This window comes from Streptomyces sp. NPDC087420 (genome assembly GCF_044744165.1).
Classification (GTDB): domain Bacteria; phylum Actinomycetota; class Actinomycetes; order Streptomycetales; family Streptomycetaceae; genus Streptomyces.
The window spans coordinates 1-112,416 of sequence record NZ_JBIUXU010000003.1 but is presented as its reverse complement, the minus strand read 5'-3'; the positions used below and the strand labels follow the sequence as shown (position 1 = coordinate 112,416).

Annotated in this window: 102 protein-coding genes, 2 tRNA genes, 1 other RNA gene and 1 riboswitch (1 of these 106 only partly in view); of the genes, 34 read left to right on the top strand and 71 right to left on the bottom strand. The window is 71.2% G+C overall.

Annotation, left to right across the window (positions count from 1 at the left end; all coding sequences use genetic code 11):
- Positions 1-427, top strand: partial view of a heme-degrading domain-containing protein gene (locus ACIO1C_RS06565; RefSeq protein ID WP_401859302.1) — the 3' portion only. It extends 86 nt beyond the left edge of the window; the window shows 427 of its 513 coding nt (coding positions 87-513); its start codon lies beyond the left edge, outside the window; its stop codon occupies positions 425-427.
- A gap of 146 nt (positions 428-573) precedes the next feature.
- Here the strand turns inward: ACIO1C_RS06565 and ACIO1C_RS06560 are convergent, their stop codons facing one another.
- From ACIO1C_RS06560 to ACIO1C_RS06545, 4 genes are all read right to left on the bottom strand, one after another.
- Entirely contained in the window at positions 574-1,434 is an 861-nt protein-coding gene (locus ACIO1C_RS06560) for a fumarylacetoacetate hydrolase family protein (protein ID WP_401859300.1), read from the bottom strand.
- A gap of 260 nt (positions 1,435-1,694) precedes the next feature.
- Entirely contained in the window at positions 1,695-2,459 is a 765-nt protein-coding gene (locus tag ACIO1C_RS06555) for a YidC/Oxa1 family membrane protein insertase (RefSeq protein ID WP_401859298.1), read from the bottom strand.
- Between the two features lie 154 nt (positions 2,460-2,613).
- The gene (locus tag ACIO1C_RS06550) at positions 2,614-2,925 is read right to left on the bottom strand and encodes a DUF6412 domain-containing protein (RefSeq protein ID WP_401859296.1); all 312 of its coding nucleotides are present in this window, start codon (positions 2,923-2,925) and stop codon (positions 2,614-2,616) included.
- 179 nt (positions 2,926-3,104) lie between these two features.
- A complete protein-coding gene (locus ACIO1C_RS06545) occupies positions 3,105-3,632 on the bottom strand; it encodes a winged helix-turn-helix transcriptional regulator (RefSeq protein WP_401859294.1) in 528 nt (175 codons plus the stop codon).
- Positions 3,633-3,775: 143 nt separating this feature from the next.
- Here ACIO1C_RS06545 and ACIO1C_RS06540 point away from each other — a divergent pair, with 143 nt between their 5' ends.
- The 3 genes from ACIO1C_RS06540 to ACIO1C_RS06530 all read left to right on the top strand — a co-directional run bounded on the left by ACIO1C_RS06540 (position 3,776) and on the right by ACIO1C_RS06530 (position 6,924).
- A complete protein-coding gene (locus ACIO1C_RS06540; RefSeq protein WP_401859292.1) occupies positions 3,776-5,242 on the top strand; it encodes an MFS transporter in 1,467 nt (488 codons plus the stop codon).
- 139 nt (positions 5,243-5,381) lie between these two features.
- Entirely contained in the window at positions 5,382-6,389 is a 1,008-nt protein-coding gene (locus ACIO1C_RS06535) for an SEC-C metal-binding domain-containing protein (RefSeq protein ID WP_401859290.1), read from the top strand.
- An 82-nt stretch (positions 6,390-6,471) separates the two neighbouring features.
- Positions 6,472-6,924: a very short patch repair endonuclease gene (locus tag ACIO1C_RS06530; RefSeq protein ID WP_401859288.1), complete on the top strand. Its 453-nt coding sequence runs from the start codon at positions 6,472-6,474 to the stop codon at positions 6,922-6,924.
- Positions 6,925-7,287: 363 nt separating this feature from the next.
- Here ACIO1C_RS06530 and ACIO1C_RS06525 read toward each other — a convergent pair whose 3' ends face one another.
- Both ACIO1C_RS06525 and ACIO1C_RS06520 read right to left on the bottom strand, forming a co-directional pair.
- Positions 7,288-8,403 (bottom strand): MrcB family domain-containing protein, encoded by a 1,116-nt coding sequence (locus ACIO1C_RS06525; protein ID WP_401859286.1) that lies wholly within the window; start codon positions 8,401-8,403, stop codon positions 7,288-7,290.
- Between the two features lie 97 nt (positions 8,404-8,500).
- A complete protein-coding gene (locus ACIO1C_RS06520; RefSeq protein WP_401859284.1) occupies positions 8,501-9,190 on the bottom strand; it encodes an ATP-binding protein in 690 nt (229 codons plus the stop codon).
- A gap of 205 nt (positions 9,191-9,395) precedes the next feature.
- Between ACIO1C_RS06520 and ACIO1C_RS06515 the strand changes: the two genes are divergently transcribed.
- Positions 9,396-10,241: a helix-turn-helix domain-containing protein gene (locus ACIO1C_RS06515; RefSeq protein ID WP_401859282.1), complete on the top strand. Its 846-nt coding sequence runs from the start codon at positions 9,396-9,398 to the stop codon at positions 10,239-10,241.
- Positions 10,241-10,444, top strand: a complete 204-nt coding sequence (locus ACIO1C_RS06510) for a DUF397 domain-containing protein (protein ID WP_401859280.1) — start codon at positions 10,241-10,243, stop codon at positions 10,442-10,444. Before ACIO1C_RS06515 ends, ACIO1C_RS06510 begins: the two co-directional genes overlap by 1 nt.
- Positions 10,445-10,499: 55 nt before the next feature.
- Here the strand turns inward: ACIO1C_RS06510 and ACIO1C_RS06505 are convergent, their stop codons facing one another.
- Positions 10,500-11,483 (bottom strand): hypothetical protein, encoded by a 984-nt coding sequence (locus ACIO1C_RS06505; protein ID WP_401859278.1) that lies wholly within the window; start codon positions 11,481-11,483, stop codon positions 10,500-10,502.
- A gap of 205 nt (positions 11,484-11,688) precedes the next feature.
- Between ACIO1C_RS06505 and ACIO1C_RS06500 the strand changes: the two genes are divergently transcribed.
- The gene (locus ACIO1C_RS06500) at positions 11,689-11,994 is read left to right on the top strand and encodes a hypothetical protein (RefSeq protein ID WP_401859276.1); all 306 of its coding nucleotides are present in this window, start codon (positions 11,689-11,691) and stop codon (positions 11,992-11,994) included.
- A 102-nt stretch (positions 11,995-12,096) separates the two neighbouring features.
- A complete protein-coding gene (locus ACIO1C_RS06495; protein ID WP_401859274.1) occupies positions 12,097-14,592 on the top strand; it encodes a SpoIIE family protein phosphatase in 2,496 nt (831 codons plus the stop codon).
- Positions 14,593-14,699: 107 nt separating this feature from the next.
- Here ACIO1C_RS06495 and ACIO1C_RS06490 read toward each other — a convergent pair whose 3' ends face one another.
- Entirely contained in the window at positions 14,700-16,106 is a 1,407-nt protein-coding gene (locus ACIO1C_RS06490; RefSeq protein ID WP_401859272.1) for a DUF445 domain-containing protein, read from the bottom strand.
- A 165-nt stretch (positions 16,107-16,271) separates the two neighbouring features.
- Between ACIO1C_RS06490 and ACIO1C_RS06485 the strand changes: the two genes are divergently transcribed.
- Positions 16,272-17,654: an SGNH/GDSL hydrolase family protein gene (locus tag ACIO1C_RS06485; RefSeq protein ID WP_401859270.1), complete on the top strand. Its 1,383-nt coding sequence runs from the start codon at positions 16,272-16,274 to the stop codon at positions 17,652-17,654.
- Between the two features lie 34 nt (positions 17,655-17,688).
- Here the strand turns inward: ACIO1C_RS06485 and ACIO1C_RS06480 are convergent, their stop codons facing one another.
- The 4 genes from ACIO1C_RS06480 to ACIO1C_RS06465 are packed head-to-tail and all read right to left on the bottom strand — an operon-like array spanning position 17,689 to position 21,242.
- A complete protein-coding gene (locus ACIO1C_RS06480; RefSeq protein ID WP_401859268.1) occupies positions 17,689-18,393 on the bottom strand; it encodes a DUF1707 domain-containing protein in 705 nt (234 codons plus the stop codon).
- A gap of 9 nt (positions 18,394-18,402) precedes the next feature.
- Positions 18,403-19,494 (bottom strand): ATP-binding cassette domain-containing protein, encoded by a 1,092-nt coding sequence (locus tag ACIO1C_RS06475; protein WP_401859266.1) that lies wholly within the window; start codon positions 19,492-19,494, stop codon positions 18,403-18,405.
- Positions 19,495-19,546: 52 nt separating this feature from the next.
- Positions 19,547-20,413 (bottom strand): ABC transporter permease, encoded by an 867-nt coding sequence (locus ACIO1C_RS06470; RefSeq protein ID WP_401859939.1) that lies wholly within the window; start codon positions 20,411-20,413, stop codon positions 19,547-19,549.
- Between the two features lie 28 nt (positions 20,414-20,441).
- On the bottom strand, positions 20,442-21,242 hold the full coding sequence (locus ACIO1C_RS06465; protein ID WP_401859264.1) for an ABC transporter permease: 801 nt from the start codon (positions 21,240-21,242) through the stop codon (positions 20,442-20,444).
- Positions 21,243-21,496: 254 nt separating this feature from the next.
- Here ACIO1C_RS06465 and ACIO1C_RS06460 point away from each other — a divergent pair, with 254 nt between their 5' ends.
- Entirely contained in the window at positions 21,497-23,947 is a 2,451-nt protein-coding gene (locus ACIO1C_RS06460) for a transglycosylase domain-containing protein (protein ID WP_401859262.1), read from the top strand.
- Positions 23,948-23,984: 37 nt separating this feature from the next.
- Here the strand turns inward: ACIO1C_RS06460 and ACIO1C_RS06455 are convergent, their stop codons facing one another.
- Entirely contained in the window at positions 23,985-24,287 is a 303-nt protein-coding gene (locus tag ACIO1C_RS06455; protein ID WP_161309485.1) for a co-chaperone GroES, read from the bottom strand.
- 112 nt (positions 24,288-24,399) lie between these two features.
- On the bottom strand, positions 24,400-24,720 hold the full coding sequence (locus ACIO1C_RS06450) for a DUF3618 domain-containing protein (protein ID WP_401859260.1): 321 nt from the start codon (positions 24,718-24,720) through the stop codon (positions 24,400-24,402).
- Between the two features lie 227 nt (positions 24,721-24,947).
- Here ACIO1C_RS06450 and bcp point away from each other — a divergent pair, with 227 nt between their 5' ends.
- Entirely contained in the window at positions 24,948-25,415 is a 468-nt protein-coding gene (gene bcp, locus ACIO1C_RS06445; RefSeq protein WP_401859258.1) for a thioredoxin-dependent thiol peroxidase, read from the top strand.
- Between the two features lie 62 nt (positions 25,416-25,477).
- Here bcp and ACIO1C_RS06440 read toward each other — a convergent pair whose 3' ends face one another.
- Positions 25,478-26,671 (bottom strand): FAD-dependent monooxygenase, encoded by a 1,194-nt coding sequence (locus ACIO1C_RS06440; protein ID WP_401859256.1) that lies wholly within the window; start codon positions 26,669-26,671, stop codon positions 25,478-25,480.
- A gap of 197 nt (positions 26,672-26,868) precedes the next feature.
- Between ACIO1C_RS06440 and ACIO1C_RS06435 the strand changes: the two genes are divergently transcribed.
- The 4 genes from ACIO1C_RS06435 (at position 26,869) to ACIO1C_RS06420 (ending at position 29,444) form a co-directional block, all read left to right on the top strand.
- Positions 26,869-27,876 (top strand): GntR family transcriptional regulator, encoded by a 1,008-nt coding sequence (locus ACIO1C_RS06435; RefSeq protein ID WP_401859254.1) that lies wholly within the window; start codon positions 26,869-26,871, stop codon positions 27,874-27,876.
- A gap of 115 nt (positions 27,877-27,991) precedes the next feature.
- Entirely contained in the window at positions 27,992-28,645 is a 654-nt protein-coding gene (locus ACIO1C_RS06430; RefSeq protein ID WP_401859252.1) for an HNH endonuclease signature motif containing protein, read from the top strand.
- Entirely contained in the window at positions 28,642-29,307 is a 666-nt protein-coding gene (locus ACIO1C_RS06425; protein WP_401859250.1) for an HNH endonuclease, read from the top strand. Before ACIO1C_RS06430 ends, ACIO1C_RS06425 begins: the two co-directional genes overlap by 4 nt.
- A gap of 53 nt (positions 29,308-29,360) precedes the next feature.
- A tRNA-Leu gene (locus ACIO1C_RS06420) sits at positions 29,361-29,444 on the top strand.
- Between the two features lie 59 nt (positions 29,445-29,503).
- On the opposite strand, the gene rdgB is transcribed toward ACIO1C_RS06420, so the two are convergent.
- The 4 genes from rdgB to ACIO1C_RS06400 all read right to left on the bottom strand — a co-directional run bounded on the left by rdgB (position 29,504) and on the right by ACIO1C_RS06400 (position 31,700).
- Positions 29,504-30,106: an RdgB/HAM1 family non-canonical purine NTP pyrophosphatase gene (gene rdgB, locus ACIO1C_RS06415; protein ID WP_401859248.1), complete on the bottom strand. Its 603-nt coding sequence runs from the start codon at positions 30,104-30,106 to the stop codon at positions 29,504-29,506.
- Between the two features lie 30 nt (positions 30,107-30,136).
- Positions 30,137-30,523: a hypothetical protein gene (locus ACIO1C_RS06410; protein WP_401859246.1), complete on the bottom strand. Its 387-nt coding sequence runs from the start codon at positions 30,521-30,523 to the stop codon at positions 30,137-30,139.
- A 125-nt stretch (positions 30,524-30,648) separates the two neighbouring features.
- Positions 30,649-31,386: a ribonuclease PH gene (gene rph, locus ACIO1C_RS06405; RefSeq protein ID WP_401859245.1), complete on the bottom strand. Its 738-nt coding sequence runs from the start codon at positions 31,384-31,386 to the stop codon at positions 30,649-30,651.
- An 80-nt stretch (positions 31,387-31,466) separates the two neighbouring features.
- Positions 31,467-31,700, bottom strand: a complete 234-nt coding sequence (locus ACIO1C_RS06400) for a glucose PTS transporter subunit EIIB (RefSeq protein WP_401859243.1) — start codon at positions 31,698-31,700, stop codon at positions 31,467-31,469.
- A 321-nt stretch (positions 31,701-32,021) separates the two neighbouring features.
- Here ACIO1C_RS06400 and ACIO1C_RS06395 point away from each other — a divergent pair, with 321 nt between their 5' ends.
- Positions 32,022-33,284, top strand: a complete 1,263-nt coding sequence (locus ACIO1C_RS06395) for a PTS transporter subunit EIIC (protein WP_401859241.1) — start codon at positions 32,022-32,024, stop codon at positions 33,282-33,284.
- Between the two features lie 88 nt (positions 33,285-33,372).
- On the opposite strand, the gene ACIO1C_RS06390 is transcribed toward ACIO1C_RS06395, so the two are convergent.
- The gene (locus ACIO1C_RS06390) at positions 33,373-34,125 is read right to left on the bottom strand and encodes an MBL fold metallo-hydrolase (RefSeq protein WP_401859239.1); all 753 of its coding nucleotides are present in this window, start codon (positions 34,123-34,125) and stop codon (positions 33,373-33,375) included.
- A 177-nt stretch (positions 34,126-34,302) separates the two neighbouring features.
- On the opposite strand from ACIO1C_RS06390, the gene ACIO1C_RS06385 reads away from it, so the two are divergent.
- A complete protein-coding gene (locus ACIO1C_RS06385; RefSeq protein WP_401859237.1) occupies positions 34,303-34,755 on the top strand; it encodes a type II toxin-antitoxin system PemK/MazF family toxin in 453 nt (150 codons plus the stop codon).
- Between the two features lie 150 nt (positions 34,756-34,905).
- Here ACIO1C_RS06385 and ACIO1C_RS06380 read toward each other — a convergent pair whose 3' ends face one another.
- The 10 genes from ACIO1C_RS06380 to clpS form a co-directional block, all read right to left on the bottom strand.
- A complete protein-coding gene (locus ACIO1C_RS06380) occupies positions 34,906-35,856 on the bottom strand; it encodes a PLP-dependent cysteine synthase family protein (RefSeq protein ID WP_401859235.1) in 951 nt (316 codons plus the stop codon).
- Positions 35,856-36,158 (bottom strand): MoaD/ThiS family protein, encoded by a 303-nt coding sequence (locus tag ACIO1C_RS06375; RefSeq protein ID WP_401859233.1) that lies wholly within the window; start codon positions 36,156-36,158, stop codon positions 35,856-35,858. Before ACIO1C_RS06375 ends, ACIO1C_RS06380 begins: the two co-directional genes overlap by 1 nt.
- Before the next feature lie 164 nt (positions 36,159-36,322).
- Complete coding sequence (locus ACIO1C_RS06370; protein ID WP_401859231.1) at positions 36,323-36,448, bottom strand: putative leader peptide; 126 nt, start codon at positions 36,446-36,448, stop codon at positions 36,323-36,325.
- Positions 36,449-36,517: 69 nt separating this feature from the next.
- Positions 36,518-37,294, bottom strand: a complete 777-nt coding sequence (locus ACIO1C_RS06365) for an ABC transporter ATP-binding protein (RefSeq protein ID WP_401859229.1) — start codon at positions 37,292-37,294, stop codon at positions 36,518-36,520.
- Between the two features lie 49 nt (positions 37,295-37,343).
- Entirely contained in the window at positions 37,344-38,384 is a 1,041-nt protein-coding gene (locus tag ACIO1C_RS06360) for a FecCD family ABC transporter permease (protein WP_401859227.1), read from the bottom strand.
- A 6-nt stretch (positions 38,385-38,390) separates the two neighbouring features.
- Entirely contained in the window at positions 38,391-39,401 is a 1,011-nt protein-coding gene (locus ACIO1C_RS06355) for an ABC transporter substrate-binding protein (RefSeq protein WP_401859225.1), read from the bottom strand.
- A 60-nt stretch (positions 39,402-39,461) separates the two neighbouring features.
- Positions 39,462-39,535, bottom strand: a riboswitch (cobalamin riboswitch).
- 33 nt (positions 39,536-39,568) lie between these two features.
- On the bottom strand, positions 39,569-40,003 hold the full coding sequence (locus tag ACIO1C_RS06350; RefSeq protein ID WP_401859223.1) for a Mov34/MPN/PAD-1 family protein: 435 nt from the start codon (positions 40,001-40,003) through the stop codon (positions 39,569-39,571).
- Between the two features lie 106 nt (positions 40,004-40,109).
- Complete coding sequence (locus ACIO1C_RS06345; RefSeq protein WP_401859221.1) at positions 40,110-41,579, bottom strand: amino acid permease; 1,470 nt, start codon at positions 41,577-41,579, stop codon at positions 40,110-40,112.
- A 332-nt stretch (positions 41,580-41,911) separates the two neighbouring features.
- The gene (locus ACIO1C_RS06340) at positions 41,912-42,490 is read right to left on the bottom strand and encodes a DUF2017 domain-containing protein (RefSeq protein ID WP_401859219.1); all 579 of its coding nucleotides are present in this window, start codon (positions 42,488-42,490) and stop codon (positions 41,912-41,914) included.
- Positions 42,490-42,795 (bottom strand): ATP-dependent Clp protease adapter ClpS, encoded by a 306-nt coding sequence (clpS, locus tag ACIO1C_RS06335; RefSeq protein ID WP_401859217.1) that lies wholly within the window; start codon positions 42,793-42,795, stop codon positions 42,490-42,492. Before clpS ends, ACIO1C_RS06340 begins: the two co-directional genes overlap by 1 nt.
- A gap of 155 nt (positions 42,796-42,950) precedes the next feature.
- Between clpS and ACIO1C_RS06330 the strand changes: the two genes are divergently transcribed.
- Positions 42,951-44,279 carry a nicotinate phosphoribosyltransferase gene (locus ACIO1C_RS06330; protein WP_401859215.1) on the top strand — a complete coding sequence of 443 codons (1,329 nt, stop codon included), beginning with the start codon at positions 42,951-42,953 and terminating at the stop codon, positions 44,277-44,279.
- Between the two features lie 89 nt (positions 44,280-44,368).
- On the top strand, positions 44,369-44,965 hold the full coding sequence (locus ACIO1C_RS06325) for a nicotinamidase (protein ID WP_401859213.1): 597 nt from the start codon (positions 44,369-44,371) through the stop codon (positions 44,963-44,965).
- Between the two features lie 127 nt (positions 44,966-45,092).
- Here the strand turns inward: ACIO1C_RS06325 and ACIO1C_RS06320 are convergent, their stop codons facing one another.
- Complete coding sequence (locus ACIO1C_RS06320) at positions 45,093-45,413, bottom strand: hypothetical protein (RefSeq protein WP_327236435.1); 321 nt, start codon at positions 45,411-45,413, stop codon at positions 45,093-45,095.
- 145 nt (positions 45,414-45,558) lie between these two features.
- Positions 45,559-47,970, bottom strand: coding sequence for an immune inhibitor A domain-containing protein (locus ACIO1C_RS06315; RefSeq protein ID WP_401859211.1), 2,412 nt, complete (start codon positions 47,968-47,970; stop codon positions 45,559-45,561).
- Between the two features lie 527 nt (positions 47,971-48,497).
- On the opposite strand from ACIO1C_RS06315, the gene ACIO1C_RS06310 reads away from it, so the two are divergent.
- Positions 48,498-48,827, top strand: a complete 330-nt coding sequence (locus tag ACIO1C_RS06310; RefSeq protein WP_401859209.1) for a hypothetical protein — start codon at positions 48,498-48,500, stop codon at positions 48,825-48,827.
- Here the strand turns inward: ACIO1C_RS06310 and ACIO1C_RS06305 are convergent.
- Both ACIO1C_RS06305 and ACIO1C_RS06300 read right to left on the bottom strand, forming a co-directional pair.
- A complete protein-coding gene (locus tag ACIO1C_RS06305) occupies positions 48,813-49,700 on the bottom strand; it encodes an RDD family protein (RefSeq protein WP_401859207.1) in 888 nt (295 codons plus the stop codon). The genes ACIO1C_RS06310 and ACIO1C_RS06305 overlap by 15 nt on opposite strands.
- 150 nt (positions 49,701-49,850) lie before the next feature.
- Positions 49,851-51,374, bottom strand: a complete 1,524-nt coding sequence (locus ACIO1C_RS06300; RefSeq protein WP_401859205.1) for an RDD family protein — start codon at positions 51,372-51,374, stop codon at positions 49,851-49,853.
- 298 nt (positions 51,375-51,672) lie between these two features.
- Here ACIO1C_RS06300 and ACIO1C_RS06295 point away from each other — a divergent pair, with 298 nt between their 5' ends.
- Positions 51,673-52,176, top strand: a complete 504-nt coding sequence (locus ACIO1C_RS06295; RefSeq protein WP_401859203.1) for an SsgA family sporulation/cell division regulator — start codon at positions 51,673-51,675, stop codon at positions 52,174-52,176.
- 67 nt (positions 52,177-52,243) lie between these two features.
- Here the strand turns inward: ACIO1C_RS06295 and ACIO1C_RS06290 are convergent, their stop codons facing one another.
- Positions 52,244-53,611, bottom strand: a complete 1,368-nt coding sequence (locus ACIO1C_RS06290; protein WP_401859201.1) for an FAD-binding oxidoreductase — start codon at positions 53,609-53,611, stop codon at positions 52,244-52,246.
- A 97-nt stretch (positions 53,612-53,708) separates the two neighbouring features.
- Here ACIO1C_RS06290 and ACIO1C_RS06285 point away from each other — a divergent pair, with 97 nt between their 5' ends.
- Positions 53,709-55,214: a tetratricopeptide repeat protein gene (locus ACIO1C_RS06285; RefSeq protein ID WP_401859199.1), complete on the top strand. Its 1,506-nt coding sequence runs from the start codon at positions 53,709-53,711 to the stop codon at positions 55,212-55,214.
- 136 nt (positions 55,215-55,350) lie between these two features.
- Here ACIO1C_RS06285 and hppD read toward each other — a convergent pair whose 3' ends face one another.
- A complete protein-coding gene (gene hppD / locus ACIO1C_RS06280; protein WP_401859937.1) occupies positions 55,351-56,490 on the bottom strand; it encodes a 4-hydroxyphenylpyruvate dioxygenase in 1,140 nt (379 codons plus the stop codon).
- 158 nt (positions 56,491-56,648) lie between these two features.
- Here hppD and ACIO1C_RS06275 point away from each other — a divergent pair, with 158 nt between their 5' ends.
- The 4 genes from ACIO1C_RS06275 (at position 56,649) to ACIO1C_RS06260 (ending at position 59,543) form a co-directional block, all read left to right on the top strand.
- On the top strand, positions 56,649-57,128 hold the full coding sequence (locus tag ACIO1C_RS06275; protein ID WP_401859936.1) for an Lrp/AsnC family transcriptional regulator: 480 nt from the start codon (positions 56,649-56,651) through the stop codon (positions 57,126-57,128).
- 84 nt (positions 57,129-57,212) lie between these two features.
- Entirely contained in the window at positions 57,213-57,809 is a 597-nt protein-coding gene (locus ACIO1C_RS06270) for an ArsR/SmtB family transcription factor (RefSeq protein WP_401859197.1), read from the top strand.
- A gap of 76 nt (positions 57,810-57,885) precedes the next feature.
- Positions 57,886-58,125 (top strand): hypothetical protein, encoded by a 240-nt coding sequence (locus tag ACIO1C_RS06265; RefSeq protein WP_401859195.1) that lies wholly within the window; start codon positions 57,886-57,888, stop codon positions 58,123-58,125.
- Positions 58,126-58,157: 32 nt separating this feature from the next.
- Complete coding sequence (locus ACIO1C_RS06260; protein ID WP_401859934.1) at positions 58,158-59,543, top strand: MFS transporter; 1,386 nt, start codon at positions 58,158-58,160, stop codon at positions 59,541-59,543.
- Here the strand turns inward: ACIO1C_RS06260 and ACIO1C_RS06255 are convergent.
- The 4 genes from ACIO1C_RS06255 to ACIO1C_RS06240 all read right to left on the bottom strand — a co-directional run bounded on the left by ACIO1C_RS06255 (position 59,482) and on the right by ACIO1C_RS06240 (position 64,843).
- Positions 59,482-60,270 (bottom strand): S16 family serine protease, encoded by a 789-nt coding sequence (locus tag ACIO1C_RS06255; RefSeq protein ID WP_401859193.1) that lies wholly within the window; start codon positions 60,268-60,270, stop codon positions 59,482-59,484. The genes ACIO1C_RS06260 and ACIO1C_RS06255 overlap by 62 nt on opposite strands.
- A 112-nt stretch (positions 60,271-60,382) precedes the next feature.
- The gene (locus ACIO1C_RS06250) at positions 60,383-61,024 is read right to left on the bottom strand and encodes a helix-turn-helix domain-containing protein (RefSeq protein ID WP_161307415.1); all 642 of its coding nucleotides are present in this window, start codon (positions 61,022-61,024) and stop codon (positions 60,383-60,385) included.
- 355 nt (positions 61,025-61,379) lie between these two features.
- Positions 61,380-63,167, bottom strand: a complete 1,788-nt coding sequence (locus ACIO1C_RS06245; RefSeq protein WP_401859932.1) for a DEAD/DEAH box helicase — start codon at positions 63,165-63,167, stop codon at positions 61,380-61,382.
- A gap of 218 nt (positions 63,168-63,385) precedes the next feature.
- A complete protein-coding gene (locus ACIO1C_RS06240) occupies positions 63,386-64,843 on the bottom strand; it encodes an MFS transporter (RefSeq protein WP_401859191.1) in 1,458 nt (485 codons plus the stop codon).
- A 194-nt stretch (positions 64,844-65,037) separates the two neighbouring features.
- On the opposite strand from ACIO1C_RS06240, the gene ACIO1C_RS06235 reads away from it, so the two are divergent.
- Positions 65,038-65,109 (top strand) — tRNA-Cys (locus tag ACIO1C_RS06235).
- A gap of 76 nt (positions 65,110-65,185) precedes the next feature.
- Here ACIO1C_RS06235 and ACIO1C_RS06230 read toward each other — a convergent pair.
- The 10 genes from ACIO1C_RS06230 to ACIO1C_RS06185 all read right to left on the bottom strand — a co-directional run bounded on the left by ACIO1C_RS06230 (position 65,186) and on the right by ACIO1C_RS06185 (position 77,567).
- A complete protein-coding gene (locus ACIO1C_RS06230) occupies positions 65,186-66,349 on the bottom strand; it encodes a glycoside hydrolase family 3 N-terminal domain-containing protein (protein WP_401859189.1) in 1,164 nt (387 codons plus the stop codon).
- 109 nt (positions 66,350-66,458) lie between these two features.
- Entirely contained in the window at positions 66,459-68,768 is a 2,310-nt protein-coding gene (locus ACIO1C_RS06225; protein WP_401859187.1) for a xanthine dehydrogenase family protein molybdopterin-binding subunit, read from the bottom strand.
- Positions 68,765-70,219, bottom strand: coding sequence for a (2Fe-2S)-binding protein (locus tag ACIO1C_RS06220; RefSeq protein WP_401859185.1), 1,455 nt, complete (start codon positions 70,217-70,219; stop codon positions 68,765-68,767). The genes ACIO1C_RS06225 and ACIO1C_RS06220 overlap by 4 nt, the downstream gene beginning before the upstream one ends.
- Positions 70,216-71,112 (bottom strand): FAD binding domain-containing protein, encoded by an 897-nt coding sequence (locus ACIO1C_RS06215; RefSeq protein WP_401859183.1) that lies wholly within the window; start codon positions 71,110-71,112, stop codon positions 70,216-70,218. Before ACIO1C_RS06215 ends, ACIO1C_RS06220 begins: the two co-directional genes overlap by 4 nt.
- 332 nt (positions 71,113-71,444) lie before the next feature.
- On the bottom strand, positions 71,445-73,076 hold the full coding sequence (locus ACIO1C_RS06210; protein ID WP_401859181.1) for a beta-N-acetylhexosaminidase: 1,632 nt from the start codon (positions 73,074-73,076) through the stop codon (positions 71,445-71,447).
- Positions 73,077-73,179: 103 nt separating this feature from the next.
- Complete coding sequence (locus tag ACIO1C_RS06205) at positions 73,180-74,019, bottom strand: carbohydrate ABC transporter permease (protein WP_327236411.1); 840 nt, start codon at positions 74,017-74,019, stop codon at positions 73,180-73,182.
- A complete protein-coding gene (locus ACIO1C_RS06200) occupies positions 74,016-75,011 on the bottom strand; it encodes a carbohydrate ABC transporter permease (protein WP_401859179.1) in 996 nt (331 codons plus the stop codon). Before ACIO1C_RS06200 ends, ACIO1C_RS06205 begins: the two co-directional genes overlap by 4 nt.
- A 5-nt stretch (positions 75,012-75,016) precedes the next feature.
- Entirely contained in the window at positions 75,017-76,318 is a 1,302-nt protein-coding gene (locus tag ACIO1C_RS06195) for an extracellular solute-binding protein (protein WP_401859177.1), read from the bottom strand.
- A gap of 266 nt (positions 76,319-76,584) precedes the next feature.
- Entirely contained in the window at positions 76,585-76,884 is a 300-nt protein-coding gene (locus ACIO1C_RS06190; RefSeq protein ID WP_161307385.1) for a DUF3039 domain-containing protein, read from the bottom strand.
- 122 nt (positions 76,885-77,006) lie between these two features.
- Positions 77,007-77,567: a YqgE/AlgH family protein gene (locus tag ACIO1C_RS06185; protein ID WP_401859175.1), complete on the bottom strand. Its 561-nt coding sequence runs from the start codon at positions 77,565-77,567 to the stop codon at positions 77,007-77,009.
- 262 nt (positions 77,568-77,829) lie between these two features.
- Here ACIO1C_RS06185 and murA point away from each other — a divergent pair, with 262 nt between their 5' ends.
- Positions 77,830-79,170, top strand: coding sequence for a UDP-N-acetylglucosamine 1-carboxyvinyltransferase (murA, locus tag ACIO1C_RS06180; protein WP_327236408.1), 1,341 nt, complete (start codon positions 77,830-77,832; stop codon positions 79,168-79,170).
- 246 nt (positions 79,171-79,416) lie between these two features.
- Here murA and ACIO1C_RS06175 read toward each other — a convergent pair whose 3' ends face one another.
- The 8 genes from ACIO1C_RS06175 to ACIO1C_RS06140 form a co-directional block, all read right to left on the bottom strand.
- The gene (locus ACIO1C_RS06175) at positions 79,417-79,698 is read right to left on the bottom strand and encodes an HU family DNA-binding protein (protein ID WP_003954777.1); all 282 of its coding nucleotides are present in this window, start codon (positions 79,696-79,698) and stop codon (positions 79,417-79,419) included.
- A 429-nt stretch (positions 79,699-80,127) separates the two neighbouring features.
- Entirely contained in the window at positions 80,128-81,570 is a 1,443-nt protein-coding gene (locus ACIO1C_RS06170; RefSeq protein WP_401859173.1) for an NAD-dependent malic enzyme, read from the bottom strand.
- Between the two features lie 497 nt (positions 81,571-82,067).
- Positions 82,068-84,650 (bottom strand): HelD family protein, encoded by a 2,583-nt coding sequence (locus tag ACIO1C_RS06165; RefSeq protein WP_401859171.1) that lies wholly within the window; start codon positions 84,648-84,650, stop codon positions 82,068-82,070.
- 62 nt (positions 84,651-84,712) lie between these two features.
- Complete coding sequence (locus tag ACIO1C_RS06160; protein ID WP_401859169.1) at positions 84,713-85,666, bottom strand: zf-HC2 domain-containing protein; 954 nt, start codon at positions 85,664-85,666, stop codon at positions 84,713-84,715.
- Positions 85,663-86,280 (bottom strand): sigma-70 family RNA polymerase sigma factor, encoded by a 618-nt coding sequence (locus ACIO1C_RS06155; protein WP_161307379.1) that lies wholly within the window; start codon positions 86,278-86,280, stop codon positions 85,663-85,665. Before ACIO1C_RS06155 ends, ACIO1C_RS06160 begins: the two co-directional genes overlap by 4 nt.
- A gap of 148 nt (positions 86,281-86,428) precedes the next feature.
- Entirely contained in the window at positions 86,429-87,028 is a 600-nt protein-coding gene (locus ACIO1C_RS06150) for a CGNR zinc finger domain-containing protein (protein ID WP_401859167.1), read from the bottom strand.
- A 110-nt stretch (positions 87,029-87,138) separates the two neighbouring features.
- Complete coding sequence (locus ACIO1C_RS06145; RefSeq protein WP_401859165.1) at positions 87,139-88,278, bottom strand: uroporphyrinogen-III synthase; 1,140 nt, start codon at positions 88,276-88,278, stop codon at positions 87,139-87,141.
- A gap of 209 nt (positions 88,279-88,487) precedes the next feature.
- The gene (locus ACIO1C_RS06140; protein ID WP_401859163.1) at positions 88,488-89,060 is read right to left on the bottom strand and encodes a TetR/AcrR family transcriptional regulator; all 573 of its coding nucleotides are present in this window, start codon (positions 89,058-89,060) and stop codon (positions 88,488-88,490) included.
- Between the two features lie 240 nt (positions 89,061-89,300).
- Here ACIO1C_RS06140 and ACIO1C_RS06135 point away from each other — a divergent pair, with 240 nt between their 5' ends.
- Entirely contained in the window at positions 89,301-90,839 is a 1,539-nt protein-coding gene (locus tag ACIO1C_RS06135) for an MFS transporter (RefSeq protein ID WP_401859161.1), read from the top strand.
- Between the two features lie 32 nt (positions 90,840-90,871).
- On the opposite strand, the gene ACIO1C_RS06130 is transcribed toward ACIO1C_RS06135, so the two are convergent.
- From ACIO1C_RS06130 to ACIO1C_RS06110, 5 genes are all read right to left on the bottom strand, one after another.
- Entirely contained in the window at positions 90,872-91,051 is a 180-nt protein-coding gene (locus tag ACIO1C_RS06130) for a hypothetical protein (RefSeq protein ID WP_401859160.1), read from the bottom strand.
- Positions 91,052-91,225: 174 nt separating this feature from the next.
- Positions 91,226-92,464, bottom strand: a complete 1,239-nt coding sequence (locus ACIO1C_RS06125) for an acyltransferase (protein ID WP_401859158.1) — start codon at positions 92,462-92,464, stop codon at positions 91,226-91,228.
- Positions 92,461-94,587: a glycosyltransferase gene (locus tag ACIO1C_RS06120; RefSeq protein WP_401859930.1), complete on the bottom strand. Its 2,127-nt coding sequence runs from the start codon at positions 94,585-94,587 to the stop codon at positions 92,461-92,463. Before ACIO1C_RS06120 ends, ACIO1C_RS06125 begins: the two co-directional genes overlap by 4 nt.
- Positions 94,588-94,773: 186 nt before the next feature.
- Entirely contained in the window at positions 94,774-95,475 is a 702-nt protein-coding gene (locus ACIO1C_RS06115) for a hypothetical protein (protein WP_401859156.1), read from the bottom strand.
- Between the two features lie 271 nt (positions 95,476-95,746).
- Entirely contained in the window at positions 95,747-96,694 is a 948-nt protein-coding gene (locus ACIO1C_RS06110) for a LysR family transcriptional regulator (RefSeq protein ID WP_401859154.1), read from the bottom strand.
- A gap of 84 nt (positions 96,695-96,778) precedes the next feature.
- Between ACIO1C_RS06110 and ACIO1C_RS06105 the strand changes: the two genes are divergently transcribed.
- The gene (locus ACIO1C_RS06105; RefSeq protein ID WP_401859152.1) at positions 96,779-98,074 is read left to right on the top strand and encodes an MFS transporter; all 1,296 of its coding nucleotides are present in this window, start codon (positions 96,779-96,781) and stop codon (positions 98,072-98,074) included.
- Between the two features lie 46 nt (positions 98,075-98,120).
- On the opposite strand, the gene ssrA is transcribed toward ACIO1C_RS06105, so the two are convergent.
- From ssrA to ftsE, 5 genes are all read right to left on the bottom strand, one after another.
- Positions 98,121-98,507, bottom strand: a transfer-messenger RNA (tmRNA) gene (ssrA, locus tag ACIO1C_RS06100).
- Between the two features lie 123 nt (positions 98,508-98,630).
- Entirely contained in the window at positions 98,631-99,110 is a 480-nt protein-coding gene (gene smpB, locus ACIO1C_RS06095) for an SsrA-binding protein SmpB (RefSeq protein ID WP_161307876.1), read from the bottom strand.
- Between the two features lie 35 nt (positions 99,111-99,145).
- Positions 99,146-100,315, bottom strand: coding sequence for a S41 family peptidase (locus ACIO1C_RS06090; RefSeq protein WP_401859150.1), 1,170 nt, complete (start codon positions 100,313-100,315; stop codon positions 99,146-99,148).
- A 67-nt stretch (positions 100,316-100,382) separates the two neighbouring features.
- Positions 100,383-101,303, bottom strand: coding sequence for a permease-like cell division protein FtsX (gene ftsX / locus ACIO1C_RS06085; RefSeq protein ID WP_401859148.1), 921 nt, complete (start codon positions 101,301-101,303; stop codon positions 100,383-100,385).
- Positions 101,304-101,375: 72 nt separating this feature from the next.
- The gene (gene ftsE, locus ACIO1C_RS06080; protein WP_161311574.1) at positions 101,376-102,065 is read right to left on the bottom strand and encodes a cell division ATP-binding protein FtsE; all 690 of its coding nucleotides are present in this window, start codon (positions 102,063-102,065) and stop codon (positions 101,376-101,378) included.
- A gap of 271 nt (positions 102,066-102,336) precedes the next feature.
- Between ftsE and ACIO1C_RS06075 the strand changes: the two genes are divergently transcribed.
- Both ACIO1C_RS06075 and ACIO1C_RS06070 read left to right on the top strand, forming a co-directional pair.
- Complete coding sequence (locus ACIO1C_RS06075) at positions 102,337-102,531, top strand: hypothetical protein (protein WP_401859146.1); 195 nt, start codon at positions 102,337-102,339, stop codon at positions 102,529-102,531.
- Between the two features lie 71 nt (positions 102,532-102,602).
- Complete coding sequence (locus ACIO1C_RS06070; protein ID WP_401859144.1) at positions 102,603-103,709, top strand: hypothetical protein; 1,107 nt, start codon at positions 102,603-102,605, stop codon at positions 103,707-103,709.
- Between the two features lie 57 nt (positions 103,710-103,766).
- Here the strand turns inward: ACIO1C_RS06070 and prfB are convergent, their stop codons facing one another.
- The 3 genes from prfB to ACIO1C_RS06055 form a co-directional block, all read right to left on the bottom strand.
- Positions 103,767-104,873 (bottom strand): peptide chain release factor 2, encoded by a 1,107-nt coding sequence (gene prfB / locus ACIO1C_RS06065; protein WP_327236393.1) that lies wholly within the window; start codon positions 104,871-104,873, stop codon positions 103,767-103,769.
- 138 nt (positions 104,874-105,011) lie between these two features.
- Positions 105,012-106,244 (bottom strand): serine/threonine-protein kinase, encoded by a 1,233-nt coding sequence (locus ACIO1C_RS06060; protein WP_401859142.1) that lies wholly within the window; start codon positions 106,242-106,244, stop codon positions 105,012-105,014.
- A 148-nt stretch (positions 106,245-106,392) separates the two neighbouring features.
- Positions 106,393-108,126: a serine/threonine-protein kinase gene (locus ACIO1C_RS06055; RefSeq protein ID WP_401859140.1), complete on the bottom strand. Its 1,734-nt coding sequence runs from the start codon at positions 108,124-108,126 to the stop codon at positions 106,393-106,395.
- A 503-nt stretch (positions 108,127-108,629) separates the two neighbouring features.
- Between ACIO1C_RS06055 and ACIO1C_RS06050 the strand changes: the two genes are divergently transcribed.
- Together ACIO1C_RS06050 and ACIO1C_RS06045 are read left to right on the top strand one after the other, a co-directional pair.
- Complete coding sequence (locus ACIO1C_RS06050) at positions 108,630-112,223, top strand: FtsK/SpoIIIE domain-containing protein (RefSeq protein ID WP_401859138.1); 3,594 nt, start codon at positions 108,630-108,632, stop codon at positions 112,221-112,223.
- Positions 112,224-112,259: 36 nt separating this feature from the next.
- Positions 112,260-112,416 (top strand): transposase (locus tag ACIO1C_RS06045; protein ID WP_401859928.1); only part of this gene is annotated, 157 nt, incomplete at its 3' end.

Here is a 112,416-nt window from a genome sequence, read left to right as displayed (position 1 = left end):
GACCCTCCGTCACTTCACCTACGACGACGCGTGGGTGCTCGGCACACTCCTCGTGGAGCTGGCCAGGGAGCGGCGGGCGCCGGTGGCGATCGACATCCGCCGGGGGCCTCAACAGCTGTTCCACTACGCGCTGCCCGGCTCGACGGCGGACAATGACGCCTGGATCGACCGTAAGAGGCGGGTGGCCGAACGGTACGGCGCCAGCTCGTTCCTCGTCGGCACGCGCTTCCGCGAGAAGGGCACGACGTTCGAGGAGTCGTCCCGCCTGGACCCGGACAGGTACGCGGCACACGGCGGCGCGGTCCCGATCGCGGTCGAGGGCGCGGGGGTCATCGGCACGGTCACGGTCTCCGGGCTGCCGCAGGCGGAGGACCACGCGATGGTGGTGGAGGCGCTGGAGAAGCTGGGCGCGCTGTCGGCGGAGTGACGAGGCTGTAGGGCGTGCGGGGCGCGTGCGCGTGCGGGGTTCGGATGCGAGGCCCAGACCCGTACCCCGTGCCCCGTACCCCGTACCGCACCCGCACCCGCGCACCCGCGCAGCCGCACTCGTCACCACCGAGCGAACCACAGGCGCTACGCGCCCTTGAGCTCCTGCCGCTGGCGGCCCAGCCCCGCGATCTCCAGCTCCACCACGTCGCCGGGCCGCAGGTACGGCTTGGGCTCGGGCTGCCCCAGCGCCACACCCGCCGGAGTCCCGGTGTTGATGACGTCTCCCGGGTAGAGCGTCATGAACTGGCTGACGTACCGCACCACTTCCCCGACCCCGAAGATCTGTTCGGCCGTCGTCCCGTCCTGCTTGACCTCACCGTTCACGCTGAGCTTCATCGCGAGGGTCTGCGGGTCCGGCACCTCGTCCGCCGTGACCAGCCAGGGGCCGAGCGGATTGAACGTCTCGCAGTTCTTGCCCTTGTCCCACTGGCCCCCGCGCTCCAGCTGGAACTCGCGCTCGGAGACGTCGTGCGAGACGGCGTAGCCGCCGACGTGCGCCAGCCCCTCCTCCACGGAGTCCAGGTAGCGCGCGGTGCGGCCGATCACCACCGCCAGCTCGACCTCCCAGTCGGTCTTCACACTGCGGCGGGGGACAAGAACCGTGTCATCAGGTCCGACCACTGTGTCCGGAGCCTTGAAGAAGATGATCGGCTCGGAGGGGATCTCCGCCCCGGTCTCGCGGGCGTGGTCGTGGTAGTTCAGGCCGATGCAGACGATCTTGCCGATGCGCGCGACCGGCGCCCCGATGCGCAGACCGCTCGGGTCGAGGACGGGCAGGTCGCCGGAGGCGGCGGCAGCGCGTACCCGCTCCAGGGCGGAGTCATCGGCGAGGAGTGCCCCGTCGATGTCCGTGACCAGGCCGGAGAGGTCCCGGAGGGTCGTACCGTCCTGGTCGAGCAGCGCCGGGCGCTCCGCCCCCGCCGTACCGACTCGCAACAACTTCATTGGTGTTTCTCCCTCTGGTCGAGCTGGTCGAGCTGGGCGGGCGCCGTCGAGCGCGGTCGAGCGCGGCCGGGCCGGGGGTGTCCGGGGGTTCGCCCGTCCCGGGGACACAGCCGCAGGCGGGCCGTTCGATCCTCCAAGACATCCGATCACTGTGCAAGCCCCGGTTCACCACCTGGACCGCTGGTTCCCCACCTGGACCCGCCCGAGCCCCCTCCCGGCGCCCCACCCGCTCACGCCGCCCGCCGCTCAGGCCACCCCCCTCACACCGGGCTGGCCAGCGCCCCCGCCAGCGGCATGTCCCGGTAGAGGAAGTACCGTTCCGCCGCTGTCCATGTGGTGCTCGTCACCACGTACAGCGCGGCCGCCAGCGGCACCACGGCGACCGTGAAGAGCGTCGCGAAGGACATCAGCGGCATGAACCTCATCATCGCGCCGAGTCCGGCGACCTGCTGGCCGTCCGGCCCCGCGGGCATCGCGGGCGCGGCCGCCATCTGCCGCTTCATCCGGCGGAAGTTGAAGGTCGCGACGCCGGCGACGATCGCGAAGAGGACCACGTACACCGCACCCGCCGCACCGAACATCCCCCCGTGCGCGAGCGCGTCGGCCCAGCGGTCGCCGAGAGGGGCGGCGAAGAGGGAGTGGCCGAGGAGTTCGTTCGCCCCGCCGCCGATCCGGCGGCTGGAGAACAGGTGGTACATCAGGAAGAACGCCGGCATCTGCAACAGGCTCGGCAGGCATCCCGACAGCGGCGAGACCTTCTCCGCCGCGTGCAGTTCCATGAGCGCCGTCTTCATGCGCTCGGGGTTCTTGGCGTGCTTCTTGCGCAGTTCGGCGATCTGCGGGGCCAGCCTGGTACGGGCCTTCTGGCCGCGCGCGGACGCCCGGGAGAGGGGGTGGATCGCGAGCCGTACCAACGCGGTGAAGAGGATGATCGCCGCCGCGGCCGCGCCGTGGTGGAAGACCGGCTGGAGCAGGTCGGAGAAGTTGCCGACCAGATCGGCGAAGACAGACATGAAGACAGACATGGTGAGCCCTCCGTGGGGTCTCGTCGTGCCGGACGAATGGGAATTCGTGAATTCGGCAGGACGACCCGCGCGGGGACACCGGGGGTGGGGAGGGAGCCGGGGGGGGGAGGGAAGAGCGGTGAAGCGGGGAAACGGTGGTGAACCCGGTGAACCTCTACGCGGCCGTCGGCAGAGGACGGCCGGGCGCTCGGGCCCGGGTGCGGCCGGAGGCGTCGGGATCCCGTTGCGGCAGGAAGGCGGTGCGCTGCTCGCGGTCACGGATGGCGGTCCGTACCCGCTGACGCGGTACGGCGGGCACGGAGCGCGCGCTGATGTGCGCGCACACGGCGAGGGCGGAACCGGCCGCGGCGGTGGCGGCGAGCGCGACGGCGGCGGAGAGGCTGCCGGCGTCCAGCAGCATGACCTCGGTGAGGAGGAAGAGCAGCAGGCCGGCGGGGCGCAGCTGGCGCAGCACGGTACGGATCATCGCCTGCCCCCTCTCCTCGTCCCGACCTCTTCGTCCCGACCGGGAGGGTCAGGCGCACTCCAACCGTTATACAGGATCGGTCATCCGCGATCGGTCCGTACGGGATCGGTTGTACGGCACCGGCTGTACGCGATCGGTTGTACGGGATCGGCTATGCGCGATCGGTCGTACGGCAGCGGCTACGCGCGATCGGTGGTGAGCGGCCGGAGGAGCCGGCGGGGGTGCAGCAGCGCCCGGCACACCGGATCTTCCGGATTCCGGTCGAGTCCAGGGCCCGGGAGCATCTCGACGTCCTGCGGCGGTACGGGCACGGCGCAGGCGGAGCACTCACCGTACGCGCCCAGTTCGGTGCCGCACACGGCGTGGGTGAAGATCCGCAGTTGCTCGGAGCCATCGACCTCACGGCCCCAGACGCTGAGCGAGCGCACGATCGGCCAGAGGCCGAGACCGCGTGCGGTCAGGACGTACTCGTCGCGGGGCGGGGCATCCTGGTAGCGGCGCTTCTCCAGGACGCCGGCCCGCTCCAGGCTCTGGAGGCGGGAGGCGAGGACGGCGCGCGGCAGGCCGAGGTGGCTGAGGAAGTCGTTGTAGCGACGGACTCCGTAGAAGGCGTCGCGGACGACCAGGAGGGTCCAGCGTTCGCCGATGATCTCCAGCGCGCGGGCCATCGAGCACTGCTGGGCCGTGTAGTCCTTCCCGAGAGCCATGCCGTCACCTTACCAACCCTAGGTTCAATGAATGAACTGACCATGCTACGCTCGGCGCCGACCGTTCAGGTTCAATGAACGAACCTACTCGGCCACGGGATGACCCGGAACGGAACAACGGACCGCAGGGGACGAGAGACGCCATGGCTGGAACGAAAACAGACACAAGCGGGCAGGGGTCCGTCCCGGGAGCCCTCCCCAGGCCCCTACCCGCGGCCCTCCCCACGGTCCCGCCCCCGCCCCCGCCCGCGCCCACAGGCGCAACCGCGCGCCTCCCCGCCGCGACCCTCGCGGTCACCAGCCTCGCCACGATGGTCGCGCTGATGAACTACACGACCCCGATGCTCAGCCTCCCCACCCTGACCGCGGAGTTCGGCACCCCGCTCTCCGCCCAGGCGTGGCTCCTCAACGGCACCCCGCTCGGTCTCGCCGCCCTGCTCCTCGTCGCGGGAAGCCTCGCCGACGACTACGGCCGGCGGCGGCTCTTCCTCATCGGCACGTTCGCGCTGGGCGTCAGTACGGCACTCGGCGCGCTCGCGGGCGACAGCCTCTTCTTCACCCTGGCCCGGGTCGCGCAGGGCGCGGCGAGCGCGGCCATCATCGCGAGCAGTCTCGGCCTGCTGGTCCACGCCTTCCCCGCCGGGCACGCGCGGATCAGGGCGACGGGGGTGTGGGGCGCGTTCGTCAGCGGCGGGATCGCCCTCGGCCCGCTGCTGACCGGCGCCCTGAACAGCACCAGTTGGCGGCTGCCGTACGTGATCCTCGGCGCCGCCGCACTCGTCACGGCCGCTTTCGCCACCCGCGTACTCACCGAGTCACGCGCCCCGCACCGCACCCGGCCCGATCTGACGGGCGCGCTGACCCTCGCGCTGGCGCTCACGGCGCTCATCAGCGCGCTCACGCTGGGCCGGGACGGCTGGCTGCGCGCGCCGGTCCTGCTCCTGCTGGCCGCGGCCGTCGTACTCACCGCTGTCTTCGCCGTGGTGGAGAGGCGTACGGCGGCTCCCCTCATCGACCTGGGCCTGCTGCGCCGCCCGCTCTTCCAGGCGGCGTCGGTGGGCGGGCTGTTCACGGGGCTCGCGGTGATCGGGATGATGAGCTATCTGCCGTCCCTGCTCCAGGGGGCGATACGGCTGTCGGCGCTCGGCGCGGCCTGGCTGTTCGTGCTGTGGGCGGGCACCGCGTTTGTGGTGGCGCTCCAGGCCAGGCGCCTGAGCGGGAGGGTGGCGGCCCGCCACCAGCTGGTGTTCGGCTTCGTCCTGCACGCGCTGGGGGCGCCGGCGATCCTGGTGGCGCTGGACGCCGGGTCGCTGGTGGGCCTGCTGCCGGGGCTGTTCGTCGCGGGGGTGGGCAGCGGCCTGCTGAACGCGGCCCTGCCCCGCCTCTCCGTCGAGTCCGTACCGCCGGAACGCGCGGCGATGGGCTCGGGCGCCAACAACACGGCCCGCTACATCGGTTCGGCGGCGGGCGTGGCCCTGATGATCGCGGTGGCGACGTCGGGCGACAGCCGGGAGGCGGGAGCGAACGCGGCGATCCTGGTGGCGACGGCGCTCTCGCTGGTGGCGGCGGCACTGGTCCTCGCACTGAAGGACCGCACACGGCGGTCCTGACACAACGCCCCACCCCCACACCCCACCGGCCCCTTCCCCACTCCCGCCCACTCCCCCCACTTCCCCACTCCCCCCCCACCACCACCCTCTCCTCCCACCGGCCTCCGTCTCCACCCCCTACGGCAGTACGGTGTGGACCATGCGCCCCGACATGCCTGCTGACCACACCACGGAAGCCGAGCGCCTGCTCCGCACGGCGGCCCAGTACCCGGAGGACCACGAGCCCCTGCTCCTCCAGGCCGCGGCCCATCTGGAACTCGCCGGCGCCCGCGACCGCGCCACCGGGCTCTACGACACCCTCCTCGCGGCCTCCCCCGACCACCCCCACCTGGTGAAGGCCCTCAAGGCGGCCAACCTCTGGGAGTACGGCCACGAGGCCGAGGCCCACGCGATCATCGCCGGCCTCCGCGCCGCGGCCCCGCTGGACCCGGCCCCCTGGGAGATCGTGGCGGAGACCCTGGAGGCCCACGACGAACTCGAAGCGGCCCTCGACTCCTTCACCACGGCCCTCGAACTGCTCCTCACCCCCGGCGAGGACGTCCCGTACCGCACCCAGTCCCTCCTGACCGGCCGCCACCGCGTCCGCCGCCTGCTGGCCCTGGACCACGACGCCTGGGACACCCTCGCCGACAGCCTCCACCGCGCGACGGTCCCCCTGGACGAACTCCACGACCCGAAGCGCCTCTGGTCCCTGGGCTCGGACAACCCGGCCGAACTCCAGGCCGAGATCACCCGCCTCCGCGCCGAACTGGGCTCGTACCGCACGGCCCTGTCCCGCCCGTTCCCGGTGGCGGTACTCCACTGGCCCACCCGGGAACTGCACGAACTCCTCGCGGCGTACCCGGCCCTCACCAAGGAATACCCCACCGAGGAAGCCCACCTGGCGGCCCTGGAGTCCTCTCTCCGCGACCTGGCCGCGACGGGCACCCCGAACCTGGGCATCGTCACAGGCACGGTCCCCTCGTACGAAGCCTTCGCAGCCTCAGAGGCCACGCCCCCCAAAGACCCCAACCTCCTCCCCCAATACGCCACCACCCTCGCCGCCCGAGGCCGAGCCACCCCCTGGCCCCCCGCAAGAAACGCCCCCTGCTGGTGCAACTCAGGCACCCCCTACAAGGACTGCCACGGCACTCCGCTGTCTTCCTGATCACTCCGCCGGATCGATCGCTCGGACAGAACCCGACCACCATCAACCGTGAACCGCCCGGAGATCAGGGCGTGCAGGAGCCATGAGCCCAGCAAAGCCGTCGTCGGCCGCCGTGTCGTCGCGTATGAGTCGCCAGGCGCGACGGGACACCGAGCCCGAGGTGGCCGTCAGAAAGTTGCTGCACGCCTCGGGCTACCGCTACCGGCTCAATGTCCGGGTGCCGGACATGCCGCGGCGAACCGTGGACATCACCTTTTCCAAGGCCAAGGTCGCGGTTTTCCTGGACGGGTGCTTCTGGCACGGCTGTCCGAAGCACGCGACGCAGCCGAAGGCGAACGCGGAGTGGTGGCGGGAGAAGCTCGACCGGAACATGGCTCGCGACCTGGAGACCACCGAGCACATGACAGCTCTCGGTTGGACCGTCCTCCGGTTCTGGGAGCACGAGGCAGCCGCAGCGGTCGCCGCCCGGGTCGCGGCCACCGTGAGCCGGACCGGAACCGACGCCACACATCGACACGAGGGGAAAGACCAGTGAGACGTCTACAGTCCGTGGATGTGTGCTCAGGCGCCGGCGGCTTGACTCTGGGGCTGGAACAGGCCGGATTCGATCCCGTGTCGGTGCTGATCACAAGCCGGTCGCATGCAGAACCTCGCATGGGTCAGAGCCATACCCGCGGCGGATGCCCTGATACTGGCCCACCACGTGCGCGACAATCCCGTTAGACGACTCCGGAGTAGGAACCCGACCGGCGATAGAAGGTACGGACCGAGGGTTGATTGGCGCGACCGCCCCCGAGTCCACACTCCCGCTTGGCTGAACGCCACTGGCAGTCCCAACCTCCGACCAGAGCCGCCACCGATCTCTCCTCGGACATCGAAACCGCTATGTCACGGCCCGCTAACCGACCATGCCCCATCTAGCCGCTCGGGCAGAACCGTTCCAGCCGTCACCTGACTGCCAAATCGACGAGATTCCCTGTCTTTCCAAGTAGCCGGCGTACGCTCCGATATCTTCGGTGAAGAGACCTATGAGGTGCGGCTCACGGCGATTTCGTTCGTGATAGAGGAAGTGGCTGTACTCATGGAGCTGCCCCACCGCCTGACGTACCGCTTCGGTCGGGTTACCGCCCCGGACCACCTTCGCTTCCACGAGCCATTCGTCGTCCGTCGGCTGGGCTGCGCCATCCCGGTGTAGCACCAGGTCTTTCGGATGTGTCAACTTGGTGGTCGGTATGTATCCGCGCGACGCAACATGGTGACCAAAGCGCTCGATCAGCGCTTCATGATGCCGCTTCTTCACTTGTTGTCGGGCTGTGATATTCGCGATGTAGTCAGAGCTGTCCTTGGGCTGGAAGCCGGCGAGCGGATCGTCCTCTCCGAGGAAGTGACGATCAGGGACATAACCCACATCGAGCGGGCTATCACCATCCTGCAACCACCACAACTGATCAGCGGAATCCGCCCTTGTCAGCTGCTCCACCGCATAACGCAGATCATGCTGCAAGGATGCCTCTTCTGGCAGCGCGGCCAGCGCATACGAGCGGGCGATGACGCTCGCGGCTTCATACGCCTTCGGTCTGTCAGCGTGGTGTCGCAACTCCGGCTCATCAATCCAGCCTGCTCGCCGCGGAGCGGCGAGTGCTCGACGAAGCCGAGCCGCCTGCCGCCTTAGATGCTCCTGACGGGCCTGGCCCCTGCCGAGGCGGCCTTCAAGATGCGTGATCCCTTGCTGCAAGGTCAGCGACACAGTACGAAGATCCGCACTGAAAATATAGGCCAAATACAGACCCCTACCCGGATCTCTATTGATATGCCGATCAAACACGCCAATCCAGGGCGTAGCGGCGGCAGTTGCTTGCCCTCCGTATCCCTTGGCGAAGTGCGTGGAAGGGAGCCCTAGGTCTGACCGCCCGGCGACTGCTCGCAGCACCTGCTGCCCCGCGACCTCGGCCTTCGTCCCAGCCCGGGCGTCGTACGTGTCAGCGATCTCAAGAAGCAACCCCTGTATCCCCATGCCCTCAAATCTAGAACAAGAAGGCTGTTTTTCGGACGCGGTTGATCGTCAAGAGTGTGCGTGTCGACACCAGGCATCTTCATCGCTACCGAGGGACTTACGCCCCCTCCGCCCCAACAGAACTACGCGAACAGGTCATTCGGCACAGAGTGTTCTCGAAGCGGGTCTGCGCGCGGTCAAGGACCTCGTCCGGGTCAGAGCCATGGGAGCGGAGCCAGTGGAGGAGGTCGGTGATCAGTTCGATGACAGTCTCCTCGGCTACCGACACGCTCAGCGGGCCCGAACGGCTCGGCCGTCCGATGTCTCCGAAAGAGAAGAGAGCCAGCAGCGCTTCCGCCTTGGCGACCCTCGGGCCCTCCGCGTGGTCCGTCGGTGACCGAAGGCTGGTTGGCAGCTCGCACCACGTGACTTTCGTGTCCCCTCGCAGGATGACACCCCATCGATCAGTGACGGCGTTCACGAGAGCCATGCCCCTGCCACCCTCGGCGTCCCCTGATGCCTCGATAAGAGTGGGGAGCGCTCGCGAGTCTGGGTCCGTTACCTCCAGGCGCAGATGTACGCCGTTCATCGATACGGACAGGGTGGTGGGAGTCCCAGGGCCGACGTGGGTGATGACGTTGGTGACCAGTTCCGTCACACACAGATTGGCCGGCCCCGCGAGTTCGGGCAGACCCCAACGACGCAAGTGCAACTCCACCACTCTTCGCAGGGCGGCGAGTTCCTCAGCCTCGGCAAGAAAAGGGAGATCCCAGCTCTTCCTGGCGATGCTGAACTGACATTCACTCACACCCGTCACCCCTCGGATCTAGACTCAGCGATTACCTTGCGTGCCGCCTCTCCACCCAGAGTGACACTGGAACTCTCATTTTGTAACTCTCACAACACTCGGGCGGAAGCACGTAGGGCCGTCGCACGCCCCCGGCGTGAGCTGTCTTGCCTCCGCCACGCCGGAGCGTGCACGCTCAGTGAGATCAACGTGAAGGGCCACATACATGGCAGTCGGACCAACGACCCGTCGGCGACAACTCGGTGCGGACCTACGCCGGTTACGGGAACGTGCGGGGCTCACATTGGAGGAGGCTGGGTGTCTCGTCGGTATCTCCAAGGCGACCTTGAGCAGGTATGAGACCAAGGATGGAACAGTCAAGTGGCCTGCGGTCGACGCGCTGTGTCGTGCCTACGAAGCGCCCGAACAGGAACGTCACACGCTCGTCGAACTGGCCAAGGGAGCGAAGATTCGAGGGTGGTGGCGGTCACTGGCCGACCCAATCCCTGAGTCGATGAATCTCATGCTGACCCTTGAGGACGAAGTGGTTCGGGAGGACCACTACGCCTGCATGTACGTGCCAGGACTTCTACAGACCCGCAGGTACGCGGAGGCGGTGCATCGTGCCTCGGAGATGCGCTGCACCGAACAAGAGATCACCCACATGGTCGACATCCGGATGAAGCGGCAGGAGTTGTTGGAGCGGGATGAACCACCGCACATCTGGGCGGTGATCGATGAGGCGGTCGTACGGCGCATGGTCGGTGGACGTGACGTCATGCGCGATCAGTTGTGCCGGCTGCTCACACGCGCGGGTGAGCCTCATGTCACCGTGCAGATCCTGCCGTTCAGCGCCGGCGCCCACGCGGCTGCCGTCGGCAGCTTTGTCGTCCTCGGCGGAGCGACACCCGAACTGGACGTCGTATATGTGGACATCCTCGGAGGAGGGCTGTTCATGGAGAAGCAACAGGAGCTTGCTCGCTATAAGTTGGCGTTCGAATATCTGCGCGCGCAGGCGCTGGACATCGAGGCGTCCGTCGCGCTCCTGGACCAAGTCTGCGAGGGGTTGTGATGAATCGCGAGAGCGCTGTTGGCTGGTTCAAGTCCTCCTACAGCGGTGGGAGCGGCACCGAGTGCGTCGAAGTCGCCGGAATAGCCGGCGGAATCGTCGTACGGGACTCCAAGGAGCCTGGGCGAGGGACGCTGGCATTCGGATCGGGTGCTTGGAGTGGGTTTGTGGTGGCTCTGCGGGAACGGCGTGTCTCCGTGGCTTGAGCTTCGGGAATGGGCCGCGAGGCTTGAGAGCTGCGCCTCACTGTCGGAGGCGGGTTCAGAGGTAGGGCCTGATGATCACCTCTGGGAGGGTGGGGCGGGACTTGGCTTGGTGGAGTTTGGTGGTGATGGCTGCTACCAGTTCTTGGGGGTGGTCGCGGATCAGGGCGGGGACCGCGCTGATCACGTCTACTCCGTGGGACTCCAGACGGAGGCGTCTGCGGAGGGTGGTGCGGTATTCCGTGATGCCCAGGTGGTATTCCTCCGAGTCGACCTCCAGGGCCACGCCCGCGTGGGGCCAGTAGGCGTCCGGGCGGGCCAGGAAGGTGCCCTTCGGGGTGAGGAGGGTGGGGTTCCAGAGGGGGTCGGGGAGGTTGGCTTGGCGGAGGGTGTCTCTGGCCTGGGCCTCGGCGATGGAGCGGGTGCCCGCGCGGAGGTCGTCCAGGACCGTGCGGGCCGCCGGGTTGCGCAGGGCGCGGGACGCGTGGAGTTCGGCGCGGAGGTCTTCCGGGTGGCAGCTGGTCTTCTGGACCGTTGCCGTGAGGATCGCCCGGACGCGGTCCGGGGAGCGTTCGTGGGCCGCGAAGTCGGAGGCGGCGCGCACCGGGCGTACGCAGGGGATGCCGTCCACCAGTAGGGTCGGTGGCCAGCGGCTCGTGCGGTGGAGATGTACGTACGACCTGTCCCGCAGGCCCCGCGTCGCCGATACCAGGACCGCCGCCCTGTGCGTGGTTGTCCCGGGCACTCCGTAGAGGGCCAGCGCCGACTCGCCCGTCAGCACCGCCGTGGCGCCTGAGAGGGCGGTCAGGTCCGTCGTGCCGTACAGCACCGCCGCGAGCAGGCGCTGGTGGGCGTCCGGCGCTCCTGTCTGGAGGAGGACCACGCCCGGCAGCAGGCGCTGCCAGGGACCGTTCGGTGCGCAGCGGTGGGCGGTGGTGCTCGGTGCCAGGCCGATCGCGCGGAGCTGGCGTGAGGTCGCCAGGCGCTGCTGGGTGCGGGCGAGGCGGGCGATGGCCGGGTCCGCGGCGGTCGTTCGGAGCATGCGGGTTCTCTGCCCGGGTGGGGGCGGGGGGCGAACGTCGGGGGGTGGGTTGTGACCATCTGTTGTGTGGTGGGTTGCGTTCAGTTCAGGGGGTGCGTTGAGCGGGGGCGTTCAGGGGGGCGTTCAGGGGGTGCGTCCGGAAGGGGGACCCTTCGCGCGACGTACTCTCTTCGCGTTGGTGACAGCATCGGCAGAGGTGGTTGTGATGGCTCAGGTTCCCGCAGCGGTCGTGGCGGCCGGAGGGCTCGTCGGCGGATACGCGGTCGCCCGGTGGACCAAGAAGCGGCCCCTCGGCGGGGTCGCGCTGGCCGCCGCCGGCGCCGTGGCCGCCCGGCAGTGGCACCAGGCCGGCGGGGCGAAGGCCTCGGTCGGGCTGAGCGCCGCCTACCTCGCCGCGTTCGGCGCCTCGCACCCCCTGGCCAAGAAGGTCGGCGCCTGGCCCGCCGTTTTCGCCGTGGCCGGTACGGTCGCCGCCGCCTCCTGGGCCGTCACCCGGCGTACGGACGGCTGAGCGGGGTCACCTCGGCGCCCGAGCGGGGCCGTCCCGCCCCCGCCGCCCCCAAGGAAGGTGCGAAACCGGCATAAACCTCCCGATCCAGGCATGATGTGGGCCATGAGGAGACAGGTGCCGGGGAAGGACCTGCGATGGGGTCTGACCCGGCTCACCGTCGTGGCGAGCGGCCTGCTCGCGCTGCTGATCGGGTTGATCTTCGGTTTCATGCTGTGGGCGATCAACGGCATGCGCGATTCGGCGGACGCGCGAAAAGAGACCCGCATGGGCGTGGTCGAAACGGAGCGCTTCGAACAGCTGCTCGCCAATCTGGAGACGGGGCAGCGGGGTTTTGTCATCACCAAGCAGGACGTGTTCCTGCAACCGTGGCGGGCCGCCCTCAGAGACTTTCCCACGCAGTCGCGGGAATTCCAGGCACACGCCACGTCCCCCGCGCAGAAACGGCTCGCGGAGAAGATCACGCGGGGCATCGATTCGTACATCCGCACCTACTCGATTCCGCTGGTCAGCGCCGCTCAGCGGGGTGATCCCGCCGCGTCGAGCCTGCTGACGACGGCGAAGGGGAGGCTGCTCGCCGACACGCTACGGGACGATTTCACCCTCTACATGACCACGGAACGCGAGCTGCTCGACGAACGGACGGACACCGCCACCGCCAACGCCGACCGGGCCGTGGTCGCCGCGTCCGCCGGGCTCGGGGCGTCGATCCTGCTCATCGTCGGCTTCGCCGTCTACCAGTCCCGCGCGATCGTCCGCCCGGCGCGCAGGGCGGCGGCCGTGGCGAAACAGATCGCGGACGGCGACCTCGGCGTGCGCATGGAGACGGCGGGTCCCGCCGAGATCGGCGCGCTGGGCGCGTCCTTCAACACCATGGCCGAATCGCTCCAGGAGAGCCGCGGACGGACCGAGGCGGCGCGCCGCCGCCTGCGCCTGCTCTACAACACCAGCGTGTCGGTCGGCACCACACTCGACGTGGAACAGACGGCGCGGGAACTGGTCCAGGTGGTCGTGCCACAGTTCGCCGACTTCGCCACCGTCGACCTCCTGACCCCCGTACACGGCGAGGCAGGCGAGGCATCGCAGGCCGGCGCCGGTGAGCTGCAGAGAATGGCCGTCGGCGGCATCCGTGAGGACCACCCGTTCCGCCCCGTCGGGACACGGCGCACCCCGCCGGCCACCACCCTGTACGCACGCAGCCTCAGGACCCGGCTCGGCCACATCGAGGCCGACCTGCGGACCTCGACCTCATGGCGGGCCGGGGATCCGGAGTACGCCGAGCGCATCCTCGACGAGGGCGTCCACTCGCTCATCACCGCCCCGATGCTCTCCCGGGGCGACACGATGGGGGTGCTCAGCTTCTGGCGGTCGCGGCAGGACGAGCCGTTCGACGAGGAGGACGTCTCCCTCGCCGAGGAACTGGCGGCGAAGGGCGCCGTGGCGATCGACAACGCCCGCCGGTACACCCGCGAGCGCTCCACCGCGCTCACCCTCCAGCGCAGTCTCCTCCCCCAGCGGCTGCCCGAGCAGGCCGCGGTGGAGGTGGCCTCCCGCTACCTGCCCACCGGCGAGCTGGGCGGGGTCGGCGGCGACTGGTTCGACGTGATCCCGCTGTCGGGCACGCGGGTCGCCCTCGTCGTCGGCGACGTCGTCGGCCACGGCCTGCACGCCGCCGCGGCCATGGGGCGGCTGCGCACCGCCGTCCGTACGCTGGCCGACGTCGACCTGCCGCCCGACGAACTCCTCACCCACCTCGACGACCTGGTGATCCGTCTCGCCGACGGCGAGCAGTACAGCGCGGAGCTGCACGACCCGGCGGCCGTGGCCGACCTGGGAGCCACCTGCCTGTACGCGGTGTACGACCCCGTCTCCCGCCGCTGCACCCTGGCCACCGCCGGCCACCCGCTCCCCGTCGTCATCACCCCCGACGGGGCGGTGGCACCGGTCACCGGCCACATCGGTCCTCCGCTCGGGATCGGCGGCCTGCCCTTCGAGACCACCGAACTGGAGCTGGAACCCTCCAGCGTGCTCGCCCTCTACACCGACGGCCTGATCGAGTCCCGCGAACACGACATCGACCGGGGCATCGCCGAGCTGTGCCGGGCGCTGGCGCGCCCCGCCGCGACGCTGGAGGAAGCGTGCGACATCGTGACCGGCGCGCTGCTTCCCGAGCGCCCGGCCGACGACGTGGCCCTGCTGCTGGCCCGTACCCGCGCCCTGTCGCCCGATCAGGTCGCCACCTGGGACATCCCCGCCGATCCGGCCGAGGTCGAACGGGCCCGAAGGCTGGTCGTCGAACAGCTCGACGCGTGGGGGCTCGCGGAGGCCGCCTTCATCACGGAGCTGGTGGCCAGCGAACTCGTCACGAACGCCGTCCGCCACGGCGCGCCCCCCATCCGGCTCCGGATCATCCGCGACCGCACCCTGATCTGTGAGGTCTCCGACGGCAGCAGCACCGCGCCCCACCTGCGCCGCGCCAGGGAGACGGACGAGGGCGGGCGGGGGCTGCTGCTCGTGGCCGGCCTCACCCAGAGCTGGGGCACGCGCCAGACGACCACCGGCAAGACGATCTGGTGCGAGCAGCCGCTGCCCGACTACTGACGGTACGAACCGGTCGCGGCCCGGCCGCGGCCCGGTCGTTCGTACGGTACGAGCCCGCCGCCGCCCGGACGCCCGTACCGTACGAGCCCGCCCCGCCACCAGAAACCTCACGCCCCCAGCGCGTGCGACACCGTATAGATCACCAGACCCGCCAGCGCCCCCACCACCGTCCCGTTGATCCGGATGAACTGAAGGTCACGCCCGATGTTCGCCTCGATCTTGCGGGACGTGTCGTTCGCGTCCCAGCTCTTCACCGTGTCCGAGATCAGCGAGGTGATCTCCCCCCGGTACGTCGACACGACATACCCCGCCGCGTCCTCGACCCAGCCCTCCACCTTCCGCTGGAGCCGCCCGTCCGTCGCCAGCCGCGCGCCCAGGGACAGCAGCGAGGCCCGCGCCCGCAGGCGCAGTTCACTGTGGTCGTCGCTCGCCGCCGAGATGATCATTCCGCGTACGGAGGACCACGCCGACGCGATGATGTCCTGCACCTCGGGCCGCGCCAGCAGCTCCGACTTCAGGCGTTCGACCCGCGCCCGCGTGTCCGTGTCCGACTGGAGGTCCGCCGCGAAGTCCCGCAGGAAGCGGTCGATCGCGCCCCGCGCCGGGTGCCCCGGCATGTCCCGCATCTCCGTGACGAAGCGCAGCAGTTCCCGGTACACGCGGTCGCCGATCTTGCGGTCCACGAACCGCGGCGTCCAGCCCGGCGCCCCGCCCTGCACCGCGTCCATGACCGAGTCGCCGTGCTCCACCAGCCAGTCGTGCGCGCGCGTGCAGATCAGGTCCACGGCCCGGTGGTGCGCCCCGTCCGAGACGATCCGGTCGAGCATCTTGCCGAGCCCGGGGGCGATCTCCGCCGCGTCCGCGCGCCGCGTGATCGCCTCGCCCACCACCGCCTGCACGTCCGAGTCCCGCAGCACGGTCAGCGCGCCCCGCAGCGCCGTGGACAGCTCGGCCGTCACCCGGTCCGCGTGGGCCGGTTCCGCCAGCCAGGAACCGAGCCGGCCGCCGATGCCGAGCGCCCGCAGCCGGGCCCGTACGACATCCGCGGACAGGAAGTTCTCCCCGACGAACGCGCCGAGGGACGTGCCCAGCTGGTCCTTCTTGTTCGGGATGATCGCGGTGTGCGGGATGGGCAGGCCCAGCGGACGCCGGAACAGCGCCGTCACCGCGAACCAGTCCGCCAGCGCGCCCACCATCCCCGCCTCCGCCGCCGCCGCGACATAGCCGGGCCACCCGTCCACGCCCGAGTTCTTCGCCCAGGTGGCGAGGACGTAGATCACGGCGACGAGCAGCAGCAGCCCGCTGGCGGTGGTCTTCATCCGGCGCACGCCCCGGCGCTTCTCCTCGTCCGCGGCCGTGTACGAGAAGGCGGGCAGCCCGCCGACGGGCAGCCCCCCGGAGCGGCCGGGAGGACGGCCGGCACCCGTGCCGGGAGAACCTCCGGCGTCCGAGTCGGGAGAACCGCCGGCGTCCGTGTCCGGTCCGGCCGCTCTTCCCTTGTTGGTACGTTCCATCCGCTCCACCCGTCCGCGTACGTAGCGTGCCCAGCTCGTGCACAATTCCACCCGTACGCATTGTCCCTACCTGTCGTACTCCCAGGGCGCACATCGAGTTCCCGGAGACGCGCCCCGTACGCACGGGATCCCTGGGGCCACCGATCACGAGGAGAGAGCGGGGCCATGACACGACCTCGTGGATTCGCCCTGCTCGGGGCGCTCATAGGGCTGGTGGCGCTGGTGTGCGCCGCCATCGTCTCGGGCTTCGGGTTCGGATACGGGTACGGCTCCGGCGGCGACCGCCCCGGCGTCTCCCGGGGCCGTACGTCCCCCGGCATCGCGGCGCCCGCCTCCGCCGGTGCCTGGACGGGCACCTGGGCCGCGGCACCGGGCGGACCCGAGCCGGGCGCGCCGCACGGCTACCCCGGGCGTTCCCTCCGCAACGTCGTGCACACCAGCATCGGCGGTACGAGCGTCCGGATCACCCTCTCCAACCTGTACGGCTCCAGGGACCTGCGCATCGGTCACGCGTCCGTCGCCCTGCGGGGGCCGGGCGGCGGGACCGGAGGAAGCGGCGCGACAGGTGGAACCGGCGCGGTCAACGCGACCGACACGACCGCCGGTGAGAACGGGGCGTCGGCCCTCGCCGGGACCATGCGGCGGGTGACGTTCGGTCAGGCCCCCGCCGTGACCGTCCCGCCCGGCGGCCAGGTCGTCAGCGACCCCGTGCCCCTGCGCCTGCCGTCCGGCGGCGATCTGCTGGTGACGGTCTACACCCCGGCCGCCGGAGGGCCGGTGACGTACCACCGCAACGCCCTCCAGACCTCGTACCTCGCACGCGGCGACCGCACGGAGGACGTCGGCGGACGCGCGTACGGCCTGCCGGCCACCAGCTGGCGCTACCTGACGGCCGTCGACGTCCTCGCCGCCGACGCGCAGGGCGCTGTGGTCACCTTCGGTGACTCCATCACCGACGGCGTGGGCTCCCGCCCCGACACGAACCGGCGCTGGCCCGACCACCTGGCCGCCCGCCTGCGCGACCGGCACATCGGAGTCCTCAACGAAGGCATCGGCGGCAACCGCCTCCTGGGAAGCGGCGTGGAACGCGGAAAGGGCGCGAGCGGTCTCGTACGGTTCCGCCGCGACGTCCTCGACCGGGCGGGCGTCCGCGCCGTGGTCGTCGACCTCGGCATCAACGACATCCTGGCCGGCCGGGAACGGGACCCCGCCAGGATCATCGGCGCTCTGGAGGACCTCACCGCGCAGGCGCACGCACGCGGTCTGCGGGTGATCGGCTCGACCCTCACACCGTTCGGCGGGTACGGCGGTCACACCGCCGCGGGGGAGGCCGTGCGCGGGCACGTGAACGAGGCGATCCGGGCGGGCGGGGTCTTCGACGACGTCGTCGACTTCGACCGGGCGCTGCGCGACCCGTACGCGCCGGACCGGCTGTACTCGGCGTACGACTCAGGCGACCACCTGCACCCGAGCGACGAGGGGTACCGGGTGATGGGCCGGGCACTGGATCTGGGCGTCCTGGAGGCGCGGAGCCCCGCGCAGTTGTAGGCACCGGCGCGTCCGGAAGGCGCGCGCAGGCGTTTCAGAGCTGCTTGCGCTCCGCCTTCTTCTCCAGCTTGAGCCTCTTGCGCTCCTCTTTGAGACGGAGCTTGTCCGCCTCCCTCAGCTTGCGCTTCACGCCGACCCCGCCCATCAGCGCGAATCCGGTGACCACCACCCGCGGCGCCCCCGGATCCACCTCGCCCCCGCCCGCCTGGTCGAACCCGCCCATGAAGCCGAAGCCGTTGACCTGGACGTGCATCCCCGGCGGTACGACCACGTCGATCCCGCCCATGATCGCCACGCAGCGGATCACCACGTCCCGGTCCGCGAACCGCGCCTCGCGCAGGTCGATCTCGCCGCCCGCCTGGATCACGACGCCCGTGAACGTACGGCCGACCGTCCACGTCCCTTTGCGGCTGAAGCCGCTCCAGAACGCGAACCCGCCGGTGGACGTCGGCTCGCCGCTGCCGACCCGGTCCGCCCATCCGGCGTCGCCGCCGGATCCCACGGCGGACCCAGCGGTGGACCTGGCACCGGATACCAGATCGGTCGTCGTCCCCGGAGCGGGAAGGTCCCGGACCAGTGGCGCCAACTCGCCATGCGTACGGGCCTGGAGCGCGGCTCCGAGGCGTTCCTCGAACTCGTCCATGTCGAGGCGGCCCTCGGCCACAGCCTCACGCAAACGCTCGGCGACCCGCTCCCGCTCGGCGTCGGAAGCACGCGTCTCTGGCTGCTCGCTCGTCATGGAACCAGCCTAGTGCGGCGGCCTCGAACGGTCAGTGCCCAAACGGTCGCCAGTACGAACCGGTGCGGCCCCGGAAGCGGAGCCCCCCGCGTCCCCCGACCCCGCATCCCCCAACCCCGCATCCTCCCGCCCCTCGTCCGGCCTCTCCGCGTACATCTTCGCGATCACCGTCTCGATGTCCGGCTCCCGCACCGACAGGTCCACCAGCGGATACTCCGCCGCGATCCGCGCCACCAGCGGCGCCGCCGACGCCGCCGCCGGGAACGCCAGCCACTGGCGCGGCCCCTCCACCTTCACCACCCGCGCCCCCACCACCTCCACCGGCGGGAGTTCACGCTCCAGATCGACCACCAGCGTCCGCTCGCTCTCGCCCACCTCGTGCAGCCCCGCCAGCGCCCCGTCGTACAGCAGCCTGCCGTGGTCGATCACCATCACCCGCTTGCAGAGCTGCTCGATGTCGGTCAGGTCGTGGGTCGTGAGCAGCACCGTCGTCCCGTGCTCCGCGTTCAACTGCCGCAGGAAATCCCGGACCTTCGCCTTGGAGACCACGTCGAGACCGATCGTCGGCTCGTCCAGGTAGAGCACCTCGGGGTCGTGCAGCAGGGCCGCCGCGATGTCGCCGCGCATCCGCTGACCGAGGGACAGTTGCCGTACGGGTACGTTCAACAGCGCGCCGAGGTCCAGGATTTCGACGCAGCGCGCCAGATTCTCCTTGTACCGCGCGTCCGGGACGCGGTACATGCGGTGCATCAGGCGGTACGAGTCGATCAGCGGCAGGTCCCACCACAGCGTCGTGCGCTGGCCGAAGACCACGCCGATGCGCTGCGCCAGGCGCGTACGCTCCCGCGACGGGTCGATGCCCGCGACCCGCAGCCGGCCGCCGCTCGGCGTCAGGATGCCGGTGAGCATCTTGATGGTGGTGGACTTGCCGGCGCCGTTCGGGCCGATGTAGCCGACCATCTCGCCGCGCGGCACCCGGAAGCTGATCCCGTCCACCGCCCGGACCCGCTGCTTCTCCCTGCGGAAGCGGCCCGCCTTGCGCCGGACGTCGAAGACCTTCTCGATCCCGTCCAGCACGATGAAATCCGTGTCGTCGTCCACCGGTCCAGTCCCTTCCCCATGCTTTTCGGTTCACCAACTGCCCGTACTTTCGCTAACTGCCCGTACTGCGGTACGACCGCAGCCCCACCCGCCACGCCGCCCCCGCCGCCGCGCAGCACACCACCGCCACCACCGGAGGCAGGAACACCAACGCCTCCGGCAGCCCCAACGGGTCCTCGCGGCCCAGCACGTACAGCGCCGGAATCCAGTTGACGAAGGCCAGCGGCACCACGAAGGTCACCCCGCGCACCAGGTCCTTCGCGAACAGCGACGGCGGGTACTGGAGGAGAGTCGTCCCGCCGTACGTGAACGCGTTCTGCACCTCGGCGGCGTCCTGCGCCCAGAACTGGAACGCGCCCCCCGCCACGAACACCGCCGCGAAGATCGCCGTCCCGCTCACGAGCATCACCGGGACCATCAGCACGCGCACGACCGTCCAGTCGATGTCCAGCGCCACCAGCGCGTAGCCCAGCACCAGCGCGCCCTGGAGGACCCGCCCCAGCCGGCGCAGCGCGAACCGGTCCGCCGCCACCTGCGCGAGTATCGGGACCGGCCGCACCAACAGGGAGTCGAGCGTGCCGTCGCGCACCCGGCGGCCCAGCCGGTCCATCGAGCCGATGAGGAGATCGGCGAGCCCGAAGGCCGTACAGGACGTGCCGTACAGGAAGGCGACCTCGGGCAGCGCGTAGCCGCCCAGCGAGTCCACGTGGGAGAACATCAGCAGGATCCCCACGAAGTCCAGGGCCGTCGCGGCGAAGTTACCGAGCGCGGTCATGACGAAGGACGCGCGGTACGCCATCGTGGACCGTACCCACATCGCCACGATCAGCCCGTACGCCCGCAGACCACTGCCCAGCCGGACCTGCCACGACTCCCGGGGAATCCACCGGTCCTCAGAGGCCGACCGCTCCTCAGCGATCCGCGGTTCGCCGGAAACGCGCAGCTCCTCAGCCACCCTGCACCACCACCCTCCGCGTCGCCGCGCCCTGGAGCGCCCGCCCCAGCGCCAGCAGCGCCACCGCCCACCCCGCCTGGAACCCGTACGCCCGCACCAGCCCCCACCCCGTGTGCTTGCCGAGGAGGACGTCCGCCGGGATCTGGAGCATCGACGACCAGGGCAGCGCCCGCGCCACCTCGCCGAGCGCCCCCGGGAAGAGGGTCAGCGGCAGCAGTTGCCCGGAGAAGAACATCCCCACCAGCATCGCCATCTGCCCCACCCCCGCGCCGTCCATCAGCCAGAACGCGCTGAGCGCCACCAGATAGCGGACCGCGAAGCTGACCACGACCGCGAGCAGCACGGAGAGCAGGAAGGCCGACCAGACCACCGGATTCGACGGCAGCGCCAGATCGAAGGCCAGGGCGCCGAGCACCATCGGTACGATCCCCCGGCCCAGCAGATGGAAGGCCGCCCGCCCCAGGTCACCCGCCAGCCACCACAGCTGGAGGTCGGCGGGCCGGTACAGGTCGACGGCGATGTCGCCGGTACGGATCCGTTCGATCAGCTCGTCCTGGAAGCTGCCGCCCAGCATGGCGCAGGCCATCAGGAGCGCCTGGCCGAGCCACACATAGGTGACCGCCTGCGACTGGTCGTACCCGCCGAGCCCCGGACGCTCGTCCCAGAGCGCGATGTACGTGTACGCCAGGATGAAGCCGAACGCGGTGTTGGCGAAGATCCCCGCGAGCGTGGCGATCCGGTACGTCGCATAGCGCCGGAACCCACCCGCGGCCACCACGGCGTAGAGCCGCACGACAGCCCCCTCCCCAAAACGCCCGACCCTAGCCCCCGGCCCCGCACGGCGCGACCGATATTCGGCCCGGCCACCCGCCGCCCGTACGGCCCCCGAAGTGGCAATCCACACAAACCACCCCGATCCGTTTCCCGGCCCAGGCGTGTTTCATGGATGAGCGCAGCGTTTCTTGGGGCTCCGCGACGAATGGCCTGATACGACACCGTTATGCCGGAGAGCGAACCGCCGGCGCCCGCCGAGGAGTCTTCATCCACATGAGCGACGAGCCACAGCAGCAGAGCTGGGCCCCACGGGACCCCACGGCCACGCCCCCGGCCGGCCCGGGGCAGAAGGGGCCGGGGAAGAAGGGCAAGAAGGCCGGGCGACCCAAGCGCACCGGCTGGCGCCGCCTCTTCCCCACCTGGCGCATGCTGCTCGGTACGTTCCTCTTCCTCGCGCTGCTCGTCGTCGGCGGCTTCCTCGCGGGCTACCACTACGTCCACATCCCCGCCGCCAACGCCGCCGCGACCGCCCAGTCCAACGTCTACCTGTACGCGGACGGCACCCCGCTCGCGCGGGACGGTGACGTCAACCGCGAGAACGTACAGCTGGCGCAGGTGCCGAAGACCGTACAGCGGGCCGTGCTCGCCGCCGAGGACCGCGGCTTCTACAACGAACCCGCCGTCGACCCGCAGGGCATGGTCCGCGCCGCGTGGAACACCGCGACCGGCAAGGGCACCCAGGGCGGCTCCACCATCACCCAGCAGTACGTCAAGAACTACTACCTCGGCCAGGAACAGACCGTCACCCGCAAGGCCAAGGAGTTCTTCATCGCGATCAAGCTCAACCGCGAGGAGAGCAAGGAACAGATCCTGGAGGGGTACCTCAACACCAGCTACTTCGGGCGCAACGCCTACGGCATCCAGGCCGCCGCCCAGGCGTACTACGGCAAGGACATCGAGGACGTCACCACCGCCGAGGGCGCCTACCTGGCGTCGCTGCTCAACGCCCCCAGCGAGTTCGACGTCGTCGCCCACCCGGAGAACAAGCCGGCCGCCCTCGCCCGCTGGAACTACGTCCTCGACGGCATGGTCAAGGAGGGGTGGCTGAGCCCCGCCGACCGCGCCGCGACGAAGTTCCCCACGCCAGGACCGATCAAGAACACCGCCGCCGGCCTCTCGGGACAGCGCGGCTACATCGTCCAGGCCGTCAAGGACTACCTCACCACGAACCACATCATCGACGAGAAGACCCTCGCCACCGGCGGCTACCGGATCACGACCACCCTCCAGCGCGGCAAGCAGGACGCGTTCACCCAGGCGGTCAAGGACCAGGTCACCTCCAAGCTCGACCCCGACCGGGCGGCCGACAAGAACGTGCGCGTCGGCGGCGCCTCCGTCGACCCGGCCACCGGCAAGGTCGTCGCGATGTACGGCGGGATCGACTACACCAAGCAGTACGTCAACAACGCGACCCGCCGCGACTACCAGGTCGGCTCCACCTTCAAGCCCTTCGTCTTCGCCTCCGCCGTCCAGAACGGCTCCGAGACCCAGGACGGCGAGGCCATCACGCCCAACACCGTCTACGACGGCGACAACAAGCGGATGGTCGAGGGCCCCGACGGGCCCACCGGCTACGCCCCCGCGAACGAGGACGACGTCGACTACGGCCCCATCACCGTCAGGACCGCCACCGACAAGTCCGTCAACGCGGTCTACGCGCAGATGGCGCAGGACGTCGGCCCGGCCACGGTCAAGAAGACCGCCGTCTCCCTCGGCCTCCCCGCCACCACCCCCGACCTGACCGCCTCCCCCTCCATCGCCCTCGGCCCGGCCACCGCGAGCGTCCTCGACATGGCGGAGGCGTACGCGACCCTCGCCAACCACGGCCAGCACGGCACGTACACGCTGGTCGACAAGGTCAGCAAGAACGGGGCCGACGTCCGGCTGCCCGACCGGAACCCGGAGCGGGCGATCAGCCGCGAGGCCGCCGACACCACGACGTCCATGCTGCGCAGCGTCGTGGACAGCGGCACCGGCACCGCCGCCCAGGCCGCGGGCCGCCCCGCCGCGGGCAAGACGGGCACGGCGGAGAACGACAAGGCCGCCTGGTTCGCCGGCTACACCCCGAACCTCGCCACCGTCGTCTCGGTCATGGGCGCGGACCCCGCGACGGCGAAGCAGAAGCCGCTGTACGGAGCGCTCGGCCTGGCGCGCGTCAACGGCGGCGGCCCGCCCGCGCAGATCTGGGGCCAGTACACCGCCGCGGCCCTCAAGGGCACCCCCGCCAAGGCCTTCGACCTGCGGTTGGAGGACGGCGCGCAGAACGCCTCACCCGACCCGCGGACCTCGGACGAGCCGACCGATCCGGAGGAGTCGCAGTCCCCCGACACGCAGGGCGGCACGGACGGCCCGTCCCAGGACCAGAGCCCGCCGCCGGGCCGGGACCAGGGCCAGACCGGCACCCCCAGCGACGGCGGCCCCACCGAGGGACCGACCGACGGCACGGCGGCCGGGGGCACGGACGGCGGCACCGACACCGGCGGTACGGGAACGGGCGGCGACGGGACCGCGGGCCAGGACACCGGCGGCGGTACGGCCGACGGAGGGACGGGCGGCGACACCGGGGGCGGCACGAGCGGCACGACCACGGGCGAAGGGGACGGGGGGACGGGCGGGACAGGCGGGACGGGGGACGTACCGTCGTTCCCGGGGGTGGGGCGGTAGGGACCGGCCCCCGCCGCGCGACCGGGCACGCCCTCGGCTACAGATACAGCCCGGTCGAGTCCTCGGAGCCCTCGAAACGGTCCGCCGCGACCGCGTGCAGGTCGCGCTCCCGCATCAGGACGTACGCCACCCCGCGCACCTCGACCTCGCCGCGGTCCTCGGGGTCGTACAGCACCCGGTCCCCCGGCTTCACCGTCCGTACGCTCTGCCCCACCGCGACCACCTCGGCCCAGGCCAGCCGCCGGCCGACCGCGGCCGTCGCGGGAATCAGGATGCCGCCGGAGGAACGCCGCTCGCCCTCCGCGATGTCCGTGCTCACCAGGACCCGGTCGTGGAGCATGCGGATGGGCAGCTTGTCGTCGGTGTTCTCACTCACGCCCCAGAACCTACCCGCCCGCGCGGGGCGCCCCCGCCACAGGGGCGCGACGGCCGCCGCGCCCCTCCTGGTCAGGTCACCCCCGGCGGCGGCGCGCCGACATCGCGTACAGCCCCACGACCCCCACCGCGAGCAGCGCCACCGGCACCACCCGCTCCAGCCGGGGAGCGCCGTCCATGCCGACGAACTGCGCCCGCAGACCCGCGACCGCCCTGTTCACGGCGACGAACGCCCGTCCGGCCGTCTGGTCCACACTGGAGGCCACCTTGGCCTTCGCGTCGCCGACGATCGTCTTCGGGTGCACCCGCACCCCGATCTCGTCGAGCGTCTCGGCGAGCATCCCGCGCCGGCGGACGATGTCCGCCTCGATCTGCGCCGGGGTCCTGGAATCCGACACCGCGCTGCCTCCGTCGTCGTGTCCGGTAATCCTTCGTCAGTACTTCTGTCCGTACCGCTCGACAGTCTGTCAGTTCAACGCCCCGCGCACCCGGCGGCACCCCCTATCGGGCCCGGCCGCATTACCCTCGGCAACGTACCTCCGTACGCCTGAGACCTCCGTGCGCCTGACCGCGTGTACCCCGAGATCCGGCGATACCCCCACCTCCACCGAGGAGAACCAGAACCATGAGCGAGCGACTTCAGCCCGGCGACACCGCCCCCGCCTTCACCCTGCCCGACGCGGACGGCAACGACGTCTCCCTCGGTGACCACAAGGGCCGCAAGGTCATCGTCTACTTCTACCCGGCCGCCATGACCCCCGGCTGCACCAAGCAGGCGTGCGACTTCACCGACAACCTCGACCTGCTGGCCGGCGCCGGTTACGACGTCATCGGCGTGTCGCCGGACAAGCCGGAGAAGCTGGCGAAGTTCCGGGACAAGGAGAACCTCCGGGTGACGCTGGTCGGCGACCCCGAGAAGGCCGTCCTGGGGTCGTACGGCGCCTTCGGCGAGAAGACGATGTACGGCAAGACCGTGACCGGCGTGATCCGGTCGACGATCATCGTGGACGAGGACGGCAAGGTGGAGCAGGCGCTGTACAACGTCCGGGCCACGGGCCATGTGGCCAAGATCATCAAGGACCTGGGCCTCTAGGGCGTGTCCGCGAAGAAGGGCGTCGCGGGCCAGACGCCACTTCGCGGACACGACCTAGCCGCTCAGCCCCTGAACGACTCTGTGACCGGGATCCCTCCTCCGGGGGATCCCGGTTCGCGTGCGCACTGGAGCGAGATCGCGTTCTTGGCGCGGGTGACCGACTCCTCGGAGGCCGGGCCGCCGGGGTTCTCCGTGGCCAGGGCCTGGTTGAGCGTGACGAAGGGCCGCATGCGGTCCTCGTACCGGGAGAAGGCGCCCTCGTGGCCGCCGTCCCCTTCCCCCGCCCGGCCCAGCTCGTCGGCCAGCACATGGGCGCCGACCAGGGCCAGGCTGGTGCCCTGGCCGGACAACGGGGACGCGCAGTACCCGGCGTCGCCCAGCAGCACCACCCTCCCGCGCGACCAGCGCTCCATCCGGATCTGGGCCATCGCGTCGCAGTAGAAGTCGGGCGCGGTGGCGGCGGCCTCAGCGAGTCCCTCCGCCGCCTCCCAGCGCATACCCGCGAGCCGGTCGACGACGATCTTCCGGAACAGCTCGGGGTCCCGGCCGTCGCGGCCGTCCCGGCCGCCGCCGAGCGGCTCCGACCGGAAGCCGAAGGCGATCCGCAGCTCGGCGTTGTCGCGGACGGGCATGATGCCGAAGCCGTTGTCCCCGTCCTGGAGCCACACCTGCCACTGGTCGAGGCCGAGGAAGTTGTCGGCACCGAAGACGGAGAGGTACGTGCCGAGGTGGTGCGCGTACCGCTCCTCCGGCCCGAAGGCCAGCCGCCGTACGGTCGAATGCAGCCCGTCCGCCCCCACGACCAGGTCGAAGACATGGGAGGGCGCGTGCGCGAAGTCGGCGCGTATGCCGTCCGGTTGCTCGGTGAGCGCGGTGACGGTGTCGCCGAAGAGGTACGTGCCGCCGTCGCCGGTGTGTTCGTGGAGCAGTGACACCAGGTCCTCCAGGAGGAGTTCGATGTCGTCGCTGTCCAGCCGGCCGCTGCTGTAGGCGACTTCGGTGGAGCGGTGGACCTCGTTGCCGTCGGCGTCGAGGACGGACATGCCCCGGATACGGGTACGGAGTTCCCGCGCCCGGCCGAGCAGCCCCATCCGCCCGACGACGTCGAGGGCGGCGCCGCGGATGTCGACCGCCTGACCACCGCGACGGGGCGCGGAGGCGCGCTCGACGACGGTGGGGGCGAAGCCGCGGCGGTGGAGGTGGTGGGCGAGGGCGGAGCCGGCGATGCCTGCGCCGGAAATGAGCACGGTCTTCATGCGGGAGCCCCTTTCGTACGGTGTATGCGTCTGAATGTACGGCGTACGAACAGGGCTGCCAACTGGTAGTTTGTCGTTGCTGTACTAGGTCAGAGGGCGGGAGCGGCCGTCTGGCGCGGCATCAGTCCCGCCCACCTCTGCACTAGTACAGGCGCGAAGATGTGCGAAAAAATGTCCGATGCGAGGGGACGAGGACGATGCCCAGGACCACACCACCCGAGCAGCCGCCGCCTCCGCCTCCGCCGTACCTGCGGATCGTGGCGGACATCCGGCGGCGCGTCGCGGACGGCGAACTCGCCCCCGGCGACCGGGTGCCGTCGACCCGGCAGATCGCACGGGAGTGGGGCGTGGCGGCGGCCACCGCGACGAAGGCGCTGGCGAGGCTGGGGAGGGAGGGGCTGGTGGAGGCGCGCCCGAGGGTGGGGACGGTGGTGGCGGGGCCGGCGAAGGAGCCACGCGGGGAACGCCCCCTGACGGCTCACCCCCACGGCCCCCTGCCGCCCCCCGCACTCCTCACCCGGGAGCGGATCGTCGAGGCGGCCGTGGAGATCGCCGACGCGGAGGGGCTGGCGGCGCTCTCCATGCGCGGGGTCGCGGCGCGGCTGGGGGTGGCCGCGATGTCCCCGTACCGGTACGTCGACAGCAAGGAGGACCTGGTCCTGCTGATGGCGGACGCGGCGTTCGGCGAGGCGGAGTATCCGGACGCGGCCACGCTCCCGGACGACTGGCGGACGCGGGTGGAACTGGGCACGCGCACGTTGTGGCGGCTGTACCGCAAGCACCCGTGGCTGGCCCAACTCCACCCGCTGTCGCGCCCCTTGATGCTGCCGAACCTGATGGTCCACGCCGAGTGGATGCTGAGCGCGCTGGAGGGCCACGGGCTGGATCCGGTGACGCTGTTCGACCTGCACGTACTGCTGTACAGCTACGTCCAGGGCCTCGCGGTCAACCTGGAACGCGAGGCGCAGGCGGCGGCGTCGACGGGTCTGACGGAGGACGAGTGGCTGGACGGCCAGGCGGCGGCGATGCGGCGGATCCTCACCTCCCCGCGATACCCGGCGGTGACCCGGGTGATCACAGGCCTGGGCGACGGCTACGACCTGGACCTGGACACCCTGCTGGAGTTCGGCCTGCGGCCGCTGCTGGACGGGATCGCGGTGATCGTGGAGGGCGGCCCGGGGACGACCCCGGACGCCGGTACCTGAGAACACCCCCAAAAGAGGCAACCTCCGTTCCGTTTATCGGACGTAACCAACCGATATCCGGTTCGTTGTCCCGTACGGAGAACGAACACAGACCCGGACCGGAGGGACGAAACCCATGCCAGCGAGCCCATACACACGAGAACGCCTCGCGGAGGCGGCGAGCTCGTCGAGGACGATGTCGGAGGCGCTGACGAAGTTGGGCGTCGACCAGAAGCCCGCAAAACGGCGGTACATAGCCGAGCGGATGAAAGAACTGGGTGTCGAGACCTCGCACTTCGAGCGCGAAGGGCTCCGGTGGTCCCGCGCGACACTCGAATCGGCCGTCGCGGCGTCGACAAGCATGTGCGAGGTGCTCCGACGCCTCGGGGTCGAGGTGGTCGGCGGGCAGCACACGCACATCAGCCGCCGAGTGAAGACTCTCGGCATCGACACGTCCCACTTCACGCCGCAGGCACGCACCGCGCGGATGCGCATGAACCGGAACCGCCGGTCGGCCGAGGAGATCCTGGTCGTCACGGACGAGGCCCACGCCCGCCGTACGCCCAGCTCGCGGCTCAAGCGGGCGATGGTCGACCTGGGCCGGGAGGATGGCTGCGCGCTCTGCGGCTGCGGAGCCGTCTGGCGCGGACGCCCCCTCCCCCTTGAGGTCGACCACATCAATGGTGACTGGCGCGACAACCGCATCGAGAATCTGCGGATCCTGTGCCCCAACTGCCACTCGACGACGGACACCTACCGTCGGAGCAAGCAGCGGGCGGCGAACCGATGAGCCACGTCCAGCGCTATACACAGCACAGGCTGGCCGAGGCGGCCGAACGATGCCACGACATGGACGAGGTGATCGCCTTACTGGGGACACGCCCCTACGAGCACCTGCGGCGGTACCTGACCCGGCGCTTCGCCCACTTCGGGATCGACATCTCGCATTTCCGTCCCGCCGGTGCTCGCAGGCGGAAGCCGCACCCCTCGGGCGAGGCCCTGCGGGAAGCCGTCGCCCCGTCCCTCTCCATCGCCGAGGCCCTGCGGCGCCTGGGCCTGCCGGACAGCGGCAGGCAACGAGCGTTGCTGAGGCAATGGACGAGCGACGAAGGCATCTCGACGTCCCACTTCCTGGGCCAGGCGCATCAACGCGGAAAGCCGGGCAGAACACAGGCCAGACCCCCCGAAGACGTACTCGTCAAACACAGCGGCCGGCAGCGGGCCCGTGCCGTCCAACTCCGCCGGGCTCTGTACGCGGTGGGCGTTCCCCCGCTGTGCGCCGAATGCGGGACGGGGCCGGCCTGGCGGGGCAAGCCGATGACACTGGAGGTCGACCACATTAACGGTGACTGGAGCGACAACCGCCGGGACAACCTCCGACTGCTGTGTCCCAACTGTCACGCCGTCACCCCCACGTGGTGTCGGGGAGGCACTCGGAGCCGTACGCCCTAGAGGACCGCTTGGATCCAGCTCAGCCGCCTGCCCGGTACGATGGCAGGCGGCTAGCGGCGGTGGCGCAACGGCGACGCGGCAGACTTAGGATCTGTGGCCTGTGAAAGGGCTTGAGGGTTCGAATCCCTTCCGCCGCACAGCAAACGGCCTGCGAATCGAAGGATCGATGCGCAGGCCGTTTTTTGCCGCTCCGGCCTCAGCCCAGCAGTTCCCGCACCACCGGCACCAGCGCCCGGAACGCCTTCCCCCGGTGGCTGATCGCGTTCTTCTCCCGCGGAGACAGCTCCGCGCACGTCCTCGTTTCGCCCTCCGGCTGGAGGATCGGGTCGTAGCCGAAGCCGTTCGTGCCCGACGGGGTGGTGCGGAGGGTGCCCAGGAGGCGGCCCTCGACCACGCGTTCCGTGCCGTCGGGGAGTGCCAGGGCCGCCGCGCACGCGAAGTGGGCCGCGCGGTGCGGGGGCGCGATGTCGGCGAGCTGGGCCAGGAGCAGGGTGAGGTTCGCGGTGTCGTCGCCGTGGGTGCCCGACCAGCGGGCCGAGAAGATGCCGGGCGCGCCGCCCAGGACGTCCACGCACAGGCCGGAGTCGTCGGCGACCGCCGGGAGGCCGGTGGCGTCGGCCAGGGCGTGGGCCTTGAGCAGGGCGTTCTCGGCGAAGGTGACGCCGGTTTCCTTGACGTCCGGGATGTCGGGGTAGGCGTCCGCGCCGACGAGGTCGTGGGGCAGGCCCGCGTCGGCGAGGATGGCCTTGAGTTCGGTGAGTTTCCCGGCGTTGCGGGTGGCGAGGATCAGGCGCGTCATGCCCTCAGTATCGCCCTGAGTGCCGGCGCCTCACGGCGTGCAGATCTTGCCTATCTCCGTCGCCGCGTCCGTGATCGGCGTGAGGTCGGGGCTGTTGTCGCCGTCCTTGACCGCCGTACGGACGTTGTTCACGCCGTCGGACAGCTGGTCCACCGCCTTGCTCAGGTCGGCGTTGTCCGTCTTGTCGTTGAGGTTGTCGAGTTCGCTGTCGATGCCGCTCAGCGCGTCATCGATCTTCAGCGGGTCGTCGCCCGCGTCGGATATCGCCTGCTGGAGGTTGCCGACGCTGTCGCTGATGGCCTCGGCGGTCTGGACGCAGTCGACCGCCTTGTCGAGTGCGCCGCACCCCGCCACCGCGCTCAGGGTGAGCATCGTGGCTGCTGCGGCGAGTGCGGTACGGCGGTGGCGCGGGCCCATCTCGGATCCCCCCGGGGATAAAAGGTCGTACGCGGACGGGCGTACGGTTCGGCCCGTACGCCCGTACGCGTAAAGACGCCTGGGGGTGATCCTTGGTTGCGCCTTTACCCGGTGGTGAGCCCCGCTCAGCCGCCGAGCGTTCCCTCCAGCGCCGCGCGCTGGATCGTCGCGAGGTCCGTGCAGCCGGCTGTCGCGAGGTCGAGGAGCGTGTTGAGTTCCTTGCGGTCGAACGGCTCCGCCTCCGCCGTGCCCTGGATCTCGACGAAGCGGCCGTCGCCGGTGCAGACGACGTTCATGTCGGTGTCCGCGCGGACGTCTTCCTCGTACCGCAGGTCGAGCAGCGGTGTGCCGTCCACGATGCCGACGCTGACCGCCGCGACCGTACCGACGAGCGGCTTGCGTCCCGCCTTCACGATCTTCTTGCCCTGCGCCCAGGCGACCGCGTCGGCGAGGGCGACGTACGCGCCCGTGATGGCGGCGGTGCGGGTGCCGCCGTCGGCCTGGAGGACGTCACAGTCGAGGACGATGGTGTTCTCGCCGAGCGCCTTGTAGTCGATGACGGCGCGCAGGGAGCGGCCGATGAGCCGGCTGATCTCGTGCGTACGGCCGCCGATCTTGCCGCGTACGGATTCCCGGTCGCCGCGGGTGTTGGTGGCGCGGGGCAGCATCGAGTACTCGCCGGTGACCCAGCCTTCCCCGCTGCCCTTGCGCCAGCGGGGGACGCCTTCGGTGAAGGAGGCGGTGCAGAGGACTTTGGTGTCGCCGAAGGAGACGAGGACGGAGCCCTCGGCGTGCTTGCTCCATCCGCGTTCGATGGTGACGGGGCGGAGCTGTTCGGGGGTGCGGCCGTCGATGCGAGACATGGCCAAGAGCCTAGCGGGGATGGGTGAGGGGCCCGTTCCGGTGGTACGCGTACGGGCCCCGGCGAGCGATCAGGCCGTCCTCACATCATGTCTTCGATGTCCGCCGCGATGGGGTCCGCGTCCGTCCCGATGACCACCTGGATCGCCGTGCCCATCTTGACGACACCGTGGGCCCCGGCGGCCTTCAGCGCCTTCTCGTCGACGAGGGAGGGGTCCACGACCTCGGTGCGGAGGCGGGTGATGCAGCCCTCGACCTCTTCGATGTTCTCGAGCCCGCCGAGCCCGGCGACGATCTTCTCAGCCTTGGTGGCCATGTCTTTCTCCAGCTCTAGAGCGTTTTGTCACAGTAACGTTTTGTCACGGTAACGCACGGTCGCCCCATCTTCACGGGCGGGCGACCGGCTCACAACGTACCCCAACTGGTCTACACCAGTTCCGCCGCGAGCGCGGCGACGACTATGGCCCAGACCACATTTACAGAGGTTCCTTATTTAACCCACACCATGTTAGAACTGGTCTACACCACTCAGTGGTGTAGACCACACGGCCGCGCGCTGTGTTCAAGCTGACGCCGCCGTCACCCCTTCGCTCGTCCCCCTGTCCCCTGGCGGCGCCATGTCTTCTGGAGGAAGTTGATGACTACGGCCACCGCCGCGGCGGCACCCGCGCCCGCCCCCGCCAAGAAGCGGGGCTCCGGAGTGTTCCAGGGCCTTCAGAAGGTGGGGCGCAGTCTTCAGCTGCCGATCGCTGTTCTGCCCGCCGCGGGCCTGATGGTCCGCCTGGGCGCCCCCGACGTCTTCGGCAAGGACGGGCTCGGCTGGGACAAGGTCGCCTCCGTCTTCAGCAACGCCGGCGGCGCCCTGACCGGCGCCCTGCCGCTGCTGTTCTGCGTCGGTGTGGCCATCGGCTTCGCCAAGAAGTCGGACGGCTCCACGGCGCTCGCCGCGCTCGTCGGCTTCCTGGTCTACAGCAAGGTGCTCCAGTCGTTCCCGGTCACGGACGCCGTGATCACACCGAAGGCCGACATAGCCGCGACGTACAACGACCCGGGTGTGTTCGGCGGCATCATCATGGGGCTGCTCGCCGCGGTGCTGTGGCAGCGCTTCCACCGTACAAAACTGGTCGACTGGCTCGGCTTCTTCAACGGCCGCCGGCTCGTCCCGATCATCATGGCCTTCGTCGGCACGATCGTCGGTGTGATCTTCGGTCTGGCCTGGGAGCCCATCGGCGACGGCATCACCGACGTGGGCCAGTGGATCACGGGGCTCGGCTCCGGCGGGTCCGCGCTCTTCGGCGCCGTGAACCGCGGTCTGATCCCCGTCGGCATGCATCAGTTCGTGAACACGGTGGCGTGGTTCCAGCTCGGTGACTTCAAGGACGCGGCCGGGGTGGTCGTCCACGGTGACTACAACCGCTTCCTCGCCGGTGACCCGAGCGCCGGGATGTTCATGTCGGGCTTCTTCCCGATCATGATGTTCGGCCTGCCCGCCGCCGCCCTCGCCATGGCGCACACCGCCCGCCCCGAGCGCCGCAAGGCCGTGCTGGGCATGATGATCTCGCTGGCCCTCACGTCGTTCGTGACCGGGGTGACCGAGCCCATCGAGTTCTCGTTCATGTTCATCGCGCCGCTGCTCTACGTGATCCACGTGGTCCTCACGGCGGCCTCGATGGCGCTGACCTGGTCCCTGGGCGTCCATGACGGCTTCAACTTCTCCGCCGGAGCCATCGACTACGCGCTGAACTGGAACATCGCCACCCGCCCCTGGCTGATCATCCCCATCGGGCTGGTGTTCGCCGCGATCTACTACGGCGTCTTCCGGTACGCGATCGTCAGGTTCGACCTGAAGACTCCGGGGCGTGAGCCCGAGGAAGAGGTCGACGACCTCACGAAGGCGTAGAGACAAGTAGGGACAACACGTCGAAGCCCCCGTCTCTCCTCGGAGAGACGGGGGCTTCGACGCGCCGTCAGACGGCAGGCGTCAGGCGTCAGAGCTCGTACACCGCCCCCGGCACCGCCAGTTCGGCCGGACCGTCGTACACCGCGCGGGCGTCGGACAGGTTCCGTTCGGCGTCCGTCCACGGCGGGATGTGGGTGAGCACCAGCCGCCGCGCCCGGGCGCGGGCGGCGTGGGCGCCGGCCTCGCGGCCGTTGAGGTGCAGGCCGGGGATGTCTTCCTTGCCGTACGTGAACGCCGCCTCGCACAGGAACAGGTCCGTGTCCTCGGCCAGCTCGACCAGCGGTTCGCACACGCCGGTGTCTCCCGAGTAGGTGAGCGAGCGGCCGCCGTGCTCGATGCGTACGCCGAAGGTGTCGACGGGGTGCGCGACCTTCTCCGTACGTACCTGGAAGGGGCCGATGTCGAAGGAGCCCGGCTTGAGCGTGTGGAAGTCGAAGACCTCACTCATGGACTTGTCCGTCGGGGTGTCCGCGTAAGCCGTGGTGAGCCGCTGTTCGGTGCCTTCGGGGCCGTACACCGGCAGGGCGCCGCAGCGCCCGCCGTCGAAGCGGTAGTAGCGGGCGACAAAATACCCGCACATGTCTATGCAGTGGTCCGCGTGGAGATGGCTGAGGAAGATGGCGTCGAGGTCGTACAGACCGACATGGCGTTGCAACTCGCCCAGGGCGCCGTTGCCCATGTCGAGGAGCAACCTGAAGCCGTCGGCCTCTACGAGGTAGCTGGAGCAGGCCGATCCCACCGAGGGAAAGGAGCCCGAGCAGCCGACGACGGTGAGCTTCATGGAGCGTGAACCTCCGTTGCGTGGACGGGGGTCGTTCGGTCTTCGAGCGTAAGGCGCGAAAGGGCCGGTCGCTCCTCCACACCGGTCGTCTGTGGGCGAACTCACCTGCTCTGTCACCGGTTCGGATGGATCGCCGGTTCGGCGCGATACCTTCGGCGGGGCGATACCTTCGGCGTCATGAATACGACGTGGTGGATCGTTCTGGTCGTCGTGGTGGCGCTCGCGCTGATCGCCTCGGTGGTGGACGGCTGGGGCCGCAGCCCCCGGCCGGGTGGCAGGACCAGGCCGCCGGGAGGTCCCGCCCGTGCGCCGAAGCGGACCGGGCGGCCCGTCCCGGGGGAGATCTGGTGGGCGAATGTTCCGTTCGAGGACGGCCCCGGGTCGAAGGACCGGCCGTGTCTGGTCCTGTCGGTCCGGGGGAACAGCGCGCGGGTCGTGAAGATCACGACGAAGCAGCACGACGGCCCCGGTGTCATCCTTCTGCCGCCCGACACGGTGGGCGACGCGCAGGGCCGCCGGAGCTATCTGGAGACGGGTGAGCTGAGGAACGTACGGCTCAAGGACTTCCGGCGGCGGGCGTCGCGGGTGGATCCGGCGTTGTGGGAGCGGGTGCGGGATCTGGCGGGGTGACCGTTGCGGGTTCTTGTGCGGGTGCGGATGCGGGTGCGGGTGCTTGTGCCGGTGCGGGCGTGCGGGTGGGGCACACGGCCTTCGGCCGCGTGGTGTCCTCAATCGCCGGACGGGCTTGACGTGTGCCGAACGGGCTTGGTTTTGCTCCCGTCACGCCCACAGCTGGCCGTGCAGCGTCTCGATCGCCTCTTCCGTCGTGGCCGCCGTGTACACGCCCGTCGACAGGTACTTCCAGCCGCCGTCCGCCACGACGAACACGATGTCCGCGCTCTCGCCCGCCTTGACCGCCTTCTTGCCGACGCCGATCGCCGCGTGGAGCGCGGCGCCGGTGGAGACGCCGGCGAAGATGCCCTCCTGCTGGAGGAGTTCACGGGTACGGGTCACCGCGTCGGCCGAGCCGACGGAGAAGCGGGTGGTGAGGACGGACGCGTCGTACAGCTCCGGTACGAAGCCCTCGTCCAGGTTCCGCAGTCCGTACACGACGTCGTCGTAGCGCGGCTCGGCCGCGACGATCTTGATGTCGGGCTTGTGCTCGCGCAGGAACCGGCCGACCCCCATCAGCGTGCCCGTCGTGCCGAGGCCGGCCACGAAGTGGGTGACGGACGGCAGGTCGGCGAGGATCTCGGGGCCGGTGGTGGCGTAGTGGGCGCCCGCGTTGTCGGGGTTGCCGTACTGGTAGAGCATCACCCAGTCGGGGTTCTTCGCCGCCAGCTCCTTCGCGACCTTCACGGCCGTGTTGGAGCCGCCCGCCGCCGGGGACGGGATGATCTCCGCGCCCCACATGGTGAGCAGGTCGCGCCGCTCCCGTGAGGTGTTCTCCGGCATGACGCAGACGATCCGGTAGCCCTTGAGCTTGGCCGCCATCGCGAGCGAGATGCCGGTGTTGCCGCTGGTGGGCTCCAGGATCGTGCAGTCCGGGGTGAGCCGTCCGTCCTTCTCGGCCTGCTCGACCATGTGCAGGGCGGGCCGGTCCTTGACGGAGCCGGTCGGGTTGCGGTCCTCCAGCTTGGCCCAGATCCGGACGTCGTCCGAGGGCGACAGCCGGGGAAGCCGTACCAGAGGGGTGTTGCCGACCGCCGCCAGCGGGGATTCGTAGCGCATCAGGCCGTGTGCGTCTCGGGAGCGCCGCCGGCGACCGCCGGGAGGATGGTGACGCTGTCGCCGTCGGACAGGCTGGTGGAGATGCCGTCCAGGAAGCGGACGTCCTCGTCGTTCAGGTAGACGTTGACGAAGCGGCGGAGCTGGTTGCCCGCGGCCGGGTCGATGAGCCGCTCGCGGATGCCGGCGTGGCGGGTGTCGAGGTCGGCGAACAGGTCCGAGAGCGTGTCGCCGGTGCCCTCGACGGCCTTCGCTCCGTCGGTGTAGGTGCGGAGGATGGTCGGGATGCGGACCTCGATGGCCATGACGTGGGCTCCTTGTCGGTGCTGCGGGGCGGGAGGAACGGGCCGGGCGGGAGAAGTATGGGCGCGCGGCTCGCGCCCCCGCGCGGAGGGGGTGGTGCGGCGGTAGGGACGCGGGCGGCGTACGGGCCTGGCGGAGGCTCTCGTTCCGGCCCGGGCGTCGGGGCTCAGCCGGCCGCGTCAGGACACGCGTCGGGACAGATGGCGCTCGCGAGGCGGCACAGGTCGACGTGCAGCCGCGCCACGAGCAGCGGGGTGCTCGGCGTCTTGTCGCTCACGTCGGGAAGAACCATGCGGTCATCGTATCGATTCCCGCTTCGCATCCCGATAGGCCGTCTCGCCCGGCGGACGAAAGGTGTTCGTCAGGTGGACGGCGGCAGGTAGACCACCAGGGGTCTGCCGGTCACCGGATGCTCGCTGACCTCGGCTTTCACGCCGTAGACGGTGTCGAGGAGTGCGGGGGTGAGGACGTCGTGCGGGGTGCCTGAGGCGACGATCCGGCCCGCCCGGAGGACGTAGATCCGGTCGCAGTAGTGGGCGGCGAGGTTGAGATCGTGCAGGGCGAGGAGGTTGGTGGTCCCCGATCGTTTGATCAGGGTGAGGATGCCGAGCTGGTAGCCGATGTCGAGGTGGTTGGTCGGCTCGTCCAGGACGAGCAGGGCCGGCCGCTGGACCAGGGCGCGGGCGACGAGGGCGCGCTGGCGTTCGCCGCCGGACAGGGTGGGGAAGGCGCGCGGGGCGAGGTCGGCGATCCCGACCCGTGCGAGGGCCTCGTCGGCGAGGGTGGTGTCGGCGGCGGTGTCGGCCTCCCAGAAGCGTTTGTGCGGGGAGCGGCCCATGGCGACGACCTCCCTGACGGTGAGTTCGAACTCGGTGCCGCCGTCCTGCGGGACGGTGGCGATCCGGCGGGCCCGTTCCCTGGGGGTCATCGTGTGCAGGTCGCGCCCGTCGAGCAGGGCGCGTCCGTGGCTGGGCCGCAGCGTCCCGTACACGCAGCGCAGCAGGGTGGTCTTGCCGCTGCCGTTGGGGCCGACGAGTCCGACGGTCTCGCCGGGCGCGGCGGTGAGGTCGGCGCGGTCGACGAGGACGCGTCCGCCCGCCTCGTACGACAGTCCTTCGAGGGACAGTGAGGCGGTCATACGGGGGGCTCCTTCCGGACTCGTCGTGCGACGGCTCCTTCCGTACGCGTCATACGGGGGATCCTTCCGGGCGGCGGCGCATCAGCCAGAGGAAGAACGGGCCGCCGGTGAGCCCGGTGAGCACGCCGACGGGGATGTCCTGTGGGGCGGCGACGGTACGGGCCGCGAGGTCGGCGGCGACGAGGACGACGGCCCCGCCGAGCGCGGCGACGGGCAGCAGGACGCGGTGGGTGGCGCCGACGGCCATCCGGGCGGCGTGCGGGACGAGCAGTCCGATGAAGCCCACGGCGCCGCTGGCGGCGACCATGACGCCGGTGACCAGGGAGGCGAGGACGAAGACGGCGGCGCGGAAGCGGGCGGTGTCCAGGCCGAGGGCGGTCGCGCCCTCCTCGCCGAGGAGGAGCAGGTCGAGCGGCCGGGCGAGCGCCATGAGGACGGCGGTGCCGAGGGTGAGGACGAGGCCGGGCAGCAGGAGGGTGGACCAGCGGGCGCTGCCGAGGCCGCCCATCGACCAGTAGAGGGCTTCCTGGAAGTGCTCGGGGCGGGCGGAGACGACCAGGACGAGGGTGGTGAGGGCGGTGAGGATGTACGAGACGGTGACGCCGGCGAGGACGAGCCGGCCGCCGGTCAGTTCGCCGCCGCGCCGCGCGAGCCCGTAGACGAGGACCATCGCGACGAGGGAGCCGGCGAAGGCCGCGGCGGGCATGGCGACGGTGGTGGTGATTCCGCCGCCGACGCCGAGCACGAGGACCAGGACGGCGCCGGTGGACGCGCCGGAGGAGATGCCGAGGAGGAAGGGGTCGGCGAGCCGGTTGCGTACGAGTGCCTGGAGGACGGTCCCGACGACGGCGAGCCCGGCGCCGACGACCGCGCCGAGGAGGACGCGCGGCAGTCGTACGTCGAGCACGATCGTACGGAAGGGGCCGGGTTCCGCCCGCCCGGTCAGGGCGGCGAGGACCTGACCGGGCGGGATGCGGACGGAGCCGAGGGCGAGGGCCGCGACAACGGCGGCGGCGAGTGCGGCGGCGAGGCCGGTCAGCACGAGGGTGTGGCGTATCCGCCCGCGGGCGGGCGGGGTGGTGGCGCTCACCGGGTCTTACTTCACGGTCTCGGGGTGGAGTTGCGCGGCGAGTTCCGCGATGGCGTCGGGGGCGCGGACGCCGAGGACGACCTCGGAGAGGGGCATGACGGCGAACCGCTTGTTCCTGACCGCCGGGACGTCCTTGAGCACGGGGTCGTCCAGGAGGCGCTTCTCCTTCTGGGCGACGGTGGTGGAGCCGTAGTCGTAGATGACGACGGTCTCGGGCCTGCGGGCGACGACCTGTTCCCAGGTGGCGTCGCCGAAGGACTTGTCGAGGCCGGCGAAGACGTTGCGGCCGCCGGCGCGGGTGATCAGTTCGTTGCCGATGCCCTTGCCGCCCGCGGTGAAGGCGGTCTTGTCGCCGCTGTCGTAGACGAAGACGGAGAGCGGCTCGACGTCCTTGAGGTCCTCGGCGGTGTGCGCGACGGTGGTGCGGGCGTGGGCGATCCACTTCTCGGCGCGGTCGGGGACGCCGAAGGTGCGGCCGACCTCCCGTACCTCCTGGTAGACGTCGTCCAGGGTGGTCTTCCCCGTGGTGCAGTTCTCCAGGTTGAGCCGGGTGTTCACGCCGGAGTTCTTGAGCGCGTCGCGGCTGCGGCCGTCCCCGGCGTCGAAGGCGCTGGAGTAGCCGCCGTAGACGAAGTCGGGGTCGGCGGCGAGGAGCTTCTCCTTGGAGGGGTACTCCTTGGCGAGGACCGGGACGTCCGCGTAGGCCTTGGCGTAGGCCGGGAGGATCTTGTCGTCCAGGTAGGCGGTGCCGGCCAGGGACTTCTGGAGGCCGAGGGCCAGCATGACCTCGGTGGCGTGCTGGTTCATGGTGACCACCTGCTTCGGCGGGGCCTGGTAGGTGGTGGTCACGCCGCAGTTGGTGACGGTGTACGGGAAGCCCTGGGGGGCGTCGGCGGCGGGCTTCGCACGGGTCGCGTCCCTGCCGTCCGTGCTGTCGCCGCAGGCGGCGAGCGGGAGGAGGGCGGCGGACAGGGCGACGGCTATGAGCGCGCGGCGGCGCCCGGGAATGACATGCACGGCTGGGCCTCCTCCAGGGGATTTCCGCGTCCCCTGGTTGGTGGAAGAAGGGCGGCAGGTCAGTTCCTGGCTGCCGGGCCCCGGAGGGCTCGGTCACAGTGGCGGGACCGCGCCGGATTCGCACCGGCTTCCTGGGTCCTGCCGCCTCGGGTTCGCCGGTCAGTCTCTCAGACGCCCTCGGGGCCGTCCGCGACGACCTCGACGTCCTCTTCCGTGACCTGGCCGTCGACGATGCGGTACGAGCGGAACTGGAACGGGCCGAGGCCGTCGCTGTCGGCGGTGGAGACCAGCACGTAGTGGGCCCCGGGCTCGTTCGCGTACGTGATGTCGGTACGGGACGGGTAGGCCTCGGTCGCCGTGTGGGAGTGGTAGACGATCACCGGGTCCTCGTCGCGGTCGTCCATGTCCCGGTAGAGCTTGAGCAGGTCGGCCGAGTCGAACTCGTAGAAGGTGGGCGAGCGCGCGGCGTTGAGCATGGGGATGAAGCGCTCGGGGCGCCCGCTGCCGGCCGGGCCCGCGACCACGCCGCAGGCCTCGTCGGGGTGGTCGCGTCGGGCGTGCGCGACGATCTGGTCGTGCAGGGCCTGGCTGATGGTGAGCATGCTGGAAATATAAACGGACCCGGCCCCGCGGAGGGCGGGGCCGGGTCGGGTGTACGGAGGCCGGGGCCGGTCCCGTACAGAAGGCGATTACTGCGCCAGGAGCCGCTTACTCCGCCGCGGAGGCGTACTCGGGCGCGTCGCTCTCGGTGCTCCCGGTCGTACGGCGCTGGAGGAACCGCCAGCCCACCGCGAGACCCACGGCCCAGACCGCGCCGACGTACAGGGAGACCCGCGCGTCCTTGTCGTACGCGATCAGGCACGTGACGAGCGCCAGGAAGGCGACCGCGACCCAGCTGAACACCGCTCCTCCCGGGGCCGGGAAGGAGGACGCGGGCAGGCGGCCCGCGTCGACGGCTCGGCGGTAGCGGATGTGGCTGACCAGGATCATCAGCCACGTCCAGACCCCGGCGGCGGTCGCCACGGACGTGACGTACCCGAACGCCTTCTCCGGGACGATGTAGTTGAGGATCACGCCGATGCCCATCAGGGCGACGGAGACGGTGATGCCGAGCGCCGGGGTCCTGCGGGAGTTGAGCCTGCCGAAGGCCTTGGGCGCCTCGCTGTTGGCGGCGAGGCCGCGCAGCATCCGGCCGGTGGAGTACATGCCGGAGTTGCAGGAGGAAAGCGCGGCGGTGAGCACCACGAAGTTGACGATGCCCGCGGCGAGCGGGATGCCCATCTTCTCGAAGGCGTACACGAACGGGCTGGTGCCGGCGGAGAACTCGGTCCATTTGACGACGGCGAGGATGACGGAGAGCGCGCCGACGTAGAACACGATGATGCGCCAGGGCAGGGTGTTGATCGCCTTGGGGAGGGTCTTCTCGGGGTTCTCGGACTCGCCCGCGGTGACGCCGACGAGTTCGACGGCGAGGTAGGCGAACATCACGCCCTGGAGGGTCATCAGGCTGGAGCCGATGCCGTTGGGGAAGACGCCGTCGTGCGCGTAGAGGTTGGAGGCCTGCGCGGTGTCACCGGCCTCGGAGAAGCCGAGGGTGAGGACGCCGAGGCCGATCACGATCATGCCGATGATGGCGGTGACCTTGATCATCGAGAACCAGAACTCGACCTCGCCGAAGATCTTCACCGAGATCAGGTTCACACCGAAGAGGACAACGAGGAACACCAGCGCGCTGACCCACTGCGGGATCGCGGGGAACCAGAAGTGGATGTAGATGGCGGCGGCGGTCAGCTCGGCCATGCCGGTGACCACCCACATCAGCCAGTACGTCCACCCCGTCGCGAACCCGAAGAACGGGCCGAGGAACTCCCGGGCGTACTCCGCGAAGGAGCCCGACACCGGGCGGTAGAGCAGCAGTTCGCCGAGGGCCCGCATGATGAAGAAGATCACGACGCCGGCGAGGGCGTACATGAGGATGATGCTGGGCCCCGCCTTGGCGATGTTCGCTCCGGCGCCCATGAAGAGGCCGACGCCGATGGCGCCGCCGATCGCGATCATCTGGACCTGCCTGCTGCCCAGTCCGCGCTCGTAGCCCTCTTCGCCGGTGTCCTCTCCACCGGTACGGGGAGCGGCCTCGCCGCCGTCGCCGTGCCCCTTGTCGACCTGCGCAGAGGTCATGGTGATGCGCCCTTTCTCCCTGCCGGTCCACGCCGTCGTCGGCGGTGGACCGGTTCCTGATCCCCCCGGATACGGATGGAGTGCCGTCGGCGGTCGGCCGCTGGAAACACCCCCGGGGACAGGGGTGGCGTCCCCGGGGGGTCGTGCAGATCTATCACGGTGGAGGGGGTGACGGAGGAGCCGCGCTGTGGCGGAGGGCACAGGAAGAAGTGGACAAATTTCATCCGCGATCGCAAACGTCACGGGAGCGGTGACGTGATCGTTATGCCGAATTGAGGCTCCGCTGAGCGAACGGGAGGGGGCCGGCGCGGGCCCCCTCCACCCAGCCCGCGTCAGGACATCAGCGTCTCGACGAGGCTCTCCTGGAGCGCGCCGAGCCAGAGGTACGCCATCACCATCGGCTTGCGCGGATCGGTGTCGGGCAGCCGGTACAGCTCGGCGCCCTCGTCCTCGTCGGTGACCTCCAGGCGGGTGCCTATGGTCAGCCGGAGGTCGTTGAGGGCGCCCAGCCAGTGCCGGCACTCCTCGCCGGACAGCTTGAGGACGGCGCCGCCCTCGCCCGTGGGGCCCAGCGCGTCGAGCGAGCGGACGACGGCGATCCCGTCGGCGCGCTTGCGGTCCCGCAGGTCGTTCTCCGTGAAGCGCCTGAACTCCGAGGAGAACTCCTTCAGTTCCTCGTCGTCGTCGCCGTACGCGTCCGGGAAGAGCCGGGCCAGCGCGGGGTCCTCGGGCGGTTCGCTGGGGCCGACCGCGAAGAGCGCGGCGAGCGGGTCCTCGCCCTGGGCCGGCTCGTCGCCGGGGCCGATCAGCTCCAGCAACTGCATGGCCAGGGAGCGCAGGATCGAGATCTCCACCTCGTCGAGCGCGACGGCCGCGCCGCCGCCCGGGGTGGCCTCGAAGTGCCCGGCCATCAGTCGCGGTCCTGGGTCAGGGTCGCCCAGAGGCCGTATCCGTGCATCGCCTGCACGTCGCGTTCCATCTCCTCGCGGCTGCCGCTGGAGACGACCGCGCGGCCCTTGTGGTGGACGTCGAGCATCAGTTCGTGTGCCTTGTCCTTGGAGTAGCCGAAATACGTCTGGAAGACGTACGCCACATAACTCATGAGGTTGACCGGGTCGTTGTGGACGATCGTCAGCCAGGGCACGTCGGGTTCGGGGACGACGTATGTCTCCTCGGCCGATTCGGGGCGTTCGATCTCAGTCGGAGCAACACTCACGGTTCGGGACGACCTTCTTCTCTGCCGGTTGCAGCCCGGGATTCAGCCCTGCACGACCCATGCTGCCACCCACGGGGGCCGGTCGCACAAACGACTCCGCGGCGGCCGGAAAAGAAATCGTCACTCTGACGAGTATTGGGGGTAGCATCGTTCCCATGAACACTGCGGACCTTGGGCTGCCGGTGGACGTGCCGTCGACCGCGCTCTTCACCGACCAGTACGAGCTGACCATGCTCCGAGCCGCCCTCCAGGCCGGTACGGCCGACCGCCGCTCGGTCTTCGAGGTCTTCACCCGGCGGCTGCCCGAGGGGCGCAGGTACGGGGTCGTCGCGGGCACCGGGCGCGTCCTGGACGCCGTGGAGAACTTCCGCTTCGACGCGGACGTGCTGCGCTTCCTGCGGGAGCGGGAGATCGTCGACGAGGCGACGCTGTCCTGGCTGGCCTCGTACCGCTTCGGCGGGGACATCTGGGGCTACCCGGAGGGCGAGACGTACTTCCCGGGGTCGCCGATCCTGCGGGTGGAGGGCTCCTTCGCCGAGTGCGTGCTGCTGGAGACCGTGATCCTGTCGATCCTCAACCACGACTCGGCGATCGCCGCGGCGGCCTCCCGGATGTCGGCGGCGGCCGGGGGACGGCCACTGATCGAGATGGGCGCGCGGCGCACGCACGAGCTGTCGGCGGTGGCGGCGGCGCGCGCCGCGTACGTCGGCGGGTTCGACACGACGTCGGACCTCGCCGCCGGCTTCCGGTACGGCATCCCGACCGTGGGCACGAGCGCGCACGCCTTCACGCTGCTGCACGACACCGAGCGCGACGCGTTCCGGGCGCAGGTCGACGCGCTCGGGCAGGGCACCACGCTGCTGGTGGACACGTACGACGTGGCCGAGGCCGTGCGTACGGCGGTGGAGGTGGCGGGGCCCGAACTGGGCGCCGTCCGCATCGACTCGGGTGACCTGCTGCTGGTCGCGCACCGGGTACGGCAGCAGCTGGACGAGCTGGGCGCGGTGAACACCCGGATCGTGGTCACCTCCGACCTGGACGAGTACGCGATCGCCTCGCTGGCGGCGGCCCCGGTGGACGCGTACGGCGTCGGGACCCAACTGGTCACCGGCAGCGGGCATCCGACGTGCTCGATGGTCTACAAGATCGTGGCGCGCGCGGAGTCGGCGGATCCGGCGGCCCCGCTCGTGCCGGTGGCGAAGAAGTCCCTGGGCGGGAAGACGTCCATCGGCGGCCGCAAGTGGGCCGCGCGGCGGCGGGACGCGGAGGGCCGCGCGGAGGCCGAGGTGCTCGGCACCGGAGCCGTACCGGCCGAGCTGCTCGACAGCCAGCTGCTGGTACAGCTGGTCAAGGGCGGCAGGGTGGTGGCCCGCGAGCCGCTGGACGCGGCCCGGGACCGGCATTTCGCGTCACGGGCGGGGCTGCCGATGTCGGCGATCCAGCTCTCGCGCGGGGAGCCGGTGATTCCGACCGTGTACCTCTGACCGACGCCCGTCCCCTCCCCCCGGGGCGGCGGAGTCTCTAGGCTCAAAACCGCCCCGAAGCCGTCCGCTCCCACCGAAGGAAATCCGCCATGCACCGCGCCTTGATCGTCGTCGACGTTCAGAACGACTTCTGCGAGGGCGGGAGCCTCGCGGTGGAGGGGGGCGCCGATGTGGCCGCCGCCATCACCGACCTGATCGGCGAGGCGACCGCCGTGTACCGCCACGTGGTGGCGACCCGCGACCGCCACGTCGACCCGGGCGCCCACTTCGCCGCGGCTCCGGACGTCCCGGACTTCGAGACGACCTGGCCCGTGCACTGCGTGGCCGGTACGGAGGGGGTGGGCTTCCACCCCAACTTCGCCCCGGCGGTGGCCTCCGGCGCGATCGACGCGGTCTTCGACAAGGGCGCGTACACGGGGGCGTACAGCGGCTTCGAGGGCACGGACGAGAACGGCGCCGGACTGGCGGACTGGCTGCGGGAGCGCGGGGTGACCGAGGTCGACGTGGTCGGCATAGCCACGGACCACTGCGTACGGGCCACGGCCCTGGACGCGGCGCGTGAGGGATTCGTCACACACGTACTCCTGGACCTGACGGCAGGCGTGTCCCGAGAAACGACGGACCGGGCCCTGGAAGAGATGCGAGCAGCAGGAGTCACCCTCACAGGCAAGCCGCTGGTGGCCTGATCCACCCCACCCCCCGTCACCACGACAAACCCAGCCCGTCCGGCGCTTGAGGACACCTACGGCCGAAGGCCGTGCCCCACCGCCGGCCCGCGGCCTCAGAGCCGCGCACACAGGGCCGCAAGCGGCCCTAGGCGGCCCAACCCGCCGGCCTCCTCAGCAGCGCCCCTATGGGCTGCCACAGCTGCTCCACGCACTCCGGAGTCGTCCGCCACAGCAGCCCGTCCGGATGGTGCAGCACCGCCGTGATCTCGTCCAGCGTCGGCGGCTCCGCGTTCCCCCGCAGGTACACCGCCCGGAGCCCCAGATTCCGCAGCCTGGTCAGGGCGCGGGCGCGGTTTCCCGCGTGGACCAGGACGCGGACCGTGCCGCCCTCGGTCGTCGGGCTGGGCAGGGTCAGTGCCACCACCACCGTGCCGTTCGGGAGTCTGCTGAAGCCTCCGCCTGCCATGGTCTTCCTCTCCCCCGTGTGCCGGTCGGGCTCCGTCGTGAGACGTCTTGTCAATAAGAGGTCCGTAGGACGCACCTAAACACGATCGGCCGCCGCCCGCTAGAGGGCGACGGCCGATCATGCTTTGACCTGCGGTTACTTCCGGTTACCGACCGGAGGGACCCACGTGGACCGTGAGCGTCTGGCCGTCCAGCGGCTGACCGACGATCGTGATCTTCGTGTTCGTGTCAGGAACCTGGACACTTCCCTGCGGGTTCGCCGCGTCGAAGTAGGTGCCCTTGCGGTCGTCGAAGACCGGCGAGCCGAGCTTCGGCTTGATCTTGGCCGCGACGTTCGCCTTGTGCAGCGTCAGACCCTGCGTCGGCCACCAGCTGAACGTGGAGTCGTAGGCCTGGATGCGGTTGCGCATCAGCGACCCGTCCGCCCACTTCTCGGCCTTCGCGTGCGCGTCGATCGGCAGGACAAGACCCTCGCCCGCGTGCTGGCTGGTGTTGTTGTCCTTCTGCGAGGTGTCCCACAGCCAGATCAGCAGACCGGTCTGGTACGGGAAGTGCTCCACCTTGCTGTCGTTCGGGGCCGCGAAGCCGAAGTTGTACGGACCGACCTTGAGGGTCTCGTCGTACGACACGTACTGGCGGTTCTCGGCGATGTAGTACTGCGGGTAGTCCTGGGTGAAGGACTCACCGATGCGCGAGAAGCCCTTCGCGGTCCAGCCCGCGTCGTCGCCCTCGGCGTTGTCCGTGAACAGCGGGGCGCCATTGGCGACCACGCTGATCGCGTCGGCCGCGAAGCCCTTGCCGCCCGCGCCGCCGTCCGTCTGGTAGCGGAAACGGACGTCGACCTTCTTGCCCGCGTACGCGTTCAGGTCGTAGACGAGCTTCTTGTACGAGCCCGAGCCACCGGTCAGCGCCGGCTTGTCGGCCGAGTCACGGGTGATCGGCAGACCGTCCGCGGTGCCTTCGGCCGGCGTCCAGTTGGTGCCGTCCGTGGAGACCTCGGCGTACAGGTAGTCGTAGTCGGCCTCAATGTCCCACCAGCCCTGGAGCTCCAGGGACGCCGTGGACTTGCCGGTCAGGTCGACCGAGCGGGTGAGGGTGTTCTTGAGGTCGTCACCCATGTCGCTCCACCACTGCTTGGAGCCCTCGGCGGGCTTCACGACCGTGGTGGTCTCTTCCTTGGGCGGCAGGTCCACGATCAGCGCCTGCGGGTTCTTGGTGTTGTACTCCGAGACACCCAGCTTGACGGTCGAGTTCGTCGCGGCCTTGGCCTTGGCGTAGTCGAGCCAGCCGAGCTGGAGCTTGTCCCAGGCCGTCATGTCGCCCGGCCGGTCGCCGATGGCGTCCTTGCCGTTGCCCAGCCAGGAGCCCGACGACATCAGGGTCCAGAAGGCGGTGGAGTTGTCGCCGCCCGCGGTGTCGTACAGGTCGGGCAGGCCCAGGTCGTGGCCGTACTCGTGCGCGAAGACGCCGAGGCCGCCGTTCTCCGGCTGCATCGTGTAGTCGCCGACCCAGATGCCGGTGTTGCCGATCTGCGTACCGCCGGACTTGTTCTCCGCGGGGCCGGTGCGGCCCGCGTCCGTGCCGTACGCGTACCAGCGGTGCGCCCACAGGGCGTCGGGGCCCTCGGCGCCGCCGCCGGCCGACTCGTCCTCGCCCGCGTGGACGATCTGGAAGTGGTCGATGTACCCGTCGGGCTCGTTGAAGTTGCCGTCGCCGTCGAAGTCGTACCGGTCCCACTGGTCGTAGCCGGAGAGGTCCGCCTTGATCTGCGCGTCCGTCCGGCCCTTGGCCTTCTGGTCCGCGGCCCAGGCGGTGACGCCGTCCTTGACCGTGTCCCAGACGTTGGCGCAGTTGGAGCTGCCGCAGTAGTTCGAGCCGTAACGGGCCTCGTTGTACGGGACCTTGACCCAGTCCGAGACCTCGCCGTCGACCGAGTAACGCCCGGAGGACGTCTTCTCGTAGTAGGTCTTCAGCGATTCCTTCGGCTTGCCCTTGCGGTCCTTGCCCTCACCGAAGTAGAGGTCCTGGAAGTGCGTCTGGTTGTAGTCGGCCTGCCAGGCGGTGGAGTTGTCCACCTTCCGGTCGGGCTCGGCTATCTCGTTGTGCTGCGGCCCGGGCGTGCCGCCGAACTTGACGACCGGCGGCTTGGGGCCGGCCGCGCCGTCCGGGTCGTACTGCGTGGTGGTGTCGACCTGGTCGCCGAACTCCACCAGCACGGTGAAGATCTTGTCGGTCTTCTCGCGGCCCAGCTCGACGTACTTCTTGTTGCCGAGCTTGACGACCTGCGAGCCGCCGCGCGACTCGACCTTGGCGTCACCCGAGATGACCTGTTCCATGGCGGCGCTGCGCTCGGCCGCCTGCTGCTTGCTGAACGGGCCGTCGAGGTCGTGGTCGACCTCGGCCTTCTGAGGAGCCGGGTCGCGGCGCTCGATGCCGGCCGAACCGGACGAGGGATTGCCCTCGGCCTGTGCCGTGGTGAAGGCAGAAGCGGTGGCGGCGGTCGCGGCGAGTGCCACGATCACCGCGGACACTCTTCTTGCCCGTCGGTTGCTGATCACGTGATGCTGTCCTCCCCGGCGCATGCGGGCGGCGGTCCGGGAGTTGGGGGATCCGCGCGCGTATGCGCGTCATAAGTGGCTGTATTTGATCTGAGTTGAAGGAGAAAAGCCAGACCTTGACTTGAACTGGTCAAGTGCATTATGCGAGGGGGGACCTCCGGTATACGGACGGGGGTGGGGTACGGCCCCCGGCCCCGCGGGGGCCCCGGCCCCAGGCGGCGTCCGGATGCCGGGATATTCGAACAACAGGCGCACTGAATCCCGCACTTGGCGGGAGACGTGACTCCGTGCGCCCCCCGTGCGACGGCACCGTGGGTTAGCTCACGCTTACTGTTGGTTCCACGGGGGCATCCACCGTCGTAGAGTCGGCGAAGACCGCGACTGACAGTGCAATCACCAGCGCGATCAGTGCGCTTAGAGCGATCAGAGCGACCAGTACGACCAGTACGACCACTGTGAGCGGCAGTGAGGCGTACGCGCGAGACACGCGAGACACCCAACCGATGCTCCGAGGGACGGATTCCGCCATGCCGCGTCCGACTGCCGCACAGCTCGCCTACGGTTCCGCCACGGTCGTCTGCTCGACCCTCGCCATGCTGCTGCTCTCCGGTACGTCCACGGGAATCGGTGTCGCGGTGATCGGTATAGCGGCTCTCGCGCTGGGGCTGCTCGTCGCCCTGACCGTACCGCTGCCCGGCCGGGCCAGGGCGGCTCGCGCCGCGGGCGGGGCCCGTACGGCCGCCGGTGCCCCGACCGGGACCGGCGGGGAGACCGGGAAGGCCCGGGTGCCGGCCGCACGTGCCCACGCGGGTGCGGGCGCCGAGTCCCGCTTCGGCCAGCATTCACTGCGCCGCTGAGACGACGACGGTTCTGGCGGCCCGGTCGTGCAGGCCCTGTCTGTAGGGCTTGCCCGTCCAGATCGTCAGGATGATGATCGCCCACCAGAGGCAGAAGCAGCAGAGCAGCGCGGGCAGCCAGAGGATGACGGCCCGCAGCAGCGCGGCGTTCGTGTCCGGCACGCCGCCGTTGTTGAGCATCGCGACGCGCAGCCCCAGCCAGCGCTTGCCGAGCGTCTGGCCGTTCCTTTTGGTCAGCAGGGTGTCGTAGGCGACGTAGGCGATGAGCGAGATGAGCGACCAGAGCCACTGCCTGCCGGTGTTCACCTGATCGGTGAAGTCGTTCCACCCGTTGTTCCCGTTCGACGTCGACGTGTCGAAGCCGCCGACGGCGAGCGAGAGGATCGCCACGGGGATGGCGATGACCAGGACGTCGATGATCCGGGCCGTGAGCCGTTTGCCGAAGGGCGCGAGGGGCGCCATGCCGGCGTAGGGGTCCGCACCGCCGTAAGGACCGCCGCCGTCGAGCGGGTCCCCGCCGTACGGACCGTCTCCTCCGCCCCCGCCCCCGTACCGGCCGCCGCCTCCGGGGCCTCTCCGGCCGCCTCCTCGGGAGCCTCCCGAGGGGCCGCCGAAGGGGTCCGAGCCTTCCGGGGGAGGTGGGGGCGGGACACCCGCCGCTCCCCCGTACGGAGATCCGTACGGTGAGCCCTCGGACGGCCGGTCGCCCTCCCCCGACGGCCCGTCACCCCCCGGCCGTGAGCCCTCCGACCGTGAGCCCTCCGACCGTGAGTCCTCCGGCCGTGAGCCCTCCGACGACGGAGACTGCCGCGGTTTCTTGCGAAACGGGTCGTCGTCGGGTGGCTGCTGGCCGGGCGGCCGGTCGTTGCTCATGGGGGCAGTGCACCGCGCCCGCGAGGGGCCCGCAACGGCTTGCCCGCCGTTCGGAGGTACGGGGACACGGGAGCGCGGACGTCCGCGTACAGCTGACGGAGGGTCTGCCGACCCCTCGTCAGGCTCGGTCCTTCACCGCCGTCGTGCCGGTCAGCCCGCCACGAAGGTGTGCGCGGCCTTGTCGTGCCAGCACTGCCGCCACGGCCGGTCGAACAGGCACCACAGGACATTGAGCACACCCACCGCGAGCAGCCCCAGCACCCCGTAGACCAGCCAGCGGCGCAGGGCCGCGCCGAAGGTCGGGGCCTCGTGGGACTCGATGTCCCGCACCTGGAGGCCGCAGAGCTTCTTGCCCAGCGTGCGGCCCCACTTGGCGGTGGGCAGCGCCTCGTACAGCACCCCGACGACCAGCAGCGCGCCGAGTACGGCGCCGAGATACCCGGCCGTCGTCGAGTCGAGCAGCCAGACGGTGACGGTCTCGCCCGTCTGCTTCGCCGCCTCGATCTTGTCGTCCACATGCGTGCGGGCCTTGGCCGCGAGCGGCAGGGCGACGGCCCCGACGATCGCGCCGAGCACGAGGGTGTCGATCAGCCGGGCCACGAGCCGCTTGCCGAGCCCGCCGGGCCTGGCGGCCGCCTGGGCCTGCGCGGCCTGGAGGAACGGGTCGCTGACCGGGGGCTTCCACGGCACCACGGGCTGGTCGCCCGCGGGCTGCGCGAGCTGGTGCACCTGCTGGGCCCAGGAGGCGGAGCCACCACCGGCGCCGGCCTGGCGGGGCTGCTGCGGTTGCTGGGCCTGCTGGGCTTGCTGGGCTTGCTCGGGTGATGGTTGCGGCGCCTGTTGCCGGGACTCCTTCTGCGACTGCGGGGGTACGGTGCCCGCCCCGCCCGCGCCGGGGGTCATGGAGCGGACCGACAGCGCGCCGTCCGCCTGGCCCGTACGGCCGCCCGCCACGGCGTCCTCGTCCTTGGCGCGGCGCGCCGCGCGCAGGGCACGGATGGCGACCGTGCTGTCGACCGGAGGCTGGTTCGCCGCCCCGGAGGACGGGATCTGGCCGGGGACGGCGGCGGGCCGGTCCGTACCGCCCTCGCCGGTGTCGGCTCCCGTGCCCGTGCCCGTACCAGAGCCACTGCCCGTACCCGCGCCCGGTCCCGAGGGGACACCGCGGCGCATGGCGCGGATCGCGACCGTGCCGTCCGTGACGGGCGCGCCGTCGTCCGTACCGGGACCCAGCGCGCGGACCCCCGGCAGGGCTCCGCCCGTGGGGTCGACGCGTGCGGGGAACGGGACGTCGCGGCGCGGCGCGGCGGGCTCGGAGGACGGGTTCGGGACGCGCGGGTCCTGGGCGGGAGCCCCCCACGAGACGCGGTTGTCCCGCTCGCCGCCGAAGCCGGTCTGCCGTGAGACGTCGGCCTGCCACGCGGACGCCGGTTCCTGGCGGGGCTGTTCGGCGGCCCGCGCCTCCTCGTCGAAGAACACCGGTCCCGTCTCCTCGACGGCGGGCACCGCGGGCGCGCCGGACGCCGCCGCCTCGGCACCGGGCGGTGCGGGGCGGCTCGATCCGGGCACCCACGCTGCTCCGTTCCAGTACCGGACGTATCCCGGGATGGACGGATCGGGGTAGTAGCCGGGAGCGGGGTTGCCGTCTCCGGTCGCCGAGGTTGGGGCGCTCATCACCGTGGTCCCGTATCTCCTCTGAGCCAATTCAGAGTCCACATCTATCAGACCACCGGGGTCCCCATGGCCGCTCCTGTCGTTTGAGCCACTTTCCGGTCAGAGTGACGGCACAGAGGGCGAGGGTCCGGAAGCACGCGATCAGGCGCACGCGCGGGGCGTGCGCCGCCCCCGGAGGCCACTTTCGGAGTCGTGTCGAAAAGTCGCACCGCGAAGTCGCGTCATGAATCGTCCGTACCGCGCTCTCTTCCGGTACGGCCCGCCGTCAGGGCCCGTACCGAGAGAGGAAGTGCCGCCCATGCACACCGTGGTGGAACGCGAGCTGGAGCTGAACCTGGTGCTGTCGCCCGAGCGCAGCATCCCCGTCCCGGCCCGGCTGACCTATCGCACGGACGATCCGTGCGCCGTGCACATCGCCTTTCACATCGGCTCCGAGGCTCCCGTCCACTGGACCTTCGCCCGTGAACTCCTCGTGGAGGGGATCTTCCGGCCGTGCGGGCACGGTGACGTACGGATCTGGCCGACGAAGTTCGGCGGGCGCAGCGTCCTGTGTGTGGCCCTCACCTCCCCGGACGGTGACGCGCTGCTGGAGGCGCCGGCCGTGGCCGTGTCGGCCTGGGTGGAGCGAACGCTGCGGATCGTGCCGCCGGGGACGGAGTGCGAGCGGCTCGGCATCGAGGAGGGGCTGGCGGGGCTGCTGGCCCCGGCGCCCGCCGACGACCTGTGGCTGCGGGACCCGTGGCCCTCGGACGAGTCGGCGGAGCCGGCCGACTCCGCCGAGGGGGAGATGGAGGCGGGGTGACCGCCACGACCGGCGGGGTGATTGCCAGGATCGGTGGGGTGACCGCCAGGACCGGTGGGACGTGACGTCAGAAGAGCTTGCCCGGGTTCAACAGGCCGAGCGGGTCGAAGGTCTGCTTGATGCCCCGCTGCAACTCCAATCCCACCGGCCCCAGTTCGCGCGCGAGCCATTCCTTCTTCAGTACGCCGACGCCGTGTTCGCCGGTGATCGTGCCGCCCAGTTCGAGTCCGAGCGCCATGATCTCGTCGAAGGACTCGCGGGCGCGGCGGGACTCGTCGGGGTCCGCCGCGTCGAAGCAGACGGTCGGGTGGGTGTTGCCGTCGCCCGCGTGGGCGCAGACGCCGATCGTGAGCCCGTACTTCTCGCCGATCCGCTCGATGCCTTCGAGCAGGTCGCCGAGGCGGGAGCGCGGTACGCACACGTCGTCGATCATCGTCGTGCCCTTCACCGTCTCCAGCGCGGGGAGCGCCAACCTCCTGGCCTGGAGCAGCAGTTCGGATTCGGCGGTGTCCTCCGCCGGGACGACCTCGGTGGCGCCGGCCGCCTCGCACAGCAGGCCGACCGCCGTCAGGTCGGCCCCGGGGTCGTGGGTGTCGAAGGCGGCCAGCAGGAGGGCCTCGGTGGTTTCGGGGAGGCCCATGTTCGCCATCGCGTTGACGGCCCGGACGGTCGTACGGTCCATCAGTTCGAGGAGGGACGGGGTGTGGCCGCTCTCCATGATCCGGCAGATCGCGTCGCACGCGGCGGTCGCGCTGCCGAACTCGGCCGCCAGGACCAGCTGGCGCGGCGGCTGGGGGCGCAGGGCGAGGACGGCCCGGACGACGATCCCGAGGCTGCCCTCGGAGCCGACGAAGAGGCGGGTCAGGTCGTAGCCGGCGACCCCTTTGGCCGTACGGCGGCCGGTGGTGAGGAGCCGTCCATCGGCGAGGACGACGTCGAGGCCGAGGACGTACTCGGCGGTGACGCCGTACTTGACGCAGCACAGTCCGCCGGAGGCGGTGCCGATGTTCCCGCCGATCGTGCACGTCTCCCAGCTGGAGGGGTCGGGCGGGTAGTAGAGGCCCTGTTCGCCGACGGCGCGGGAGAGCGTGGCGTTGACGACGCCGGGTTCGACGACGGCGATCCGGTCGACCGGGTTGATCTCCAGGATCCGGTCCATCTTCAGCAGGGAGAGGACGATGCACCCGTCCGAGGCGTTCGCGGCCCCGGACAGGCCCGTGCGGGCGCCCTGCGGGACGACGGGGACGCGCAGGGCCGTGGCCGTACGCATGACGTGCTGCACCTGTTCCACCGAGCGGGGCAGGACCACCACCGCCGGGGTGCCCGCCTCGCAGAAGCTCGCCATGTCGTGGGCGTAGGACGCCGTGATGTCGGGGTCGGTGATCAGGGCTTCGCCGGGCAGTCCTGCCCGCAGCTGTGCGAGGAGATCGTCCATGATCCCAGCGTCGCATCCGGGGCCATCGGTGTGAACCCGTCTGCGATCCACCACGCGGGAGCGGGTGTGCTCTTCGTATTGACGCACAGTAATCAGCATGAACGCCATGAAGACGGATCAGCTCAAGCAGGTCAGGCGGGCGGCGCTGGCCGCCGGGGTCGGCGGAGCGCTGGTCGCCGGTGTCCTGCTGGTGGTGCCGGACCGGGGGGAGGAACCGGCGCGGGCGCCCGGCCCCGAGGCCCGTGCGCTGGCCGCGGTGGGGGCGGGGGCGCCGGCGGCGCTGCCGGACCTGAACGCGCTCGTCCGGGGCCGGGAGGACCGGGTACGGACGCATCCCGAGGATGCCGGGGCGTGGGCGGTGCTCGGCTCGGCGTATGTGGAGCGGGGGGTACGGGGGGCGGATCCGGCGTACTTCCCGAAGGCGGACCGGGCGCTGCGGCGGTCGCTCCAGGTGCTGCCGGGCGGGGCGGGCGGGGCGGGCTCGGGCTCTCGCGGGAAGGGCGTGTCCGCCGGCGTGTCCGCCGGCGTGTCCGCCGGCGCGTCCGGCCGTACGGACGCGCTGATCGGTCTCGGCGCGCTCGCCAACGCCCGGCACGACTACGGCGCCGCCAAGAAGTGGGGCGAGGAGGTTCGGAAGCGGGAGCCCGGCCGCTGGGCCGCGTACCCGGTGCTGATCGACGCGTACAACGGTCTCGGCGACTACGCGGCGGCGGGCAGGGCGCTCGACAGGCTCAAGAAGCTGCACTCGGGCGCGCCCGTGCTGGAGCGGTCCGCGGAGGTCTACCGGGACCGGGGCTGGCGCGAGGACGCGGCGGCGAAGGCGGTCGAGGCGACGGCACGCGCGGCCTCGCCGGCGGAGAAGGCCGAAGCGCTGTACACGCAGGGCGAGTTGTCCTGGGAGCGGGGTGAGCCGGCGGAGGCGCTGGGTCACTACGACGCCGCGCTGAAGGCGGTACGGAACCACGCCGCGTCCCTGGCGGGGCGGGCGAGGGCGCTGGCGGCGCTGGGCCGTACGGAAGAGGCGTACACGACGTACCAGCGGGCGATCGAGGAGGTGCCGAGGCCCGAGTACGCCCTGGAACTGGGCGAGTTGTACGACGCGCGGGGGCTGGACGGCGACGCGCAGAGCCAGTACGCGGCGCTGCGCGCCCGCGCGGAGGAGGCGCAGGCGCAGGGCGTGAACGAGGAGTTGGTCCTGGCGCGCTTCGAGACCGACCACGGGGATCCGAAGTCGGCGGTGGAGCGGCTGCGGGCGGAGTGGGCGCGGCAGCACCGGAGCATGGAGGTCGCGGACGCGCTGGGGTGGGCGCTGTTCCGTACGGGTCAGGGCAAGGAGGCTCTCACGTACGCGAAGAAGGCGACGGAACAGGGCAGGCGGAGCGCGCTGTTCTCGTACCACCGGGGCGAGATCGAGCGCTCGCTGGAGATGACCGGCGCCGCGCGCCGCCATGTCGGGGAGGCGCTGCGCACCCATCCGGCCTTCTCGCCGCTGCTGGCGCCGAAGGCGCGTGAGGCGCTGGACGCGCTGGGGGAACCGGCGGCGGGGGGTCCCAAGGACATGTACGGGAAGGCGGGTTCGGGTCTCTCGGCGGAGGCGGAGTAGGTCCGGGCGTGTGTCCGGGCGCGTGTCCGGGCGCGTGTGTTCGGCGGGCGGACAGGGGACGGGTACGGCCCCACGGGTCAGTTTCCGTGGGGCCGTACGGCGTCCAAGCGTTCAACACCCGTGCGGAAGCGGCACGTCAGAGATTGCCGCGCTTCTCCTGCTCGCGCTCGATCGCCTCGAAGAGCGCCTTGAAGTTGCCCTTCCCGAAGCCCATCGAACCGTGCCGTTCGATCATTTCGAAGAAGACCGTCGGGCGGTCCTGGACGGGCTTGGTGAAGATCTGGAGCAGGTAGCCGTCCTCGTCGCGGTCCACCAGGATCTTGAGCGCGCGCAGCGTCTCGACGGGGACGCGCGTCTCCCCCGCCCACTCGCCCAGGGTGTCGTAATACGAGTCGGGGGTGTCGAGGAACTGGACTCCCGCGGCCCGCATGGCCCTTACGGACGCGACGATGTCGTTCGTCGCGAGCGCGATGTGCTGGACGCCGGCCCCGCCGTAGAACTCCAGGTACTCGTCAATCTGCGACTTCTTCTTGGCGAGGGCGGGCTCGTTGATGGGGAACTTCACCTTGAGCGTGCCGTCCGCGACGACCTTCGACATGAGCGCGGAGTACTCGGTGGCGATGTCGTCGCCCACGAACTCCTTCATGTTGGTGAAGCCCATCACCTGGTTGTAGAAGCCCACCCACTCGTTCATCCGGCCGAGTTCGACGTTGCCCACGCAGTGGTCGACGGCCTGGAAGGTGCGCTTGGCGGGGGGCTCGACGATCGGGTCGGCGGCGGCGAAGCCCGGCAGGTAGGGGCCGTCGTAACAGGAACGCTCGACCAGGGTGTGGCGGGTCTCGCCGTACGTGGCGATGGCGGCGCGGACGACGGTGCCGTGCTCGTCCTTGGTCTCGTACGGCTCCTCGATGCCGCGTGCGCCGTGCCCGGTGGCGTAGGCGTAGGCGGCCCGGACGTCGGGCACCTCGATGGCCAGGTCGACCACTCCGTCGCCGTGCTCGGCGACGTGCGCGGCGAGGAAGCGGCCCCAGTCGGTCGAGGGCTTGATGACGGACGTGAGGACGAAGCGGGCGGCGCCGTTGGTGAGGACGTAACTCGCCGTCTCCCGGCTGCCGTTCTCCGGCCCCGCGTAGGCGACGAGTTTCATGCCGAAGGCCGTGGCGTAGTAGTGCGCGGCCTGCTTGGCGTTGCCGACGGCGAAGACGATCGCGTCCATGCCCTTGACCGGGAAGGGGTCGGCGGCGCGCGCGGTGTCGGGAGCGGTACCGAGGTGCATCGAGGTGTCTGCCATGGGCTCAGCGTCACCCCGTTCCACAAGGTGCGCAACAGTTCGCGGCTTCACTGGGCAATCTGTCCGGTGGGGGGCGAGAATGACGGGGCGATCTGCACAGAGTGACCATGGAACGGCCATGGTTCGACCTCGGGGAGACGGTCATGGGTATCGACGGACTCGACGGCAGGCTGATCGTGCTGCTGGCGCGGGAGCCCCGGATCGGGGTGCTGGAGGCCTCGCGGCGGCTCGGGGTGGCGCGCGGGACCGTACAGGCGCGGCTGGACCGGCTCCAGGCGCAGGGGGTGATCCGGGGGTTCGGCCCGACGGTGGATCCGGCGGCGCTCGGCTATCCGGTGACGGCCTTCGCGACGCTGGAGATCAAGCAGGGGCAGGGCGCGGACGTACGGTCCCATCTGGCGACCGTTCCGGAGGTGCTGGAGCTGCACACCACGACGGGGCAGGGCGACATGCTGTGCCGGCTGGTGGCGCGTTCGAACGCGGATCTCCAGCGGGTGATCGACCGGGTGGTGGGGTTCGAGGGGATCATGCGGGCGTCGACGGCGATCGTGATGGAGAACCCCGTACCGCTGCGGATCATCCCGCTGGTGGAGCAGGCGGCGGGGGATTCCGAGGCCGGGTGAGCCGGGCATGCAAAGAAGACGATGCAAAAGATTGGTTGCAAAGAAATGCTTGCATCGAATCCTTTGCATGTCTATCGTGGAGGCATGCCAGAAGCTTCGCGCCCCTCCGCCCGTGACGACGTCCACGCCCTGGACCCGCACACCCTCCGCGGGCTCGCCCATCCGATACGGATGCGCCTGCTCGCCGCCCTGCGGCACCACGGCCCCGCCACGGCCTCCCAGTTGGCCGAGCGGCTCGGCGAGTCGAGCGGTGCGACCAGCTACCACCTGCGGCAGCTGGCCACGTACGGGTTCGTGGAGGACGCGCCGGAGCTGGGCAAGGGGCGCGAGCGCTGGTGGAAGGCGGCCCGTCAGGGCACGAGCCTCGACCGTTCCCTGTACACGGACTCCGACCCGAGCACCCGCACGGCCGTGGAGGTCTTCCTGGAAGAGCTGGCGGATTCCCACGCCCGGGAGGTGTCCACCTGGGTCCACTCCGCCATCGACTGGCCGGTGGAGTGGCACGGGAGCGCGAACCTCAGCGACTACACGCTGCGGCTGACACCGGAGTTGACGGCGGAGATGAACGCGGAGGCGCACGCGCTCATCGAGAGCTACCGGGAACGCGCTCTTCCGGAGGACGCGGAGAACGTGGCGCAGGTGCGCGTCCATCTCCACGCGCTGCCGCAGGCCGACGACTGACCACACCGTACCGACCGTTCCTCACGGCGCCCCACACCTCGGCGCCCCACCATCGATCGCGACCCGGGGGTTCCTCATGCATGCCGACATTCACCTGATGCTGCACAGCGAGCACTCCACCGAGCTACGGAGGCAGGCCGACGAGGACCGGCGCGCGGTCGCCGTCTCACGCGCCGCACTCGCTCCGCGCGCCGCCTCGCCCGGGGAGCCGGACCTCGCGTCGCATGATCTCCGGGCGCGGCTGGGCTGGACGATGGTGGAGCTGGGGCTGCGCCTCGCGAGCCGTCCCCCCGCACGAGAAATCCCCCTCGCGTGAGCCGCCGGAAGGCGGCACCCGGGGCCGGGGCCGTGGCCGGGAACAGCGCCGCGCCCGGGTACGACAGGCGGCCGCTGACCGCGGTCCTCGCCGCCAACACCGTCTCCATCGCCGGGAGTTCACTGACCCTGATCGGCGTCCCGTGGTTTGTCCTCCAGACCACGGGCAGCGCGGGACGGGCCGGGATCGTCGCCTTCTGCGCGACGCTCCCGGTGGTGATCGCGGCCGTTGTCGTCGGCCCGGTCATCGACCGGCTGGGACGGCGCCGGGTGTCCATCGCCTCCGACCTGGTGTGCGCGGTCGCGGTGGCCGCCGTCCCGCTCTTGCACTTCGCGGGGGCGCTGGACTTCTGGATGCTGTGCGTGCTGATGGCCCTCAGCGGTCTGGTGCACACGCCCGGTCTCACGGCGCGTTCCGTCCTCGTCCCCGACCTCGCCGAGCGCGCCGGGACGACCATGCCCAGGGCCGCGAGTCTCCTCGACGCCGTCTCGCGCGGGGCCCGCATGCTCGGGGCGGCGCTCGCGGGTGTGCTGATCGCGTTCCTCGGCGCCGAGACGGTCCTGCTCCTGGACGCGGCGACCTTCGCCGTCTCGGCGGCGCTGATAGCCGCCGGGGTACGGGGCGTGCGCGCGGCCGAGCCGCAGCGCCTCGCGCCCGTCTCCGTGAAGCGGTACCGCACGGAGCTGCGCGAGGGCTACGCCTTCCTGGTCCGCACGCGCCTGCTGCTGGGGATCACGGTCATGGTGATGATCACCAACGGCCTCGACCAAGGCTGGGGCGCGGTCCTGCTGCCGGTCCACGCGCGGGAGGATCTGGGCGGCCCCACCGATCTCGGGCTGCTGACGGCCGTGTTCGGCGGCAGCGCGCTGCTCGGGGCCCTGCTGTACGGGGCGTTCGGCGACCGCTTCCCCCGGCGTGTGGTGTTCGCGGTGGCGTTCCTCATATGCGGGGCGCCCCGGTATGTGGTGGGGGCGCTGGTGGACGGGACGGTGCCGCTGGCGGTGACGATGGCGGCCGGCGGGCTCGCGGCCGGGGTGCTCAACCCGATCCTGACCACGGTCATCTTCGAGCGGGTGCCGACGGAACTGCGCAGCCGGGTGTCGGGGGTGACCATGGCGGGCGTGGAGATGACCATGCCTCTGGGCGGGCTGGTGGCCGGTCTGCTGGTGGAACGGGCGGGGCTGGGTCACGCGATGCTGGCCTTCGGAGGGGTCTACCTGCTGGCGACGCTGAGCCCGCTGGTCTTCCCCGCCTGGCGGGACATGGAGCGCGCACCGGTACGGGACCGGGCGGGCGGCGCCTCCGAGGAGGCCGCCGTGGCGGCCGTGGCCGATCGGCCTGCCGGAGCCGCCGGGGTCAGCAGCTCGGGACCGAGCCGCCCTTCTCCAGCGCCCGCAGGGCCGACACCGCGCCCTTGAGGGTGGTGACCGGCACGAGCCGCATGCCCGTGGGCAGTTCGGCCTTGGCGTCCCCGCACTCCGCCTTCGGTACGAGGAAGACCGTGGCCCCGTCGCGGCCGGCGGCCTGGGTCTTCAAGGACACCCCGCCGACCGCGCCGACCTTGCCGGCCCCGTCGATCGTGCCCGTACCGGCGATGGTGCGGCCGCCGGTCAGGTCGCCGCCCGAGCCGTCGCCGTCCAGCTTGTCGATGATGCCGAGGGCGAAGAGGAGCCCGGCGCTGGGGCCGCCCACGTCGGCGAGGTGCAGGCTGACGTCGACCTTCTCCGGGTCCTCGCCCAGGAAGCCGAGGGCGGCCTCGGTCGCGGAATCCTGCGAGTCCGCCATGTCGCGGGTGTTGTGCCGCTGGATCTCCTGGTCGGACTGGCCCGACGGGTAGACCGCGTCACGCGGCAGGACGGCCTCGTCGGTACGGAACCAGCCCTTGGCCACGTCGGCCAGGTCGACGTCGGCGGACGGCCCGGTCGCCACGATGGTCGTCAGCCGCAGCTGCCCCTTCGTCGTGCGGGTGGGCGCGCCCTTGATGGTGATGACCTCCTGCCCCTGGTCCGAACCGAGGACGTCCGCGGTCAGTCCGGGCTGCGCCACGGCGTACGGCAGCGGCGCGGCGCCCGCGACGGCGAGCAGCGCGACCACCGGGAGGGCGCAGAGACCGAGACTGAGGGGGCGCGAGAGACGAGGAGGCACGGTGTCAATGTATCGGCCGCCACGGGGACGGCGTCGGGGTGGCCGGGGTCGGGGCGGGCCCGTCACGTACGGTCCGCCGCTCCCCCGTCACCCCCGCGGCTGTCCCCGCCGCTCAGCGCAGGGCGTCGGCCACCTCGCGGGCCGCGTCCACGACGCGCGGGCCGACCCGTTCCGGCACGGAGTCGGCGAGCATCACCACTCCCACGCTCCCCTCTATGCCGGTCACGCCGATCAGCGCGGCGGCGGCGCCGCTGGCGCCCGCCTCCAGCTCGCCCTGGGTGAGGGTGCAGAGGGGCTCGGTGAGCGCGTTCTGCCGGGCGGCGAGGATGGCCTTGCCGGCGGCGCCCCGGTCCAGGGCGTGCCGGAAGCCGGCCCGGTAGGCGACGTGGTAGTCGGTCCAGGTGGGTTCGACGACGGCGACGGCCAGGGCCTCGGCGCCGTCGACGAGGGTCAGGTGCGCGGTGGCGCCGATGTCCTCGGCGAGGGAGCGCAGGGCGGGCAGGGCGGCTTCCCGTACCAGCGGATGCACCTGGCGGCCCAGGCGCAGCACTCCGAGGCCCACCCTGGCCCGGCCTCCCAGGTCGCGGCGGACCAGCGCGTGCTGCTCCAGCGTGGCGAGCAGCCGGTAGACGACCGTCCTGTTGACGCCGAGCTTGTTGGACAGCTCGGTGACGGTCAGGCCGTGGTCGGTGTCGGCGAGCAGTTTGAGGACACGTAGTCCCCGGTCGAGCGTCTGGGATGTCTCCGCGGTCACGACGCCCTCTCCTTCGGAGTGAGTGGCGACGGCTCTCTCACGGTGTGACGGCACCGGTCCCATCGGCGACGCACGGAGAGGCCGGCGGCGAGCCTTGGCGCACCGGCTGCGCTCCGAGGCGGCTTTGCCACGGGGCGTATGCATTGCGGGGACAGTAGCGATCGGCACCGCTGAGCGGAAGACCTCGTCCAGAATCCGGGCACGGGAGGTGAGTTAGGCCGAGTTCAGCACCCAAAACAGAATGAACAAGCACTTCCGAGGAACAGTCGGCTTATATCGGGCACCCCTCGCGCACCCTTCCCCGGCGCGGTCCTGGGGCGTGTCCGCGCTCCGGGGAAGGGAACGGGCGGCGGGGTCACCGCATCCGGGTGGCCCACTCCTGGACCTTCTTGACCCGCTCGCGCAGCTGCCCGGCCGTCGCCTCGGCGCTGGGCGGTCCCCCGCACACGCGGCGCAGTTCGGTGTGGATGACGCCGTGGGGTTTGCCGCTCTGGTGGACGTACGCGCCGACCATGGTGTTCAGCTGCTTGCGCAGCTCCAGCAGCTCCTTGTGGGAGACCACGGGCCGCCGCTCGGCGGGCAGTTCGAGCAGGTCCGCCTCGGTGTCGGGCTTCTTGCGGCTGTGCGCGATCTGCCGGGCCTGGCGCTTCTGGAGCAGCATCTGGACCTGGTCCGGCTCCAGCAGTCCGGGGATGCCGAGGTAGTCCTGCTCCTCCTCGCTGCCCGGATGCGCCTGCATGCCGAACTCGGCGCCGTCGTAGAGCACCCGGTCGAAGACGGCGTCGGACTCCAGGGCCTCGAAGGGCAGGGACTCCTGCTCGCCGGTGTCCTCGTCCTGCTGCTTCTCGGCCTCCGCCATCTCCTTCTCGGACTCGGCGTACGGGTCGTCCTCGCCGGCCTTCTTCGGCTTGTCGAGTACGTGGTCGCGCTCGACCTCCATCTCACCGGCGAACCCGAGGAGGTTCGGGATGGTGGGGAGGAAGACCGACGCGGTCTCGCCCCGGCGCCTGGAGCGCACGAAGCGGCCGACGGCCTGGGCGAAGAAGAGGGGCGTGGAGATCGTGGTGGCGTACACGCCGACGGCCAGGCGGGGCACGTCGACGCCCTCCGACACCATGCGGACGGCGACCATCCAGCGGTCGCCGCTGTGGGTGAAGTCGTCGATGCGTTTGGAGGCGCCGGTGTCGTCGGAGAGCACGACGGTCGCCTTGTCCCCGGTGATCTCCCGGATGAGCTTGGCGTACGCGCGCGCCGAGTCCTGGTCGCTGGCGATGACAAGCCCGCCGGCGTCCGGGATGCTCTTGCGCACTTCGGTGAGCCGCCGGTCGGCGGCGCGCAGCACGTTCGGCATCCAGTCGCCGCGCGGGTCGAGCGCGGTGCGCCAGGCCTGGGAGATCGCGTCCTTGGTCATCGGCTCGCCGAGCTTGGCGGCGATCTCGTCGCCGGCCTTGGTGCGCCAGCGCATATTGCCGCTGTAGCTCAGGAAGATGACGGGGCGGACGACGCCGTCGCCGAGGGCGTTCCCGTACCCGTACGTGTAGTCGGCGGACGAGCGGCGGATGCCGTCGTTGCCTTCCTCGTACGCGACGAAGGGGATGGGGTTCGTGTCGGACCGGAACGGCGTACCGGTGAGCGCGAGGCGCCGGGTCGCGGGCTCGAACGCCTCCAGGCAGGCCTCTCCCCAGGACTTGGAGTCACCGGCGTGGTGGATCTCGTCGAGGATGACGAGCGTCTTGCGCTGCTCGCACTTGTTGCGGTGCAGCATGGGCCGGACGCCGACACCCGCGTACGTGATGGCGACGCCGTCGTACTCCTTGCTCAACGGGCCCGCGCTGTAGTCGGGATCGAGCTTGATCCCTATCCGCGCGGCCGCCTCCGACCACTGCTTCTTGAGGTGCTCGGTGGGCGCGACGACGGTGATCTGCTGGACCACGTGGTGGTGCAGCAGCCAGCTGGCGAGGGTCAGCGCGAAGGTCGTCTTCCCGGCGCCGGGCGTCGCGACGGCGAGGAAGTCCCGGGGCTGCTCCTGGAGATACCGCTCCAGCGCCCGCTCCTGCCAGGCGCGCAGCTTGTTGGCGGTACCCCAGGGGGCCCGGCCGGGGAAGGCGGGTGAAAGGTGGTGTGAGGAGGCGGTAGTAGTCACGGTCTCCGGTTCGGACGTGGGTGTGCGGGCGATCGCGCCGCGCGGGCTTACGTACGACAACCGGGCCACCTTATCGGGGGCCCGGGGAGATCCTCGTACGAACGAGGTCCGGGTCGCGCGGGTGCGGCGAGGGTCACACCGGGGGCACCACGTTCCGTACCCAACCGGCCAGAACCGCACGAAACGCCCCCACGTCCCACCTCACCACCCGCAGCTCGTCATGTCCGTACGGGCCGCACCCGGGTCGCCACCCAGACCCCGACCAGCGCCACCGCGGCCATCGGCAGGAAGACCGCGGCGAAGGCCGCCGGGTGGGAGCCCGTCGCGGTGGAGACCGCGTGGCCGCCCACGGAGCCGCCGCCCAGCGCGGCGAACGCCGCGCCGCCCACCGCCAGCATCAGCACGTTCGACAGGCCGTCCGAGATCTGGAGGGCGGCCGAGTTGAGGCCCGCCTCCTCCGGCGCGGAGAGCTTGAGGAGCAGCACGCTCGTCGAGGCGAGGACGAGGCCCATGCCGAGGCAGCCGACGCCCCACGCCACCCCGACGATCCAGACGGGGACGGACTGGATCAGTACGGTCGGCGCGGTCGCGATCGCCGCGGCGACCAGCACCATGCCGCCCGTCATCAGGCGCACCCGGTGGGGCTCCAGGCGCGGCCTGGACTGGATGTACGAGCCGAGCGCCCAGGTCAGGCCGCCCACCGCGAGCGAGAGGCCGGCCATCGTCGGGGACAGCCCGCGCTGGGTGACCAGCATCAGCGGTACGAAGCTCTCGGCGGCGATGAACGACCCGGCGGCCACTCCGCGCAGCAGGATCACGGCGGGCAGGCCGCGAACTGCCCGCCACGTGCCGGGCGGCAGCAGCCCAAGGACGGCAGGCACCAAGAACACGATCCCACCGACGGCCGGAAGGACCGAGAGAGGACGCAGATCCTGGGCGGCGTACTGGAGCAGCGCCGCGCCCAGCGAGATCCCGAGCGCGAGGCGGATCCGGCGGCGGTCGAAACCGGGCGCGGGCCCGGAGGAGTCGGCGGGCCCGGAGGCCATGCGCCGTATCGCGGGCAGGGCGAGGGCCAGCGGCAGCACGACGAGGACGGGGATGCCCAGGAAGACCCAGCGCCAGCCGAGGTGCTCGGTGACGGTGCCGGAGGCGAGCGGCCCGACGACGGAGGGGATCACCCAGCTCGCGGCGAACGAGGCCATGATCGCGGGCCGCAGCCGTTCGGGATAGGCGCGGCTGATGGTGACGTACAGCGCGACGATGACCAGTCCCCCGCCGAGCCCCTGGACGGCCCGGCCGAGGATGAACAGCGCCATCGTGCCGGCCGTGCCCGAGAGCAGCAGCCCGGCGGCGAAGGCGGAGATGCCGGTGGTGAGGGGGGCGAGGGGGCCGTTCCTGTCGGCCCACTGACCGGACAGGACCATCGCGAAGAGGCTGGTGGTGAAGTACGAGGAGAAGGCGAAGGCGTACAGCGGGATCCCGTCCAGCTCCCGCGCGGCCACCGGCATCGCGGTCCCGACGGCGGTCGCCTCGAAGGCGATGAGCAGCACGACGGACACGATCCCGATGCTGAGCGCCCGGTGAACCGGCCCCAGCACCCCGTCCTGACCGGGAAGTTCTTCGACGGGCAGGTCGACGGGAGCGACAGTGGCGTCGCCGGGTTCGAGGGCGTTCATAGGCCCAGGGTAAGGGGCATGAACCCCATTGATCCCTGTCGCGGGACGGATCCCCCCTGGTCCCTTGGTCGTACGCCCCCCACCCCGCCGTCCCGCCCCCGCGTGAACGGAGTGTGGCAGTCCCGTTGCGCGCCCCCCGCCACTCTTGAGCGTGACGACCCACGCGCCTACGGTCATGAACAGAGCAACACACTGGCCGTGTGCCCGAGTGGTTCAGGGGCTCGCCTGCAAAGCGAGTTACGTGGGTTCGATTCCCGCCACGGCCTCCGAAGAGACGATCGGCCGTCCCCATGCGCTGGGGGCGGCCGATCGGCGTTCACGGGCGGCTCGCGACGAGGGTGGTCAGCGCAGGGCGGCGCGCAGGGCCGTCAGGCGGGAGACCGCTTCGTGGAACGGGGTGGCCGGGAGGGTGTTGTGGTGCAGGGCGGTTGTCAGGGCCGTTACCGCCGACTCGCCCTGGGACACCTCGCGGGAGGAGCACAGGAGGAGGTCCATGCCCGCTTCGGCCGCCAGGACCGCGCGTTGGGCCGTCGTGAGGGTGTGGCTGATCGCCTTGGCCTCCAGTGCGTCCGTGATCGTGACTCCCTTGAAGCCCACGTGGGTGCGGAGTTCCTTGACCACGGCGGCGGACAGGCCCGCCGGGTGTTTTGCGTCCAGGGCCGGGTAGACCGCCCAGGAGAGCATCACGAGCTTCGTGCCCGCCGCCACGGCCTGTTTGTACGGGGCCTCGTCGACGTTTCGCAGAGTGGTCAGGGACTGGGTGAGTGTCACCGGGCCCAGGTCGGTGTTCTGGTGGGCCGACGCGGCGCCCAGGCCCGGGAAGTGCTTGGCGGTCGCGGCCACCACCGTGTGCTGCTGGGCGGTGATGAAGGCCGCGCCGAGCTTGCCGACCTGCGCCGCGTTCCTGCCGTACGAACGCTGGGCCTGGTCCGTGAAGTCACCGGTCGTGCGGTAGACGTCCAGCACCGGGGCCAGGTTGAGGTTCATGCCGGCCCCGGCGAGGTTCTTCCCCGCGCCCGTGCCGGCCGCCTTCGCCGCCGCCACCGGGTCGGACGCCAGCCCTATCCGCTTCTCCGACAGCGCGGGGGCGCCCGGCAGCCGGCGTACCTCGCCGCCTTCCTGGTCGGTCATGAGCAGGAGGGGGAGCCGGACGGGGCTGGACCTGTTCGCCTTCTCCAGCTGTTTCGCCACCGCCGCCATCTGCCCCGCGCTCGTGATGTTCTCGGCGAAGAATATGACCCCCGCGACCTCGCCCGCGGCGATCTTCCTGAGCAGGGATGCCGGTGGGGTGTGGCCCGGGTAGGAGTAGATCACCCGCTGGCCCGCCAGCTGCCGTTCGGTCAGGCCCTTCGGCACCGCCGCCGCCTGTGGATAGGCCGAGGTGGATGCGGGGGACGGGGTGGACGAGGCCAGGGCCCTGCCTCCTACCACGAGCGCGGCGACCGCCGCCCCTGCCCCGGCCAGTACGGTCCTGCGCCCTATGTGCGGCGAGTCTGATGCGTCCATGGGAGTTCCTCTCTCCCCCGCACCCTACGACCGTCCCCCGGAAGACGGTCAGGAGCACTGGCGGGCGTCACCCACGGCGGCGCTGTGAGGTGGAGCACCCCCGCGCCCCCTACGCCCCCGGTACCGCCACCGCCGCCTGGGGGCGGATCGGGAGGCGGCTGATCGGGCGGCCCGTGGCCGCGCGGACCGCCGAGGCCACCGCCGCCGGGGCCGTGACCACGGGGGCCGCGCTGGCCGGTTTGGCGCCGAAGGGGGCCACCACGTCGCGTTCCTCGACCAGTTTGACGATCCGGATGTCCGGGGCGTCCAAGGACGTCGGCAGCGCGTAGCCGGTGAGGTCGGGGCGGCGGACCAGGCCGCGGGTCGTGCGGAGGTTCTCCGTCAGGGCCGTACCGATGCCCTGCGTGATGCCCGCCTCGATACGGGTCGCCAGCTGCGCCGGGTTGAGGACGCGGCCCACGTCCTGGGCGACCGCCATCTCGACCACCCGGATCGAGCCGAGTTCGATGTCGACGTCCACGACCGCGCGGATCGCGCAGAACGCGAGACCGACAAACGCGTCGCCCTGGCCCGCCTCGTCCAGGGGCTCGGTGGGGTGCGGGCGGCACTGCGCCGTCGCCCACAGCTCCTTGCCGTCCATCGCCTCCGTGACGGTGGTGGACAGCACACCGTCGTACGAGGTGATCTTGCCGTCCGTGATCTGGAGCAGCTCGGTGGACATCCCGAACTTGTGGGCCAGCGGCTGGAGCAGCTGTGTACGGACCATCTTGGCCGCCCGCTCCACCGCGCCGCCCGAGACCCACGTGTGCCGCCCGTGCGCGGCCGGGCCCGCCGGGGGCTGGTCCGTGTCGACCGAGGCGACGTGGACCTCCTCGATGCCCAGCGTCTCCTGGACGATCTGCCGGGCGAGCGTCGAGAAGCCCTGGCCGGTCTCGACGGCGGCGCAGATGACCGTCGCCACGCCGTCGTGGACCTTCACCGTGGCCGTGGAGACCTCGTCCGCGCCCTCGGCGCCGAGCATGTGGACCATGCCGAGCGCGTAACCGACACCGCGCCGTACCGCGCCGGGCTCGCCCGCGCCCTCCGGGCCTCCCGGCAGCAGCCAGGCCGCCTCCGGGGTGTCCTTGGGCAGGGCGGGCAGCGGGAAGTCCCGTACGGCCTGGAGCAGTTCGGCCACCGGCGCCGGGCAGGTGACCGTCTGGCCGGTCGGCAGGATGTCACCGGTCGCCAGGACGTTGCGCAGGCGCAGCTCCGCCGGGTCGAGCCCGAGGGTGGCGGCCAGCTTGTCCATCTGGCCCTCGTAGGCCGCGCAGACCTGCATGGCGCCCTCGCCCCGGACGTGCCCGGACGGCGGGTTGTTGGTGCGCACGGCCCAGCCCTCGATGAAGGCGTGGGGGACGACGTACGGGCCGCAGGCGAACGCGACGGCGGCGGCCAGGGACTCCGACGAGTCGTCGGCGTAGGCGCCCGCGTCGAGCAGGATCTGGGCCTCGACCTTGACCAGGCGGCCCTCGCTGTCCGCGTGGTGGCGGTAGCGCAGCAGGGTGGGGTGGCGGTGGGCGTGGCCGAGGAAGGACTCCTCGCGGGTGGCCGCGAGCTTGACCGGGCACCCGGTGCGCAGGGCGAGCAGGCCGAGCGGGATCTGGAAGCCGGGGTCCTCGCGGTCGCCGGTGGCGCCGGGGACTCCCGTGACGACGACCTTGACGCGCTCGGGGTCCAGGCCGAAGCAGGCGGCGGCCAGGTCGCGGTCGGTGTGCGGGTCGGTGGAGGCGGTGTAGATCTCGACCCCACCGTCGGGTCTGGGGACCGCGAGGCCGGCCTCGGCGCCGATCGGGGCGGGGTCCTGGCGGCCGATGCGGTACAGGCCCTCCACGACGATCTCGCCCTGCACGCCGGGGTCGCCGTAGCGCAGCGGGATGTGCCGGATCAGGTTGCCGTCGGGGTGCAGCGGCTCGGCGGCGAACGCCTTCTCGGGGTCGGTGACCGGGTCGAGGATCTCGTACTCAACGGCGATCGCGGCGGCGGCCATCCGCGCGGTGTCGGGGTGGTCGGCGGCGACGGCGGCGATCGCCTCGCCGTGGTGCCGTACGACCTCCGAGGCGAAAACCGGGCGGTCGGCGACCCGGCGGCCGTACGCCGAGTCCCCCGGGACGTCCTCGTGGGTCACGACGGCCCGTACGCCCGGCATCTCGGCGGCGGCGGTGGTGTCGATGGAGACGATCCTGGCGCTCGGGTGCGGGGAGCGCAGGATCGCGGCCCACAGCAGGCCCTCGGCCCACAGGTCGGCCGCGTACGGGAAGGTGCCCTCGGTCTTGGCGCGGGCGTCGGCCGGGGGGAGGGAGGCGCCGAGGCCGTGCGCGGGAGGCTCCTGGCGGGGGCCGTCGAGCGCCGGTGTCCCGGTGGCCGCGTCGTTGCTCACGCCATGCCTCCGTCGTGCGAGTGCGAGTTCGCGGGCGAGTTGGGGTGCGCCGGGGAGTGCGGGCGCGGATGCTGCGCGCCGCCGGCGCCCGGGGACGCCTGGTGCGGGACGCGGGCTTCCTCGGAGGCGGCCGCGGCCGCCTCCGCGCTCGCGGCGCGCTCCGCGGCGACCTCGTTCACGGCGTCGAGGACACCCCGGTAGCCGGAGCAGCGGCAGAGGTTGCCGCACAGCGCCTGCCGGGTCTCCAGTTCGGTGGGGGCGTGGTTGCCCTCCAGGAGGTCGTGCACGGTCATGGCCATGCCGGGGATGCAGAAACCGCACTGCACCGCGCCGCACTTGGCCAGTGCCCGCTGGACGTCGGAGGGTTCGCCGTCGACGGCGAGGCCTTCGACCGTACGGACCTCGGAGCCGGCCGCGGTGGCGGCGGGGACGAGGCAGGAGGCGACGAGCCGGCCGTCGACCTGGACGTTGCAGGCGCCGCACTCGCCCTGGGCGCAGCCGTCCTTGGCACCGGCGAGGCCGAGGCGCTCGCGGAGCACGTACAGGAGGGACTCGCCGATCCAGGCGTCGGTGACGGGGCGGTCGGCGCCGTTGACGCGCAGGACGTAGGAGCCGGCGGGGTGTTCGGTGCTGTTGTTGCTGCTGGTGAGGGGGGCGGGCTCGGGATCCGGTACGGGCTCCGCGTCCGCTTCGGGTACGAGGTCGGCCTCGGGCGCGACGGTGTCGTCCGCGGACGGGTCGGTACCGGAAGGCTCGGGCTCACCCGGCCCCCCCGGCTCGTCCGCCGGAGGCCCGCCGTCCGCGTAGGCGTCGGCCTCGGGAAGCGGCGCCCAGGGCGCGGCCGCGCCGCCGGGGAGGGTCGCGGGCGGGGTGCCGCCGCCCCACTGCGAGGCGAGGACCGAGGCGCTGAACTCGCCCGACTCGTCGGGAAGGTCGCCCTGGGCGACCGGGATGGTCCACTCGCCGGTCAGCTCGGAGGGGGTGTTGCCGCCCTGCGCGGGACCGTCCGCGAGGGCGCTCCCCCGGCCGTCCGTCCCGCCGCGCTGACCCTGGCCTGAGCCCTGGCCCTGACCCTGGCCCGTGCCCTGACCTTGGCCCTGGCCCGTCTGCCCACCGTCGCCGAAGTTCCAGTGCCCCGTGGCCCGCGGGTCGTACGACGTGTCGTACACCTGCCCCTGGCCGCCCTGCTGCTGCTGCGGTTCCGGCCAGCGCATGTGGTCCGGTACGGAGGGGTCCGCGGCGGGCGTCAGCGGGACGATCTGCGGCGGTACGTAGCCGTGGCCCGGCGCGGCCAGCGGCGCGTCCATGAAGTCCTCGGGCGGCAGCTGCACAAACGCGGTCGCCTCGGCGTCGTACTCGCCGCCGTGCTCGACCGGCTGCCAGCCGCCGCGCCCCTGCTGCCCCCCGGGACCGGATCCGGAACCCGTACCGGAATGCTCGTTGGTGCTCACGACAGGGCCCTCCCCAGTGCTCGCCGGGCCAGCGCGGCGACGGTACGCCGCAGGTGCAGTACGGCGGGGGCGAGCGCGGGCGCCTCGCTCCCGTCGGCGGGTGGCGCCGGGTCCGGGACGCACGCGGCGGCCACGTACTCGCCGAAGGCCGCCAGGGCCTCCTGCGTGAGCCCGCGCGCCCCGTCCCAGTCGATCAGCGAGCCGATCCACCGCTCCGCCTCCAGCGGGCGCAGGGGCATCGGCGCGATCGCCCCGACCGCGCAGCGCACCCCGCGCCGCGCCGGGTCGAGGACCACGGCCACGGAGGCGGTGGCGCGTCCCGGGCCGGTCCGCCCGGTCGCCTTGAGGAAGACCTGGGGGGCGTGCAGCAACGGCACGCGGACGAAGCCGATCAGCTCGGCGGGCGCCAGCATCTCGCGCCCGGCGAGCAGGTGCGTGACGGGGATCTCGCGGCGCGCGCCGCCCGGTCCCGCGACCACGAGGTCGGCTTCCAGGGCGGCGAGTACGGGCAGGGCGTCACCGGTCGGCGCGGCGGTGGCGATGTTCCCGCCGAGCGTCCCGGCGTTGCGGATCTGGGGCGGGCCGGCGGCGCGCGCGGACGCGGCGAGCGCGGGGATGAGGGCCGCGAAGTCGGGCCTGCCCATGCGCGCGTGGGTGAGGCCGGCGCCGAGGAGGGCGTGGCCGTCCTGGTAGTGCCAGCCGCGCAGCTCGCTGATCCGGCCGAGGCCGACGAGCCCGGCGGGCCGCAGGAGGCCCCTGTTGACGGCCGCCATCAGGTCGGTTCCACCTGCGACGGGAACGGCGGCGGGCATCGCGGTGAGCGCCGCCACGGCCTCGTCGAGCGAGGCCGGCAGCGTCACGGACTGCGCCGTCTGCGGTGCGTGCGTGGTCAACCCAGCTGCCCCTTTCCGGTGTCCCGCATGTGTTGCCGTACCGGTACCTGTGTTGCCGTACCGTACGTGCTCACAGCCCGGACGTGGCAACTCTGGCACATCTTCGGAGCCGACCGGAGCGAGGGTCCACGAAGGGCGGATCCGTCCCCGGCCAGGGCAAAGGTCCGGTTCACCCCGTCTTCGGCGCCTCACGCACCCCGCCACTCCCCGGCGTTCGCGGCGCGACGCGCCCTTGACGGGGATACGGCGGGGATACGGCGGGGAGCGACACGGAACTGCGTCCCGGGCGGCGGACAGGGACGCGGGAACGGGGTGGGCACCCCTCGCGCGGCTCACACGATCGGAGGCTGACCCTCGATCGGGCGTCCGAGCACACCGGGCCGCCGCTGCCACGGCAACGGGCCGCCGGGCGGCCGGTATTCGACCCCCAGGACGTCCAGCCGCCGGTAGTGCTCGGTCATCCGCTGCTCGAAGTCCTCGAAGTCCCGCTCGGCCGGGGCCGGGAGGTCGGACCACGCGACCTCGGCGAAGGCCGCGAGGCGGGGGAAGACCTGGTAGTCGACGCGCGAACGGTCCTGCATCACCTCGGTCCAGACGTTGGCCTGGGTGCCGAGGACGTGCCGCGCCTCCTCCTCGGTGAGGTCGGCGGGTACGGGTTCAAAGCGGTAGACGTCCTCCAGGGTCCTGACGTACCCGATGGGCATCGGTTCGTCCTCGCCGGCGGCCTGCCGGTGGTCCAGGTAGACGTGCTGCTCGGGGCACATGACCACGTCGTGGCCGGCCCGGGCGGCCGCGATGCCGCCCCCGTACCCGCGCCAGGAGGAGACGGCGGCGCCGGGCGCGAGGCCGCCCTCGAGGATCTCGTCCCAGCCGATCAGCCGCCGGCCGCGGGCGGTGAGCCAGGTGTCGAAGTGGTGGATGAACCACGCCTGGAGCTCGTCCTCGTTGGCCAGGCCGTTCTCCTCGATGCGGAGTTGGGCCGCCGCGGAGTCCTTCCACTGCTCCTTGCGGCACTCGTCGCCGCCGACGTGGATGAAGGTCGAGGGGAAGAGGCCGAGCACTTCCTCGAAGACGCCTTCGTAGAAGCGCAGGGTGTGGTCGGTGGGGGCGAGTACGTTCGCGTTGACGCCCCAGGTGTCCCAGACGGTGAGCGCGGCCGTGTCGACGACATCGGTGTTGCCGAGTTCGGGATATGCGGCGATGGCCGCCTGCGAATGCCCGGGGATATCGATTTCCGGGACGACGGTGATATGCCGTTCGGTGGCGTACGCGACGATCTCGCGGATGTCGTCCTGGGTGTAGTAACCGCCGTGCGGTTTCTCCTCCCACAGCTCCGAGGCGCGGTGTCCCCATTTGGTACGGCCCCGCCAGGCGCCGGTCTCCGTCAGTTTCGGATAGCGCTTGATCTCGATGCGCCAGCCCTGGTCGTCGGTGAGGTGGAAGTGGAAGACATTCAGCTTGTGCGCGGCGAGCAGGTCCAGATAACGCAGGACGCCGTCCTTGGACATGAAGTGGCGTGACACGTCGAGCATCAGGCCGCGCCAGCCGAAGCGGGGGGCGTCCTCGACGACCGTGGCCGGTACGGACCACCGGCGTTCCGGGTCCACCGGCGCGGCGCGGTACGCGTCGGGGCCGAGGAGCTGACGGAGGGTCTGGGCCCCCCAGAACACCCCGGCGGGGCTGCCGCCCTCGATCCGGACGGCCTGGGTGTCGGCGGTGATCCGGTAGCCCTCTGGGCCGAGTTGGCGCTCCAGACCGGGGCTGATCTCCAGGACGACGCTGTTGCCGTCCTCCGCGCCGTCCGCGAGCGGCAGCCCGGTCGCGGCGCCGACGGCCGTACGGAACCAGCGGGCGACCCCCTCCGTGCCGGGGCCGGCGTCGATCGTCGTCTCGGCGTCGAGGGGGAACGGGTCGGTCCCCTGCGGCGCCGGCCAGGTGTGCCGGGGGTCGGGAATCAGATCCATGGGTCGGTCCTCACTGGGTTCTCCCGGGTCTTCTCGGGTCTTCTCGGGTTTCTCGGGTTTCTCGGGTTTCTCGGGTTTCTCTGCTTTTCTCTGGGTCTGTCCGTCAGTCCTTGACCGCGCCGCCCAGTCCGGAGACCAGCCGCCGCTGGACGAGCACGAAGAAGACGAGCACGGGAACGGTCATGACGGTGGAGCCCGCCATGATCCCGCCCCAGTCGTTCTCGTCGGGTTTGAAGAAGACCAGCAGCGCCATGGGAAGCGTCGACTGGGAAGTGTCGCTGATGATGAAGGACTTGGCGAAGAGGAAGTCGTTCCAGGTGGAGATGAAGGAGAAGACACTCGTCGCGACCAGCCCCGGGAACACCAGCGGGAAGAGGATCTGCCACAGGAAACGGGTACGGCTCGCGCCGTCGATGTAGGCGGCTTCCTCCAGCGCGTCGGGGACCGCCTTGACAAATCCGCGCAGCATCCAGATCGCGAACGGCAGCGAGAACGCGAGATGCGGCAGGATCAGCGAGCCGAGCGTATTGAGCAGGCCGATGTCGCGCATCTGGAAGAACAGCGGGATGGTGAGCGCCTCGATCGGCACCATCTGCGCGACGAGGAACATGATGAGCAGGGTCGTACGGAAGCGGAAACGGAAGCGGGTGACCGCCGTGGCCGCCAGAAAGGCGACCAGCGCGGAGACGATCACGACCGTGCCCGCGACCAGCAGGCTGTTGAGGAAGTACCGCCCGAATTCCTGCTGTTCGAAGACGCGGCGGAACGAGTCGAGCGACGGGGACAGCGTCCACGGACGCGGCCGGGTGGATTGGATCTCGCCCGCCGGTTTGAACGCGGAGAGGACCATCCAGTACAGCGGAAACGCCACCACGACGGCGATGACCAGGGCGGACGCCTCGGCGGCGAGGCGCCAGGGGCGGCGGACGCGCGGCAGGTTCACAGTTCTTCCCCCCGGCGGCGCAGCAGCCGCAGATAGACGAGCGTGACCGCCAGCAGAATCAGCAGCATGACGACGCCGATGGCCGAGCCCAGGCTGTACTGGGAGGACGCGAAGGCCTTTTGATACGCGTAGACATTGAGGACGAGATTCTGGCCGGCGATTCCGCCGCCGTTGGTCATCACGTAGATCTGGGTGAAGACCTTGAAGTCCCAGATGATCGATTGGATGGTGACGACGACCAGGATCGGGCGGAGCATCGGCGCGGTGACGGACCGCCAGATCCGCCACTGCGAGGCGCCGTCGAGCGAGGCCGCCTCCAGCACCTCGCCGGGGATGGCCTTGATGCCCGCGTAGACGGTGACCATCACGAACGGGAAGGAACACCAGACGACTTCGAGCAGGACGAGCGTGAAGGCGCTGTAGCGGCCGTACGTCCAGGAGAAGTCGCCGAGCCCGAACACCCGGTTGACCGGGCCGTAGTCGGGGTCGAAGAGGAAGACGAAGACGGTGGAGCCGGTGATCGCGGGGGTGGCCCAGGCGCCGAGGGCGGCGAGCATCAGGGCGAGGCGCGGCAGGGCCCGTACGCGCGTCAGGAGGACGGCGAGGGCGCAGCCGAGGCCGAGCGTGGTGACGACACACGCGGCGGCGAACACCACGGTGGCGAGGAGCACCTGCCAGAACTGGCTGTCGCGGAAGAGCGTGGCGTAGTTCCCGAAGCCCTGGAAGGTGGTGGGCTGCCCGCCGCTGACCTGGGCCTGGGTGTACTCCAGGAAGGAGATCAGGCCCAGTTGGTAGATCGGGTAGACGAGCAGGCCGCCGAGGATGACGAGGGCGGGCGCGAGGTAGAGCCACGGCGTCCAGCCGCCCTGGCCGGTTCGCCGGGGTCCTCGGCGGGGTGCCCGGCGGGGGGCCTTGCCCCCGGCCGCCGGGAGGGCTGTTCCAGGCCTCTCCGGCGACCGGGGGCGCGGCGCGTGGCCGGTGGGGGACGTCATCCGGTTCAGCCCGCGGACGCGAACGCCGCGTCCATCTTCTTCGCCGCGTCGTCGGACGCGGCCTTGACGTCCTTACGGCCGCTGACGATCTCCTGGAACATCGTCGGCAGGACCAGCGAGGAGTCGATCTGGGCCCAGCCCGCGGAGGCGGGGACGAACTTGGCACCCGCGCCGAGGGTCTTGACGAAGGGGGCGACGAACGGCTGCTTCTGCGCCGAGGCGGCGAGGACGTCCGTGTACGTCGGCAGGAAGCCCATCGCGTCGAAGAGCTTGGCCTGGGTGTCCTTGCTCGTGAACGACTTCATCAGGTCGACGGCGAGGGTGCGGTGCGCACTGCTCCTGAGGACGCCGATGTTGTTGCCGCCGGCGAACGCGGGGGCGATGGAGCCCGCCTTGACGCCCGGCAGCGGGACCACCGCGTACTTGCCCTTGACGGTGCCGGCCTCGACGGCCTGGTGGCTGAAATCGCCGCCGATCGCCATCGCGGCCTGGCCGGAGGCGAAGGCGGTGACGGTCGCGTTGCCTCCCATGGAGGCGCACCTGGCGGCCGGACAGTTGTCGTCGCCGAACAGGGAGGTGTAGGCGGCGATGCCCTTGCGGGCGGCCGGGCTGTTGACGGCGGCCTTGTACGTACCGCCGCTCTCCTCGGCGAGTTCGCCGCCGTTGGACCAGACGAACGGCATGGCGCCGTAGGTGTAGGCGCCGCCCACCGCGAGGCCGTACAGGGCGGGCTTCGCCTGGTGGATCTTCTTGGCGGTGGATATCAGTTCGGCCTGGGACTTGGGGGCGGAGATCCCCAACTCCTTGAAGACGTCGGTGCGGTAGTACAGGGCGCGGACGCCGACGAACAGCGGCGCCCCGTAGATCTTCCCGTCCACCGTAACGGACTGCTTCGCCGTGGGGTCGGTGTCCTTGGCCTCGTCCCAGGCGCCGAACTCCTCGGTGACGTCGGCGAGTCCGCCGTCCTTGACGTATCCCGCGGTGTCGGTGTTGCCGTACTCGACCAGGTCGGGCGCGCTCTTCGGGTCGTTGAAGGCTGCCTTGATCCGCTGGGCGCGGGTCTCGACGGGGATGTACTCGATCTCGACCTTGGTGCCCTTGTGCGCCGCGCGGAACGCGGCGACCGCGCCGTCGACGACCTGCTCCTTGGGCTTGTTGTTGACCTCCTGGAAGAGCCACACGCGGAGCGTGCCGCTCTTCTCGTCCTTCGTCGCGGTGTTGTCGGACGTCTGTGGCGCGCAGGCTGAGGCCGTCAGGCCGGCGAGCACCAGTGCCGCGATGGGGGCGGCCATACGGGAAAGCTTCATCCGGGAGTTCCCTACGGGTCGGTGGGGACGACAGAGGCATACAGAGGCATCCGTTGCACCATGTGCAACGTGCGTTTCGTTCTGCACAACTCGCAGGAGATAAGCATGTCCGGAACACGTCGACAAGTGGTCTCTACCACTCTGTGACCCGCTGAAGCATCCTGTGCAACGGCCCGCCCCGCATGCCGGACAAAACGCGAACGGCCCCCCGGGTGCGCGCGTACGCGCGCACCCGGGGGGCCGTCACCGACGGACAGGACCAGCCGCTACTTCTTGCTCTTGTCCTTGCCGCCCTTGTCCTTGTCCTTGTCCCCACCGGGACCCATGGACTCGTAGATCTCCTTGCACATCGGGCAGACCGGGTACTTCTTGGGGTCGCGCCCCGGTACCCAGACCTTCCCGCACAGTGCGACCACCGGAGTGCCGTCGAGGGCACTCGCCATGATCTTGTCCTTCTGGACGTAGTGGGCGAAGCGCTCGTGGTCGCCGTCGCCGTGCGACACCTGTGGTGCCGGCTCCACGAGGGTGCCCGTCCCTGCCCCGCGCTCGGGCTCAAGAGTGCTCATGAGCGCCAAGGGTACCCACGAAGGAGGCGGAACGGAGGCTCCGGGTCCCTGCACTCCGGAACCATTCGCTCACGCATCGCTCAGGGCCGCCTCCCGCGCCGGGGCGCGCGAGGGGCGCGCCCTCAGTTGAGTGACGGGTCGTCGGGGTAGGTGGCCACCATGGCCAGCTCACCGCGCTGCCTGCGCAGCACGGCCCGCCACAGCCCCTCGGGCCGCGGCGACGACACGTCGCCCGGCTCCGACTCGACCACGTACCACGCCCCTTCGGCCAGCTCGGCCTCCAGCTGCCCCGGTCCCCAGCCCGCGTACCCCGCGAAGATCCGCAGCGAGCCGAGTGCCCGTACGAGCAGCTCGGGCGGGGTCTCCAGGTCGACCAGGCCGATCGCCCCGTACACCCTGCGCCAGCCGAGCGGTCCCTCGTCGCCGGGGATGACGGCGAGGCCCAGCGCCGAGTCGAGCGAGACGGGGCCGCCCTGGAACACCACCCCCGGCTCCCCCGCGTGGTCGGCCCAGGGCTCCAGGATGTCCCCCACGTCCACGGGCGTGGGTCTGTTGAGGACCACGCCGAGGGAACCTTTCTCGTCGTGGTCGAGCAGCAGCACCACAGCGCGATCGAAATTCGGGTCCGCCAGAGCGGGTGTCGCGACCAGCAACCGCCCTGTGAGCGAGGACACCTCGGTCATGCGACACATGATCTCGCACATTCGCCCTGTCCGGGGCCCGCGCGGCAGAGTGGGCGCGGACGCAGCTCACGACGCACCGGGGCGGCTCGGACACCGGACGGCGGGAAAATGGGACGGTGACCCTCCGCGAGGGACGCGGAACAGAACGTGTCATCCCGAATTCATTACGAGTTCGGGACGTCCTCGCCCTTACGGGGCAGGGGCTCCGGCCCCTTACCCTTTTGCTTGGCCACCTGCCCGCCCACTCCGGAACGCGAGATTCATGACCGTCAAAGACGATGTAATGCTTGTCCACGGCGGAACCCCGCTGGAGGGTGAGATCCGCGTTCGCGGTGCGAAGAACCTGGTGCCGAAGGCCATGGTCGCCGCGCTGCTCGGCAGCGGCCCCAGCCGGTTGCGCAACGTACCGGACATCCGTGACGTACGGGTCGTACGGGGACTGCTCCAGCTGCACGGCGTCACCGTCCGACCGGGTGACGAACCGGGCGAGCTGATCCTCGACCCGACGTACGTCGAGAGCGCCAACGTCGCCGACATCGACGCGCACGCGGGCTCGTCGCGCATCCCGATCCTGTTCTGCGGACCGCTGCTGCACCGGCTCGGGCACGCCTTCATCCCGGGTCTGGGCGGCTGCGACATCGGCGGCCGGCCGATCGACTTCCACTTCGACGTGCTGCGCCAGTTCGGCGCGACGATCGAGAAGCGGGCGGACGGCCAGTACCTGGAGGCCCCGCAGCGGCTGCGCGGTACGAAGATCAGGCTGCCGTACCCCTCGGTCGGCTCGACGGAGCAGGTGCTGCTGACGGCCGTCCTGGCCGAAGGTGTCACGGAGCTGTCGAACGCCGCGGTGGAGCCGGAGATCGAGGACCTGATCTGCGTGCTCCAGAAGATGGGCGCGATCATCTCCATGGACACCGACCGGACGATCCGGATCACTGGTGTCGACCGGCTCGACGGCTACACGCACCGCGCCATCCCGGACCGGCTGGAGGCCGCCTCCTGGGCGTCCGCCGCGCTGGCCACCGAGGGGAACATCTACGTCCGCGGCGCGCAGCAGCGGTCGATGATGACCTTCCTCAACACCTACCGCAAGGTCGGCGGCGCCTTCGAGATCGACGACAAGGGCATCCGGTTCTGGCACCCGGGCGGCTCGCTCAACGCGATCGCCCTGGAGACGGACGTCCACCCCGGCTTCCAGACCGACTGGCAGCAGCCGCTGGTGGTGGCGCTGACGCAGGCCTCGGGGCTGTCCATCGTCCACGAGACGGTGTACGAGTCGCGGCTCGGCTTCACCTCGGCGCTCAACCAGATGGGCGCGCACATCCAGCTCTACCGGGAGTGCCTGGGCGGCTCGGACTGCCGCTTCGGCCAGCGGAACTTCCTGCACTCGGCCGTCGTGTCGGGACCCACGAAGCTCCAGGGCGCCGATCTGGTCATCCCCGACCTGCGCGGCGGCTTCTCGTACCTGATCGCGGCGCTGGCGGCGCAGGGCACCTCCCGGGTGCACGGCATCGACCTGATCAACCGCGGTTACGAGAACTTCATGGACAAGCTCACCGAGCTGGGCGCGAAGGTCGAACTGCCGGGCGGCTCACTCGTCTGACGCTCGTCCGACGCACGACCCGCCCGCCAGGGGCACATGCCACCGGAATCCCTCTGTACGGCGCTGATGGCCTCGCTCCCCCGGGCGGGGCCATCAACCCGCCCGGGGCGTTCTGGGCCGTACACGCCCGGTCTGTGGCCTTCTGGGGGACAACACAGGGCGTCGGGACCGCGTCCGGGGGACAACACAGGGGCGGCCATCCGGTTGGATGGCCGCCCCTGTGCCGTGCTTGTTCGCCTGTGGGTGTTACTTGCCCTTGGCGGCTTCCTTGAGCTTGGAGCCCGCGGAGACCTTCACGCTGTAGCCGGCCGGGATCTGGATCGGGTCGCCGGTCTGCGGGTTACGAGCGGTCCGAGCGGCACGGTGGGTGCGCTCGAAGGTCAGGAAGCCGGGGATGGTGACCTTCTCGTCGCCCTTGGCGACGATCTCGCCGACGGTCTCGGCGAGAGCGGCCAGCACGGCGTCGGCGTCCTTGCGGGTCACCTCGGCGCGGTCGGCCAGGGCGGCCACCAGCTCACTGCGGTTCATGTTGTTACTCCCGTGTTCTTCTTGCCTGTGAGGCGTGAGATCGAAGCCGATGCTGCCAGGGCCCTCGGACAGTCCCCGGACCCGGGTCTGCTGACAGACCCTCGCGCCCGAATACGCATCCTGCCCCCACCAGCGGCGGGAAAGCCAATCCGGCACCCTCCGGAGTCACACGAAAAGCGCCACTGCCTCGTCGTCGTGACGTTCCGTCGACTCTGTGGAGACTCCTTGGAGCCTTGGGAGCCCTCTGGGGAGCCTTGGGAGCCCTCCGGGCCCCCCGGAGGCCCTGAAAACCTCACTGGAGCGGCGGGGCCCATGGTCCGCCACCCTAGAGGGGGCCGTGACGCCCGGCGAATCGCGACGCGCCGGGCACAGGGCGGACCGTCGTGACGTTCCTCGGTCAGATCCTCGGGCAGACCCTCGGTCAGACCCTCAGACGGACGTCGCCGACGCGGAGGGCGACACCGTCACCCCGGCCGCCTTCGCGGCGTCCCGTACGGCACCCGCCACCGACGACGCGACCTTGTCGTTGAAGACCGAGGGCACGATGTAGTTCGGGTTCAGCTCGTCCTCGGTGACGACGTCCGCCAGGGCGGTCGCCGCGGCCAGCATCATCTCCGTGTTGACCGTCCTCGACTGCGCGTCCAGCAGGCCGCGGAAGACCCCGGGGAAGACCAGCACGTTGTTGATCTGGTTCGGGAAGTCGGAGCGTCCCGTGGCCACCACGGCCGCCGACTCGCGGGCGACCGCCGGGTCGATCTCCGGGTCCGGATTCGCGAGCGCGAAGACGATCGCCTTCTCGGCCATCGCCTTGACGTCGTCGCCGTCCAGCACGTTCGGGGCGGAGACGCCGATGAACACGTCCGCGCCGACGACGGCCTCCTTGAGGGTGCCGGTGACGCCCTCCGGGTTGGTGTTGTCGGCGATCCAGCGCAGCGGCGACTCGGCGGCGGCCTCGACCAGGTCCTCGCGGCCCGCGTGCACAACCCCATGAATATCGGCCACGACGGCGTGCTTGACGCCGGCCGCGATCAGCAGCTTGAGGATGGCCGTACCGGCCGCGCCCGCGCCGGACATGACGACCCGTACGTCACCGATGCCCTTGCCGACCACGCGCAGCGCGTTGGTCAGCGCGGCCTGCACCACGATCGCCGTGCCGTGCTGGTCGTCGTGGAAGACCGGGATGTCCAGCGCCTCGCGCAGCCGCGCCTCGATCTCGAAGCAGCGGGGCGCGGAGATGTCCTCCAGGTTGATGCCCGCGAAGCCGGGGGCGATCGCCTTGACGATCTCGACGATGGCGTCCGTGTCCTGCGTGTCCAGGCAGATCGGCCAGGCGTCGATGCCGGCGAAGCGCTTGAACAGGGCCGCCTTGCCCTCCATCACGGGCAACGCGGCCATCGGGCCGATGTTGCCCAGGCCCAGCACCGCGGAGCCGTCCGTGACGACCGCGACGGAGTTGCGCTTGATGGTGAGGCGGCGGGCGTCCTCGGGGTTCCTGGCGATCGCCATGCAGACCCGGGCGACCCCCGGGGTGTAGATCATCGAGAGGTCGTCACGGTTGCGGATGGGATGCTTGGACTGCATCTCGATCTTGCCGCCGAGGTGCATCAGGAACGTACGGTCGGAGACCTTGCCGAGGGTGACACCCTCGATGCCGCGCAGCTGCTCGACGATCTGTTCCGCGTGACCGGTGGAGGTCGCCGCGATCGTGACGTCGATCCGCAGCTTCTCGTGGCCGGACGCGGTCACGTCCAGGCCGGTCACCGAGCCACCGGAGGATTCCACGGCCGTGGTCAGCTGGGACACAGCCGTCCCGCTCGCGGGGACCTCCAGCCTGACCGTCATCGAGTACGAGACGCTTGGCGCCGTTGCCATGACCGTGTTCCTCTGCTTTCACTGGCTCTCATTTGAAAGGCACCGCCGCGCGTCGGAGCCCTGGGCCCGACGCGCCCACCGATGGTCGCACCTACCGGCGCGTAGCCGGTAAAGGTGCCGCGTCCCCCGCGTCCGTGGAAGGTGCCTTCCGTCAGGCGGGTGAGCGTAACAAGCGGTCCCGCCAACAGAAGCAGGCCCCCACCAACCATCGGTGAAGGCCCGCTGAACGGAAACCCCGTCGCCGGACTCGGCGAAGAACTCAATGAACTCAATGAAAAAAAGGCCCGTCGAGTCTCTGCCGCGTCGCGACTGTGTCCCGACGAGCCGCGGGAGAGATCCGGAAGAAAAGGCGGCACCGACCCGCCATGCTCGCCTCGCGGCAAGAGGTCGCTCTAGGCGACGAAGGTTGGGCCCGGGGGCTTGGATCGGGTCGGTGCCATGACCAGGCTAACAAACCACTCCGGAAAGTGATTCCTTCCTGACGAGTTGACCGGGAATCAATCCCGGAGCAGGTCCGGCACCCCCTCCGCGTCGGGCTCGTCCCGGACCCCCGACACGACCGTGAGCTGCTGCGTCGCCCGGGTGAGCGCCACGTACAGGACACGCAGCCCGGCCGGGGACTCGTCGGCGATCTCCGCCGGGGAGACGACGACCGTCGCGTCGTACTCCAGGCCCTTGGCCTCCAGGCTGCCCAGCGCCACCACCCGCGGCCCCAGTTCGGCCAGCCAGCGGGCCGCCTGCTCACGGCGGTTCATGGCCACGACCACGCCGACCGTGCCGTCCACCCGCTCCAGCAGGTCCCGCGCCTCCGCCCGTACGGTCGCGGCGAGATCGCCGTCCCGTACGACGGTGAAGCGCGGGCGTACGCCGGTGGAGCGCACCGCGGACGGCGACTCCATCCCGGGCATGGCGAGTGCCAGGACCTTCGCGGCCAGCTCGGCGATCTCGGCGGGGTTGCGGTAGTTGACGGTCAGGGTGAAGCGGCGGCGCGGGCGGTTGCCCAGCGCCTCGTCCCTGGCCTCCGCCGCCTCGTCGGGATCCGTCCAGGACGACTGCGCGGCGTCGCCCACGACCGTCCAGGTGGCGTGCCGGCCGCGGCGGCCGACCATGCGCCACTGCATCGGCGTCAGGTCCTGCGCCTCGTCGACGATGACGTGCGCGTACTCCGTACGCTCCGCCGCCAGCCGCTCCGCCCGCTCGCGCTGGGTCTCCTCGCGCTGCGGCATCAGCTCCTCCAGACCGGTGAGCTGGTCCAGCGGGTCGAGTTCACGGCGCTGCTTCCTGGGACGCGGCGGCGAGCCCAGCAGGGTCTCCAGTTCGTCGAGGAGCGCCACGTCGTGCACGGACAGCGGCCCCTTGCCGTCGGCGCCCAGCCGCCTGAGCGAACGGGCCAGGCGGCGGTTCTCGCCCTGGTTGAGCACCCGCCGGCTCCAGCGGCCGAGGCGCCGCTCGTCCGCCATGGCGGCGAGCACCCCGCGCGGGGTCAGCTCGGGCCACCAGGCGTCCAGGAACTCGATGAAGCTGTCCTCGGACGCGACGTCCTCGTCGAAGCCGCCGCGCAGTTCGGCGGCGAGTTCCGCGTCGCCCTTCGACGCGTACTCACCGGCCCGGGCCGCGGCTCCGGACTTGGACCAGAGGGCGTCCAGGAGGAGCTTCCTGGCGCGCGGGCGCAGCAGGTTCACGGGGGCGGTGCCGCTGAGCGCGGACTGCCGTACGCGGTTCAGCTCCTCGGCGTCCAGCTCCAGGCGCCGCCCGAAGGCGACGACCCGCAGCAGGTCGGTCCGTACGGCCGGGGTGCGCGGCTCACCCTCCAGCGCGCTGGCCCCGCCGGAGTCCGTGGCGGATTCCGTACGGGAGTCCGTACCGGATTCCTCGCCGAAGGCGAGCTGTCCGGTGCCGAGCTGTCCGGTACGGGGACCACCGCCCCGCCGCCGGTCACGGCCGCCCCGGCCCTCCTGGGACCCCGCGCGCCCGCCCGCCGCCCCGGTGGACCCACCGAGGCCCGCGGAGGGCTCCAGGGCCCCCCTGACCGCTGTACGCAGCACCTTCAGCATTCTGGCCGAACCCTTGACACGGGCGACGGCCGGTTCGTCGTACGCGGTGGCCTCGGCGCCGTCCACCAGGGAGCCGACCGCGCGGATCGCGACCTGGCCCTCCTCGCCCAGGGACGGCAGCACGCCTTCCGTGTACGCGACCAGCAGCGGCGTCGGCGAGACGATCAGGATGCCGCCCGCGTACCGCCGCCGGTCCTGGTAGAGCAGATACGCCGCGCGGTGCAGCGCGACCGCCGTCTTTCCCGTGCCGGGCCCGCCCGACACCTCGGTGACGGAGGCGGCGGGGGCGCGGATCACCAGGTCCTGCTCCGCCTGGATGGAGGAGACGATGTCGCGCATGGTGTGGCTGCGGGCCTGGCCCAACGCCGCCATCAGCGCGCCGTCCCCGATGACGGCCAGGGAGCGGCCGTCCAGCGAGGCGGTCAGCTCGGGGCGCATCAGGTCGTCCTCGACCCCCAGGACCCGACGGCCCTTGGAGCGGATCACGCGCCGGCGCACGACCCTGCCGGGATCGACCGGGGTGGCGCGGTAGAACGGCGCGGCGGCCGGCGCCCGCCAGTCGATGACCAGCGGCGAGTAGTCGGAGTCGAGGACCCCGATCCGGCCGATGTGCAGCGTCTCGGCGATGTCGGCGGTCAGATCGGTCCTGATGGCGTTGTCGGCCGGGTCGACCGAGGTGTACGCGCCGTCCGGGCCCTTCTTGCCGTCCTTGCCGGGCAGCAGGTCGATCCGCCCGAAAAGGAAGTCCTCGAACTCGTTGTTGAGCCGGTTGAGGTGGATCCCGGCCCGGAAAACCTGTGCGTCGCGCTCGGCGAGGGCGCCCGGCGTACCGACCTGCCCCCGTTTGGCGGCGTCGTTCATCAGGAACTCCGCCTCGTGGATCTTCTCCTCGAGGCGGCGGTACACCTGATCCAGATGGTGCTGTTCGACGCCGATCTCCCGGTCGCGTACGGAGTCGTTCCCCGTGTCGCGTCCGGGATCTACAGCGGGTCCAGCGGATTCAACAGCGGCATCCTGCGCGGCCACCGAGGCCCCCTTCGTGACGTGCAACGGGCAGCCGTCAACCGTACGCGAAGGGGGCGGCTGTGTCAGGCGTCGACCTTCACCAGTGACTTGCCGTCGAACGTCCGGACCTCGAAGTGATCGATGTCCTTGGCCTGCATGGCCGTACCGCCGTGGACGTACAGCGGTGCGCGGGACCACTCGTTCGGCCCGTCCGGGATGCCGTACCCCCACGCGGGGACGGTCCAGGAACTGGTGGTCTCCTCCTCGCCGGTCTTGGAGACGGCGATCAGGCTGCACTTCTCCGGGCCTTTGAGGTTCTTGAGCTCCAGCACCGTGTCGGTGCCCCAGCCCTTCGCCCCCATGGCGACGGTGGCGGTGACCTTGGTGGTCGGGTCGGTCGCCGTGACCTTGTCGGCCATCCCGGCGAAGGCATCCTTGGCCGCGTTGGCCGACGGCCTGGACGTGGGTGTGCCCACCGCCACGTTGTCCGCCTTGCCGTCGCCCGAGGTCGCGACCACGGCCGCGAGGGGTCCTCCGACGATCAGCGCGGCGGCGGCCGCGACCAGGTACATGCCCCGGCGCTTGCGCTTGGCGCGCTTGGCCGCGACCTCGTCGACCAGCCGGTCGAGGAGCTGCGGGCTCGGCTGTACGGAGACACTGGGGGTCGCCTGCCGCGAGGGCGGGGCCGGCAGCTGCGCGAAGGGGTCGAGCCGCCCCGAGGCGCCGGCCTGTCCGAAGGGCAGCTGCCCGAAGGGCGACGCCCCGGGCGGGGCCTGCCCGAAGGCACCCTGGACGACCGACCCGCCGCCGATGCCGGCACCGGGCGCGCCGAACGCTCCCGGGCCGTCCGCGAGCATGGCCAGCATCGGCTCCATCCCGGAGAACTCCTCCAGGTGTACGGCGCAGATCTGGCAGCCGGCCAAATGCTCCTCGAAGGCGGTGGCCTCGGCGTCGTCCAGAACACCCAGGACGTACGCGCCGACGGTTTCGTGCACAGCACTGTCGTCGCCCGGTCCGTACTGATCGTGCGTGGTCATGCCGAGACCCCCCTCTCCTCCAGCGCGAGCTTCATGGAACGCAGTGCGTAGAACACACGTGAACGCACGGTCCCGCTGGGTATGCCGAGCGTCTCTGCGGCCTCGTTGACCGTACGGCCCTTGAAGTACGTCTCTACGAGCACTTCCCTATGGGCAGGGGTCAAATCATCGAGCGCATCTGAGAGCGTCATCAGCCACAACGCCTTGTCGATCTCGTCCTCCGCGGGCATGACCTCCAGCGGCGACGGATCGACCTCTTGTGGCCGGGCCTGCCGGCTGCGGTGACCGTCGATGACGATACGCCGGGCGACCGTCACCAGCCAGGGTCGGACAGAGCCGGTCGCCCTGTTGAGCTGACCGGCGTTCTTCCAGGCACGGATGAGCGTCTCCTGCACGACGTCCTCGGCCCGCTGCCGATCGCCTGCGACCAGACGCAGTACGTAGGCGAGCAACGGTCCGGCGTGTTCCCGGTAGAGGGCGCGCATCAGCTCTTCATCAGGTGCTGAGGAAGAGTCGGTACGGGGTGCCTCGCTCCGGTGTCGGGCCCGGTGAGGACGGTCATCGGCCACGGCCGCATCCTTGCGCACCTGGAACCTCCCGGTCGAGACCTTCATGGCTGCTTCTCATGCATCACTACGGTCACGGTGGGAGGGTTCACTCAACGAGGAGTGAGAAAGTTTAAAAATCTTCGCCGCGTCTTGTTGGCGTTCTCCTTGCCGGTCCTCTTGTCAGACTTCTTGTCAGGGAACCGCGGCCTTCTTGTCAGAGGACCGCGGCGGCCCTGCGGCGGTGGCGGGCGACCCGCTCGCGGTTGCCGCAGACCTCGCTGGAGCACCAGCGCCGGCGCCGGCCGCGCGAGGTGTCGAGGTACATCCGCCGGCAGCTGTCGCCGTCGCACTGGCGCAGCCGGGACCGGGCGGCGGGATCCGTGAGCAGGTCCACGGCGTCCCGCGCGATCGCCGAGAGGAGCGCCTCGCACCCGGGCTCGCCGGCCAGCACCCGTACCAGACCGCCGTCCTCGTCCCGTACGGCCCTGATCCCGGGCGGCGCCCCGGCCGCCAGCGCGTTGACGCGCTCCAGCGCGCCCCCGGCGTCGTGTCCCTCGATCTCGGCGCGCACCAGCCGGCCGATGCCCTCGCGCAGCTCCGCGAACCGCCCGACCCAGCCGCCGTCAACCGCGACGAGCGCGGTGCCCTCCGGGACCAGTCCTGAGCCGACCAGCCACCGCTCCAGCCGGTCGGCACGGTCGAGCCGCTCGGCCCGCTCGGCCCCTCTGGGAGCGGGTTCCCCGGTCGCGACCAGGTCCAGGCAGACCCGCCCTGAGTCGAACCGCCACTCGTACGAGCCCATGCCCGCCGCCATGTGCCTGTCACCGCCTCGGGGTTCACCGGGGAGCGCCGTCGCCGCGCCGTCCTCTCAGAGTGCCTGCCCCGAAGCGCGTCCGGAACCCCTGCTACCGGCACGCCGTGATGTCAGCCGGCCCCGTACTTGGTGTCGGCCGACGGGTCCAGCGCCAGCCGGTAGCCGCGCTTGACCACCGTGTGGATCAGTGTGGGGGCGCCCAGCGCGGTCCTGAGCCGGGCCATCGCCGTCTCCACCGCGTGTTCGTCGCGCCCCGAACCGGGCAGCGCCCGCAGCAGTTCCCCGCGCGACACCACCCATCCCGGCCGCCTGGTCAGCGCGTGCAGCAGGGCCATGCCCGCCGGGGGTACGGGACGCAGGTCGCCGTCGACCAGGACGGCGTGGCCGCGTATCTCGACGCGCCGCCCCGCGACCGGCAACGTACGGGCGCGGGCGGGCAGTTCGGCGCAGAGCACCTGGACGAGCGGGCCCATGCGGAAGCGGTCCGGCTGGACGGTGTCGATGCCCCGCGCCTGGAGCGGCAGCGCGGTGACCGGTCCCACACAGGCCGCCAGCACGTCGTGGTGGAGGGCGCCGAGCAGGTCGGCCAGCCGGCCCCGGTCTTCGGCGCGCGCGAGCATCGAGGCGGCGGCGGCCGCGCTGGTGAAGGTGACGGCGTCCACGGCGCGGGCGACGGTGGCCTCGATCAGGCGGTCGACGGGTCCGGGGTCCGCCGGGGGCATCCACCGGTGGACGGGTACGACAACGACGTCGGCGCCCCCGGCCCGCAGCGACTCGGCGAATCCGGGCAGGGGTTCGCCGTGCAGCTGCACGGCGATCCTGCGGCCCTCGACGCCCTCCCCCAGCAGCCGTTCCAGCACGTCGGCCATCGACTCGGACGGCGGTGACCAGGCCTCGACGAGCCCGGCGGCCCGGATCGCGCCCCTGACCTTGGGCCCCCGGGCGAGCAACTCCACCCCGCGCAGGCGGTCGAGGAGTTCCTCCCCGCGTCCCCAGCCGCCGGCGGCCTCCACCCAGCCGCGGAAGCCGACGGCCGTGGTCGCCACGGCCACGTCCGGCGCGTGCTCGATCAAGTCCTCGGTGGCGGCGCGGAGTTCGGTGTCGTCGGCGAGCGGCACGATCCGCAGGGCGGGCGCGTGCAGGACGACGCCCCCGCGGCGCCGGAGCAGCTCGCCGAGTTCGGCCGCGCGCCGGGCCGCCGTGACGCCGATCGTGAACCCCGAGAGGGGGCCGTGCTGTTGTCCGTCCATGCCTCGCCGGCCCCGCTCGTCCGTCACCCGTCACCGTTGAGGCGACCGAGCCTGCCAAGGGTGCGTGACAGGCCCGGTGCGCGGGTATTTCGGCGGCGTTACGTACGGGCCGCCACCGACCCGTACGCCACCGGGTCTGGGCTCGACCTCCACCCGTACGGACCCCGGCGCGGGCGGGCGAAGGTATACCGCCCTTGCGGAGGCGGCGGTCAGACGCCGAGGGCGGGGAGGACGACCGCGTCGAGGTAGTCCGTGAGGAACGCGCGGTCGACCGGCTTGTCCTCGATGAGCTGCCGCGCGACAAACGCGCCCACCAGCATGTGGGTGACGAAGGGGAACGCGGGATGGTCCGCCGGCAGCTCGCCGCGGTCCACGGCGCGCCGCAGCAGTATGCCGAGCCCCGTCATCTCCGGCTCGACCAGCAGCTCGCGCAGCGCCCGGTGGAGGTCGGGGTTCGCGTGCACGACGTGGAGCAGGCTCCGCATCAGGGCGGCGTCCTCCTCCATCTTGCAGTCGTCGCTGAGGCTGGCCATCGCGTGGAAGTCCCCGCGGAGCGATCCGGTGTCGATCTCCTGGAGCGCGGCGGGCTTGTTGTGCCGCAGCGCGCGGACCACCAGCTCGGCCTTGCTCCCCCACTGGCGGTAGAGCGTCGCCTTGCTGGAGCGGGTACGGGCGGCGACGGCGTCCATCGTCAGCGCGTCGTACCCGAGCTCCCGCAACAGGTCGAGCACCGCCGCGTACATCTCGGCCTCACGCTCCGGCTTGAGCCTGGTGCCTGCCACGGCCGATCACCTCCACCAACGAACGAAACTGTTTCGTACACTACCAACGTACCCCGGACCTGCCCCACCCCCGCGACCTGGAGCGTTGCACATCCGCGAACGGGAGCGTCGCACATCCAGGGCGTGAGGAGGTAGCCACCGGCAGTGAATCTTTTGCGTTTCGGCCGGGGCGGTCCTATGGTCAGCTGAGTACGAAACAGTTTCGTTCTCCTTTGCCGTCCCACTTCAGGAGTCCGGCCCATGGCAGCCAAGTCCCCCGCCGACACGTCCGTCGGTGACCCCGTACCCCAGCAGAACAAGGTCCCGCCCGATACGGCGCGGGAGACGGACAAACCGGAGCGCGCGAACCACCGGTGGTGGGTGCTGACCGTCATCGCGCTGGCCCAGCTGATGGTGGTCCTCGACGCGACCGTCGTGAACATCGCCCTGCCCTCGGCCCAGCAGGCGCTCGGCTTCAACGACAACAATCGGCAGTGGATCGTCACGTCGTACGCGCTCGCCTTCGGCAGCCTGCTGCTGCTCGGCGGACGCCTGGCCGACCTCCTCGGCCGCCGGATCGTCTTCCTCATAGGCGTCGTCGGCTTCGCCGGCGCCTCGGCACTGGCCGGGGCCGCACAGAACTTCGAGGTGCTGGTCACCGGCCGCGCCCTCCAGGGCGTGTTCGGCGCGATGCTCGCACCGGCCGCGCTGGCCCTGCTCAACACGACCTTCACCGGGGCCAAGGAGCGCGCCAAGGCCTTCGGGATCTACGGCGCCATCGGCGGCGCGGGCGGCGGCGTCGGCCTGCTGCTCGGCGGTCTGCTCACCGAGCACCTGAGCTGGCGCTGGACGCTCTACGTCAACCTCTTCTTCGCCGTGTTCGCCTTCATCGGCGGCCTGGTCTTCCTGCGCAAGGGCGCCCCGGCCGACCGGCCGAAGCTGGACCTGCCGGGCACCGTCCTGGTCACCACCGGCCTCTTCGGGCTGGTCTACGGCTTCTCCAACGCCGAGACGCACGACTGGAGCTCCCCGCAGACGTGGGGCTTCCTGCTGGCCGGCGGGATACTGCTGGCGGCGTTCAGCTGGTGGCAGACCAGGTCGAAGCACCCGCTGCTGCCGCTGCGCGTCCTGCTCGACCGCGACCGCGGGGCGTCCTTCACGATGCTCGCCATCTCCGGTGCGGGCATGTTCGGGGTCTTCCTCTTCCTGACCTACTACCTCCAGTCCTCGCTGCACTACACGCCGGTCAAGACCGGCCTCGCCTTCCTGCCGATGATCGGCATCCTGATGGTCGCCGCGACGCTGGTCACCAACAGCCTGCTGCCGAAGTACGGCCCCCGGCCGATCGTCCCGCTGGGCATGGCGATGGCCGCCGTCGGCATGGCGTGGCTCACCGCGCTCGACCTGACCAGCACCTACTCGGCCCATGTGCTCCCGCCGCTGCTGGTCATCGGCTTCGGACTCGGCCTGGTGATGCCGACCGCGATGAGCGTGTCCACCTCGGGGGTCTCCGCGGAGGACGCGGGGGTCGCCTCGGCCACCGTCAACACCATGCAGCAGGTGGGCGGTTCGATCGGCACCGCGCTGCTGAGCACGCTGGCGGCGAGCGCGGCGACGAACTACCTGTCGGACCGGAAGCCGACCCCGGTGGCGCTCGCCCAGGCGCAGCTGGAGAGCTACTCGACCGCCTACTGGTGGTCGGCCGGCATCTTCGCCGTCGGCGCGGTGCTCGCCCTGGTGATGTACCGGGGCGGCCGTCCGCAACCGGCTCCGGAAGGAATCCAGGCCGTCCACATGTAGGCGGTCACGGACGGCACGCGGGCCCGGCGAGGTCAGCGGGAGGCGGCGGCCGGGTGCGGGTGGTTCTCCAGCTCCCGGCCGTACGCCAGCGCCGCGCCGTGGTCGCCCACCCGCCGCGCGTCCGCGCGCTGCTTGCGCAGGGCGGCGCAGACGTCGCAGCCGGAGAGCGCGCGCTCGCGCGCTCCCGGGTGGTCGCGGCCTTGTTCCGACATTCGCATGTGCCTTCCGTCCTCGCGCCGATCCGGTCCGTTTCCGTCCTCGCACAAGGATCGGTACGTTTCGGCGCGTCCGGGCAGAGGCGGGCCGTAGCCGGGGCGACAGAGGACACAGACGGGGGACACGGAGCGCGCCGAAGTGGGCGCACGCCCCCGGGTCACGTACGGGACTCAGGCCGGCCAGAGCCGTGGGCGGCGTCTCGCCGCGGCGTCCTCCACCCAGCCCACCGCCAGGATCATCAGGCCGATCAGCGGCCAGACCAGGATCAGGCTCAGCACCCCGTACGAGGCGTCCAGTTCGGCCGAGAACGCGTCGATGCCCGGGATGTTCCAGAGCTGGTCGATCATCGGGACCGTCGCCATGATCAGCAGGTTGTGCCAGAGGTAGATCGTCACGGCACGGTTGTTGGCCAGGGTGACCAGCGGGTCGAACCGCGCCAGCCGGCCCGGGAGTTCGCGCCAGGACGGGGCGTACTGGAGCAGGATCGCCACGAACCCCAGCGACCAGGTCGCCTCGGTGAGGGGCATCTCGTCGAGGTTCCACCCCTCGGGGCCCGGATGGCCCGAGGCCCACCACAGGCCGAAGGCCATGACCAGCGCGGCCAGCGAGACCGTCAGATAGCGCGGGATCCTCCGGAACAGCCCGTCCTGGTGGGCGAATCCGAGCACCCAGCAGGCGCCGTACACCGCGAAGTCGGTCACCGCGAGGCCGGTCTCGCCGGGGATCGTCAGCAGACCCGTCTCGATCGCGGCGGTGAGGACGAGCGGGAACGCCAGCGCCGCCCACGGCACCTTGCGGAACGCCCACAGCAGCACGGGGGACGCGAGGACGAACCATACGTACGCGCGGATGTACCAGAGCGGTCCCACCGCCTGGTCCGCCCAGGACTCCTCCAGCCAGCCGCTCGCCGACCCGCTCGGGTCCGGGTACGGCGGGGAGCCGAGCGGCAGGAGGTAGTTGCCCAGCTTGGCCAGACCCCACAGCCCCTCCTCCCGCGCCGGGTGCCAGCCCAGCAGGAAGATCACCGGTACGACCACCGCCGCGAACGCCCACATGGGCGGCAGCAGCCGGCGCAGCCGCCCGCGGATCACGCTCCAGGGGGTGCGGCTGGAGAGCGAGCGGGCCATCAGCGAGCCCGCCAGCGCGAACATCACGCCCATCGAGGGGAAGACGATCGTCAGCCAGGCCCACCCGAAGACATGGAAGACCACGACGCGGACGAGCGCGACCGCGCGCAGCAGATCGAGGTAGCGGTCACGGCCGGGAACGGCTTGCGCGGCGCCGGTCTGTGGGGCTCCCGTCCGCGAGGCGCCGGCCTGCGGAGCGCCTGTCTGCGGAGCGCCGGTCCGCGCGACCGCCTTGTGCCGCGCTCGGGGTACGCCCCCGGTGTCCACCGAAGGAACGCTCATGCCACCGGCCTCCGCTCACCGCTGCGTCCCCGTGGGGCCGGCACCGAGCCCGGTGCCTCCACCACTCCCGTACGGCGCAGCTTCTGCCAGCGCAGCCGGCCGCCGGTGAGCGCGGTGATCCAGGACTGGAGCAGCACGACGTACATGAGCTGCCGGTAGAGGATCTGCTGGAGCGGCAGGGAGATCAGGTGGGTCATCCGCTCCCGGTCGAGCCGGAAGGCGTACGCGGCGCAGACCGCCTGGACGAGCAGGACGCCGAGCCACGCCACGATGGTCTTCTGGGTCGGTCCGAAGACCAGGCCGTACAGCAGGAACACGTCGATCAGGGGCGCGAGCAGCGGCGCCAGCACCATGAAGAGGGAGACCAGCGGCAGCCCGACACGGCCGAAGCGGCCGGAGGGCCCGCGTTCGACCAGGGCCCCGCGGTGCTTCCAGATCGCCTGCATCGTGCCGTAGCTCCAGCGGTAGCGCTGGGACCACAACTGCTGGACCGACTCGGGCGCCTCGGTCCAGGCGCGGGCGCGCTCGGCGTACACGACACGCCAGCCGTCGCGGTGCAGGGCCATGGTGATGTCGGTGTCCTCGGCGAGGGTGTCGTCGCTCATCCCGCCGACCCGCTCCAGGGCCTGGCGCCGGAAGGCGCCGACCGCGCCGGGGATGGTGGGCATGCAGCGCAGCAGGTCGTACATCCGCCGGTCCAGGTTGAAGCCCATCACGTACTCGATGTGCTGCCAGGCCCCGATGAGGGTGTCGCGGTTGCCGACCTTGGCGTTGCCCGCCACGGCTCCGACGCGCGGATCGCCGAAGGGCTGCACCAGCTCGCCGACGGTGGAGGGCTCGAAGACGGTGTCGCCGTCCATCATCACGATGATGTCGTGGCGGGCGTGTGCGATGCCGTTGTTGAGCGCGGCGGGCTTTCCGGCGTTCTCCTGCCGTACGACGTGGACGTTGGGCAGCCACATCTCCTCGACGATGTCGGCCGTCCCGTCGGTGGAGCCGTCGTCGACGACCACGACCTCGATGGGGTGGCCGCTCTCCATCAGGGAGCGGACGGTGTTGGCGATGCACTCGCGTTCGTTGTACGCGGGGACGAGCACGGTGACCGGTTCGGTGACCGGGTCGCCCCAGCGGAAGCCGCGGCGGCGGACCTTGCGCGCGTGCGCGAAGGACAGCGCCAGCATCAGGCCGAAGCGGACGAGGACGAGAACGCCGATCACGGCCAGGCCGACGGCCAGGACATCGGTGACGCTGTCCGAGAGGGTGACCGCGGCCACCCAGGCCTTCCCCTTCCACAGGTCGGCGCCGGTGACCGGGGTGAGGGCGCTGGGCGCGCCGAGCGCCTCGGTGAGATTGACGAAGCGGAAGCCGCGCTCCTGCATGGCGGGCAGATAGCGGCCGAGGGCCTCGACGGTCTGCGAGCGGTCGCCGCCGGAGTCGTGCATCAGCACGATCGAGCCCCGGTGGCCCTTCGGGGTGGCCCACTCCACGATCCTGTCGGCGCCGGGCCGCTTCCAGTCCTCGCTGTCGACGCTGTCGAGGACGGTGATGTAGCCGAGGCTGCCGATGTACTTCGTGACCGGCCAGGACTTATTGTCCATGGCGTCGGCGAAGGAGGAGTACGGCGGGCGGAAGAGCGAGGTCCTGACGCCGGCCGCGCCCGCCAGCGCCAACTGGTTCTGCGTCAGCTCCCAGTTGGTCCTGGTTCTGGTCTGGTACGAGAGGTCGGGGTGGCTGAAGGTGTGCAGGCCGACCTCGTGGCCCTCGTCCACCATCCGCTTCACCAGGGCCGGGTAGCGCGAGGCCATCGTGCCCGTCACGAAGAAGACGGCGTGGGCGTGGTACTTCTTCAGTTCGTCCAGGACCTTGGGCGTCCACCGCGGGTCGGGGCCGTCGTCGAACGTCAGGACCAGCCGGCCGTCGGGGATGCCCAGCGACTTCGCGGGGGCCGCGGCGGAGCGTGCGTCGATGACGGGGCCGCCGTCGAGGATCCGGTCGGGCACCTGGTCGGTGGCGACCGGGGGGCGGACGCGGTGGTCGGCGAGTATCTCGCTGTGGACGTAGCCGCGGAGCATGAGCATCGCGAGCATGGCGACGAGGACGAGCGACGGCAGCAGGTAGCGCATGGGCAGTCTGCGGCGGGCGGCGCGGGTGGTGCGGTTCTGACGAGAGGTACGGCCCTGGCGGGAGGTACGGCCCCGAGGGGCGGCGCGGTCCTGGCGGACGGCGCCGTCGTGGCGGGCCCGTCCGCCGGAGGACGTCCGGCCGTGGGCGGCGGCGCCGTCGGGTGGGCGTCTGCGGGAGGAAGGCATCTAGTGCGCTCCTTCCGCGGCCAGTTGCTGAGCCCCCGCCTGGTCCGGCGGCGGATCGGCCGGCGGGGTGGTCGGGTCGACGGGCGGGGGGCTGGAGTCCGGGGAGGCCGGTGGCGACTCGCCGCCACTCCCGCCGGCGGCGGTCCCGGGGTCGTCGACCGGGGGGCCGCCGGGTACGGACGGGGCCCCGGTGCCCGGGTCCGTACCGCCCGCACCTCCCGCCGCGCCCGCTCCCGCGCCGGCGCCCGCGGCCGTTCCGGCGCCGCCGGTCGGAGCCTTCACCGTGGCCCCGGGCTTCGACACACCGGGGACGGGCGTGCCCGTGGCGCCGGGCGGGACGCTGCCCGAAGGGCCGGGAATGGCCAGGCCGTTGGAGTCCGTCGCCGTGGGCAGGACCGCGGGTCCACCCGGCGCTTGTGAGCCTGATCGTGTCGCTGTTGGGGCTGGCTTGTTTTCGACCGTATCGGGTTTCTTTTTGTCCGCGAGGCCGGGTATTTGCAGCCACGGCGCGCTGGAGCTGCCGCCTATGACGGCCGCGCCCAGCATCACCGCGTAACAGGCGCAGGCGATCGCCACGACCCAGCCGGCCCGCCGGAACTTCCTGCCCCGCCGACCGCTGGCATCGACGAACACCGGGCCGTCGGAACCGTCCCCCTGACCCTCCCGCGCGGGACCTGACTCCTGCGCGGGGTGGGTACCCATGGGCAGCTCCGAGAGCTGACGACCGAGGCCATCCAGTTCGATAGTGACATCAATCGGCTCATGCGAATGCCCGATTCGGGCGCCATCTCGCCATTTTTCCACCACTGCGCACATCCCCCACTGACCGTCTTGGGCGCGCAATCGACTGGTCGGGCAGGCCGTCGGCCCAGGCCCCCACCTGAACCGGAATGCCCCCTACCACACCGCACCCGGACGACGAATGTAGCGCAAGGAGGTGGCGCCCGTACCTCGGCTTGACGGACACCATGCATCAATGCTGTGACGGGCGGGGAACCCAACTCATGGGTAACACTTCAAGCCACCCGCCGTCCCTGCCGAGTTCGACCGCAGCGGCCCGCAAAGCATTCACACCGGCGTGTTTCAGCCCCTCCCGCCACACCAGAAACACGGGTGACAGGGGTACGGGAGCGACGAGCGGCCGCAGCACCGCCCCCGGCATCTCCGGCGCGTCCACCACGGTGAGGACGGGGGTGCGATGTTTCGCCATGATCCGCCGGAACTCCTCCCGCCCGACGGCCATCGGCGCCGGATCTTCGACCGCGATGGACCGCCCCGCGAAGAGCTGCCGGGCCAGCGCGGTCCACTCCAGCGTCCGCGGATTACCGGCCCCCGCGTACACCCGCTCCCCGGCGAGCGCGGCGAGCGGCACCTCCGCGCGGCCGGCCAGCGGATGGTCGTACGGCAGCAGGACAGCCATCGGCTCGTACCGCACCAGCTGACACCGCAACCCGGCGCGCAGCCCCGGCGCGAGCCCGTCGAAGTACCCGAAGGACACGTCGAGCCGTCCGGCGAGCATCTCCACGGCGGCACCGGTCAGCCCGCTCTCGAACCGCGCCATCAGCTCGCATTCCGGGGCGAGTTCACGAGCCCGCGCCAGCACCCGCCCGGAGGTCAGCCCCTCGGAGTTGAGGTCCACGAGCAACGTCCTCGGCACATCGGCGCAGGCGGCGAGCAGGGCGTCCTGCGCCGCCAACACCCGCCGGGCATACGGCAGAAGCCGCTCACCGTCCCCCGTGAGCGCCACCTGCCGGGTGGTCCTGACGAAGAGTTCGACACCCAACTCCCGCTCCAGGCGCCGGATGTCACGGCTGAGGGCCTGCTGAGCGACGTACAGCCGCGCGGCGGCCCGGGTGAAGTGCAGTTCCTCGGCGGCGGTGACAAAGGCGCGGAGGAGTCTGGGTTCGATGTCTCGGGACATCCGCCGCATTCAACAACACAGGTGCGTGAATGGCCACTGATCAGGTGTTGGACCGCGCGCCGCACCGGCCGTGAGGGTGAGGCCATGCCTCGATTCACCGGCCGTCCACCCCAAGCCCATGAGCACGTACCGGCGTACCGGCGCCCGGCCCGGCGTGCGAATCCGTACGCCCGCCTCTTCGCGCCCCCGGGCGCCCGCGCCTTCACCGCCGGATCCCTGCTCGCGCGGCTCCCCGCCGGGATGTTCACCGTCAGCGCCGTGATCATGATCGCCGGACAGCGGGGCTCGTACGCGCTCGCCGGGGCCGTCACCGCCACCGGTCTCGCCGTCACCGCCCTGGTCGCCCCCGGGGTGGCACGCCTGACCGACCGGCACGGGCAGGCGCGGATCGCCGTGCCCGCCGCCGGGTTGGCCGTCCTCGGCTCACTCGCCCTGGTGCTCTGCGTCCGCCACCGCGCACCGGACTGGACGCTCTTCGCCGCGTACGCCGCGACCGCCACGACCCCCAACACGGGCGGCATGTCCCGTGCGCGCTGGGCCCGTCTGTTCCGCGCGGACACCCCGGAGCACCGGGCGGCGCGGCACACCGCCCGCTCGTTCGAACAGGCCGCCGACGAGCTGTGTTTCATGCTGGGGCCGGTGCTGGCCGCCGTGCTCTGCTCCGCGCTCTTCCCGGAGGCGGGCACGCTGGCCGGTGCGGTCCTCCTGCTGGCCGGGATCCTGGCCTTCGCGGCGCAGCGGTCCACCGAGCCACCGGCCTCCGGGGGTACGGGGGCGGCGCGCGCCCCTCTCCGCTCCCCCGCGCTGACCGCGCTGCTCGTCGTCCTCCTCGCCACGGGCGCGGTCTTCGGCGCGACCGAGGTCGTGACCCTCGCCTACGCGGACGGCGGCGGTCATCCCGCCTGGGCGGGCGGCGCGGTGCTGGCGCTCCAGGCCGGCGGGTCGTGCGCGGCCGGACTCCTGCTGGGCCTGCTCCCGCCGCCGCCCCGGGCCGGCCGCCGGCTGATGGCCTGCCTGGCCGCGATGAGCGCGCTGCTGGCCGTACCCCTGCTGGCCGCCGTGTCCGGTTCCCTGCCGCTGCTGGCCGGGAGCCTCCTGCTGGCGGGCGCGGCGACGGCCCCGACCATGGTGACGGCGATGGGACTGGTCCAGGGCCTCTCCCCGGCGGGCCGGCTGAACGAGGGCATGACCTTGGCCGTCACCGCCCTGCTCGGCGGCATCGCGGCCGGCTCGGCGGTGGGTGGCTGGACGGTGGAGCGCCTGGGCCCGGCGCTCGGGTACGCCGTCCCCCCGGCCGCCGCCCTGCTCGCCTTGCTGGCCGCGGTCGCCGGAGCGAGCGGACCGAGGGCCGGGGTGTCTGCGCCGTCCGGGCACGACTGAGGCCCCGCTGCCTTGGGGGCAGCGGGGCCTCGGCCTCACATGGGGTTTGTGGAGATGGCGGGAATCGAACCCGCGTCCAACGGTGCAGAATCAGGGCTTCTCCGAGCGCAGTCCGCTACGTTTTTCTCGGCCCCGGAGATCACACGGACAAGTCTCCGACGGGCTCAGTCACTGTTTGATTTCCTTCCAGGTCCCGTGACCGGACCTAGAAGTTTAGTTCCCTAATTGATGCCAGGATCCGGGTCGGGAACAGCCCCGGGCTGACACTCCGCGGAGTCTTCGCTAGCTGCTAATTAGGCAGCGAGAGCGAAGGCGGAGGAATCGCGCTTAGAAGTGGCGATTATAGTTTGCGACATATGGTTTACGAGATCATTGCCGCTTCCTCGGCTCGCTTCACCTGCTTCGACATCCGCTGTCGAAACCGATCATCCCCATGTTGTTTTTTCAAACTGCTTCCTGCATGCACCCTCGATGGAGTGCACGGCCCATCCTACGTGATCAACAGAGCACGGTCCACGCGTATTCCCGGCACGGCGTCCGCCGGCGCCCGGAACAGTCAGGCCCGCTGCTTGCGCCTGACCGCCGCGACCGCGCGGTTCGTCTCGCGCAGATCCTGCTTCTCCCGCAGCGTCTGCCGCTTGTCGTACTCCTTCTTGCCCTTCGCCAGCGCGATCTCGATCTTCGCCCGGCCGTCCTTGAAGTACATGGCCAGCGGCACGATCGTGTGCCCCGACTCGCTCGACTTGGAGTCCAGCTTGTCGATCTCCAGCCGGTGCATCAGGAGCTTCCGCTTGCGCCGGGCGCTGTGGTTGGTCCACGTCCCCTGCGTGTACTCCGGTACGTGCACGTTGTGCAGCCAGGCCTCGCCCCCGTCGATCTGGACGAAGCCGTCCGTCAGCGACGCCCGCCCCTGGCGCAGGGACTTCACCTCGGTGCCGGTCAGCACCAGACCGCACTCGTAGGTGTCGATAATGAGGTAGTCGTGCCGCGCCTTCTTGTTCTGCGCGATCAGCTTGCGCCCTGTTTCCTTAGCCATAGTCCTTCCATTTTCGCACCTGGACGCGGTTTTCCTTAACCATTTCCGCCGAGGCCGCTGAGCACCGTCCGCGCCCGGTCCTGTGCCCGCTCGCTCACCTGCACGTCGGGGGTGATGCCCCGGCCGTCGACCCCGTGGCCGGCCGGCGTGCGGTAGTGCCCGACGGTCAGCTCGGCGACGGAGCCGTCCGGCAGCTTGCTCGGCATCTGCACCGAGCCCTTGCCGAACGTACGCGCCCCGACCGTGATGGACCGGCCCCGGTCCTGGAGCGCGCCCGTCACCAGCTCGGCCGCGCTCATCGTCCCGCTGTCGACCAGCACCACCAGGGGCCGGGTGGTGTCGCCCCCCGGATCAGCGTTCAACACCCGCTGCTCCCCGTTTATGTCGTACGTGGCGACCAGGCCGCCGTCCAGGAACGCGGAGGCGGCCGTGACGGCCTCGGAGACCAGCCCGCCGCCGTTGCCCCGCAGGTCGAGGAGGACGCCGGCCTCGTCGGGGGCGTCCAACACCGCGTCCCGTACCCGCGCGCCCGTGCCCTTCGTGAACGCCTCGACCTTGATCAGCCGGGCGCCGCCCGCCAGCGTGCCGACCGTGACCGACTCGGTGGTCAGCTCGGCCCGCCGCAGCGTACGCGTCCAGCGGTGGCCGTCCCGCTCCAGGCCCAGCACCACGGAGGAGCCGGCCGGCGCGCTCTTCGTGTCGCCGCGCAGCAGCGCCATGACGTCCGTCACGGGCCGCTTCGCGACGGACGCGCCGTCGATGGTCCGTACGGTGTCCCCGGCCTTGATGCCCGCCCGGGCCGCGGGCGCCCCGGGCTGGACCCGGGTCACCTCGATCAGACCGCCCGCCGCGCCGCGGGCCGCGAGCCCGACTCCGGTGTACCGGCCGTCGAGGCCCTGTTCAAACTCCTCGTACTCACTCTTGTCGTACACCGCGCCCCAGCGGTCACCGCTGCGGCTGACGACCTCCTCGGCCGCTTCCGTGGCCGACTTGCCGTCGGCCATCGCCTCGGCGGCGGCCCGGGCGACGTCGTCGCCGTGGACCGTGGAGGAGGCGGCGCGCAGCGGCAGCACCGGCGATTTCTCGTCGCTGCGCGGCAGGGAGTTCGTGGCCGCGGCCGTGGCCAGCACACTGGCGAATACGAAGGTCAGGGCCGCGCCACGGCGGACGCCGCGGGATCTTTGAGGCAACTCGGAGCCCGACATGGCGTTGAGTCTAGGACAACGCCCCCCGGCGAACGGGTCCTTGGCGACACGACGCCAAGGGCACTTGTCACACCCTGAGGTACTTGCGCAACGCGATGAAAGCGGCGAGAGCGGGCATCAGCAGCGCGATCGCCAGCACCAGCGGGAGCTTGGTCAGCACGGCGTCCCAGCCGATGAAGTTGACGAGTTCCATCTTGTGCGACAGATCAAGACCATGATCGATCAGGAAGTAACGCCCGAGGAGCAACATCGCGCACGCGACGACACCACCGAGCAGCCCGGCAAACGCGGCCTCCATGATGAACGGCATCTGGATGTAGAAGCTGGAGGCGCCCACCAGGCGCATGATCCCGGTCTCACGCCGTCGGCTGAACGCCGACACCCGCACGGTGTTGACGATCAGCATGATCGCGATGACGAGCATCAGCGCCATGACGAAGAGCGCGGCGACATTCATGCCCTGCATCAGCCCGAACAGGTTCTGGAGGATGTCGCGCTGGTCCTGGACGGACTGGACACCGTCCCGCCCCGCGAAGGCGGTCGCCACCACCTTGTACTTCTCGGGGTCCTTGAGCTTGACGCGGAAGGACTCCGGCATCTGGTCCGGGGTGATGGTGGCGGCGAGCGGCGAATCGCCGTACTGCTCCTTGTAGTGCTTGTACGCTTCATCGGCGTTCTCGTAGTGAACGGTCTCGACGATCGTCGTCATCTTCTTCAGATCGCCCTCGATCTGATTCCGCTGCTCCGTCGTGACCGCGCCCTTGGTGCACTGCGGCGACGTCGTCACATCTCCCTTGTTGCAGAGGAAGATGGAGACGTTGACCTTGTCGTACCAGTAGTCCTTCATCGTGCTGACCTGATCGCGCATGAGCAGCGCGCCGCCGAACAGGGCGAGCGAGAGGGCCACGGAGATGATGACGGCGAAGGTCATCGTGAGATTGCGGCGGAGGCCGACGCCGATCTCCGACAGGACGAACTGGGCGCGCATGGCGTCCTTTCAGCTTTCGGTGCTCAATGCGGTCGTGCTCACTGCCCCGTACGTACGCGACGCGGGCCGTGCTCAGTGCTGGTAGCCGTAGACGCCGCGCACCTGGTCGCGCACCAGGCGGCCCTGGTCGAGTTCCAGCACGCGCTTGCGCATCTGGTCGACGATGTTCTGGTCGTGCGTCGCCATCAGCACGGTCGTACCAGTGCGGTTGATGCGGTCCAGCAGCTTCATGATGCCCACGGAGGTCTGCGGGTCGAGGTTACCGGTCGGCTCGTCCGCGATCAGCAGCATGGGGCGGTTCACGAAGGCCCGCGCGATGGCGACGCGCTGCTGCTCACCACCGGAGAGTTCACCGGGCATCCGGTCCTCCTTGCCGCCGAGTCCGACCAGGTCGAGGACCTGCGGGACGGACTTGCGGGTCTCGCCGCGGGACTTGCCGATGACCTCCTGCGCGAACGCCACGTTCTGCGCGACGGTCTTGTTCGGCAGCAGCCGGAAGTCCTGGAAGACCGTGCCCAGCTGGCGGCGCATCTGGGGCACCTTCCAGTTGGACAGGCGCGCCAGGTCCTTGCCGAGGACGTGGACCATGCCGGTGCTGGTGCGCTCCTCGCGGAGGATCAGTCTCAGGAAGGTCGACTTGCCGGAACCGGACGAGCCGACGAGGAAGACGAACTCCCCCTTCTCGATGTCGAGCGAGACATCACGCAGCGCGGGGCGGTTCTGCCTCGGGTAGGTCTTGGAAACGTTGTCGAATCGAATCACGAGATACACCACGGTCGGCCGGGAGCAGGTGTGCGTGACCTTACGCGAACCCGACTGGCGCGCGCAGTCCGCTGCGGAGGTTGGGACGGGCTTGGGCGATTTATCACGGATGCGCGGCGTCCGCCAGTGGCAGCGGTCACACCGGAAACCGGCCGGGCGCGCCGAACCGGCCGGGAACTGGCACAGTGGTAAGGGGAACAGTCACGATTCCCCGAGCGTTGAGCGGGGAGACACTGGCTGCGGCTCCGCCGCGCGGTGAGGAGGAATGCGCATGACCTACGACAGATTGGTGTGCGCCAACTGCGCGGGACCCGTCAGCGAGGGCAGGTGCCGCGTCTGCCGGGCGAGCCGGGAGCGCCTCCAGCAGGAGGGCCCCTTCGGCGGCCTGAGCCCGGTGGCCCTGCTGACGATGATCGTTGTGCTGCTCGCCGCGGTGGCCTTCGTGGCGGTGCAGCAGACCGCGTAGCGCGCGGCGCGAACATGGGAAGGGCCCGGACACCATGCACGGTGTCCGGGCCCTTCCGTATGTCGTGGACGATGCCCAGGACGACGTCCTCAGACGGCGGTACGTCCGCCGGCCACCAGACGCGGCAGCATCCGGAATCCGATGCCACCCGCGATCATGGTCGCGGCGCCGATCAGCAGGAACGTGGTCTCGAAGGCACCGGTTTCCGCCAGCTCCTCCTTGGCCTCACCCTGCTGCACCGGCTGAGAGCCGAGGCTGTCGGTGTCGGTCCCGCCGCCACCGGTCGTGGAGGCGGAGCCGCCGGTGTCGCCACCGCCGGTGGTGCCCCCGCCGCTCGTGTTGCCGCTCGTGGTCGCGCCACCGTCACCGGTACCGCCCTGGTCGCCGGTGCCGCCCTGCTCACCGGCACCACCTTGCTCGCCACCACCAACGGCAGCGGCACCACCCTGCTCGCCACCACCAACCGCGGCAGCACCACCCTGCTCGCCACCACCAACCGCGGCAGCACCACCCTGCTCGCCACCGCCAACGGCAGCAGCACCACCCTGGTCGGCACCACCTTGCTCACCGCCACCAACGGCAGCGGCGCCACCCTGCTCGCCACCACCGACCGCGGCAGCACCACCCTGCTCGCCACCACCAACGGCAGCGGCACCACCCTGCTCGCCACCACCGACCGCGGCAGCACCACCCTGCTCGCCACCACCAACGGCGGCGGCACCACCCTGCTCACCGCCACCAACGGCAGCGGCACCACCCTGGTCGGCGCCACCGTCCACGCCGCCCGGGTCGCCGCCTCCATCGACGCCACCCGGGTCTCCGTCATTGCCGATACCGAGACCGGCGTCTACGGTCACACCCACACCTGCGGCCTGTGCGACGCCCGCGACGGTCAGCGACGCGCCGGCGGCGATCACCGCGCCCGCCGCGATCCGCGCCACGCGAACGCGTGTCTTCTTGGTCATCTGCTTGCTACCCCCAGTAGCCGATTCGTTGAGGTGCAGCGTCCGGGGCAGCGGCCGCGCGGGGGGTACATCTGGTCCGCCCCCGGTCACACGCGCCCCAGGAATACGCATGCCACGGGCAGCTTTCCCATTTTCCATATACGCGTCAAGGCCGCCGCGCGCGCGATGACCGGATTCACGCCAGATGTCCCGGGCATGGGCATCCAACTGTGACACAAAAGGGAACTGCCGCCCCTGGGGCGGCAGTTCCCGTGTCGACAAAGCGCGTTTTTACCGTTCGCGCTGCTTGCGCCAGCGAATTCCGGCCTCGAGGAAACCGTCGATCTCCCCGTCGAGCACCGCGTGCGGATTGCCGACCTCGAAGTCTGTCCGCAGGTCCTTGACCATCTGGTAGGGGTGCAGGACGTACGAACGCATCTGGTTTCCCCAGGAGTTGCCGCCGTCGCCCTTGAGGGCGTCCATCTCGGCCTGCTCCTCCTGGCGGCGGCGTTCGAGCAGCTTCGCCTGGAGCACGTTCATCGCGCTCGCCTTGTTCTGGATCTGCGACCGCTCGTTCTGGCAGGAGACGACGATGCCGGTCGGTACGTGGGTGATCCGCACCGCGGAGTCGGTGGTGTTGACGCCCTGTCCGCCGGGACCCGAGGCGCGGTACACGTCCACGCGCAGCTCGGACTCGTCGATCTCGACATGGTCGCTGGACTCCACGACCGGCAGCACCTCGACACCGGCGAACGACGTCTGGCGGCGGCCCTGGTTGTCGAACGGCGAGATACGGACCAGGCGGTGGGTGCCCTGCTCCACGGAGAGCGTGCCGTAGGCGTACGGGACCTTCACCGCGAAGGTGGTCGACTTGATGCCGGCCTCTTCCGCGAAGGACGTCTCGTAGATCTCCGTGCCGTAGTTGTGGCGCTCGGCCCAGCGCAGGTACATCCGCTGGAGCTGCTCCGCGAAGTCCGCGGCGTCCACCCCGCCCGCCTCGGCGCGGATGTTGACCAGCGCCTCACGGGCGTCGTACTGGCCGGAAAGGAGCGTACGGACCTCCATCTCGTCCAGCGCCTTGCGCACCGACTCCAGCTCGGCCTCGGCCTCGGCGAGCGCGTCGGCGTCGTCCTCGCCCTCGGCGAGCTCGAACAGGATCTCCAGGTCGTCGATGCGCCCGCGCAGGGTCTCCGTCTTGCGGAGTTCGGCCTGGAGGTGCGAAAGCTTGCTGGTGATCTTCTGCGCGGCCTCCGGGTCGTCCCACAGGGACGGGGCCGCGGCCTGCTCCTCGAGCACGGCGATGTCGGCCCTCAGTTTGTCGAGGTCCAGGACGGCCTCGATCGACCCCATGGTCGAGGAGAGGGACTTCAGCTCTTCGGATACATCGACGACTGCCACGGGTCCAGCGTAACGGCTGAGCGCGCGAACCCTCCCCCCGCGGGCTTCGGGGGTCCCGTCCCCGCGTATCCGCCGCGCCTACAGCCCCGCGCCTACAGCCGCGTGCCCACGGTCCCGCCCTCACAGCTCCCCCTACGGCTACGGCTCCGGGGATGTCGTCCGCTTGGAATCCTGCGGGGGGCCGTCCCCGCCGCCGCTCGCGGCCAGCCAGCCGCCCCCGCCCAGGGCGGCCGCCAGCAGGACCGCCGCTACCGCCAGGGTGATACGGCGCTTGCGCACGGTCTCCGCCTTGTGCCGGGCCGCGCCCGGCTTGCGCAGGCTCGGCGACCGGGGCGCGCGGGCCGTACCGCGCGCGCCGCCCGCCAGCTCGTCCGGCGCCGGGACGCGCATGCTGGTGTGGGTGTCCCGGTTGGAGTCCGGTACGGCGCCGGGCACGAGCGGGACCGCGCCGCGGCGGCGCGGCTCCTCGGGGGAACCGGGCCGCGGTTCCTCGTACGGCTGCTCGGTCGGCTCACCGTCCGGCTCGTCCACGTCCAGCGGCGGGATGCCCGCGAGTCCCGGCAGCTGTTCCCGCAGGCGGGCGGCGAGTTCCGAGGCGCGCAGCCGGGAGGCCGGCGCCTTCGCCAGGCACTGGACGAGCAGCTGCCACAGCTCGTCGGGGATGCCGGGCAGCGGCACGACGGTCTCGGTGACGTGCCGGCGCAGTACGGCTCCGGGGTGGCCGCCGCCGAACGGCGTGAAGCCGGCGAGCAGTTCGTACAGGACGGTGGCGAGCGCGTAGATGTCGACGGCCGCGCGCGGCGGGAGCCCTTCGACGATCTCGGGCGCCAGGTAGTCCGGTGTGCCGATGATCCTGGTCGCCTTCGTACGGCGCGGGGTGTCGATCAGCTTGGCGACGCCGAAGTCGGTGAGCAGCGCCGGGTGGGCGCCGCCGGGGCCGAGCGGCCCCTCCATGTCGAGCAGGATGTTCTCCGGCTTGACGTCGCGGTGCACGATCCCGGCCTTGTGGGCGGCCGCGAGCGCGTCGGCGACATCGGCGACGATCGCGACGGCCGCCTCGGGGGCGAGTCTGCGCTCGCGGTCGAGACGGGTGCGCAAGTCGGTGCCGCGTACCAACTCCATGACCAGCGCGAGGTCGTTGCCGTCCACGACGAGGTCGCGGACGCCGACCACCCGGGGGTGGTCGAGCCCGAGCAGGGCCGTGCGCTCCTGGACGAAGCGCCCGACGAGCTCCTGGTCGGACGCCAGGTCCTCGCGCAACAGCTTGATGGCGACGGGGCCTTCGGGCCCCTCGCCGAGCCACACCGTGCCGGCGCTGCCCCGTCCCAGGATCTGGTGGGCGATGTACCGGCTGCCGATATTCCGTGCCAAGACTGCTCCCTCAGCGGCTGGCGTTGCCCCTCAAAGTACGCGGCAATCGGGGTGTTCAGTGCCCAGGCCGGGACACGCCCGCACCTCCGTGGGGCGAAAAGTGTGGTTCTGGGCTGTCCGCGCCGCCGTATTGCCCTCGAAAGGGTCACTACGCGCCGGTCGAATTCCCCAGATCCGAGATCCACTTCGACACCGAGGAGATGCCGTCGCCGATCGTCGACAGGAAACTCTTACTCGTACCGATCCAGTCCTGGAGCGGTGTCAGCTCCCAGACCAGCCAGCCGGCCACGAACAGCACCACCAGCGTGAAGAGACAGCCCTTGAGGCAGCCGAGGCCCGGAATGCGCATCGGGTTGGCGCTGCGCTGGCGGGGCTGGCGTGGCTCACGCGGCTGCCGGGGGGCCGGTTGCTGGGGCGGCGGCTGCGGCGGGGCGTACTGCTGTTGCTGCGGGGGCGGCGGGGCGTACCGCTGCTGCTGAGGCTGTTGCTGCTGTTGTTGCTGCCGTTGCTGCCGTTGCTGCTGGCGCGACTGCGGCTGCTGTTGCTGTTGCTGTTGCTGCGGGTACCCCTGTTGCGCCGCCTGCCGGTTCTCGGGCGGAGGCGGCGGCTGCTGCTGGCGCGGGGGCTGCGGCCGGTGCGGACGGCGGCGCAGCGGGTCCTGGCTGGGGTCGAGGTACTGGACCTGGGTCTGTTCGTTGCGGTCCCTGGCGGCCTGGAGCTGGCTCTGCCAGGGGTGCGGGCCGTCCGGTTCTCCCGGGGGTACGGGTGGCATGACCGACGTCGGGTCGGCGTTCGGGCCGGGCGCGCCGTACCCCTGTCCGGGACCGCCGGGACCGCCGGGGCCGCCCGCTCCCGCGTATCCGCCGGAGGGCAGGAAGCTGGTCGCCGCGTTCGGGTCGAAGGCGGCGGCGTTGCTCGGCAGGACCTGCGTCGGGTCCGCCGCGCCCGGGGTGTCCGGCACGGCGGCGGGCGCCGGGTCGGGCGCGAGCAGCGCGCCGACGCCGAGCGCCGCGTCGATCTGGGCGGCACTGGAATGGACTCCGACCCCGGCGGCGACGACCCGCAGCGCGCGGGCCAGGTTCTCGGCGCTGGGCCGCTGGTCGGGGTTCTTGCGCAGGCAGCGCTCGATGACCGTCCAGAGCGGCTCGGGCACGGTCGAGGGCCGGCGCGGCTCCTCGCTGAGGTGGCGGTGCAGCACTTCAAGGGCGGTCGCCCCGGCGAACGGCGGGTGGCCCGTGACCAGCTCGTACATCAGGATGCCCGCGCCGTAGATGTCGACGGCGGACGTCTGCGGACGACCCTCGGCGGACTCCGGTGCGACATACGCGGGCGTGCCGACAAATTCGTGGGTACGGGTCAGGCCCGGCGAGTCCGCGAGGCGCGCGATGCCGAAGTCGGTGAGCATCGGGTGCATCTGCCCGTTGTCGTCCTTCAGGAGGACGTTGGCGGGCTTGAGGTCGCGGTGGACGACGCCGTCCGCGTGGCTGGCGGCGAGCGCGTCCGCGATCTGTGCGGTGAGCAGGGAGGCGGCGACGGGGCTGAACGGGCCGTTGTCGCGCAGGTAGCGGTGCAGGTCGGGGCCGTCGACCAGGTCCATGACGAGGGCGAGGAGGTCCCCCTCCACGACCAGGTCGCGGGTACGCACGATGTTGGGGTGCGTGAGGCGGAGCAGGACGGAGCGCTCCCGCAGGAACCGCATCACGACGTCCGCGTCGTTGGCCAGCTCCTCCTTGAGGACCTTGATCGCGACGGTCTCGCCGGGCTGGCCGGCGACGGCCGCCTCGGCACCCGCGGTCTCGCGCTGACGGGCCCGCCAGACGACACCGGTGGCGCCGCGTCCGAGCGGCTCCTCCAGGAGGTACTTGCTGCCTACCGGCCGCACGTCATGGGCTCCCTGCTGCTGGTGTGTCCTCTTGCATCGTCCCGGACCCGCCGGGGTTCCGACCCACTTTAGACCGGCCGAACGAGTCGGAGGCCGGTCATCGACAGGTCCCGTCGCACTGACAGTCGTACGTCTGTCGCATGCGTGTCGCACGTCTGTCCCGTCGGGACGAGAGACGCGAACCGGAAGGTGATGGTTGCCGAACGGCTGTCCCCCGGGCATCAGTGATGATCTCAACGTCGTTCCAAGGGGCGCCCAAGCAGGCACTTTTGCACCCACAGCCGACCATTCAAGATCACTTGTCTGCGGCCCCCGGGCGTGTTGTCGGTGGCAGGTGCGAGGATGCCCTCAGCGCGTCGGGTGCCGGCCGGGGACGGCACCGTACGCGCCGACCTGTACCGGACGACGCGTCCCGTGCGTGGTGGGGGGAATCACAGGGCAGTACCCCTGCCGGGCACCCCGCGCAGAGCCGGGGACCCCGCGCAGAAGGGACCGCTGACGCGATGCAGATCCGGCTGACCGTCCTCGCGCCGCGCAGCGGCCACGCCGCGGGACGCGCGTGCGACGTGCTCGTCACCGCACCCGCCGGGACGGCGCTGGCCGCCGTCGCCTCCGCCCTCGCCACCGCCGTGTCGGGACCCGACGCGTCGGGCACCGTGGTGCTGTACGCGGGCGCCGAGCGGCTCGACGCGCAGCGCTGCGCCCTCGGGGAGCCGCCGCTGATCGACGGCGCGGTGCTCTCCCTCCAGGTCCCGGGGCAGGACGAGACGCACGGCGTGGCGGAGATGGACGCGCCGGCCCAGCTGCGGGTGGTCGCGGGGCCCGACGCGGGCGGGGTCCATCTGCTGCACGGCGGGCAGATCAGGATCGGCCGCTCCGCCGACGCGGACGTCCCGCTCGACGACCCGGACGTCTCGCGGCTGCACTGCGCGGTGACGGTCGCGGACGACGGCGGGGTGTCGGTCGCGGACCTCGGCTCGACGAACGGTACGACGCTGGAGGGCGCCGAGGTCGGGCCCCGGCCGGTCCGGCTGCCGCCCGGGGCGCTGCTGCGGATCGGCGAGTCGGCGGTCCGGCTCATGACGGGCGGCCTGACGCCCCCGCTGCCGACGACCCCGGACGGGGAGGGCCATCTGCGGGTGGTGCGCCCGGCGGGCGGGGACGGGTACGCGGGCGGGTACGAGGACGACGCGCGCGCGGGCGACGCCGACGGCAGGTCCACGGAGACGGGCGCGTACGGCTCCGGGGGGTACGGCACGGACGGCTCGGGCCTCGGCCCCGCGGGGGCCTCGCCGGGGCCCCAGTACGGCGGACAGCGGTCCGGGTCCGGTTCGTCCGGGTCCGGTTCGTCCGGGGCAGGGTCGCCGTTCCCGGAGCAGCGGTCCGTACCGGGAGCGCGGCAGGGACAGCCCCAGGGGCCGCCGTGGGACGGCTCACAGGACGGCTCGTACGGCGAGGGGTCCCCGCGCGGACCCCAGCACACCGCTCAGCCCGGACTGCGCCCCGGACTCCAGCCCGGCTCCGGCCGTGCCTCCGGGCAGGATCCGCGCCACGGCGCGAGGGACGCGTACGGCACCGGGCAGGACCGGAACGCGCCCGAGGAGCCCCACGGCCGGACGGTCCACTCGTACGGCGGCCGGCCCCGTGACTCACGGGTGCCCGACCCCCGGAGCGCCGTCGACACGCACTACGGCTTCTCGACCTCAGGACCGGGCGCTGACGGCAGGGGCTCCGAAGGCCGGGGCTCCGACGCCGACACCGGCCCCGGAGGCGCGCACAGCAGGGCGGCGGACAGCGAGCAGCCGTACGCGCCCGCCGACGACGAACACGGAGACGGCCCCCAGTCGCACAGCAGGACCACCGGCACCCGCCGTCAGGGCACGCCCACCCGGGGCACCCAGCTGCCCGACGCCGCCGCCCGGCGGCGCGGCGGCATAGGAGCGTGGGCCAGGCGGCTGGCCGGGAGCCGGGAGGAAGAACCCGCCGAGAGCGCCCCGGGCCCCCGGCCCCCGGCCGGCCCGGCGGGGCGCGCCCCTCTCGCGGAGACCTGGCCGGACCCCGCCGAAGTCCTGCTGACGGCGCTCGGCCCGGGGCCCCGGCTCTGGGAGCGCGACAGCCACCACACCGAGGCGCTGGTCGTCCGGCTGGGCACGGCGGACCGCCCGGCGCCGGACGGCGCGGGGCTGCTGCCCGGCGTGCCCGTGACCCTCGGGCTGCGCGAGGCCGGTTCGCTCGGCCTGGCCGGCCCCCGGGAGCGGCTGACCGGCCTGGCCCGCTCGGTCGTCGCCCAGCTCGCCGCGCTGCACTCCCCCGCCGATCTGGAGATCGTCCTGATCAGCACGGACCGGGCGCGCACCCCCGAGCAGCGCAGACAGGAGTGGGGCTGGCTCGGCTGGCTCCCCCAGGTGCGCCCCGCGCACGGCCAGGACTGCCGGCTGCTGCTCGCCTACGACCGGGACCAGGCCACCGCCAGGACCGCCGAGCTGACCCGCAGGCTCGACGCCGGGCCGCTCGGCACGGGGTGGGCCTCGGCCGGCCCGGAGTCCGTCGCGCGGGCGGCCGAGGCCCACGAGGGGCCGTACACGGTCGTGGTCGTGGACGGTGATCCCGGTTCCGCCTCGCTGCGCCAGGTGACGGCGCGGCTGGCGAGCGCCGGCGCCGCCGCCGGCATCCATCTGATCTGTCTGGCCGAGACCCCGGCCGCCTCGCCCCTCTCACCGGTCGCCGCGACCTACGAGACGGCGTGCGCGGCCTCGCTGCCCTTCCGTGAGTGCGGGGCGGTCGGCCTGCTGAGCGGCGACGTGGCCACCGCGCTGCGCCTGTTGCGTACGGCGGTGGGGGAGCCCGCGGGGCACGGCACGGTCGCCGTCGTGGACGCGGTCTCGCCGGCCTGGGCCGAGCGCTTCGGCCGGGCGCTGGCGCCGCTGCGTACGGCGGTCGGTGGCGGCGGCCCGGGGCGGCCCGCCGCCGCGCTGCCGTCGTCGGCGCGGCTGCTCGACGAGTTGGGGCTGGCGCGGGCCACCCCGGCGTCCCTGATGGCCCGTTGGGCGTCCGCAGCGGACGGCACGGCCGACTGCACGGCGGTGCTCGGCGCCGGGCCGCACGGCCCCGTGAGTGTCGATCTGGCCGAGGAGGGCCCGCATCTGCTGATCGAGGGCCCGTCCGGCAGCGGCCGTTCGGAACTGCTGCGCTCCGTCGCCGCCTCGCTGGCCGCCGCCGACCGGCCCGACCGGCTGGGGCTGCTGCTGGTGGACGGCGCGGGCGGCGAGCGGGGCGAGGGGCTCGGGGCCTGTACGGAACTGCCGCACGTCCTGGAGCTGTTGGTCGCCTCGGAGCCGGTGCGGATGCGCGAGTTCGCCCAGGCGCTGGGCGCGGAGCTGAAACGGCGTGCGGAGCTGCTGGGCCGGCTGGACTTCACCGAATGGCACAGCAGGCGCGAGGTGGCGGAGCGGATGGTCGGCCCGCGCCCGCCGAGCGGCACCGAACAGCGGACGCCGTCCGGCGGCACGCTCCGGCTCAGGACGACCTCGGCGCGTACGGAACCGGAACCGGAGCCGGAACAGCCGTCGCTGCCCCGGCTCGTCGTGCTGGTGGACGACTTCGACGCGCTGGTGGCTCCCGCGCTCGGCAGCCCCGGCCGCCCGGCCGCCGGTTCCGTCGTCCGGGCGCTGGAGGCGGTGGCCAGGGACGGCGAGCGGCTCGGCGTGCATCTGGTGGCGTCGTCCGCCTGTCCGAACCGCACCAGCGACACGGATCTGGCGCAGGGCGCCCGGCTCCGTGTGGTGCTGGACCCGCCGCCCGCGACCCCTTCCCCGGACGATCCGTCGCCGGGCCGGGGCCGCCTCGGCCATCCGGACGGCCGGGTCACCCCGTTCCAGGGCGGCCGGGTGACGGGCCGTATCCCCCGTACGGCGACGCTGCGGCCGACCGTCGTACCGCTGGAGTGGGAGCGCATGGGCGACCCGCCGGCCCGCAGGCCCGTCAGGGAGCTGGGCAACGGACCGACGGACCTGGCGCTGCTCGCCAGCGCCCTGGAACGCGCGGCCCGGTCCGTCCACGCCGTACCGGTCGCGCCTCTCGCTCCGGCCCACCCCTAGGGCGTGTCCGCAAAGTGGTTGGTTCGTTGGTAAGTCGTGGTGAGGCGTCATGAGTTGAGTGATGAGTCGTGGGCTGTGGTGGAGCCGTTGTTGCCGCGGTCGCGGATGGGGCGGCCTGTGCGGGACCGGCGGCAGGTGATGAACGGGATCTTGTGGAAGCTGTCGACCGGGGCGGCCTGGCGGGATCTCCCGG

Excerpts from the sequence above, each read along its gene's own strand:
- ACIO1C_RS06135 (WP_401859161.1), top strand. The coding sequence starts at position 89,301 with ATGGCAGCCAAGTCCCCCGCCGACACGTCCGTCGGTGACCCCGTACCC.
- ACIO1C_RS06125 (WP_401859158.1), bottom strand. The coding sequence starts at position 92,464 with ATGAGCGTTCCTTCGGTGGACACCGGGGGCGTACCCCGAGCGCGGCAC.
- bcp (WP_401859258.1), top strand. The coding sequence starts at position 24,948 with ATGAGCGAGCGACTTCAGCCCGGCGACACCGCCCCCGCCTTCACCCTG.
- ACIO1C_RS06495 (WP_401859274.1), top strand. The coding sequence starts at position 12,097 with ATGAGGAGACAGGTGCCGGGGAAGGACCTGCGATGGGGTCTGACCCGG.
- ACIO1C_RS06505 (WP_401859278.1), bottom strand. The coding sequence starts at position 11,483 with ATGCTCCGAACGACCGCCGCGGACCCGGCCATCGCCCGCCTCGCCCGC.
- ACIO1C_RS06170 (WP_401859173.1), bottom strand. The coding sequence starts at position 81,570 with ATGGCAACGGCGCCAAGCGTCTCGTACTCGATGACGGTCAGGCTGGAG.
- ACIO1C_RS06395 (WP_401859241.1), top strand. The coding sequence starts at position 32,022 with ATGACTACGGCCACCGCCGCGGCGGCACCCGCGCCCGCCCCCGCCAAG.
- ACIO1C_RS06390 (WP_401859239.1), bottom strand. The coding sequence starts at position 34,125 with ATGAAGCTCACCGTCGTCGGCTGCTCGGGCTCCTTTCCCTCGGTGGGA.
- ACIO1C_RS06460 (WP_401859262.1), top strand. The coding sequence starts at position 21,497 with ATGAGCGACGAGCCACAGCAGCAGAGCTGGGCCCCACGGGACCCCACG.
- ACIO1C_RS06195 (WP_401859177.1), bottom strand. The coding sequence starts at position 76,318 with ATGAAGCTTTCCCGTATGGCCGCCCCCATCGCGGCACTGGTGCTCGCC.
- ACIO1C_RS06075 (WP_401859146.1), top strand. The coding sequence starts at position 102,337 with ATGACCTACGACAGATTGGTGTGCGCCAACTGCGCGGGACCCGTCAGC.
- rdgB (WP_401859248.1), bottom strand. The coding sequence starts at position 30,106 with ATGACGCGCCTGATCCTCGCCACCCGCAACGCCGGGAAACTCACCGAA.
- ftsX (WP_401859148.1), bottom strand. The coding sequence starts at position 101,303 with ATGCGCGCCCAGTTCGTCCTGTCGGAGATCGGCGTCGGCCTCCGCCGC.
- ACIO1C_RS06555 (WP_401859298.1), bottom strand. The coding sequence starts at position 2,459 with ATGTCTGTCTTCATGTCTGTCTTCGCCGATCTGGTCGGCAACTTCTCC.
- ACIO1C_RS06200 (WP_401859179.1), bottom strand. The coding sequence starts at position 75,011 with ATGACGTCCCCCACCGGCCACGCGCCGCGCCCCCGGTCGCCGGAGAGG.
- ACIO1C_RS06560 (WP_401859300.1), bottom strand. The coding sequence starts at position 1,434 with ATGAAGTTGTTGCGAGTCGGTACGGCGGGGGCGGAGCGCCCGGCGCTG.
- ACIO1C_RS06350 (WP_401859223.1), bottom strand. The coding sequence starts at position 40,003 with ATGCTCACCATCAGCCAGGCCCTGCACGACCAGATCGTCGCGCACGCC.
- ACIO1C_RS06320 (WP_327236435.1), bottom strand. The coding sequence starts at position 45,413 with ATGGCAGGCGGAGGCTTCAGCAGACTCCCGAACGGCACGGTGGTGGTG.
- ACIO1C_RS06300 (WP_401859205.1), bottom strand. The coding sequence starts at position 51,374 with ATGAGCGCCCCAACCTCGGCGACCGGAGACGGCAACCCCGCTCCCGGC.
- ACIO1C_RS06510 (WP_401859280.1), top strand. The coding sequence starts at position 10,241 with ATGAATCGCGAGAGCGCTGTTGGCTGGTTCAAGTCCTCCTACAGCGGT.
- ACIO1C_RS06050 (WP_401859138.1), top strand. The coding sequence starts at position 108,630 with ATGCAGATCCGGCTGACCGTCCTCGCGCCGCGCAGCGGCCACGCCGCG.
- ACIO1C_RS06540 (WP_401859292.1), top strand. The coding sequence starts at position 3,776 with ATGGCTGGAACGAAAACAGACACAAGCGGGCAGGGGTCCGTCCCGGGA.
- ACIO1C_RS06480 (WP_401859268.1), bottom strand. The coding sequence starts at position 18,393 with ATGACGAGCGAGCAGCCAGAGACGCGTGCTTCCGACGCCGAGCGGGAG.
- ACIO1C_RS06535 (WP_401859290.1), top strand. The coding sequence starts at position 5,382 with ATGCGCCCCGACATGCCTGCTGACCACACCACGGAAGCCGAGCGCCTG.
- rph (WP_401859245.1), bottom strand. The coding sequence starts at position 31,386 with ATGTCTCGCATCGACGGCCGCACCCCCGAACAGCTCCGCCCCGTCACC.
- ACIO1C_RS06380 (WP_401859235.1), bottom strand. The coding sequence starts at position 35,856 with ATGCGCTACGAATCCCCGCTGGCGGCGGTCGGCAACACCCCTCTGGTA.
- ACIO1C_RS06115 (WP_401859156.1), bottom strand. The coding sequence starts at position 95,475 with ATGGGTACCCACCCCGCGCAGGAGTCAGGTCCCGCGCGGGAGGGTCAG.
- ACIO1C_RS06105 (WP_401859152.1), top strand. The coding sequence starts at position 96,779 with ATGCCTCGATTCACCGGCCGTCCACCCCAAGCCCATGAGCACGTACCG.
- ACIO1C_RS06385 (WP_401859237.1), top strand. The coding sequence starts at position 34,303 with ATGAATACGACGTGGTGGATCGTTCTGGTCGTCGTGGTGGCGCTCGCG.
- ACIO1C_RS06410 (WP_401859246.1), bottom strand. The coding sequence starts at position 30,523 with ATGGGCCCGCGCCACCGCCGTACCGCACTCGCCGCAGCAGCCACGATG.
- ACIO1C_RS06090 (WP_401859150.1), bottom strand. The coding sequence starts at position 100,315 with ATGTCGGGCTCCGAGTTGCCTCAAAGATCCCGCGGCGTCCGCCGTGGC.
- ACIO1C_RS06440 (WP_401859256.1), bottom strand. The coding sequence starts at position 26,671 with ATGAAGACCGTGCTCATTTCCGGCGCAGGCATCGCCGGCTCCGCCCTC.
- ACIO1C_RS06190 (WP_161307385.1), bottom strand. The coding sequence starts at position 76,884 with ATGAGCACTCTTGAGCCCGAGCGCGGGGCAGGGACGGGCACCCTCGTG.
- ACIO1C_RS06160 (WP_401859169.1), bottom strand. The coding sequence starts at position 85,666 with ATGACCACGCACGATCAGTACGGACCGGGCGACGACAGTGCTGTGCAC.
- ACIO1C_RS06550 (WP_401859296.1), bottom strand. The coding sequence starts at position 2,925 with ATGATCCGTACCGTGCTGCGCCAGCTGCGCCCCGCCGGCCTGCTGCTC.
- ACIO1C_RS06525 (WP_401859286.1), bottom strand. The coding sequence starts at position 8,403 with ATGGGGATACAGGGGTTGCTTCTTGAGATCGCTGACACGTACGACGCC.
- ACIO1C_RS06455 (WP_161309485.1), bottom strand. The coding sequence starts at position 24,287 with ATGCTCCACGACCGGGTCCTGGTGAGCACGGACATCGCGGAGGGCGAG.
- ACIO1C_RS06365 (WP_401859229.1), bottom strand. The coding sequence starts at position 37,294 with ATGACCGCCTCACTGTCCCTCGAAGGACTGTCGTACGAGGCGGGCGGA.
- ACIO1C_RS06435 (WP_401859254.1), top strand. The coding sequence starts at position 26,869 with ATGCCCAGGACCACACCACCCGAGCAGCCGCCGCCTCCGCCTCCGCCG.
- ACIO1C_RS06325 (WP_401859213.1), top strand. The coding sequence starts at position 44,369 with ATGCACCGCGCCTTGATCGTCGTCGACGTTCAGAACGACTTCTGCGAG.
- hppD (WP_401859937.1), bottom strand. The coding sequence starts at position 56,490 with ATGCACCTCGGTACCGCTCCCGACACCGCGCGCGCCGCCGACCCCTTC.
- ACIO1C_RS06155 (WP_161307379.1), bottom strand. The coding sequence starts at position 86,280 with ATGAAGGTCTCGACCGGGAGGTTCCAGGTGCGCAAGGATGCGGCCGTG.
- ACIO1C_RS06485 (WP_401859270.1), top strand. The coding sequence starts at position 16,272 with ATGACACGACCTCGTGGATTCGCCCTGCTCGGGGCGCTCATAGGGCTG.
- ACIO1C_RS06515 (WP_401859282.1), top strand. The coding sequence starts at position 9,396 with ATGGCAGTCGGACCAACGACCCGTCGGCGACAACTCGGTGCGGACCTA.
- ACIO1C_RS06265 (WP_401859195.1), top strand. The coding sequence starts at position 57,886 with ATGCATGCCGACATTCACCTGATGCTGCACAGCGAGCACTCCACCGAG.
- smpB (WP_161307876.1), bottom strand. The coding sequence starts at position 99,110 with ATGGCTAAGGAAACAGGGCGCAAGCTGATCGCGCAGAACAAGAAGGCG.
- ACIO1C_RS06290 (WP_401859201.1), bottom strand. The coding sequence starts at position 53,611 with ATGGACGATCTCCTCGCACAGCTGCGGGCAGGACTGCCCGGCGAAGCC.
- ACIO1C_RS06175 (WP_003954777.1), bottom strand. The coding sequence starts at position 79,698 with ATGAACCGCAGTGAGCTGGTGGCCGCCCTGGCCGACCGCGCCGAGGTG.
- ACIO1C_RS06230 (WP_401859189.1), bottom strand. The coding sequence starts at position 66,349 with ATGGACGCATCAGACTCGCCGCACATAGGGCGCAGGACCGTACTGGCC.
- ACIO1C_RS06500 (WP_401859276.1), top strand. The coding sequence starts at position 11,689 with ATGGCTCAGGTTCCCGCAGCGGTCGTGGCGGCCGGAGGGCTCGTCGGC.
- murA (WP_327236408.1), top strand. The coding sequence starts at position 77,830 with ATGACCGTCAAAGACGATGTAATGCTTGTCCACGGCGGAACCCCGCTG.
- ACIO1C_RS06145 (WP_401859165.1), bottom strand. The coding sequence starts at position 88,278 with ATGGACGGACAACAGCACGGCCCCCTCTCGGGGTTCACGATCGGCGTC.
- ACIO1C_RS06270 (WP_401859197.1), top strand. The coding sequence starts at position 57,213 with ATGCCAGAAGCTTCGCGCCCCTCCGCCCGTGACGACGTCCACGCCCTG.
- ACIO1C_RS06425 (WP_401859250.1), top strand. The coding sequence starts at position 28,642 with ATGAGCCACGTCCAGCGCTATACACAGCACAGGCTGGCCGAGGCGGCC.
- ACIO1C_RS06285 (WP_401859199.1), top strand. The coding sequence starts at position 53,709 with ATGAACGCCATGAAGACGGATCAGCTCAAGCAGGTCAGGCGGGCGGCG.
- ACIO1C_RS06120 (WP_401859930.1), bottom strand. The coding sequence starts at position 94,587 with ATGCGCTACCTGCTGCCGTCGCTCGTCCTCGTCGCCATGCTCGCGATG.
- ACIO1C_RS06530 (WP_401859288.1), top strand. The coding sequence starts at position 6,472 with ATGAGCCCAGCAAAGCCGTCGTCGGCCGCCGTGTCGTCGCGTATGAGT.
- ACIO1C_RS06305 (WP_401859207.1), bottom strand. The coding sequence starts at position 49,700 with ATGAGCAACGACCGGCCGCCCGGCCAGCAGCCACCCGACGACGACCCG.
- ACIO1C_RS06370 (WP_401859231.1), bottom strand. The coding sequence starts at position 36,448 with ATGGTTCTTCCCGACGTGAGCGACAAGACGCCGAGCACCCCGCTGCTC.
- ACIO1C_RS06130 (WP_401859160.1), bottom strand. The coding sequence starts at position 91,051 with ATGTCGGAACAAGGCCGCGACCACCCGGGAGCGCGCGAGCGCGCGCTC.
- ACIO1C_RS06275 (WP_401859936.1), top strand. The coding sequence starts at position 56,649 with ATGGGTATCGACGGACTCGACGGCAGGCTGATCGTGCTGCTGGCGCGG.
- ACIO1C_RS06400 (WP_401859243.1), bottom strand. The coding sequence starts at position 31,700 with ATGGCCACCAAGGCTGAGAAGATCGTCGCCGGGCTCGGCGGGCTCGAG.
- ACIO1C_RS06490 (WP_401859272.1), bottom strand. The coding sequence starts at position 16,106 with ATGGAACGTACCAACAAGGGAAGAGCGGCCGGACCGGACACGGACGCC.
- ACIO1C_RS06210 (WP_401859181.1), bottom strand. The coding sequence starts at position 73,076 with ATGGATCTGATTCCCGACCCCCGGCACACCTGGCCGGCGCCGCAGGGG.
- ACIO1C_RS06185 (WP_401859175.1), bottom strand. The coding sequence starts at position 77,567 with ATGACCGAGGTGTCCTCGCTCACAGGGCGGTTGCTGGTCGCGACACCC.
- ACIO1C_RS06240 (WP_401859191.1), bottom strand. The coding sequence starts at position 64,843 with ATGAACGCCCTCGAACCCGGCGACGCCACTGTCGCTCCCGTCGACCTG.
- ACIO1C_RS06430 (WP_401859252.1), top strand. The coding sequence starts at position 27,992 with ATGCCAGCGAGCCCATACACACGAGAACGCCTCGCGGAGGCGGCGAGC.
- ACIO1C_RS06545 (WP_401859294.1), bottom strand. The coding sequence starts at position 3,632 with ATGGCTCTCGGGAAGGACTACACGGCCCAGCAGTGCTCGATGGCCCGC.
- ACIO1C_RS06340 (WP_401859219.1), bottom strand. The coding sequence starts at position 42,490 with ATGGCCGGGCACTTCGAGGCCACCCCGGGCGGCGGCGCGGCCGTCGCG.
- ACIO1C_RS06330 (WP_401859215.1), top strand. The coding sequence starts at position 42,951 with ATGAACACTGCGGACCTTGGGCTGCCGGTGGACGTGCCGTCGACCGCG.
- ACIO1C_RS06150 (WP_401859167.1), bottom strand. The coding sequence starts at position 87,028 with ATGGCGGCGGGCATGGGCTCGTACGAGTGGCGGTTCGACTCAGGGCGG.
- ACIO1C_RS06070 (WP_401859144.1), top strand. The coding sequence starts at position 102,603 with ATGCCCAGGACGACGTCCTCAGACGGCGGTACGTCCGCCGGCCACCAG.
- ACIO1C_RS06295 (WP_401859203.1), top strand. The coding sequence starts at position 51,673 with ATGCACACCGTGGTGGAACGCGAGCTGGAGCTGAACCTGGTGCTGTCG.
- ACIO1C_RS06375 (WP_401859233.1), bottom strand. The coding sequence starts at position 36,158 with ATGGCCATCGAGGTCCGCATCCCGACCATCCTCCGCACCTACACCGAC.
- ACIO1C_RS06110 (WP_401859154.1), bottom strand. The coding sequence starts at position 96,694 with ATGTCCCGAGACATCGAACCCAGACTCCTCCGCGCCTTTGTCACCGCC.
- ACIO1C_RS06310 (WP_401859209.1), top strand. The coding sequence starts at position 48,498 with ATGCCGCGTCCGACTGCCGCACAGCTCGCCTACGGTTCCGCCACGGTC.
- ACIO1C_RS06345 (WP_401859221.1), bottom strand. The coding sequence starts at position 41,579 with ATGACCTCTGCGCAGGTCGACAAGGGGCACGGCGACGGCGGCGAGGCC.